This is a genomic window from Streptomyces sp. NPDC047081 (assembly GCF_040643775.1).
Lineage (GTDB): Bacteria > Actinomycetota > Actinomycetes > Streptomycetales > Streptomycetaceae > Streptomyces.
Genome location: NZ_JBEYUY010000031.1, coordinates 1 through 111,243, shown reverse-complemented (window position 1 = coordinate 111,243; position 111,243 = coordinate 1). Strand labels below are relative to the sequence as shown.

The window sequence follows — 111,243 nt, the reverse complement described above, 5'->3', positions numbered from 1 at the left end:
GATCCGGTCGCGGCCTTGAGCTGCGCTCTGGTCGAGGAAGACGGATTGAAGGACCTCATCCGCCTCGCTGTGCCACTCTTCTAGGCGCCGCTTCGAGATTTCCAGGTTGTCCAGAGCGGATGCCAGTGCCTCGTCCGGTTGCGGCAGCGTCAAGTCTGCGAGGTCTCGCCACAGAATGTGCACACCCGCTTGCGCCAGCATCGGCCCTGCCATTGGAGACCGAAGGAACAGCAGAATAAAGCGAAGCTGATGTGCTTCCAAAGGAACCTTCGGGCGCAGCACGATCACATGTTCGCTTGCCGCAGCCGGCAGGTCATCATCCCCGACTTCACTGACCACAAAACGATGGCGGTCTGTAGGCCGAGAGATGGATCGCAGAATCAGATCCCCAGCCTGCAACAAGCAGTCCGATGGCACCTGCGCCCAGATATCTTCGGGGTCAGGAGGTGCGATCGAGCCATCCGTGAGCACATCGGGCCCTCGCAGTACGCGGACAGCACCCGTCTGGCCAGTTGAGCTGGTTTTCTCACCCAATGTGTGGCTATGGACGCTTGGCGCTTTGGTGAACAGATCACCCACTTTCGCCACGCTCCCGTACCCGACCAGATCCTCACGGAGGGCCAGCACTGCTGGATCGTGTCGCTCAAAGTGCAGTCGCTCGTGCGCAGGGATGAGATCCCGTACGACGTAGCCATTCTTACTCCTTCCGCCCCGCATACGGAGCAACTTCTCGAAATCTTTCTCAACCGACTTGGGATCAACACGATGAGGCATGCGAAACATTCGCACGACGGAGTCCTTGGGCTGCCGCGCGTGCAGGAAAACTGCCGCGACTTCCAGACTGGTATGCACCTTCGGCAAGACACCAGCCGCGTAGAGAACAGTCGACAGATGCCACCGCTCCCTCACAGCCGCCCTGAAGTCAGCCTCCGCATGAGAGGTAAGAGCAGATGACGGCAAGAGCACGGCCAGGTGAGCGTCCCGCTCCTGGGGAACCAAATCTTCAAGTAGTACTTCGTAGCTCCAACGAGTGCGGTACTTCTTATTTGCCGGCAGTCTCTCCCATTCAGGAATCAGTAGAACTGGCCCAACCGCAAGTAATTCGTCAGCCTTCGACGCTAGCGATCTCCATGATGTCTCTCGATGGGTGTTCCACCCTTCAGGGGCTTCATAGGTGTCGCCAGGAGGGCCTTCGCTCGTCAATACCGAAGGAGGTTCTGAGCTATGGTGTTGAAAGGTTGCACCGAGGAGCCTTTCAAACACGCTTGCAGACGGATTCCTACCCTCACGTACAACTTCATCGGCCATGGAAATGGCACACCCCCTCCGACCCAGCTGCCTTGACTGGCCGACAGCCTACGCTGACAGCGTTCCGAGGCATCTCACGTCCGGAGGACATCCGCCCCCCGGCATACGTCCTCCATCGCGGGGTTTCGCGGGGAGGCTTGTTGAGGCGTCACCGGCAGATGAGCGCTTCAGGCGAGGGAGACGAAGGTGTCGTGGAGTTCGGTGCTACGTACCCAGCGGATGGCGAGGTAAGGCTGACTCCCCCTCCCCTGTGCCCACCGCAGTTTCGGAGGCATCCGTAGCCCGCACTGCGCGACTAGTCTATCCATCCGATTGGCTTTCGATGCGAGTGACCTGATCAGGGCCGGGATGATCCACGCCGGGCACCATGGGGTTCTCGTAGTCGAACTCCACCTTGCCGAAGAAGTCGCTGGTGATGGGCGGGGGGTCATTGTCGGCAATGATCAGCTGCAAGCGTTCGCCATATGCGTCAGCCAGGGTCCTGAAGCGACTGTAGATCTCGGCCGCGCGCTGCCGGTCGGAGGCATTGTTGCCGAAGGCCTTACGCGGTGAATCGATCACGAGGAGCGATGGAACCAGGACGTCGGAGTGGTCGAGTCCGAAGGCAAGGAGCGTGAGGCTGTAGGCGAGGTTGACGGAGGTGGCGATGCCCCCGCCGGAGGCCTGCAGGGTCTCGAAGGGCCGTCCGTTGACCACCGGCAGGTAGGTGTCGCGGTCGATGACGGCCGTGTCGACCCAGGGCAGGTTCCAGCTGGTGAGCAGTCGGCTGAACTCAGTGCTGAGGTCACCGAGCAGAGTCTGGCTGGCCTTGAGCTGCTCGGACTTCTCCTTGATGTCCTTGTTGACCTGCCGTCGGTCGGCCTTAAGCGAGCGGATGTCCGCGTCGATGGTGCGCACCCGTGCCCAGGATTCGCGCAGTTGGGTGATGGCATCAATGCTGGCCTTGAGCGAGGCGACGCGGGAGCTGGCTTCGGCGATGGCGTCGAAGCGCGGGGCGACCGCATCACGGGTCTGGGCGTCGAGCTCCCGGCGCAGGCTGGTGACGGCAAAGCTGAGTTGCTGCGACCGCTCCTGGACGGTCTGCAGGTACGCCTCGTCCGACTGCTGGATGCGCTGTGCGTCCTCAAGCTGCTGCTGCAGGGCCGTGCGTGTCTCTTCGATGGCAGCCGGGTCGATGTCGGCCTCGACTGGATCGGGTTGGAGACAGACGAGGCAGTGACCGTCCTCGACGGCCCGGGCGGCCAGCGACTGCATGCACCGCGGGCAGACGACGAACTCGAAGGGAGAGAGCTGGTCGATGGCCGTGACCGACCGTGCGAGACGGGAGAGGTCGAGCTGTACCTGAGCGACGACGGCATGTCGCGCCTCCACTAGGTCGGCAGCCGCGGACACTTCTTCTTCGGTCTGCCGGGCGGCGCGAATGGCGTTCTGTAGCTCGTCACGCAGCGCGGTGTCGGCGGCGGTCTGTTCCTCAAGTTCGGTGCGGAGGCTGGCCAGGGCGGACGATGCCCGCTCCAGAGTGTCGCGCAGCTGAGTGAGTTCCGCCCGCAGTTCGTCGTCGCTGCGGGGGTCGGAGGCTGCCAGGAAGGAGCTGACGTTGTCGTGCTCGGCGGTTCTGGCCTTCAGCGTGTCCAAGAGCTGGTTCCTGGTGCGCTTGAGCTCCATGAGCGCGCTGTCGGTGAGCCCGAACATCAGGCGGAAGAGCTCTCTGCGCTTGGTCTCAAACCAGCTGTCCAGGTGACCGACGACCTGACGGTCGATCTCGCGCGCCTGGAGGTAGACGTAGGCGTACAGGTCGTTGAAGGTGAGGTTCTGCGGCCGCGCTGCTCCTTCTCGCCGTGCGGCGATCTGTTCGCGCGGGAAGCCAAGCGCGTCCAGGAGATGGTCGGAGAGCGTGGTGGCGCCTTCCGAGGCCCGCAGAGGCAGGGTGCGTTCCAGAGCGAGGGAGTGTGGATCGAGGAGATCCACAGTGTCGGCGGTGTCTCCCTCAATGGTCCGCTTGAGGACGACACGTTCGTCGCCGACCACGACCTCGGCCTGGACCGACAGGACGTGGTCGCGGACCGCCGGGGTGAGCATGGCGCTGCCACCGAGGGCGTGCTTGAAGAGCATCAGCAGACTGGACTTGCCAGTGCCGATGGGGCCGGTGATCACGGTGGCCGGACGGTCGAAGCGGTAGGTCTGTTCCGCCTCGGCGGTGGTGACGGTCAAGGCCACGATGCGCAGGTGGACGGCCATGTCAGATCTCCGTCCGCCAGGGTCGGTCGACGGCGTCGGGCAGACGGTCGTAGATGAGGTTTTTCAAGGCCGATCCTGACTTGTTGAAATGCCGCTTGAGCAGCTTGATGCGGCTGGCGACAACGTCCCACTCCGGCGTTGCGGCAAGAGAGGCTGCGGCGGCGGCGCCCTGCGGCGTGGCGCGGAATTCGGCTCTGGCGCTGTTGCTGTAGACGATCAGGCCGCGGGCGGCGAGTGAGCCGAGGACGCTGTAGTAGCGCTGGTCCCAGGGCCCGTACTTGTAGCGCGTCATACGGCTTTCGACCGCGAGGCGCTCGGGTGGTGTGGGGGCGGTTCCTTCCGGCCACGACGCCTCGCCAGCAGGCAGGAGACGTTCCAACATCGCTGGATAGCGCAGCAGGAAGTCGAGTTTGGCGAGCTTGGTCAGGCCGTCGAGCCCCCCTTTGGGGGTGGTGAACTGCGAGATGAGCAGGAGGATGCGCGCCTCGTGGTAGTGGACCTCACGCTGCTCTGCCTGCCGCTGCTGAGTCCGCATGCGCGCTACGGCGGTCTCGAAGTCGGCGCTATGGGTCATGAGGCTTCCTCATCCGTGTTGAAATTCTCGGAGAAGAAGAAGAGGCACTCGTCGCACAACTGGTAGGCCAGCCCTCGCAAATGCAGGTTGCTGAGCAAGAACGGCGGCGGCGACGGCAGAGCGTCGACCTTCAGTTTCTCGGCCAGCAGGTCGTTCATCTTGTTGCCGAACTCGCTGCCCTCGGCGACCTGAGCGCGCGCATGGCGTCGGCACTCGAAGGCCATCTCCAGCACGTCCATGGACAGGTTCAAAAGGTCGGTTTCATCCCCGGCCAGGCCGGAGCGGCGCTCGGACCAGGTCGTGTACCACGCGGAGCGGAGCCGTTCGGCGAACGCCGCCTCGTCCGAGGGAACCAGGCCCCGGCGCAGCTTGCGGCCGAGCTTTGCCCCTCCCGGTGCCAGCACGGGCGCCTGACCTCGGGGGAACGTGGGCAGCTGAACCGTCGTGTACGCGATCGCCTGGCGGACGATCTCGCGGGTGATGCTGCGCCGGCCGATGCGCTGCTGCATCCGCGTGCTGTGACGAACGCGGCTCGGGTCGGCGATGTAGACAGCAAGTTGGCTACGGTCGCTCTCATCACGGTTGGCACGCTCGATCCGGTCCACGACGGCCCGGTACGTGCTCTCAAGGTCGACATGCGCCAGCTGCAGTTGCTCGACGGCAGGCACCAGAAGCCGTTGGATGTTGACGTCGGTGATGTGTGCGCGCTGGGGTGGATCGCAGGAGATCTCCAGGACTGCAAGGAAACGAAGAACCCTCTCCACGAACCCCGTTGGCACCTGGATGTCCGCGAGCTTGCTCACCTGGGGTGTGTCCGGGACGTTGGGATAGGGCTGTTTCCAACGGACTTTGAGCATCTGACGGGCGATTGTCTCCGCCATAGAGGACAGCCCATCCGTGAGTTCCGGCTCCGGGCCGCACATCCGAGCCAGCGTGCCGGCATTACCTTTGATCGGACTCAGCGCCGCGTTCGTCGCCAGTCTGAGTCGGACATTGGCGGCACACTCGCATGCGCACCAGCGGTCGAAGAGATGGGTCAGGCCGCCGCTCTTGCACAGCTCCGTAAGCGACCACGTGCCCTGATTCTCTTCACGATGCTTGACCGATACCAGTTCCACTGATCCATCGGCCCACGCCACGACGAAGTCCTCGTGCCACTCGCAGACGACGAAGTCAATTGCGTCCTCCGTGAGCATGGCGAGACACTCTCGGGCGGCTACCTCCGCCTGGTACCGGTAACGGCCCAGCGTGTCCGAGCCGCTGTCTTCCTCCGGAGCCAGTTCGAAGATGGCGTGCGCTGAACCGTCTGAACTCTCCGACTCAGCGGGCGCTCTGGCGCCTTCAGCCCCAACGCCCATGCCCGCCGTGTCGACCATCGACGCCCCCGATCCGGCCCCTTATCAGGGCACGTCCCCCGCCGCTTCCATCCCGGCACCGGGAGTGAAGATCCCTACCTCTATCACACTCCAGCATCGCTACGTAACAGTCCGTCGCGATTTGGCGCCTTCAGCAGTCGCCGACCGCAGTCCTCATGGGCGTTGAGATCCAGGCATCGCGGCACAAGTAGGCGCTGAGCGCACGGTCGGCATCGCGAAGTCTGTGAACGAGCGGGGTCATCGACTCTCGCGCCTGGCAGGGATCCGACGCTTGGAGCAACCGCGTCGCGATCTGCAGAACCGCGCCCGTTGCCAGGGAGTCGGTCGGCGGCGCGGTGTAGGGCTTGGAGGTCTTCTTCTTCCCGGCGGTGTTGAGCAAGGGCTGAGCCTCCGCGGTGCGGGAAGCATGCTCGGCATCGAGCACGGCGGCCAGGAACGATGTGCCGGCGTACGGGCGTGCTTCGGGCCAGGTTCGGAAGATCATGGCGACCGTCGCGCGCAGATCGGCGAAGTAGTGGGCGACGGGGACGGGCGCCCCCGCGCTCGTCGTGCTCTCGGGGCCTCCTGCAGCGAGTAAGCCCGCAAGGTGTCGTTGCACTCGGACGAGCGCGGCCATAGTGGCCGAATCGAGTTCCCCGGCGGGGGCGCTTTCCCGGGTCAGGTCGGCTCCGCAGGCATGTGCGGGATGCTCGGCCGGTGCCGAACGCGCCTCAGCCGACCGGCATTGCCACGGGTTCAGAGCATCTTCCGACAGGCGGGCGATGGCGCTGCCTGCGCGGGGGGACTGCGCGAGTGCGCCGCAACCGGGGCACTGGTGGGCGAGGAGTCGTTGGTGTCGGACACAGAGGAAGATCACGGGAAGGCGCCACAGCCGTTGCCAAGGACCGCCGTGCCGGTCCTGGATGGGGGTGCCGTTCCCGGTGAGACAGGGAGGACAGTAGCGCGTGGAGCGGGTCAGCACCCACGAGTTGTCGTAGATCATCCGGGCTGGGGTGCTGCGTGGCGTGAACGCGGGGTTCAGTGGCCCATACCGCTGCCCGAGCGGAGCGAGGAGCATGTCGGCGACCTCGGCGGGCATGAGAAGGGTGGCGCGGGCAAAGACCGTGAGGTGGGCGTCGTCCAAGTGGTGCTGGAAGCTCAGGGGCAGGCGGGTGGGCAGACCAGGACTGCCGCCGGGTGCCAGACCGGTGCGGAGCAGGATCTCTGCGGGGGTTGTGCCCAGCCGATGGGCCAGGCGCAGCACAAATCCGGTGATCGTCTCGTCGGGCAGCGGATCGAGGCTGCGGGGCAGGGAGCGCATGGTCAGCCGTTTCGTGGACCGCGGACGTAGATCTCGGGGCTCAGAGTGTCCGCTGTCTCCTTTGCGACTCCGAGCACCTGCTGCAGCGCAAGGGATGTGCCGGGGAGGCGTGCAAGGCGCCGGAAGGTGTCCCGGTTCAGTGCGAGGGCGGCGTCGTAGAACGGGCGTAGCACTCGCTCTGTCCAGTTCTTGTCGCGGGCTTCGAGCACGGACACAGCGATGCCCAGTACCGCGCCCATGGTCAGGGCAGACTCCATAGGCGAGAGCAGCGAGTTGATCCCGTATGGGCTCTTCGATCCGCCCCGCCGCGTGCGGCGTCGGCTATCGCGTATTCGCTGCACCGCCTCCCGTTCGATCGCCTGTGCTAGGGCGGGTGTCGCCGCGAAACGGCTTGCCTCTGGCCAGGAGGCGAGGATCAACGTTGCCACCACCCGCAAGTCGATAAAGTACTGGGCGACCGGCACGAGTCGGCCGCAACTCCCCACGCTCGAAGGCCCGTTGGTGGCCAGCAGTTCGTCGAGGCGTCCTTGGAGAGCCAGCAGCGCCTTGAGTGAGTCGGCGCCCACCGGGCTAGGAGCTGGACCGACGCGGGAGAGGTCGGCCCCGCAGACCGACAGGCGGACCCCGCCCGAGCCCGGAACGGACGGCGATCGGCACTGGGCCGGGTGGAGTTCTTCCATCCCCGGGCGAGCGATCAGGCTGGCGCGGGCGAACTGACTAGGAGTGCGGCAAGCAGGACAGACCCGATGGAGGAACTGCCGGTGCCGAGCGCAAGCGAAGACCACCGGCAGGCGCCATGACCGTCTCCAGGCACCGCCGTGCAGAGCCTCTTGCGGACTTCCGTCGCCCGCGAGGCAGGATGGGCAGTACTGGGATGTCCGTACGAGGATCCATCGATTGGGGCGGTCCAGCTGGCGGGGACTCGTCCACGGCCGGTATCTCCTGCTCACCAGACCGTATTGATGCCCCATGGGGGCTAGCAGTAACTTGTCGGCCTCCGCAACGGTCAGATGTGCCGCGTGTGCCGCCCGGGCAAGGCGTGGCTTGTCCATGTCCACCAGCAGCCAGGGCGAGAGGACGCCGGGAGTCTCGCCCGCTCCGTCCATCAACCCCAAACGGGCTGCGACTTGCTCCGGGGTCGTGCCGTTGTGACTGGCGAGGCGGAGGATGAAGCCAACAAGGGTTTCGTCTTCGAGCGGGTCGAGGCTGCGGGGCAGGGGACGCAGGGTCATGCCTCGGCCGCCGGAGGTGTGCCGCGGTCGTCGAGCACCGTGTTGCGCCCCTTCCGGGCCTTCGGGGTCTTCCGGGCTGCTTTCGCCTTCGGCTGTGGGGCAGTGTCCACGTCGGGGATCTCTCCGGCTTCGGCGTCGCGTACGCCGTCCTTGCCGGGGATATTGCCCAGGTTGATGGTGATCTCGTCGAGGAGGTCGATGGTCAGGTCCTCCAGGCCGCTTTCGATGGCCTTGGTCAGTCCGTCCTCGATCAGGCGCCTCAGGAGGCCGACGATGCCGTGGGTGCGGCGGTAGAGGTACTCGGGCATCTGGCCTTCGGACAGCGTGCCGGGGCCGGCGTTGAAGAGCCGGATCTGGTTCTCGATGCCGACGAGGTGGTCGATGAAGGCGCCGGTGCGTGCGTTGTTGCTGTAGTCGAAAGGGTCGAGGGTGACCAGGTCGAAGCGGCGCTCGGTCTGGGTGGACGCGTCGGGGTTGTAGCTCTTGCCCTTCTTCAGGGGTGCGTAGACCCACTGGTTGGTGCGGGGGTCGTGCCAGCCCTCCCTGAGCAGACCGGAGCGGGGGATGTTCACGCCGATGAGGACGAGCGTGACGTCCAGGTCCATCAGGCCGCGGATCAGGTCGAGGGTGTCCTGGTCGTCCTCTCGGTGCATCTTCAGGCGGGTGATGTCGTCGATGATCAGGACGGTGGTGGCGTGCGCCTTGATCGACTCGCGGACATTGCGGATCATGCCGCGCAGGTTTCTGCCGTAGGGGGCGCCGTAGTAGTCGAGAATCGCCTCGCACAGGCCGATCGGAGTGGCCTTCACCGGGGTCTGGCAGTAGGCGACCGGCGCGATCAGGTCCCGGGTGCCGGGCATCGGGTCGAAGTAGCACTCGGGGTACTGCTCGAATAGGGCGCGCCAAGTGTCCTCGAACTCGGCGGCGGTCCGGCAGGCGGTCTCCGTCTTACCCTGGTAGCCACCGCCGTTGATCATCAGCCCGTCCAGCGTGCTCGGGCCGATACGCATCGCGTTGTTCTGGATCCGCGAACGCATCAGCGTGGTGACCACCTCGCTCATCGGGGTGTCCAGCATCTGCATGTTGACGTGCGTGGCCGCGCGGTGCAGGTCGTACAGCGACTTCTTGCGTGTGCTCATCAGCGCGTACTCGGCCAGGGGGATCTTCTTGACCGGCACGAACAGATCCCGCGTGCGGCGGAACTCCTGCCAGCCCTCGTGGCGAGTCCGGTCCGGCCTCGGGCCGAAGCGCAGGAACGGCACGGGCGCGTTCGACGGCTCGGGGTGCAGGTTGCTCATTTCACGTTTCCTCCGTCGGCTGCCGACCGGGACTCGGTGGCGGCGGGGCCGCGTCGTCGGGGCCGTCATCGTCGTCGGCGATGACGAAGAGGTTGCGGCGACTGCGGCTCGATCCCAGCGGGGCGGGTGCCGACGGCGTCCGCGAGGATGTCACCGCCTCCCGCCGCCGACGCCGGTGGGCGTCCAGGCTGTCGGTAGCCTCCCGGGCCCGCTCCCGCCACAGCGGCTCCGTATCCGGGGCGCCGACGGCCGTCAGGCGCGGCGACTCGTCCGGCTTCGGCGGCTGTTGCGGCCGGTCCGCGGTGGCTGCCCGGGCCTGGGTGATCTCGCGCGCATGCTGCACCCGCTGGGACTTGGTCAGCTGGGACGGCCAGTTCTCGACCGGATCGACGGCCCCCAGCATCTCCAGGAGAATCGGGACGAGGTCACTGTCGGAACGCGGCTTGAGACCCGCTTCCCGTACGCGGGTGAGGAGTTCCTCGACCCTGGCGTCCCCGAAAGCCGGCATCTCGCCCTCCGGCGGCAGGCCCGTCCAGCGCAGTTCGTGCCACTTATGGGTGTCGGGGTCCTGGAAGTACACCACCCTCCGGTCGCGGGGTTCGCGGTGGATGACCCACTGCTTCTTGTAGCGCCCCCCGCGAGCGGAGTGCAGGTCGGGACGGTGCAGCAGCTCCGCGTCGTACCAGAGCCCCTTGACCTTCACGCCCCGCCGGTAGATCCGCTTCACATGGTGCTCGGGCAGGAAGCGGTAGTACGTCTCCGGGGACGGGATGTCCAGGTCGAAGCCCTCTTGGGCGAAGGAGGCGGCGAACAGGGTGTTGGGGCTGTGCTCACCACCGGGATCCCAGCTGGGTGCGAACTCGCCGAGACGACGGTTCTGCCAGACCTTCACGACCCAGGTTGCGATGAGGTGTTCCATCTCGGCCATGGTCAGCACCGCGTCGCCCTCCGGGTCGGCGCCGCGGTCGGCAACGTCGACTCCCGTGTATCCGACCAGCTTCTCGAACACCAGCGAACGGATACTGCCGAAGACGCGCTCCACCGCGCTCTTGTCCTGCGGGCGCAGCACACGCGCCGGCAGAATCCGGCAGCCCATCGCCTCCTGGACATCCACCAGGTGATGGTTGCGGTAGACCGAGCCGTGGTCGGAAGTGACGGTCTCGGGAGTGAAGAACGGCAGCCCGGCCACCTCGTACCCGGCGAACTCCGAAACCATCGCGGCCGGCAGCCCCGGATAGGGCCACTCCATGTCCTCGCCCCACTCCTCCCGCATGGGCAGCGGCAGCATGACGTCGCGCAGCACCATCGCGACGTCCACCGAGGAGTCCGACACCAGCGTCAGCCGGAACGCGCAGATGGAGTGGGTGTAGACGTCCAGCGCCAAGGTGAGGTGGACGGTGACCGGGTCACCAAAGACGTTCTCGCGGACCATCACCGGCAGGATGGTCGTGTCCAGCGCGACGACCTGGCCGGGGCGAGTCACGAGCACATGCCCGTTCTTGGTGGGCAGGTCGGCCGAACGCTCGTACTTCGGTCGCGCGCCGCCCGGCCCGAACCACTCCTTCCACACCCGCAGCAGTGTGTGATAGCTGGGGACCTCGATCTTCTCGCGCTCTTCCCCGCCCCCGCCCTTGTCCCTCTCTCCTTCGTCTTCCTTCTCGAAGGTCTCCCGCACATAGCGACGGATCATGTTCTCGCGGGTCCGCGCGCTCACCCGGGACCGGTGCTGCTGCGTCTCCGCGCGAACCGCGAAGATCGCCTCACGGACCTCCTCGCTGATACTCGGGTGCCCGCCGCTCGCCCGCAGCCACCGGTGATCGGCGCAGCCCACGATCCCGTACTTCCTGCGCCGACGCTCCCACCGCTCCAGCGTGCGCACCCCGACATGCGCGACTCCCAGGAGTAGCTTGGCCTCCTCGGGCCGCAGCGCCGACAGTTCGGTGGCCTTCGCCTCCCGCCGTTCGGTCAGCGTCGTACGGTCCGGGTTGTACTCGGGGCGTGGCTCCCCCGGCTCGGGCCGGAACGGATCACCGCTGCGGAATCCGCAGTTGACCTCCATCAGATGCGCGAAACGCTGTTCCATCAGCGGTCGCTTCTCCGGCTTCACATCACTCCACGAAGCCGCCTGCCGTCCACGGTTGGCGCCCTCCGCCGCTGTGCGCGACGATGACCGGCACCGCGGATGATTGACCAGAAATCGAAAGCTCACCCGCTGCCGCTCGCCGTCCGACCGCACCAGGTGGACCCGCCCCAGATGCGGTTCCTGCCGCTCGACCAGCCACTCCACCTCATCGAGCACGACGCCCGCGCCGGGCGAGAGGTCCAGTTCCGCCGCCCCCATCATGAGACGCCTTCTGCCAGCACCACTCGCGACCTGTCCGTCAGCGGCTGAGCAAGGTCGATGCCGAGCCTTCGGTGCCACAGCAGATGCAACAACTGGGCCCGTGCCACCGGCCAGTACATATGCGCGTCCGTCAACTCCCCGAACGTGACGCCCTCCTCGGCCTGAGCAAGCAGACCGGGCTGTACCCCGAGCACGTCACGCGTCGGACGACGCTTCCCGTAGAACGCACCAAGCGTGGACCGGACATACGGCCGCCACTCGGCCACGACCGTGTAGTGCCACCCGCAGACCAACGCCACCTCCTCCGTGGCCGCGAACGACTCCAGATCCTCGGGTTCGATCAGATCCCGGGGCCGCACGTCGATCAGCCAGGTCCCGGCCCGCGTGAGCGCGAAGAAGTCCGGCGTGTGGTTACGCCACTTCTCCGCTGTACGGAACCGGATACGCAACGGCTGCGACAGCACTTCCACCAGATCACCGGCAAAGTCCAGAGCCACCAGTAACTGGTCCTCTTCGAGGCTCTCGAACCCATGCAGCCGCCCCGTCGACACCAGCGACTCCAGACCGGGCCTGTGCCGCTGCTCCCGCCGCCAGGTGAACCCTCGCATCGGCCCGCGGCTCGCCACCGGAACCCGCCCCAGGTGCCTCACCGGCCCCGTGACCTCGTCCCCCGCGTACTTCCACGTAGCCGTCCACCGGTCCAACCAACCGTCGGACAGGTCCAGGCCGCCCCGCCCACGGTCTAGCGAGACCGGGACCATCAGATCCGTCCACGTACAGCGGTGGGACCACAAGGAGCCCCAGCTATCGCTCATGTCCCCAGGTAAGCCGCATGCTCCCCCTCGGAGGGGCGATCTTCGAAGTTGGCGACAACTTGCCTGCAAAGAGCACGGAACACGTCAAGAACGATGCGAATCTGCCGACAGATGTCGTGCTCAGAGCCTCAAGAAAGGCCAGGTCGGGATGGGAGGATGACGACACCTATCGTGCTCAATCTCAGGAGCAGTGAGCCTGAGCCCAAGTCGCCAAGGACCGGCGTTGTCAGTGGGCTCTGCCAGGGTGTGCGTCGTGGATGAAGTCGTGGATGAACTCGTGGAGCGTGTCGACGATCGAGATCGTGCGCTGGGGGAGGCGGTCAGCCGCCGGCAGGCCATCCGGGAGGGTTGGCTGCACCGGGTCGCCGTGACGGTGTGTCGTGATGAGCGTGGGCGGATCCTCGTCCACCGGCGGTCGGAGCAGTTGTCGCGCTTCCCCGGGCTCTATGAGGTCGTGGTCGGTGGCGCCGTGGATGTCGGGGAGTCCTATGAACAGGCCGCAGCGCGGGAGTTGGCTGAAGAGCTGGGCGCTCGTGTGCTGCCGCGCTTGCTGTTCACGTTCGTCAACCACAGCGGTCTGAGCCCTCATTGGCTTGGCGTGCACGAAGCCGTGGTGCCGGATGCCGTGGTCCCCGACCCGGATGAGATCGCCTGGCACGACTGGCTGACGGAACCGGAGCTGCGGTCCGCCCTCCTGGCGTGGCGCTTCACTCCCGACAGCCACGAAGCCTTCGACCGGTATCTCACGTTCAGGACCACGCGATCCTGACCCTGACCTCGCCTGCCTGCTCAGCGGTCCAGAAAATCTCTCAAGCACAGCATTGTCCGAGCCGCCTAGGATCGCCGCCATGGCACTGCGACCGGTGATGGTGAACATCAAGGCGCTCGACGCCCCGGCGGTCGGCCGGTTCTGGGCGGAGGCGCTCGGGTGGAGTGCGTACGGCTCCGGCGCGACCAGGTACGTCGGCCCCGCCGGCGGTCTGGTCTGGCCGGACCCGGTGGTCCTCGGTATCGACGTGGTCCCCGTCCCCGAACCCAAGACAACGACAAAGAACCGTACGCACCTCGACCTCGCCACCGCCTCCACCGCCCACCAGCGGGAGTTGGTCGCGCGCCTCCAGTCCCTCGGCGCCACGCCCGCCGACGTCGGCCAGGGCGAAGTGCCGTGGACCGTCCTCGCCGACCCCGAAGGCAACGAGTTCTGCGTGCTGGAGCCCCGGGAGATCTACCGGGACACCGGTCCGATCGCCGCGGTGGTCGTCAACTGCGTGGATCCGCGGGCCACGGCCCGATTCTGGGACGACGCACTCGACTGGACGCTGCTCGAAGTGACCGACGAGCACGCCCGGTTGCGCTCCGCGAGGCATACGGGCCCCTACCTCGAATTCCTCCGCACCCCCGACACAAAGGCAGTGCCGGACCGCGTCCACCTCGACCTCCTGCCGTACCCCGGCGACGACAAGGCGACGGAGGTGGCCCGCCTCCACTCCCTCGGCGCCACCGACCTCGACGTCGGCCAAGGCGACGTCCCGTGGACATGCCTGTCGGATCCGGAGGGCCACGAGTTCTGCGTCCTGGCGCCTCCGCAGGCTGGCGTCGCCCCGTGATCGTATGGCTCAACGGCACCCACGGCGCGGGCAAGTCGACGACCAGCCCCCTCGTGCAGCAACTGCTCCCGGACTCAAGGGTGTTCGACGCTGAGAAGGTCGGCGAGACGCTCATGGACATCAGACCGGGACTGCCGGGACCAGGAGCCGACAACTTCCAGCACTGGCCGCCATGGCGACAACTCGTCGTAGAAACAGCCCGCCGCGTACTCGAGTTCACCGGCGGCACGCTGGTCGTCCCCATGACCGTCCTGATCGAGCAGTACTGGCGCGAGATCAGCACAGGCCTCGCCCAACACGCCATCCCGATCCGCCACTTCGTCCTCCACGCCGACGACGCCACCCTCCGCGCCCGCATCGCATCCGACACGGTCATCGGCCCCAACTCCCCCTTCCGCCTCCAACACCTGGAGCCCTACACCGAGGCCTCCCGCACCTGGCTGCACACCGAGGCGGAGGTCATCGACACCACCCAACTCACGCCGATCGAGGCCGCGTTGCGGATCGCGGAGGCCGTCAAGAGCTGAGGGAGGTCAGCGGGAGGGACGAACCAGACGGAGCAGGGGAGCAGGGGAGCAGAGGAGCAGAGGAGCAGAGGAAGCCTGCGCCCGTACGACTCACCCCTCACCGAAACACCCCCACATTCCGCCCCACCCACTCCCCGAACCCCCGAGCCCCCCGCCCCAACACCCGCTCCACATCGGGACTCACCGCCCGCTCCTCCTCCGTCGGCGCCCCGAGCAGTGCCAGCGTGCCCTCCACCACCGGCAGGGGCATGAAGCGGGCCATCTGGGCATGGGCCTCCTCGCGGGTCTGCTCGACGAAGTCGACCCGCTCGCCCAGCGCCTCGGCCAGCGCCGCCGCCCGTTCCCGCGGTGTCGTCGGCGCAGGCCCCGTCAACGTGTACGTCGCTCCCCCGTGCCCCGGCTCCCTCAGCACCGCCGCTCCGACGGCCGCCACATCGTCGGGGTCGACGAAGGGCAGGCCGACGTCCCCGAAGGGCGCCGCGGCGGTGCGGTGGAGGCGGACCGGCTCGGCCCACGCGAAGGCGTTCGAATCCAGCCCGCCGGAACGCAGGACGGTCCACTCCAGGCCCGACCCCCGTACGGCCGCCTCGAACCCCACCGCCTGCCGGTAGACCCCCGGCCGCGTCCCCGCCCCCTGGCTGGACAGCAGCACCAACCGGCCGACCCCCGCCTCCTTCGCCACACCGACCAGCCCCTGCGGATCCTCCCCCGCGACCAGCAGAAACACGCCCCGCGCCCCCTTCAGCGCAGACCGCAGGGTCTCCGCGTCCCCGAGATCGGCGGCGACCGCCCGCACCCCCGCCGGCACATCGGCCTCCGTGACCCGACGGGCGACGGCCGTCACCTCCTCCCCCGCTTCCACGAGCAGTCGTATGAGCGTCCGGCCGACGTTCCCCGTGGCACCGGTGACTACGAACATGGTGATCCCCCAGCCATGAGCGACGATGAATTGACTGAGTTAGTCAGCTGACTAACTCGCCGCCGCTGACGCTAGCACAGTCCACCGCCTATAGTTAGTCAGGTGACTGACTCACAGAGTGCGAGTGCCAGTGCGAGGACGAGCGCGAGGACGAAGAGAGCCGGAGCCAAGCGGCGCAGCCTGATGGCCGCCGCCGCAGACGTCGTCCACCGCCAGGGCGTCGAGCGGACCACCATCGCCGACATCGCCCGCGCCGCCGACGTCCCGACCGGGAACGTCTACTACTACTTCAAGACGAAGGACGACCTGGTGGCGGCGGCCCTGGCCGAACACAGCGGCCAACTGGAGCGCATCACCGCCGAGTTGGACCGTCTCCCCGACCCCCGCGAACGCCTCAAGGCCCTCGTACGCGGCTGGGTCGACCAGCGTGAGCTCGCCGCCCGTTACGGCTGCCCCACCGGCACCCTCGCCGCCGAACTCGGCAAACGCACCCCCGACGGCGGCCTGGACGCGGAGGCCGGCAAGCTCCTGCGTACGCTCCTCGACTGGGTGGCAGCCCAGTTCCGCGAGCTGGCCCTGCCCGACCCGGACGGCCTCGCCCTGACCCTCGTCGGCGCCTACCAGGGCATGTCCCTCCTGGCCAACGCCCTGCGCGACCCGGACATCATGACCCGCGAGGGCAACCGCCTCACAGCCTGGCTCAACGCCCTTTGACGCCCCCGATCCCGCTACCTCCCGCTACCTTCCTCCGATCCACGCCTCCAGCACGCCGAAGTCCGCGTCCGTCAGCCCCTGCTCAGGGTCCACGCGATGCAACAGAGCCGCCGCCGGATGATGCGCCGCCGCCCACACCCGATCCGCGTCCGTGATCTCGTCGTCGACCCACACGAACTCCCGCCCGGCCGCCCACTCCACCAGCGGCCGCGTCTTCCAGTGCAGCGGCGCGGACAGTTCCTCCTCGTCCGGCCAGTCCACCAGCGGGAGTTGAGGCAGACCCAGCCAGGGCGCCAGGCACAGGTTCGCGTCGTCCAGCCAGGTCGTGGCCCACACCAGCTCGCAGCCCAGCGCGGTGAGCCGCGGCCCCAGCCCGGGGTCGACGCGGCTCAGCAGCGGATGCGCGTCAGCGGCCCGCGCCGACGTGAAGCGCGGCTCGTACGACGGGTACGGGCGCGCCGCCCCGAACGGGAGCAGCGTGCCGTCGACGTCAAGGAAGAGGAGCATCGGGCACCAGCATCAGCCCTCGAACCCCTGCTCCGCCAGGATCTTGTCGATCCGCGCGCGGTGCGCCTCCTGCCACTCGTCCAGCGACTCCGCCGCCTCCTTGGCCAGCTTGGCCCGTGCCGCGGCCAGTACCTCGTCACGACGACCGGCCGGTACGACGACCACGCCCTCCTCGTCCGCGACCACGATGTCGCCCGCCGCGACCCGTACGCCCCCGCACGTCACCGGCTCCCCCAGCGGCGCCACCGCCGCCTTGGCGCCCGGGATCGGGATGACGCCCCGGGCGAACACCGGGAAGCGCATCTCCCGTACCTCGGCGAGGTCGCGGATCAGGCCGTCCAGGACGAAGCCGGCCACGCCCCGCCGCTGGGCCACGGCGCACACGTTGCCGCCCGCCAGCGCCCAGTCCAGGTCGCCCGACTCCGCGACCACGACCGAGCCGGGCCCGGCGCGGTGGATGGCGGCGTGGAGCATCAGGTTGTCGCCGGGCGGGCAGCGGACCGTGAAGGCCGGCCCCGCCACCCGCTCCGCCGGTCCCCACAGCGGGCGGATGCCGATGTCCATGACCTGCTCGCGGCCGAGGAGGTCGGCGAGAGTGGTGGTGGGCACGGCCTGGAATTCACTGGCGTCAGTCATGAGCACGACGCTACCGTTCCGTCCCATGACTGCCGGGTCGGCCTTGTGCCGTGAGCGAGTTGGGTGCCCGGCCTCCGAGTGAGGCCGCGGCGGGCCAGAAGCCCGCCTCTTTCTCCGTACCGCGTTGACGCCCGAAACATCAACCACGGAGAAGAGAAGAAGAGACACGAATGCCCAACCCCTTCAATCAGCAGGTCATCGACGAGTTCCGCGCCAACCACGGGCGCGTGGGCGGCTACTTCGAGGGCGCCCGGCTGCTCCTCCTCACCACCACCGGCGCCCGCACCGGCACCCGGCACACCACCCCCGTCGGCTACTTCCCCGACGGCGGCGACCGCGTCCTGGTCATCGCCTCGGCGGGCGGCGCGGACAAGCACCCCGACTGGTACCGCAACCTCCTCGCCCACCCTCAAGTCACCGTCGAGAGCGGCACGTTCACGTACGAGGCGCTGGCCGTCGTCCTGGAGGGCGAGGAACGGGACCAGGCGTGGGCGCGCGCGGTCGAGACCGACGCCGGCTGGGCGTCGTACCAGAAGAAGACGGACCGCCTGATCCCCGTGGTCGCCCTCCACACGATCCCCACCCCCGGCCCCCCGAACATCAACGCCTCCTCACCCGGCGAGGCGATCAAGGTCGTCCACGACGTCTTCCGCCGCGAACTGGCCCTGATCCGCCGGGAAATGGCGACCGACGGCGGCACGAACCTAGGCGCCCAACTCCGCGTCAACTGCCTGACCTTCTGCCAGGGCCTGCACAACCACCACACGGGCGAGGACACGATCCTGTTCCCGCACATCGAGAACGACCACCCGACCACCGCCCCGGTCCTCGCCCGCCTCCGCGAGGAGCACGAACGGATCGCCGAACTCGTCACGTCCCTACGCCGAGCCGTGACCACCGACACGGCCGACCCCGCCGCCGCCCGCGCCGAGGTCGATCGGCTGACGCGCGACCTGGAGGCCCATCTCACCTACGAGGAAGAGCAGTTGATCCCTCTCCTCAACACCCCCTCGCCGCGCGCATAATGCACCCGTGACCTCAGACATGGTCCGCCCACGATGGCGGTCCACGCTTCCCACTGTGCTGGGCTTCGTCGCCGGCGGCGGACTCGGCCTCATCGGCTACGCAGTCGTGATGGATCGCCCGGTCGCCGCGATGTCGTGGGGCGGGCTGCTGTTCGGGGCGGTCGTGTGCGTGACGCTCAGCGCCCTGCTCGCGAGGCGACGCAACCCGTAACCCCCGCTCACTAGAACGGCAACGGCCGCCCGTGCACCACCTCCAGCCGCGAAACCGCCCGGGTCAGCACGACGTACAGCCGGTGCAGCCCCCGTACCTCCGCCTCCGCGATCGCCGCCGGCTCGACGGCGACGACATGGTCGTACTCGAGTCCTTTGACGAGAGTCGCAGGTACGAGGGTGACCCGGGCGCCCAGCTCGTCGGGCCCCGCGGCCACGATCCCGGCGGCACCGAGCGCCGCCCGCACCCCCTCCACGTCCCCATCGGCCGCCACAACCCCCACGGACCCTTCCCGCCCGAGCGCATCCCGCACGGCGTCGACCACCGCACCACACAAGCCCCCCACCCCCGCCTCCCGCACCCGCAACTCCCCGTCCCTGCGCAGTGATTGCCCGGCCGGTACGTCGACGTCGAGCCGCTCCAGCAGCCGGTTGGCGAGCGTCACGACGGCCTCCGGAACGCGGAAACCGGTGGTCAGCGGTACGACGGTGGCGTCGGGTTTGCCCAGGTGGCGGAGGGTGGTGTCCCAGGAGCGGGCGGCCCAGGGAGTGGTGCCCTGTGCCAGGTCGCCGAGGACGGTGAGCGAACCGAAGGGCGCCCGGCGGGCGATGGCCCGGCACTCCATCGGGGAGAGGTCCTGCGCCTCGTCGACGACGAGATGGCCGTACCCCTCGGGGTGTTCGACGAGCCCGGCGAGTTCGTCGAGGAGAACCAGATCGGCGGCCGACCAGCGAGCCGACTTCCACGACCGAGGCGGCCTGCTCCAGAGAAGCGCAGCCTGCTCGTCCGCATCGAGCAGCCCATCGGCGGCAACCTCCAACACCGCCCCGTCAGTGAGGAGTTGGGCAAGCACCTCCTCCGGCCGCACCCGCGGCCAAACGGCATCCACGTACTCCTTCACCGCCCGAGCCCGCGAAACCTTCTGCACCCATGCCGCCGACTGCGGCCCGGCCCGCCGCTCGGCCTGCAACTGCACGGCCCGCACGACCCGCATCCGCACCCGCTCCCGCCCGATGCCGTACAGCGGTTCCTCGGCACGCACGTCCTCGACGATCCGCACGAGCTCCCCGGCCGACACCCGCCACTGATACGAACCGTCGGCAACCGAAAGGGAGTTGCTCCAGTCGCTGTTCACACGCGCATACAGCGCCCGGCGCAGCACCTCAGCCATCCGCGCGTCGTGCTTCACGACGGCGGCCCGCTCACCGTCAACTCCCTTTCCCTTGACCGGATGCCGAGCGATCTCCTCTTCCAGCGTCGACTGCCGTACGCCGGTCTCCCCGAGGGCGGGAAGAACCTGCGAGATGTACGAGAGGAAGGTGCGGTTGGGACCGAGGATGAGCAGACCCCCGCGCCGGATACGCGCCGGGTGGGTGTACAGCAGGTAGGCGGCCCGATGCAGCCCGACCGCGGTCTTCCCGGTCCCCGGCGCGCCCTGCACGCACACCGACTGCGCGAGATCCCCTCGTACGAGATCGTCCTGCTCGGGCTGGATGGTCGCGGCGATGTCGCGCATGGGCCCGACCCGGGGCCGTTCGATCTCGCGGGCGACGATGTCACTGACCTGCGACTCTCCCCGCCCGAGGTGCTCGTCCTCCAACCCGGTGAGATCGGCGGAGTCACCGCGACTGCCGGCCGCCCACCCGAAACGCCGGCGCACGGCGACGCCCTGCGGGTCGAGGGCGCCGGCTTGGTAGAAGGCGCGGGAGACGGGGGCGCGCCAGTCGACGACGAGCGGAGGAGCGGCGGGCTGCTCGCTGATCCGCAGCCGCCCGATGTGATAGCTCTGCCCGCCGTGTTCGCCCGCGTCGCGGGTGAAGTCCAGACGGCCGAAGAACAACGGCCCTTCCGGCAGCTCCCGCATCTCCTTCGCCTTGCTGCGCAGCTGATAACCGAGCACTTCGGCGTCGGCGCCGGAGGCGGAGACGTCCTCGCCGGTGAAGACGTGTTCCTGAGCACCGTCGACCATGGCGGCGAGTGCGGTACGGCAACGGTCGTGGTGGGCGCGTTCGCGGTGAAGGGAGGCCTTTAGGTTCGGGGTCGGGTTCGGGTTCAGGGCAGGCTCGACCGACGTCATGGGGAAGAGGGTACCGGAAACGCGTAACCGGGTTAAATAATTTACTGAGTCTCACGCAAGGTGAGGCAGCGCCAGCGCCAACCGCCCGAAGGCCCGCTCGGCGGCGGCCACGGCATCCGCCCGCACGTCGGCCACCCGCTCCCCTGCGGCGATCCGCCGCCAGTTGTCCATCGCGAGGATCCGTCGTACGGCGATGATCTGCCCGGCGGCGAGCCGCGCGTCGAGATCACCACCGAGCGCGTCGGCGAGCGCGGCCTCGGAACGTTCGAGGAAGGTGGCGGCGCGGGCGACGAGGGAGGGGGTGCCGTAGAGGAGGCGGTGAAAGGCGAGGACATCCGGATGGTCGTTGAGCCCGGTGACGGGATCGCGGCGCTCCAGCCCGTCGAGGAAGTGTCGGCGCAGCGCGGCGAGCGGGGACGGCCCCTCGGCCACGATCCTCGCCGCTTCCGTCTCGTGATCGGCGATCCGGTGGAGGACGAGGTCCTCCTTGGCCGGGAAGTACCGGAAGAGGGTGGGCTTGGAGATCTCGGCCGCGGCGGCGATCTCGGCGACGGAGACGGCGTCGAAGCCCTTCTCCAGGAACAGCCGGACGGCGATGTCGGAGACGTCCTGATACATCCGCTGCCGCTTGCGCTCCCGCAGCCCGGTCCCGCCCACGCCTGTGTCACCCATACGGCGAGCGTAACCACTCCCGCTGCCACTCCCGCTTGACCTCAACTCTGCTTGAGGTCGAAGACTGCAGGCACGTATCCACGATTGCTGGGGGAATGCCATGCGTGCAGCACAGGTGACGGAGTTCGGCGGACCGGAGGTCCTGGTCCCGGTGGAGCTCCCGGACCCGGTGCCGGGGCGGGGAGAAGTGCTGATCGAGGTCGCGTACGCCGACACGATCTTCGTCGAGACACAGGTGCGGTCGGGGCAGTGGCGGGACCACTTCCCGGTCGTGCCTCCGTACGTCCCCGGGGGCGGTGTCTCCGGGACGGTCGCCGCGGTCGGTCCCGAGGTCCCGGAGTCGTGGCTCGGGCGCCGGGTGACGTCCTTCGTGCAGGGCAGCTATGCGTCCCGTGCCGTGGCAGCGGTGTCGGCGCTGACGCCCGTACCGGGGGGACTGGATCTGCTGACGGCGGCGGCGCTGGTGCATGACGGGGTGACGGCGGCGGGGCTGATCGAACTGACGGGAGTGTCGGCCGACGACCGGGTGCTGATCCTCGGCGCGTCCGGGGGCATGGGCACGCTACTGGTCCAATTGGCCCGGTCGCGGGGAGCTCGGGTGGTGGGGGCCGCGCGGGGGTCGGAAAAGGTGGCGCTGGTACGGGAGTTGGGGGCGTCGGTGGCGGTGGATGTCACGGACGCGGACTGGGCATCGCAGGCCCGGGAGGCTCTTGGGGGTGCGGCGGATGTGGTTCTGGACGGGGTTGGCGGCCAATTGGGCGGGGAGGCCTTCGGTCTGACTGCGGATGGGGGGCGATTTTCGGCGCATGGGGCGGCGGCCGGGGGCTTCGCCGTGGTGGACGGCTCGGTGGCGGCCGAGCGTGGGATCAAGATGTTCGGGATCGGGGATGTGCAGTTCGGGCCGGCGGAACTCGGGCGGCTGACCTCGTATGCGCTTGGGGAGGCGGCTGCGGGACGGTTGCGGACGGTGGTGGGGGAGGTGTTTCCACTGGAGCGGGCGGGGGAGGCACATGCGGCTGTCGAGGGGCGGGGATTGGTGGGGAAGGTGCTGCTGAAGGCCTGACCGCCGCTCTCAGGCCGCTGGGCCTCGATGCCAGGGTGGTATGTCGGCCAGGGACCACAGGTCGTCGAAGTGCTTGTTCCAAGTGGCTACTGCGGTCCTGGAGTCGTCGTCATCCTTGCGGGACCAGACGTTGAGGTCGGTGCGGTAGCCCTTGGGGTCGTAGTACTCGGGTTCGGTGCTGAAACCCATGGTGCGGGCGACCACGTCGTAGAGGCCGTGCAGGACGAGTTCCCGGTTGAAGATGCAGATCTTGTCGCGCGGTATGCCGGGATAGAAGCGGTACTCGCAGTCGGCGGTCACCCGGCCGAGCATGGTAAGGCGCTCGGCGATCGCCGACAGGGCGCGGTCGTACTCCTGACACTTGAGCTCCAGGCGCTTGCGGAACTCGGCGTCGTCCTCGGGTTTGCCGTTCTCGCCCACCTTGGACGGGACGATCATGGGCTGCCGGAAGTCGGGGACCAGGAACCTTATGGTGACTTTCCTGGTCGGACCCGGGTCGTCGAAGAAGCCCTCCAGGCGGTGGTGGAGCGCGTGGTACAACGTTTCTCCTGTGTACCCGAGGAAGCTGATCTCCACGTTCCGGGCCTCGAAGGCCTCGGTGACGAAGCTGCCGAGATCGCGTGACTTCACCTGGGTACGCGACGGGGTCCGGAGAGAGGCGGCCACGTCCTTGAGGGTGTCGTACAGCACGTAGGCCACGAGGCTGAGCAGCGCGCTGCCGAGGAAGGCCTTGCCCTCCAGGGCGTCGCCCACCGGCTTCACGAACTGCGCGGCCATACCCATGACGAAGATGCCGAGCAGCAATAGGCGTGTGGCGAGGGATTCGTAGCGCTCCTGTAGGCGCTTGAGCCGCTCGCCTATGCCTTCCTCAGGAGACCTTGTCCCAACTCCGGGCATGCGCAGTACCCTCCCCCGACGAACCTCCATGGTCTCCATGGGGCAGGGCGCGGGCAAGATAAGGGTTCGCGGTGGATCTGAAGGGCAGGCCCAGGTTCGCGGTGGCCTCCGTCAACGTCATGGCGTACCTCTCCACTGCCCGGCGGACGTTGGGCGCTTCAAGGCTGTCGCCGGTCACCATGCGGTCGAGGTCCACATAGGCGGAGCGAACGATCTCGATCCAGCGGTACACCCGCCAGTCCTGCTGCCAGCCGTCCGTACAGTCCTCCGGCAGGAGAGCGGCCCAACGGTTGAACAAGCGCCCGCGGATGTCCGGCAGGGTCGGGGTCAGGTGCATATGGCGGACGAGGTCGTAGAGCGGGTCGCCCACCATCGCCATCTCCCAGTCGATGAGGGTCAGCCCGCTGCCGTCCTCACGGCGCACCATGTTCCACGGGTTGAGGTCTCCGTGCAGCAGGACGGGCCGGCGCGGTGTCAGCAGGTGCCGCTTGAGGATCTCACCGAGCCGGACCGCGCTGGGCAGGCCCAGTTCACGGGCCACGTCGGCTGTCTGCTTGGGCAGCCCGTCGACCATCCGGATCAGCTCGTCACGCAGGTGCCCGCAGAAGTCCGGATACGTCACGGCCGGGTCCAGCTTCTCCCGATTGACGAAAGTCAAGGCACAGAGCTGGTTGACGAGATCGTCCGCCTCATGCGGCAGCAGGCCGTCGGTCGGGTGGTCCGGGTGCCGGATCTGCCCTTTGGGGCCCTCGTAGGAGTGAATGGTGAACTGGTCCCCGAGCTCACTGGTGCCCAGCGCCAGCACCTTTGGGGCACGCACTATGACGCCTGATGCCTCGATCGCTCTGAGCACCACGTGCTCATTGAGGAACCGCCGCTCCAGAGGGCTGGCCGAGCCCACCTTTCGCCGCACCATGACCGGATCCGGATAGCCGCTCACCATCACGGCCGTGCTGAGGTGCATCGTCCCCTTGAACACTCGGTCCGCCGAGGCCGCACCCTCCTCGAAAAGAGCCTCCTGCACTGCAGAAGGGGGGAACAGAGGATGCTCCGGCACTCTCTCGTCGCGCAGCCACGCGATCGATGACACGGTCCGCTCGCGGCTGTGGCGCTTGCCGTGGGACACGTTCCAGCGGAAGAGAATGCGCTCGATCGCCTTCTCGTCCGGCACGCTCTTGAGCCGCAGAGGCTCCTCGGCCGCGCGCAGCGCCCGGTGCACCGTGCGGGTCGCGGCGTCCAGGTCCCGCTGATCGAAGGAGTCTCCGAGTGAGGTCGCGGCCCGCATCACGTCCGGATAGACGGACTGGGCATGTTCGAAAGCCACGTAATGCTTCAGGTCCCGGTCAAGGCCGTTGACCGCTTTGAGGCGCCGCCTTCCCATGCTGTCACGCCACGCTTCTACCACCTCCCCCCACTGGTAGTCGGGATACTCCATCCGCACCAGATGGGTGGCCAGATCGTGGAGCGGGTCGCCGTAACTCGCGAGCTCCCAGTCGACGCAGATCAGCGGTGGATCGCCGTTGTACGACACGACCACGTTGTCACGGTGCAGATCCGTGTGGAGCAGACTGAACGGACGGCTGATCATCGACGGCACGCGCTCGGCGAACCGCACCATCGCGTCCTCAGGAATGCCCAGCATGGCGAACAGGCCACCGAATCGCGCCCAGTTGGGCTGTCTGATCTGCTCCTCCGCCGCATGGGCGAGGGTGCGAAGGAATGCGCGACTGTCACGGCTGGAGCGGGGCCAGGACTGTGGCAGCGGTGGCAGATCCTTTCTGCCAACCTGCGTCATGTCGCCGAGCAGCCCGGCCAGAGCGTAGATCAAGTACGAGTCCACCGGCTTGCCGTTGGGGCAGATGGTGGACAGCGGTACGCCCTGCACATGGCTCAGGATCGACACATGCCCGCTCTGGACGAAGCATTGCGGGACCTGCGGTAGAAACCGTCGGACAGCGCCGAGAATCTCAGCCTCGTCCGGCCAGGTTCTGATGACGACGGGCAGCGCGGAGCGAATCCGCTCACGCACCGTGACCGCTTCCCCGGCCGCACAGCCGATGAGTCGCCGCTGTTCCTCCGCCAGCGGCCGAACCATGTAGTTGAAATTGTGATGCCCCCGGCCGAACTCCCCTATGGACCTGGCTTGGCGCACCAGTTGTTCGTAGACGCTATTGGTTTGGTGCCCCTCGACAGGGTTACGGCGAAGATGTCCGCCCACTGGCCGCTCCCGGTGTCACGCGAACGCGAGACCTATGCCTCCCATGGGAGCACAACAGCGCGCCGTAGAGGGGCAGTTACCCTGAAACCAGCTAACCGCCGACTGGGCGTTCCCGGCGCCAACGCGCAAGCGCCGCCCTGATCTTCTCGCTGCTCGGCACCGAGAGACCCAATGGCTCGGTGGCCGCAGTCAGGACCTGGTGGAGTTTCCGACCGGCCTGGTCGAGGCGGGTCGCGACATCCGGTCCAGCGCCGAGTGACAGCGCTTCACGGATCACATCAGTGAAGACGGACTGCGCTCTCTTGTAGTCCAAGAGCCGTGGAAGATCGTGCTCCAGCCCTTCGGAGCTGCGGGGCCTGATGCCGTCGACAGCCTCGGCCCACAGCTTCTCCATCCACTTGCGCTGCTCCTCCGGGTACTGCATCAGATACAGGTGGGTGGCCAGGTCGTACAACGGGTCACCCACCATTGCCAGCTCCCAGTCGATCGTCCAGAGCTGCTGCTGAGGATCGATGATGAAGTTCTCGCGGTGCAGATCTGCATGGAGGAGGCAAAAGGGGCGTTCCTCCAGATGAGCCGTATGCTCCCGGAGTCGCGTGAATGACTTCTCGCTCAAACCCAGGTCGGCGAATAGACCGCCAAAATCCTCAAGATTCTCTTCGTAGACTCTCCGCTGAGTGAAATGAATCAGGCGCTCAAGAAATCCGTTCGTGTCACCGTCGGCCGGCCGGTCCTCTTTCTCGCATCTCCGCTCAATTGTGAGTGTTTCAGGAGCAACTTGAGCAAGCTGCTCGAACAAGACGATGATCTGATCAAGGATAGGCTCCGGAAGCGCCTCACCGAAGGCGTAGAGCGAACCGAGTGTCTGCCCCTCAATGAACCTCTGCAACCCGGTGGAGTCGACGTCAAAAACGTCCGGAATGTGCTCGATGCGTCCTGCCAGGGCCTTCAGCAACTGCTCCTCGGAAACGAAGCAGCGGCGGTCGAACCAGAGGAGATTGCCGCGTGGCTCCCGACACTTCCAGCGCCCACCATCGGCCGACGTCCCCAGGGGAAGCGGAATCACATAGGTCTCGTGGTGGTAGCCGAGGAGTGGGCCCTCGATCTCTTGGGAGCCCCCACTCACTTCGACGGCACGCACCCGAGCCCCGGAAGTCGATTCGAATGGCATTGCCCGTTTTTCTTTCGCGTCGGATCCCGTCGGAAGGTACGGAAGGGGCAGCAGGCTACTCCTCGCCAGCCAGCATCGTGCCAGAAGTGCACTACAAGCCCGTTACGCGTCGACTCCAGTCGCGCCACGACGCCGAATGTCCGCGCGCTTGTGCTATGACTTGGCCTCATGTGACCGAAATGAGCAACGGGTTGGGCGATGACCTGCGAAGCTGGCCGTCCGACTGGTTCTGGTCCACACTGACCGGGTGACCGGGAGGAGACGGAGACCCAATGGGTGACGCACGCGACGAGCAAGAAGCTCTCCAGCGGCTGCTCAGCGACGTCCATGCGGTGCTTCTCGACTTCGACGGCCCCGTCACGGATCTCTTCAAGGGCATCTCGACCAAGCCCATCGCCGACGAGATCAAGGAAGCCGTACACACCATCTGGGGCCCCCTCGACAAGGACGTCAAGCGTTCCACGGACTCGCACGGCATCCTCCAGGACATCAGGAACATGTTCGACCGCCCGAGCTCAACACCACGCGGTCGTGAGGCGCTTGAGCAAGCGGAAGCCATCGTCACCGATCACGAGTCCATCGCCGCGCGATCAGCCAAGCCGGCGCCAGGCATCGTCACACTCGTGAACACACTGCACGAAGTTGGCAAGCGGCTTGTGATCGTGAGCAACAACGCGGAAGGGCCTGTGACGTGGTTTCTCCAATCCAACGGGCTCCAGCCGCAGTTCGAAGCCGTCATGGGGCGTGACCCCAAGGAACTGCGCCACATGAAGCCCAACCCCGACTGTGTGAACCGTGCCGTCAAGTACCTCGGGCTGGCGCCAGGAGAATGTCTGCTGATCGGAGACCAACTCACCGATCTGGAGGCGTCCAACGAGGCGGGAACACGGTTCCTCGGCTACACCCCGTCAAGAAGGCGCCCGGCGTGGATGTGGCGTCTTGGCTCAAGACGGCGCGCGGCGAAGATGCGGCGTCTCGGCGCTGACTGGGTGGTGTCGTCCCACGAGCCTGTCATCAGGGCCGCCAAGGCTCTCGTGAAGCCCTAACTGACCTTCTGGTGCGGTCGAGTTGACCGAGGCATCATGGTTGCCTCGGAGATCGACAGGCATCGCTGCCGCCTCAGCATCGCGGCACACAGGGGGTAGAGGGTGTCCTCTCGCAGCCCGGGCGACGGCAGCCCGTCCAGACTCGAGCGCATACGTACTTCACTGAACTCGTGGAAACCACGCGTCGTCAAGGTGGCGCTCGCTTCCGTTGCAGTTCTCGGCGTCGCTGCCGAAGTGATTGAGCCATTGGGAAACTTCCTCAAGGGGCAACAGTTCCTCGGCGGATCCTTCGCCGCATTCATCGCACTCATACTCTTCGATGCAATCAGTGATTCCGAGCCGCAAGAAGTTTCGGGTGTCCACGTTTATACGGACCTGGAAGAACTGCGCGCCCCGATGAAGGAAGCATTCGAGGCACGGCACGTGCGCATAGATTTCTCGGGCTTTTCAATGCAGACGCTTCTCGATCTGCTCAGGCCGCATCTCATACGGCTCGGCGCTCAAAAAGTCCACACACAAGAACTTAAACTGTGCCTGATTGTGGCTCATCTCAATCATCCACTGAGCCTTCCGGGAAAGCTCGAAGCCGCCCCGGACACTGCTGGGCTACCCACCGGAATACTGCACTTTGGAGACTCCGCAGAGAACCGGGAACGCATGCGGGAGAAGTTCACGGTACCCAACTGGAACGACCTGAAAGGACTTCTTGATCGCGTACACGAAAAGAACCCGCACATCATCATTTCATGCGAGGTCCGGGAGTCACCGCAGGTCCCCGAGCGGAAACTCTATATCCTCAACCAGGAGAAGGTTTTCGCGGTACCGTATGGCATCAGACAGGCCAATGTGAACTGGCACGGAAACGACTTTGAAATCCTCGATACCGAGGGTTTCGGGCTGGCATACGGAGACGTAAAGATCACCGGGTGGGACAAAAGGTCCACCTCGCGATCAACCCAGAAGATAGCCGAGCATCACATGGAGTGGTACCGGAATCTATGGGATGTGATGGGTTATATCAAGCCCGCGAATCCCGTGATCGCCGATCCGCTCTGGATGCCGCGCCAGCCAAGAAGTACGTGCTAGGAAAAAGCGTCGAGCAAGTCCCACCAAGAATCAAACCAGGCCTGCCAGTTCTCCATGAACACAGATCCGGTGGAGTTGGGATCCCCCTGGTCGTTGACGTGCCGTATGAGGGTGGAGCCGAGGCCCAGGACGTCCAGGGCGTCGATCTCGGTGTCATCGTCCAACAGGATCGAGCGCCTGACCACTTGGTACGGGCCGAAGAGCGCCTCGACGTCCTGCAGCATGTAGAGCTTGAAGGCAGGAGCCAGAGGAACCCACCGGACCTCCACGCTCACGGACGACACCAGCCCTTCCGTCTCCAGATCCCGCAGTGCCGCTCGCAGCGAAGACGTGTGCCGACGGGTGATGTCGCGCAACCGTTCCTGGAGCCGGCGATCGATCTCCGTCGTGTCTTCCTTGCTTCCAGCCGACTTGTTGGCCCTCGGATACGGCAGATCGACCGTGTCGGCAGGCAGCAGCATCCGCAGCTCGATGCTCTCGGGGCCGATCTCCCCCAGGCGGATGCGCTCCGCCTGAAGCCGGATGTGCGCATCGAGGCTCTCCGACGTGAGCGTGAAGACATCGAGGCGCACCGACGGCTGGGCGAAGGCGCGCTGGATGAAGGGCCCGAGCGCGGCCCGCAGGCGCGGCGTCGAAGGCGGTTGGATCAGCGAATGTATCGGCGGCTCCACAACCCATGTGCCGCTGCCCTGACGGGACTCGACCCACCCTTCGCTCTTCAGCTCGGCAAGCACCCGCTGCACGGTCTCACGGGACACCCCGAACTCGTCCGCGAGCGCCCGCTGAGTGGGCAGGTGCGAACCCACGGCGTACTTTCCGTCCACGATCCGCGTGCGCAGCGTCTCCAGGAGGGAAGAGCCCCTCCCTACGCCGTCCCCACGTTCCGCGCTCACATCGCGACCGTACCTCTCCTGCGCCAATAACGAACCAATTCAAGTCACATCGGTCTGACTGTTAAGCGATCAAGCAGTCAGGGCACAACCAATCCAAGGCAATCAGTCCAATTGGACCGGTAGTTGATCGGTCTTCGGAAGTGGACAGGGCTGGGGTCCCATGCTGGTCATCCAATTGGTGGGGTCAGTCGCAGCTCTGGTGCTGCACCAGCTCACGCAGACGCCCTACGAGATGGTGGCCGTGCTGGGCCTCATCCTGATCGGCATAGGAGTCGAGGCCCGCAGCTCGGGGTGTGCCGGCGCCGGCACCATACTTCTGATGCTGGCCTTGACGGTGCGTCAAGCCTGATCCCTCAACACCCGCAACACCGGCAACAGCGACCCGACGACATGCAGCGCGCCCGCATCTCGCAGCTGTTTCGCCTTGTACTCGTTACGCGCGTAGCCCAGGAACGGGACTCCGGCCTCCTCGGCGGCCCAGTAGTCCGTGGGGGCGTCGCCGATCATCAAGGCCGCCGACGGTGCCGCGCCCATCGCGTTCAGGGCCCGGTTGAGGGTGTGGGGGTTCGGCTTGAGGAGGTTGAGTTCGTTGGTGCGGCCGTACACGCGGTGGGTGAAGCAGTCGGCCAGGCCTCGTTGGGCGAGGTAATCCGTCACCGTGCGGGGCGAGTTGTTCGTGGCCACGGCGAGCCGGCTGCCCACCGCCGACCATGTACGTATCAGCGGATCCGCGTACGCCGTCGGCATCGCGGACGTGACCGCCTTGAGCTCCTGCTGGGTGAGTCTCTCCTCCAGCTCCGCCACCAGGTCGCTGTTGGGGTGGCGGCGGTTGACGGCGTAGAGGACCACCATGGGGTCGGGATGGCCCCGTTCCTCCTCGGTGAGCAGCCCGCGCAGGCCCTGGCGGGCCAGCCAGTCGACGAGTTCCTTCGCCACCTCCTCCGCCGTGTGCCCGGCGAACAGTCGGCAGATCGGGCCGTCGAAGTCGAACAGCACGAAGCGGGCGTCGGTGATCAGTTCTCGCAGGTTCTCTGTCTCTGCTGTCACCGGATCAGTCTGCGTCGTATCACTAGTCACTAGGAGAGTGTCAGGTCCGTCGTGATGGTTTCCCAGAGGGCGTCGAACCACTTCTGGGATTGCTCGACGAACGCGGCGTCCCGTTGACCGGCCCGCTGCTCGAAGGAGAAGAGGAGCGACTTGCCGCCCAGGGTGTCGTACATCTCCAGGGTCTCGCTGTCCCACTCCTCCTCGCGCTTGGTGATCATGTAGTACGCGATGAGCGCCTCGGTGCCGTTGAGCAGGTAGAGCTTGATGGGTGGCGTGAAGGGCAACGCGCGGAAAGAGACACGCACGTCGATCCCGTGGGTGGAGCGCAGGGCCTGGAGGTTGTGCTTCAGGACGTGGCCCTGGGCGTTGCGCTGAGCCAGCCAGCGCTGGTGTACCGGGTCGTCGTCACTGCGACCCTCGACGGGCACGGGGAAAGCGAGCGCGATCTCCCGCGACGGCAGCAGGACACGGACGTCGATCGACTCGGGGCGCACCTCGCCCGCGTGAATACGACGGAGGGGCTCTCCCAAGGCCAGCATCAGGGTCTCGGCGGTCAGACACGCGGCGTCGATGCGGACATGCTGATCCGCGAACGCCTCGGCGAGCCTCGGCGCCAGAGCCACCATCGTCGGCTGCGGTCGCTCCGACACCGGCGCGGGCGCTTCCGCGATCCTCGGCGGGCTCCCCTTGCTCACGTTGGTCAGCAGCCCGTCCTCCTGGAGGGCGCGCAGGGCCTGGCGGACCGTGCCGCGCTCCACTCCGAACTCGTCGGCGAGTTCGGCCTGGGTGGGCAGGCGGTCCCCTGCCTTGAGGTCGCCGGCGCGGATGCGTTCCCGCAGGATGTCGGCGATCTCCTGGGGCGAGAGCCTTCTGCTGCCGTTCACTGCCACGTTCTCCTGGGTCACGACCAAACGCTACAACTCGGATCCATCTACGGGGAGTTGTTTGTGACTTGTTTATAAGGTGGTACCAAGTGGGGATAACTTAGACGGAGTTGGTTGCCAACTTAGCCTAGTTGGCGGAGGTTTTGCTTCCGTGGTTCCAACCAGTTCCAACCGGCACCGCCCATGCACCGCCCCTGCTCCACCACGCTCCACCCCGTCTCCATCATCACCACCGCCTCCACCCCCCACCGCACCGCCGCACCGCGCACCGTCCCGCCCGCGAAGCACCGAAGGGGGAAACACCGTGCCTGTCCTCGCCCTCCTCTCCGCCGTCTTCGTCGTCGGCATCGAGCAGTCCATCCAGGTGAAGTACGGCGTCACCGGCATCATCGGGCTGCTGCTGCTCACCGTAGGCCTCAAGGCGAAGAACCCCACGATCAGCTCGATGGGAGCCGTCGTGCTCGCTCTGCTGGTCGCCGGACCCGCTCTATGAGCGGAAACGCACAGGTCAGCAAGGCAAGAACAGTAGTGCAGGCAGTACCAGCAGTAACTCCGTGGGAGACGGTCAGTCCGTGAGCACCAGCTCCGAACTGATCGTCTCCCACAGTGCGTTGAACCACAGGTGCGACTGCTCCACGAACGTCGTGTCCCGCAGGTCGGCGCCCTGCTCGAAGGCGAACAGCATGGACTGGGTGCCCTCGGCGTCGTACATCTGCAGCTGCTCGTCGTCGATCTCCTCCTCACGGCGGGAGAGGGTGTAGTACGCGAAGAGCGCCTCCGTGCCGTTGAGCAGGTACAGCTTCACCGGCGGAGTGAAGGGCAGCGCGCGGAAGGTGACCCGGACATCGATGCCGTGCGTGGCCCGCAGCGCCAGCAGGTTGTGCTTGAGCACCCGCCCCTGCGCGTTGCGGTTGGTCAGCCAGCGGCGCTGCAGCCGACCGTCGTCCGCGGGGTCCACCGGCGTCGGGAACGCCAGGTCGATGTCGTCGCTCGGCAGCAGGATCCGGACGTCGACCTTGGCCGGTTTCAGTCGCCCGGCGTGGATCTGACGCAGCGGCACGCCCAGCGCGATGTTGAGGGAGATCGAGGTCAGGCAGAGGGCATCTATCTCTACGTGGGTGTCGGCGAAGGCCGCCTCTATGCGCGGGGCCAGTGCCACCATCGTCGGCAGCGGCGGGGCCCCGGGGCCGGAAAGCGCCCTGGTCAGGCCCAGGTCGGGGGCGACGGTGGCGGGCGCGCCCTTCGACACGTTGGTCAGCAGGTGCTCCGACTGCAGGATGCGCAGCGCCTGGCGTACGGCGCCGCGCTCGACGCCGAACTCGACGGCCAGCCTGGCCTGCGTCGGCATGCGCTGACCCGGTCGGAGCGCACCCGACCTGATACGCGCGCGCAGCTCGTCGGCCACCGCTTCATGTGATCGCTGTGGCCGCTGTGACCTCGTCCGTCCATTGACGGAAGCGTGTTTCGGGTCCACGACCAAACACTACAACTTCCCGCCATCTTTGGGCAGTTCCAGGGAAGGTGGTTATAAGACGCTTCCAAGCGGAGATAAGTAGAGTTGAGTTGGTCGCCAACTTGAGCAACATGGTCAAACTTGGAGGGATCGAAATGCCACCCGTCGCCCTCGTTCTCGCTCTCGTGATCGCCTGCGTCGTGTTCTCCATCGGGCTCAAGGCCAAGAACGGCCTGATCAGCGGTGCGGGAGCACTCATTCTCGTCATGTTGCTCGCCCAGGCGGGCTGACACCGAGTCCGGCTGGCCGGGCTCCCTTCCGGAGGGGAGCCGGGAGCCCGGTCAGTCTGCACAGCCACAACTGAACACCGACAACTGAACAGCTCCAACAGCACTGCCACAGCTCAACAGCACAGTCACAACTGAACAGCACACCTACAACTGAAGAGCACAGCTACGGATGAGCGCCAACCGTCCCCGGGAGAAAGGGGCTTCAGAACATGTCCGGGCACCAAGGCCGCCTGGACGTACGCAGCAGGGCGTCGGTCTTTCGGCCGGCGCCCGCTTGTTCTTCCCGGGCCAGGCCCAGCGCCGCCAGCCGTACCGCCGACTCGTCGCCCAGCCACAGCCGGGCCAAGTCCGCGACGTCCAGGGTGAGTTCGGCGGTCTCGCGCGTCGGTGTGCAGGACGCGCCCTCCGGTGACGCCTCGAGCCGGTAGCGGCCGGCCGTGAAGCCCGCCCGGTCGGTGACCTCCAGGACGACGGCGCCGGTCCCCTCGTACGAACGCGACTGCAGAGCCCGTACGACATCCAGGATCCGCACCCACAGCCAGTCCGCCTGCGTCGTGATCCTGGCCGCCCTCGGGTCGGGCAGGAGGTGCGGGAGGATGTCGTCGGGGGCGCGTGGGCCGGTCTTGACCTGGGTGACCCAGTCGATGGAGCAGAGGTAGCGCCACAGGGCGTGCTCGGCGGCCGGGGTCGTCGCGAACAGGTCCCGTACCGTCGCCGTGTCCAGCGGCTGCTTGGCGTCGCCCCAGGTGTCGTCCACCTCGTACACGGCGAGCCCCTCGACCGTGCCGTCCGCCGCGCGGTACACGGCGTAGAACGGCTCGGTCCACTTCGGGTCGACGCGCAGCGCGCCGGTGTCGAGCTGCCAGCGCCAGTCGCTGCGGCTGACCGCGCCGGGGGTGGCGCGGCGGAAGCGGTCGTGCAGTTCGGGGCCGAGTTTGCCCGCCTCGTCGGCGTCCACCAGGTCGATACGGGCGCCGTCGTCCGGGCCGGACCAGCGGCGGTCGAGGCCGGCCCGCGGGACGTCGACCGTCCACTCGGCCGTGGTGGTGGCGGGGCCGAAGCCGTAGCGGCCGTAGATCGGGTACTCGGCGGCGTTCAGGGTGGCCACGACGTCACCGCGCTCCTTCGCCGCCGCGAGGTCCCGGCCCATCATGCGGGTGAGCAGGCCGCGGCGGCGGTGGGTGGCGGTGACGGTGACCGCGGAGACGGCGTTGGCGGGGACGAGGGTGCCACCGGGGGCGGTGACCTCCTGCGCGAAGGAGCGGAAGGTCGCCACACAGCGGGATCCGTCGAAGGCGCCGAGATAGCGGTTGTCCTCGAACTGGCCCTGCCGGGCGTCGAGTTCGGACTGCGGAACGGCGGGTTCCCGCAGAAACCCGACCTTGACGGCCCGCAGCCACTCGGGGAATTCGGCCTCGGTGATCGGACGGACGTCTATGTCGTCGGCGGCTCGGCTCATGGGATCACGGTAGGCGGCGTGTGGTGGGGTGTCGCGCGGATTTCCCCCCACCCCACCCTCCCCTCACGTCAGCAGATCATCCACCTGTGCCTCGCCCTCCCGGTACCGCCGCGCGATCTCCGCACTGCAGTCGTCCGTCGTCCGCTGCAACCGCTGCCGCCTTCGCGACACCTGCTGCTCGTACCGGACCAGCCGGCCCATCGCCGTGTTGAGTTCGAGGTCCGTGCGGGCGGCCAGGTCGGAGAGTTCGACCTCGGCGAGCATGTCGGCGGCCAGGCGGCGGAACTCCTCGTTGTGCGGGGTGCCCAGCGTGACGTGGCGGGCCGAGGAGCGGTGGCGGGCCGGTGCGTCCGTGAGGATCTCCGGGAGGCGGTCCACCACGGACGCCGCCCCCGCGGGCGACCGGCGCGCCAGCTCCGCGCGCAGGATGTCGATACGGCCCTGCAGCAGCCGCCGGACATAGCTGAGGTCCGCCTCGTCGCGCTGGGCGTCCCGGCGCAGGGTGCGCAGCTCGGGCAGGTTCAGCAGGGTCAGGTCGTGCTCGGGCGGCTCGGCGGGCAGCCAGGCCCCGCCGTCCGGACTCTCGGTGCGCTGCACGGGCGGCCGGGTCGACGCCCGCTCCCCGGCGCGCGTCAGAGAGACGGGCGGCCGCCCGGTACTCGGTGTGCTCATGTGCCTCTACCGTCCCCTCGACCGGCTGGTGGAAGCATCGTGCCACCCCAAGTGGCCCTTATGTGACCGAGTGCCCCCGATCGGCCCCACATGGGGGGTTAAGGATCATTGAGAAGCCCCCTGCGGGGCGGTCGCGACCGCACGGCATCATGGGGGCATGCGTGCAGTGGTGCAGAGGGTGGACGGCGCGAGCGTCGTCGTGGACGGCGAGACGGTCGGGGAGATCAGCGGCGAGGGGCTGTGCGTCCTGGTCGGGGTCACCCACGAGGACACCAAGGAGAAGGCGGCCCAACTCGCCCGCAAACTCTGGTCGATCCGCATGCTGCACGACGAGAAGTCGTGCAGCGACATCGACGCCCCGCTCCTCGTGATCAGCCAGTTCACGCTGTACGGCGACGCCCGCAAGGGCCGCCGCCCCACCTGGAACGCCGCCGCCCCCGGCGACATCGCCGAGCCCCTCGTCGAGGAGGTCGTGGCCCAGCTCCGCGCCCTCGGCGCGACGGTGGCGACGGGCCGTTTCGGCGCCAAGATGCGGGTGTCCCTGACGAACGACGGCCCGTTCACGGTTCTGGTCGAGATCTAGGATCCAGGGTTCTACGACGGTTCTAGGGTTCTACGACCGTTTCCTGGGCCGCAGCCGTCGTGCCCGCCATCAGCGGCGCGTCCACGGCCACATTCCGCTTCACCAGCGCCAACGCCACCGGCCCCAGCTCATGGTGGCGCACGGACGTCGTAACGAATCCGATCTTCCGCCCGTCGGGTCCCTCGTCCGCGACCCGGATCTCGGTGCCGGCCGGCGGCAGGTGCACCTCGCTGCCGTCCAGGTGCAGGAAGACCAGCCGCCGCGGCGGCTTGCCCAGGTTCTGGACGCGGGCCACGGTCTCCTGACCCCGGTAGCAGCCCTTCTGCAGATGCACCGCCGTCCCGATCCAGCCCAGCTCGTGCGGGATGGTCCGGTGGTCGGTCTCGAAGCCGAGCCGCGGGCGGTGCTGCTCCACCCGCAGCGCCTCGTACGCCAGGATCCCGACCGCGGGGCCCGCCTTCTCGGCGTACGCCTCCAGGTCCGCGCGCGGCAGGAAGAGATCACGGCCGTACGACGTCTCCCGTACGACGGTCCCCTCCGGTACCTCGGCGATCGAACCGGCGGGCAGGTGGACGACCGCGAACTCGGCGGTGCGGTCGGCGACTTCGACCCGGTAGAAGAACTTCATCGACTCCAGGTACGCGATCAGCTCGGCCTGGGTGCCGGGCTCGACGTGGGCCCAGACCGTCTCGCCGTCGTCCACGAGGTACAGCGCGTGTTCGATGTGGCCGTGCGCGGAGAGGATCAGGGCCTCGGTGGCCTGGCCGGTCGGCAGGTCGCTGACGTGCTGGGTGAGCAGGAGGTGCAGCCAGCTGAGGCGGTCGTCACCGGTGACCGTCACGACCCCCCGATGGGACAGGTCGACGAAACCGGTGCCGTCGGCGAGCGCACGCTGTTCGCGGAACAGGTCGCCGTAGTGGGCGGCTACGCCTTCGTCCACGCCCTCGGCGGGGACGGCGCCGGGCAGGGACAGCAGAGGGCTCTTCATAATCCCCAAGCCTACGACTCGGTAGTTGAACTCTTGAGCTTGCCGGAGCAGTCCTGGCAGCGGCCGAAGATCGCGAAGTGCTTCATGTCGGTCTCGAAGCCGAACTCGCGGCGCAGCTTGGCCGTGAAGTCGGCGGCCACCGACACGTCGGCCTCGATCACGTTCTGGCAGTCGCGGCAGACCAGGTGGATGTGGTGGTGGCGGTCGGCGAGGTGGTACGTCGGCGCGCCGTGCCCCAGATGCGCATGGCTGACCAGCCCGAGCTCCTCCAGCAGCTCCAGGGTCCGGTACACCGTGGAAATGTTGACCCCCGACGCCGTCTTCTTCACTTCCGTGAGGATGTCGTCGGGGGTCGCGTGCTCAAGGGTGTCCACGGCTTCGAGCACAAGTTGCCGCTGCGGGGTCAGCCGGTAGCCGCGCTGCCGCAGATCACTCTTCCAGTCGGTGCTCACCACACCGACGAGTCTAGGCCTACTTGAAAAACGCGATGCCGTCGTCCGGCATGTCGTCGGGGAGGGCCTTCGCCCAGCGTTCGACGTCCTCCGGGGTGACGACCTTCTTCAGGTGGGCCGACATGTAGGGGCGCAGCTCGACCTCGGGGGTCTGCTTCTCGCCGACCCACATGAGGTCGCTGTTGACGTAGCCGTAGAGGCGCTTGCCGCCGGTGTACGGGCCCGAGGCGGCCGTGCGGGCCACCGCGTCCGTCACCAGGTCGATCTGCGGCTTCTTGTCGGCCAGCTCGCCGTACCAGACCTCGACGACACCGTCGTTGCGGACCATCGTCACCTCGACCTTGCGGTCGGCGTCGATGCGCCAGAAGCCGGACTCGGACTCCAGGGGCCGGACCTTGTTCCCGTCGTTGTCCAGCACCCAGGTGTGGGAGTGGTACTCCAGGAAGTCACGGCCGTCGTGGGTGAAGCTGACCTCCTGGCCGAAGTTGCACTTCTCGGCGCCGGGGAAGTCGTGCACGCCCGCGCCGGCCCAGTTGCCGAGCAGGAAGACGAGCGGGACGAGGTCCTTGTGGAGGTCGGACGGGATCTCGATCATGAGGGGCGATTCCTAGAGGGGGGTCAGCGCTGGCCCTGGTACAGCTTCTTCACGGTCAGCCCGGCGAAGGCGAGCACGCCGACGCAGACCAGGACCAGCAGGGTTTCGAAGAAGATCTCCACGGGGGTGCTCCTTGTCGAGCGGAGGTGCTGTACGTACACAGGGCCGGGCCCCAGCTTACGCGGCCGGGGCCCGGCCCTCCGTGTGAGGTACTACCCGCTGCCGGGGCTCAGCTCAGCAGCTCGCTCTGCAGGATGACCGTCTGCTGGAACGGGACCGCCTTCGCGGCGCCCTTCCGGGACTGGACGACCATGGCGAGCACGTCACCGGCCGACAGATAGGCCTGCCGGACCTGCTCTTTGCCGTACGGCTTCGACTCCGCGTACACCGAGTACGGGATCGACTCGACCCGGGCCGCGGACGGGAAGTCCTGGTCGGCCGCGAAGTCGCCTTCGCCGCGCAGGGAGTAGCCCGGGCCGCTGTACGGGGCGATGTCGCCGGAGAAGAGATCGTCGACGACGACCGCGGTGTCGAACTGCAGCAGGTAGACGCGGGTGCGGGTGCCGTCCGGCGTCGTCCAGCCGCGGGCCGCGATGTGCCGCAGGCCGTTGTCCTTGAAGTTCTGCCGCAGCGCGTCGACGCGGTCCTTGCCGGTGAACTGCGCGAGGAAGTCCTTCGTCGGCAGCCACCCATCGGCTCCGCGCAGCGCCTTGTCCTCGCTCGCCCCCTTGGGCGCGGGCAGGACCAGGGCACGCAGGTCGGCGTAGTGGGCCCCGGCCTTGTTCTCCTCGGCGAACGGCCCGGGACTGCCGGAGGGCAGCGGCGGCTTGGTGAGCGTGGGATAGTCCCACCGCCCGTCCGACACGGTCCCGAGCCCGGGCACGTCCGTCCGCTCCATCCCCGCGATCCCGTACGCCGTCCCGGCCCCGGCCGCCGCGAACACGACGACGGCAGCGGTCCACCGCAAAACGGCCCGCAACACCCGCCGGTCCTTCTTCGGAGAAGCGGGCGGTACGAGGGGCAGGACGTCCGGGGATACGAGGGCCGGGGCGTCCGGCGGTACGAGGGGCAGGGCGTCCGGCGGTACGACGGGAGCCGCGCCCGGCGCCACGGCGGGAGGCACGCCCGGCGCCACGGCAGGAGCCGCGTCCGGCACCGGCGGGACCTCGGTCTGCTCCGGGGTCACATGAGGCTGAGGCGCCTCGGTCTGCTCCAGCACCACGGCCGGCCGAGACTCCTCAACCTGCTCCGGCACCGCGGGCGCCTGGAGCTCCCCGGCCTGCTCCGACACCACGGGCGCCCGGAGTTCCCCGGCCTGTTCCGGAAGCGCGTCCGGCTGTGGTGTCTCGGTCTGCTCCGGCCCCCCGGGGCCGGTCTGCTGCTGCTCGGTCATACCGCCTCCCCCGGCTCGGCGATGCGGTCGAGCTGTTGCTTCACCAGCGTCGCCACACTCTTCGTCTGCATCGGCTTGACGCTGCTCGCGGTCACCGTGACCAGGACGTCGCCCACATAGGCCGAGCAGTACATCTCGTCGAGCTTCTCCTTCTTGTCGGCCGGCGCCAGGAAGCAGCCGGCGTCCTTGTGGCCCTTGATCTTCGGGCCGGCACGGAAGATGCCCAGCGCGTCGAGGAGCTCGTTCTGGGCCTCAGAGATGTCGCGGACGGCCGCCTTGTTGTCCATCCGCGTCAGCTCGATGCTGACGATCGAGGCGTGGTCGGTGTAGATCGGCGAGCTCTGGTCCGTGCTGACGTAGCTGCGCATCGCCACACCCTCCAGCCGCTGCTTGTCGATCTGCTTCTCCAGCTCCTTGCGCTGCGTGCGCGGCAGCCCGCTCAGCGACTCCTTGCGCAGCGCCGTCGCCTCCGCGCCGCTGAGCTCGGCGTCGGACCCGTACTGCGCGATGTCCGGCCCCCGGCTCCAGCCGTCCGAGCCGAACGGGACGAGCATCCCCGACAACCCCTTCGCGGAGGCCGCCTTCGCCTTCTCGGCGTCCGCCTTGGGGAGGTGCCACACCGGCGCCCCCGCGTCCCGGTCGGCGCCGTTCACGGTCACGACCGTGTAGCCGACGCCCGCGACGAGGGCCACGGCGAACAGCGCGGAACCGGCGACGGCGACGACCCGGCCACGCCGGACGGGCTTGTCAGCCTTGTCGGCCTGGTCGGCGGGTGCTTCCGGCGCGTCCGCGGACTCGACGAGCTCGACCGGCCCGACCTCGCCGACCGGCTGGTTCTGGTTCTCGCTCACAGCCGCTCCATCTGCCGCTTTGCCAGGTCCATGATCGTCTTCTGCGGGACCGGCTTGCTGTCCCAGACGAAGATCTCCAGGGCGATGTCACCGCGCCAGGCAGCCGCCTCCGCGTTGTACTGCGGCAGATAGCCCGCCTCGGTCTCGGGCCGGGAGTCGACGTACACCATGCCCTTCCCGGTGCCCGGGATCGGCCAGCTGCGGGTGCCCTTCTTGGACTGCCGCCAGTACTGCTGGTCGTCGACGGTCTCGGAGGCCTCCAGGCGCTCCTGCTGCCGGTACTGGACCAGCCGGATCTCCACGCCGTACGTGCTGCCCACCGTCCAGCCGGTGACGGCCGCCCGGCGGAACTCCTCGGAGACGAGGTCACCGAAGACCGACTGCGGATGGTCGTAGGTCTCGGCGTAGGCGGCCAGGTCCATCCAGCCGTCGTCGCCCATCAGATAGTCGGCGTCCTTCGCACCGGCCGGCTTCTTCAGCAGCAGCTTGCGCAGGTCGCCGTCGGTCTTCACCCGGCGGTCCTGGGCCGCGGACAGGGGCTCGGGTCCGTCACCCTTGGCCTGCGCGAGCACCGGCTGGGACAGCGAGGGCAGCTTCGTCGGCTCGCGGTCGGCCTGGACGAGATAGCCGGTGCAGGTACCGGCGACCACGCCGAGTACGGCGGCACCGGCGATGAGCAGAGTGGTACGGCCACGGCGGCGGGGTGCGGGCTGCGGCTCCTGTACTGACGTGTCCGGCACAACCGGTACAACCGGTGCGTCAGCTCCTTCTTCGGGTACTTCCAAGACGTCCCCCCACAAACGTGAAGCGCGCATTCCGTATGCGCGCGCACAGGAGACCCATGGCCGACGCACGAAGTTGTAAGGGCGTTGATTACGATTCGGCCATGGCGAAGAAGCTGGTGATCAAGGTGACGGCGGGGGCCGATGCCCCCGAGCGCTGCTCGCAGGCGTTCACGGTCGCGGCGGTGGCCGTGGCCAGCGGCGTCGACGTCTCCCTCTGGCTGACCGGCGAGTCGGCGTGGTTCGCGCTGCCGGGCCGGGCGGCCGAGTTCGAGCTGCCGCACGCGGCACCGCTGCCCGACCTGATCGACTCGGTCCTGGCCGCCGGCCGCCTCACCCTGTGCACGCAGTGCGCCGCCCGCCGGGACATCACGGAGAAGGACGTCATCGAGGGCGTACGGATCGCCGGCGCGCAGGTCTTCGTACAGGAGGCCCTCGCCGAGGACACCCAGGCCCTCGTCTACTAGGGCCTCGACATCCTCGCCATCAGGTGCTCGACCAGCGCCAGGAGCAGGTCGCGGCCGACTTCCCTGCTTCTCATGTCGCCCATCACCAGGGGCACTTCGGGACCGAGGGTGAGGGCGTCGCGGACCTCCTGTTCGGCGCGGTCGACGTGGCCGTGGAAGCAGTTGACCCCGATGACGAAGGGGATGCCGCGGCTCTCGAAGAAGTCGATGGACGCGAAGCTGCTCTCCAGCCGCCGGGTGTCGGCCAGGACGACCGCGCCGAGGGCACCGTGGACCAGGTCGTTCCACATGAACCAGAAGCGTTCCTGGCCCGGGGTGCCGAAGAGGTAGACGACCAGCTGGGGGTTGACGGTGATGCGGCCGAAGTCCATCGCCACCGTGGTGGTGGTCTTGTCCTCCACCCCGCCGGTGTCGTCGACGCCCTCGCTCGCGACGGTCAGGTACTCCTCCGTGTGCAGCGGCGTCACCTCGCTGACCGCCCCGACCAGCGTCGTCTTGCCCACGCCGAAGCCGCCTGCCACAAGGATCTTGACGGCCGCGGGGGGTGTGCTCGCGCGCACGCCCCCGGCGGCCGGCTCAGAGTCTGCGAAGACCATCTCTCACCGCTCGTAGAAGGTTCATGTCCGATTCGTTGCCCGCCGCCATGGCGATCGGCGGCCGGGTGGTGACCTGGCCGCGGGCGACCAGGTCGTCGATGAGGATCTTCGTCACCGACACCGGGAGGTTCAGCCCCGCGGAGAGCTCCGCCACCGCCGCCGAGCCACGGCACTGCCTGAGGATCACGAGGTGCTCGGGCTGCAGACCGCGGGCGGCACTCCGGCCCGGGGCCGGGTCCACGGTCGTGACGATGGTGATCAGGGTGAGGTCGTCGCGGGCCGGTGCCGTCCGCCCCTGGGTGAGGGTGTAGGGCCGGACGGAGAGTTCCTCCGGGTCACCCGCGTCCGCCTCCAGGTCGTCCATCCAGTGGCTCACTCACGTACACCGCCCTCAAGGCTCACGGAGGCGACCCGGGCCTCGGTGCCGAGGCGGCGGCCCACCTGCTGCATGAGGGTGTGCATGGCCACGGCCAGTACCTCGGCCTCGACGTCCTGGGAGGCCACGACCGCGAGGTGGGTGCCGGCGCCCGCGGCGGAGATGAACAGCCACAGGTCGGCCATCTCGACGATGACCTGTTGCACCGGACCGCCGTTGAACAGCTTCCCGGCGCCGCGGGCCAGACTCTGCTGGCCCGTGGCCACCGCGGCCAGGCGCTCGGCGTCCCGACGGGCGATGGAACGGGACTGGCTCACCACCAGCCCGTCGTCCGACAGCACGATCGCGTGCTGGGTTCCGGGAACCTGTTCGACCAGGCCATCCAGCAACCAGTCGAGGTCCTGATGCGTGGCGGTCGTTCGCTGTGTCATGGTCAGTCTTCCGTAGAGGTCCGTCTGCGATGCGGCAGGATCCCGGGGCGATCCCGGTCTCCGGCTCGGTGATCCGCTGTGCCGTCCCGGTGTTCGGCCGGACCGGCGGCTCGTTCGGTCGTGATGTCCCGGTCGGCCAGGGCCGAGTGCGCGGCGAAGGCCCCCTGCCGGGCGATCCTGGACTGGCGCTGGAAGGCCCCGATCGTCGCGCCCGAGCGGGCCGGGCCGCCGACGCGGACCGTCGGCCGCTCCTCGGCTTCGGCCGGCCGCACGTCCGCGGCCGGGTCGCGCAGTTCGTCGACGAGGCTGGCCATCCGCACCCGCTTGGGCAACGGCTCGGTGCTGGGCAGGTGGGGCTCCGGCGCGTCGGGAAGGTGCGGCGCCGTCCCGGTCCGCCCGGGGATCCGCCGCACGCCGCCCAGGGCGCCCCGGCCGGACCCAGGGCGCGGGGCCGTGGCGGGGGCGCCGATGTGCGCGGTGGGCGCGGTCCGCGGCATCGGCGGCACCCGGTCCGCGGACCCGGCCGCTGCGCCAAAGGCCCCGGCCGCGACGCCGACCGGCTCCGGGGCCGGCTCGACCGCGGCGTCGTCGAGGACGAGTTCCTCGGGGATCAGGACGACCACCCGGGTGCCGCCGAACGACGAGGGCCGCAGCTCCACCTGGAGTCCGAGACCCTGCGCCAGCCGGGCCACCACGTACAGGCCCAGCCGGACGTCCTCGGCCCGCGACAGCACGTCCATCCGGGGCGGGTCGGCCATCAGCCGGTTCGCCTCGTCGTACTCCTGGGGCGCCATGCCCATGCCGCGGTCCTCGATCTCCACGGCGAGCCCGCGCCCCACCCGGGACGCGTACACCTCCACGGGAGTCGGCGGCTTCGAGAACGTCACCGCGTTCTCCATCAGCTCGGCCAGCACATGGACCACCAGGCCCACCGCGCGCTCGGCCAGCCAGACCCGGCCCTCCACCTCGATCTGGACCCGCCGGTAGTCCTGGACCTCGCTCTGCGCCGAGCGCAGCACGTCCACCATCAGCACCGGCTTGCGCCACTTGCGCTGCGGCTGGCCGCCGCCGAGGATCACCAGGTTCTCCTCGTAGCGCCGCAGCCGGGCCGTCAGGTGGTCGAGGTCGAACAGGCCCTCCAGCACCTCGGGGTCCTCGTGCCGGCGCTCCAGTTCGTTGAGCTTCTTCATCTGCAGCCCGATCAGCAGCTGCGTACGGCGGGCGATGCGCTGCAGCAGCTTCTCGAACCCGCGGAACTGGCCGACCTGGGTCATCGTGGTGTCCAGCGCGCTGTGCCGGGCGAGGTTGAGCGCCTGCCCCAACTGCCCGAGCTCGTCGTCGCTGTGCGGGATCGGCGGCAGTTCGGCGTCGGGGTCGACCGCCTCGCCGCGCCGCATCCGCTCCACCACGGACGGCATCCGGGTCTGCAGGTCCAGCGCCGCCTGGCGCAGAGCGAAGATCCGCCGCCGCAGCATCCGGGTGAGCAGCAGGCTGATCACGACGACCAGGACGACGGCCGCCGCGTCCAGGGCGCTGGTGACGATCAACTTCATCTGCATCGAGTGGAGTTCGTCCGCGATGGAGGCGTTGATGATGAGCCAGTAGGCCTGGTTGAACTTCTGGAGCTGGGGGGCGATCTGGGTGATCGCGCCGCTCCACTTCTTGGCGAGCGAGGCGGACACGGAGCCGTCGGCGGACGCCGATCCGTGCAGGACGGCCTGTTCGCTCGCGGTCTTCTGCTTCCAGGCGCTGCCCGACATCAACTTGTCGTATCTGGCCGCCTGGTCGGCGGGCAGGTTGGGCAGCACCTTGGCGGAGTAGATGAAGTCCTGGGAGCCCACCAGCTCGGCGAGCTGGCCGCGTTCGTCGTCGGAGAGGTGGCCGGTCGCGGTGGCGCGGGTGACGATCGCGTTCTCGCGCGCGACCATCTCCATGCCCCAGATCGCGTCGTTGGCGGGCCGGATGCGGTAGTCGACGTCGGCCATGCCGAGGTAGCTCATGGTGGAGAAGAGCTTGAGGTCGGCGGAGATCAGCGAGGTGTAGTCGTCGTAGGTCTGCTGCTGCGTGGCGGTGCGGCGGTCGACGGCCTCGCGGTAACTCTCCAGCTTGCCAAGGCTCTTGATCACCGCGGCGACATCGCGGTCGAGGTCGGCGGGGCCGTCCCAGCCGGTGCTGGGCAGCGCCAGGACCAGTTTCGCCGTCGCGTCGGTGCGCTCGCGCTGGGCGGCGAGCTGGGAGCGGTACGTGTTGGGCTGGGCCAACGCGGCGCCGCTGAGCCGGCGTTCCTCCTGGAGGCTGTACCAGACCTGGGCGACCTTGACCGAGGACTGCTGCGCCGAGTCGCTGCGGTTCTTCTGCGTCCGCCAGTCGCTGTACAGCTGCACGGAGGTCGTCGACCACAGGGCCACCAGAGCCACGCAGGGCACCAGCGCCAGCACCAACAGGGCTGTGCGCAGGGATAGTTGACGGCTCCCCCCACCGTCCGTACGACTCTGCCTCTTCGACGCGCGCGCATGCACTGCCACGGATGTCCCCAGCGTGCTCGGAGTGACGGACCCGTTACGGTCCGCTCGACGGGCGAGATGATACCGCTTGAGGAGATTGTGTAAATATGGCCGGACCAGATCGTTCTAGTCATACGGCCGAGGCTCAGCCTACAGCCGTCGTGCGGATCAGGATGCGAAGTCCGAAAACAGATACGCGCAAGGCCCTAGAACGATTTAGTGGCTCCCGCTAACGTGTGCCGCCAGCCCCCCTCACGAAACCCTCACGACGTACCGCGCACCACAGAGGAGCCGCCCCGTCATGTGCCGAGCCGACGAGAACGAACCCTGCCTCCACGACCACCCGTCCCGCCGGAGCCTGCTGGGTGCCGTGACGGCCTCGGCGCTGGCCGTCGCCCCGCTGATCGCCGCATCCGCCGCACCGGCCGCGGCTGCGACCGACACCTCCACCGACGCCGCCGGCGCGGCCCTGTCGCTCGTCCTGCTCGGCACCAACGCCGGGCCGCCGCCGCTGGCGAACCGCTACGGCATCTCGTCCGCCCTCGTCGTCAACGGCAGGACGTACCTCGTCGACTGCGGCCGCGGCGCGGTCACCCAGTACATGCGCGCGGGCCTCTCACTGCCGTCGCTGACCGGCATCTTCCTGACCCATCTGCACGCCGACCACATCGTCGACTACTACGCCTTCCCGCTGCTGGCCGCGGGCGCGGCCGGGACCCAGGGCTTCCAGACGACGGTGTCCGTGTACGGCCCCGGCGCCACCGGGATCTCCTCGACCGTGGCCGGCGCGCCCGGACCCATACCCGGCACCGTCGAGATGACGAAGCTGGCCGGTCAGGCGTACGCCGCCTCGCCCACGTTCTTCATGACGGAGCACGCCGGTATCGACCCGGCCACCCTGCTGGACGTCCACGACGTCCTGCCGCCGGACAGCGCCGGCGCCTCCGCGACGGACACCGCGCCCGCCATGCAGCCGTTCACGGTCATGGAGGACGACAACGTCAAGGTCACAGCGATCCTCGTGCCGCACGGCGCGGTCTTCCCGGCCTACGCCTACCGTTTCGACACCGACCACGGCAGCGTCGTCTTCTCCGGCGACACGGCTCCCACGCCCAACATCATCACGCTGGCCCAGGGCGCGGACGTACTCGTGCACGAGGCCGTCTACCCGGCCGGGCTGCTCGGTCTCGGCCTCCCGCAGGCCCTCGTCGACCACATCCTGGCCACCCACACCGACGTGGCGAAGCTCGGCGCGATCGCCGCCGCGGCCGGTGTCGGCACCCTGGTCGCCACCCACCTCGGCCCCGGCGACCCGGCCACCGTCCCCGACGCGACCTGGCGCCGTCTGCTGCGCGACAGCGCGAGCAGCGCCGGGTACGGCGGTCGTATGGTCCTGGGCACCGACCTGCTGCGCCTGCCCGTGAAGCACACGAGCTGACGGGACGGCACAGGCGCCGGCGGACTACTGGCCCGGCTTACCGACCCCGCTCACTGGCCCCGCTTCTTGCCGTCCAGCTCGTCCCACCACTCGTCGGACTTCGGGTCGCCGGAGGGATCGTCCCACCAGCGGTCGTCCGGCCCCCGCCGGTTCGCGACCATCGCGGCGAACGGCGGGATGACCATGGCGACCACGCACATGGCAACGGCCGCCGGAACCGACCAGATACGCACGACCCCCCAGGCCAGGACGAAGAGCCCGATACAGGTCCCCATCATGGCGAAGTACACGCGCCGCCGCCGAGCCAACATAGGTCCAGGGTAGGCCGGGCCACGCGCGTCCGGCACGGGCAGCGAGGGCCGAAACACCCGCATCGACGCAGGCCCACCGACGCGTCAAGGAGGCACCACGCGACGCCGACCTGCCAGCGTGCCTCCAGGTAGGCCCGGGCATGGCGAAGGGCCGTACTCCGAGGAGTACGGCCCCTGCGGTGTTCAGGTCTCAGACCGCGATCGCGACCTCGGCCAGGCCGCCCTGCTGGGCGACGACCGTGCGGTCGGCGGTGGCGCCGGGGACCAGCGCGCGGACGGTCCAGGTGCCCTCGGCCGCGTAGAAGCGGAACTGGCCCGTCGCCGAGGTCGGGACCTCGGCCGTGAACTCACCGGTCGAGTCCAGGAGACGGACGTAACCGACGACGGGCTCGCCGTCCTTCGTCACCTGGCCCTGGATGGTGGTCTCACCGGGCTTGATCGTCGATGCGTCCGGGCCGCCGGCCTTCGCTCCGCACATGTCTTTCTCCAGATTCAGAGGGGTCTGACCGGAAGGAAGGCCGGTCGGTTGGGAAGAGGGGTCTTACTTGTTGGCGCCGAGCTCGATCGGGACGCCGACGAGGCTGCCGTACTCGGTCCAGGAGCCGTCGTAGTTCTTGACGTTCTCGACACCGAGCAGCTCGTGCAGGACGAACCAGGTCAGGGCCGAGCGCTCACCGATGCGGCAGTAGGCGATCGTGTCCTTGGCGAGGTCCACCTGCTCCTCGGCGTAGAGCTCCTTGAGCTCCTCGTCCGACTTGAAGGTGCCGTCGTCGTTGGCGTTCTTCGACCACGGGATGTTGCGCGCGGACGGGACGTGACCCGGACGCTGCGACTGCTCCTGCGGCAGGTGCGCGGGGGCAAGCAGCTTGCCGGAGAACTCGTCGGGCGAGCGCACGTCGACCAGGTTGTGCGAGCCGATGGCCGCCACGACGTCGTCGCGGAAGGCGCGGATGGAGGTGTCCTGCGGCTTGGCCTCGTAGTTCGTGGCCGGACGCTCGGGAACCTCCTCCACCAGCTCGCGGGCGTCCAGCTCCCACTTCTTGCGGCCGCCGTCGAGAAGCTTGACGTTCTCGTGGCCGTAGAGCTTGAAGTACCAGTAGGCGTACGAGGCGAACCAGTTGTTGTTGCCGCCGTAGAGGATCACCAGGGTGTCGTTGGCGATGCCCTTCGACGAGAGGAGCTTCTCGAAGCCCTCCTGGTCGATGAAGTCACGGCGGACCGGGTCCTGCAGGTCCTTGGTCCAGTCGATGCGGATCGCGTTCTTGATGTGGTTCTTCTCGTAGGCGGTGGTGTCCTCGTCCACCTCCACGATCGCGATCTCGGGGTTGTCCAGGTTCTCCTGGACCCAGTCGGCGTCTACGAGGACGTCGCTGCGGCTCATGCTCTTTCTCCTCCGGGGCAGTTCGGGGCGCACGGATGCCCGTGACAGGGCAGCTGGGAATGCGGAGGTCGGTGCCGTCCGCTCAGAAGGCGCGACAGAGCATGGCGGCGACGCGGCACAGGTCTACTGCCCGCCGCTTCGTGAGAACCGCCTGTCCCCGTGGCCGGAGGACACTCGTCGAACTCTGCATGCGGTCGAGCTTAGGGACGGAAACGCGGGCATGTCACCGGTGTGTCGTATTGTGAGATGCGATCGTCCGGAATGTGGGATGAATCGACGGGGAGGGGCGCCCCCACGGGGCCCCGGCCCCATCCGGTCGCCGTCCCATCTCGGGTACGGACACGGCCGTCTCGCCTGTCGGACGTCGTCCTACCCCGCCAGCTTGACGTTCGAACCCTTCACCGCGATCTCCACACCATCCGCCGCGGCCTTCACCGAATCGAGCTCGATGCCACCGGGCAGCTGGTCGATGGCCTGCTGGAAGTCGGAGGCCTGGCGGAAACGGTCCTCGACGAGGCTGACCCCGGGGAGCTTGGGAAGGTTGTCGGCGTGCACCTGGACGGTGTTGTTCTTGACGGTGACCGCGCTGAGGACGTTCACCTTCTGGGTGCCGATGCCGGGGCCGGTGACGTCGAGGGTGACCTTGATCTTGCCGTTGCCGCCGTCGCCGAGGCCGACGACCTTGCCGGTGAAGCCGAGGCCGATGTCGACGGGCTCCGTCGCCGCGTTCTTGAGCAGCTCGTCGTAGGAGATCAGCGCGGTGCCCGTGGCGGTCTGCGCCGTGGCGGAGCTGTAGTCGCCGCTGAAGGTGACGTCCTTCATGTCGGCGTGCAGGTCGTCGATGCGGATGGTCTTGCCGGCGGTGCCGGTGTCGGCGTCGTAGTCCTTGATGTCGACCACGACGTCGTCCAGCTCACCGGAGGCGACCTGGGTGAGGAAGGGGAAGCCCTTGATCGAGACGTCCGGGGTGGTGTCCAGCCCCTCGGTGCTGCGCACCTTGTCCGCCGCCTCGTTCTCGGCGAAGTGCACGGCCACGCGGTCGGCGATCACGAACAGGCCGCCCAGGATCACGACGACGATCAGAAGTATTCGCAGGGCGCGCATGCGGTGTTCCCCCCGGAGCAGCGGTCGGCGGAGCGGCGTTTGGGTCGACGGACGGGTAGGCCGTCGACGGCGACACTAACCCCGGGGGCAAGGGGAGCCGGGAAATTGTCGATCATCTGTGACAGAGCTTGACCGGGCGCTGTCACATCGCCGCGATGATCACCGCGAGGTCACGTCACGCGCTGATCGCCCGGCCCAGCATGTACACGGCCGGTGCCGCCGCCGCCAGTGGCAGCGCCACGCCGGCCGTGAAGTGGACGAAGCGGGAGGGGTAGTCGTAGCTCGCGACCCGGTGGCCGATCAGCGCGCACACCCCCGCGCCCGCGCCGAGCAGCGCGCCCTTCGCGCCCAGGCCCGTCATCCCGCCGACCGCGATGCCCGCGCCCGCCGCCGCGAGGACGGAGACGACGACGGACGCCGGCGTGGGCAGCGGGAGGGCGCGGGCGAGCACGGCCACGGCGACCGCCGCCGCGCCTACCGACACCGCGTCCGCGGCCGCCGCGAGGTAGCCCGCCGCGACGATCGACAGCGCCGCCGAGGCGACCGTCGCCATCAGGCCGTACATCCGGGTGTCCGGATCGGCGTGCGAGCGCAGCTGGAGGACCAGGGAGAGCAGGACCCAGACGCCGAGGGTGCCGAGGATCGCCGCCGGGCCGTTCTCCCGCCCCGCCGCGAGCAGCACGACGTCCGCGACCAGCGCGCCCAGGAACGCCAGCGCGATGCCCTGCCGGGCCGGCCACATGCCGTTCAGCCGGAACCAGCCCGCCGCGGTGACGGCCTGGAGGACGACGAGCGGTACGAGGAGGGCGTACGAGCCGACCGCCGCCGTACCGGAGAGCAGCAGACCGAGCAGCGCCGTGAGCCCCGCGGGCTGCATCCCGGGCTCGATGATCGGCGAACGCCCTTCGAGTCGGGCCCGCTGGGCGTCGGTGATACGGGCGTTGCCGGAGAGGGTGGCGGGGCCGTAACCGGAGGCGTCAGGGGACGACTGCTCAGGCGCCGGAGCCGCCTGGACCGGCTGCGCCTGCTGCCACGCAGGGGCCTGATTCCCGTACTGCGCCTGGTCGTTGGGGGCCTGCGGCGGCAGGTATCCCGTCTCCGCCGTCGTGACCGGCGCCTGGTACTGCGTCTCCCAGGTCTGCCCCTGCCACTGCTGCGTGTACTGCTGCGCGGCATACGGGTCGTCGTACGCCTGCTGCCACTGGGGGTCGTAACCCTGCTGGTACGGCTGATCCGTCATCGTCACCCTCCTGCGAACGGCGGGAGCACCTCGACCGTGCCGCCGTCGGCCAGCCGTACCGTCTCATGTCCGCGGGTGCCCACGGGGTCACCGTCGATGAGGAAAGAGCATCGCTGCAGCACGCGCGCCAGTTCCCCGGGGTGTCGCTCGCGCACCGCGTCCAGCGCCTCGGCGAGGGTGGCCGCGTCGTACGGCTCCTCACCGACCCCGGCCGCGGCCTTCGCGGCGGCCCAGTAGCGCACCGTGACCTTTGGCATCCGCTTCCTCAATCAACGATCAACGACGAACAATCAATCGGCTGTGTACGGGGCCAGGCTAGCCCGCCGCTCCGACACTCCAGTCCCCGATCCGGCCGAGCAGCTCGTCGTCGGCCGCGTGTTCGGCGTGGCCCATCGGCTCCATCCACAGGTCGGCGTGGCCGCCGGACGCCTCGTGCAGGGACCTCGGGTGGTCCACCGGGAAGTAGCCGTCCCGGTCGCCGTGCACGATCAGGAGGGGGGTCGGCGCGATGTGCGGTACCGCCTCCACCGGGGACAGCGGGACCGGGTCCCACTCGCGGTGCGTGATCCTCGTACGGAAGCCGTAGCGGCCCACCAGTCGGCCCTCGGGGCGGGTTACCAGCCAGTGGAGCTTTCGCATAGGGGCCGTACCCCGGTAGTACCAGCGAGCCGGTGCACTGACCGAAACCACCGCGTCCGAGGACGCTTCCGTGCGCCCCTCCTGCCCCGACCGGTACAGAGCGGCGTGCCGCAGCACCACCGAGCCGCCCATGGAGAAGCCGACGGTGGCCACGCGCGTGTGCCCGAGCTCCCGGGCCCAGCGCACCGCGGCCGCCAGGTCGAGCACCTCCTTGTCGCCGACCGTGGACAGCCCGCCGGACGCTCCGTGCCCGCGGAAGGAGAACGAGACCACGGCCCCGTACTGCGCGAACGCGTCGACCACCCGGCGCACATGCGGCTTGTCCACGTCGCCGGTGAAGCCGTGCGCCACGACGAACGCCAGGTGTCCGGCAGGCTGCGCGGAGACGTCGTATACAGCTCTCGACGGGTCGTATACGGAATCGATCGTCACGCCGTCGTCCGTGTGTAGAAACGTCCGTAAAGGTGTACGTCTGCTCGTCTCGAAGTTCGGACGAACGGTGGATCGCGCCACATGACCTGCCGGAGTAGTGCTCATGTGGGCTATTCTGCTGGGCAGAGGACTCGGGCAGCGTAGCCCCCGGGTCCTTTTGTGCTTTCGGAAGCGTTGTATACGAAGCGGGAAACTCCAGGTGACCGCCGGTGTACGGGGCCTTCGGGATCGCAGAGCAGGTGATGCACCACACACGTCCTCGCAGGGACCGAGGAGGAACCAGACGTATGAGTTCTCTGCTGCTCCTGACCAATGCCCTCCAGCCGTCGACGGAGGTGCTGCCGGCCCTCGGCCTGCTGCTGCACAACGTGCGCGTGGCACCGGCGGAAGGCCCGGCTCTCGTCGACACCCCGGGTGCCGACGTCATCCTCATCGACGGCCGTCGTGACCTCCCGCAGGTCCGCAGCCTGTGCCAGCTGCTGCGCTCCACCGGACCGGGCTGTCCGCTCATCCTGGTCGTCACCGAGGGCGGCCTCGCGGCCGTCACCGCCGACTGGGGCATCGACGACGTGCTCCTCGACACCGCCGGTCCGGCCGAGGTCGAGGCCCGGCTGCGGCTGGCCATGGGCCGCCAGCAGATCGTCAACGACGACTCCCCGATGGAGATCCGCAACGGCGACCTGTCGGTCGACGAGGCGACGTACAGCGCGAAGCTGAAGGGCCGGGTCCTCGACCTCACCTTCAAGGAGTTCGAGCTCCTCAAGTACCTCGCCCAGCACCCGGGCCGCGTCTTCACCCGCGCCCAGCTGCTCCAGGAGGTCTGGGGCTACGACTACTTCGGCGGCACCCGCACGGTCGACGTGCACGTACGACGGCTGCGCGCCAAGCTCGGCCCCGAGCACGAGTCGCTGATCGGGACCGTCCGCAACGTCGGTTATCGATTCGTTACGCCCGAGAAGGCCGACCGCGTCTCCGACGAGGCGAAGGCCAAGGCCGACCGGGCAAAGGCGGAGGATGCGGACGAGACGGTCGCCCTGGACGCGGCCGAGGTACCGGCGGAGGCATAAGGAGCCCCCGGGCAGGGCATTGCTTCCGCACACGAGGTACCCGTGGAAGCTTCCGCTCGCCCTGCCCGGAGCGGGTATATCCGCGTAGACTCCGCGCGTGGCCAAGGTGACTCGGGATGATGTGGCGCGGCTGGCGGGGACTTCGACCGCCGTCGTCAGCTATGTCATCAACAACGGACCCCGGCCGGTCGCCCCGGCAACGCGCGAGCGTGTACTCGCCGCGATCAAGGAGCTGGGGTACCGGCCCGACCGGGTCGCCCAGGCGATGGCGTCCCGGCGCACGGATCTCATAGGCCTGATCATCCCGGACGCCCGCCAGCCGTTCTTCGGCGAGATGGCGCACGCGGTCGAACAGGCCGCGTCCGAGCGCGGCAAGATGGTCCTGGTCGGCAACACCGACTACGTCGCCGAGCGCGAGGTCCACTACCTGCGCGCCTTCCTGGGGATGCGGGTCTCCGGGCTCATCCTCGTCTCGCACGCCCTGAACGACCAGGCCGCCGCCGAGATAGAGGCCTGGGACGCCCGGGTGGTGCTGCTGCACGAGCGGCCCGAGGCCATCGACGACGTCGCCGTCGTCACGGACGACCTCGGCGGCGCCCAGCTCGCCGTCCGTCACCTCCTGGAGCACGGCTACGAGTACGTCGCCTGTATGGGCGGTACGGCCGAGACGCCCGCCGTCGGCGACCCCGTATCCGACCACGTCGAGGGCTGGCGGCGCGCGATGGAGGAGGCCGGGAAGCCGACCGAGGGGCGGCTGTTCGAGGCGCCGTACAACCGCTACGACGCGTACCGGATAGCGCTGGGGCTGCTCTCGGGGCCGCAGCGGCCGCCGGCGGTCTTCTGCTCCACCGACGACCAGGCGATCGGCGTCCTGCGCGCGGCGCGCGAGCTGCGGCTCGATGTGCCGGGCGAGCTGGCGGTGGCGGGCTTCGACGACATCAAGGAGGCGGCGCTCACGGATCCGCCGCTGACGACGGTCGCGTCGGACCGTAGCGCGATGGCTCGGGCGGCGGTGGATCTCGTACTTGATGACGGGCTGCGGGTGGCCGGCTCGCGCAGGGAGCGGCTGAAGACTTTCCCGTCGCGGTTGGTTGTTCGGCGTTCGTGCGGGTGTGAGTAGGCCGTACGCCGTCTGACGGTTGTGTGTGGCTGGTCGCGCCCCGCGGCGGAGCCGCAAATTGATGCAGCCCCGCGCCCCTTTGGGGCGCGTCTCCATGAGGGGTGTCTGAGAGGTCCCGCTCAGCCGCCAGTACTGGCTTTATATCGGGCATACGAGGTTCTGGCGGGCTTCTCAGCGGGCGCTCAGGAAGCTCTCATGGTCGGGCGACAAGCTCTGTGACATGACCGAGAGCTTCCGCCGCGACGGCGAGTACGAGCAGTACGAGAACCCTTACCAGGGCGCCCAGCAGCACTCCTCGCCCGTGAACCCGGAGTGGCCGCCGCCGCCGGCGTTCCAGCCCGCGCAGCAGCAGCCCGCGCAGCACCCGCAGCCCGTGGAGCCGGTCACCGTAGAGCCCGGCACCACGGTGTGGCCCGCCCAGTCCTCGCACGCCGCGGCGCCCGCCGGCTTCACCGCCGAGGGCAGCGGCGGCGACGGCAGCGGCGGCGGTACGGCCGTGCTGACCGCCGTAGCGGCCGAGCCCGCGCCCGGCGCCGCGCCGGCCGCGAAGAAGCGCGCCCGGGGTCCCTTCGCCCTGCTGGCCGCCGTCGCGATAGTCGCCGCGGCCGTCGGCGGCGGCACCGCCTACGCCTTCCAGGAGCTGACCGGCAACGACACCGTCGCCACCAGCTCCACGACCACCAGCGTGGTGCCGTCCAGCAAGAAGGGCGACGTCGCCACCATCGCCGCGGCCGTGAGCCCGAGCGTCGTCGAGATCAGCGCCACACTGAGCAACGGCTCGTCGACCGGCTCCGGCGTGATCATCACCAGCGGCGGCGAGATCATCACCAACAACCACGTCATCTCCGGCGCCACGTCGATCAAGGTGACGACCAGCACCGGGAAGTCGTACACCGCGAAGGTGGTCGGCACCGACAGCAAGAAGGACCTCGCCCTGATCAAGGTGGAGGGCGCCTCCGGCCTCACGGCGGCCACGCTCGGCGACTCCTCCGGCCTCCAGGTCGGCGACACGGTCGTCGCGGTCGGCTCCCCCGAGGGTCTGAGCGGCACGGTCACCAGCGGCATCGTCTCCGCCCTCAACCGTGACGTCACCGTCGCGACCGACGAGGGTCAGGACCAGAGCCAGCAGGGCCAGGGCGGCGACGGCCAGTGGCCGTTCTCCTTCGGCGGCCAGCAGTTCAACGGCGACACGGGTTCGTCGACGACGACCTACAAGGCGATCCAGACGGATGCCTCGTTGAACCCCGGCAACTCCGGCGGCGGACTGTTCGACGCCGCGGGCAATGTCATCGGCATCAACTCCGCGATGTACTCGGCCAGTTCGTCCTCGTCCGGCTCCTCCTCGGACGCCGGCAGCGTCGGCCTCGGCTTCGCCATCCCGATCAACACCGTCAAGTCCGACCTGGCCACGCTGCGGGCCGGCGGCACCGACAGCTGACCCACCGGCCCCACCGACCACACAGGGAGTACGTCATGATCAAGCAGGTTTCGCACACCGTCACCGGCACCGACCCGGCCGGCTTCGCGCTGGCCCTCGAAGTGGCGTACGAACTGCACGCGCCGGCGGCCCGGGCCCCCGAGGTCGCGCCCGCCCTCGCCGCCGGGCGCCGCGCGAGTGCGGCACGTGGCCGCCGCCGCACGGCAGCCGCCCGCGGCTGAGCCGCCTCCCCGCGCTCCGCCTTTACGCGCCCGCCGGGAAACATGCGAGGCTGAAAGCCGTCAGTAGTACCAGCCCCATGTCGTCCCACCGCACCCGAGGAATCCACGCCCATGAGCCCCGCCGATGGCGACCGTGAACCCCAGCGCATCCTGATCGTCGACGACGAGCCGGCCGTGCGCGAAGCACTTCAGCGCAGCCTCGCCTTCGAGGGGTACGACACCGAGGTCGCGGTCGATGGCGCCGACGCGCTGGAGAAGGCGACCGCCTACCACCCCGACCTGGTCGTCCTCGACATCCAGATGCCCCGCATGGACGGCCTGACGGCCGCGCGGCGCATGCGGGGTGCGGGCACGACGACGCCGATCCTGATGCTGACGGCGCGGGACACGGTCGGGGACCGGGTGACCGGGCTCGACGCGGGCGCCGACGACTACCTGGTCAAGCCCTTCGAGCTGGACGAACTGTTCGCCCGGGTCCGTGCGTTGCTGCGGCGCAGCTCCTACGCGGCGGCGGCCGTCGCGGGCGTCGAGGAGGACGAGGCACTGACCTTCGCGGACCTGCGCATGGACCTCGCGACGCGTGAGGTGACGCGGGACGGGCGGCCGGTGGAACTGACCCGCACGGAGTTCACGCTCCTGGAGATGTTCATGGCGCACCCGCGCCAGGTCCTCACGCGCGAGCAGATCCTGAAGGCGGTCTGGGGCTTCGACTTCGAGCCGTCCTCCAACTCCCTCGACGTGTACGTCATGTACCTCCGCCGCAAGACGGAGGCGGGCGGCGAGCCGCGCCTGGTGCACACGGTGCGGGGCGTCGGGTACGTGCTCCGCCAGGGCGGCGCGGAGTGAGGAAGGTCCTGCGCCGCTTCCAGACCCTGCCGATCCGCTCCCGCCTGGCGATGCTGGTGGCGGCGGCGGTGGCGTTCGCGGTGGCTGCGGTGTCGGTGACGTGCTGGTTCATCGTGCAGGGGAAGCTGTACGACCAGGTCGACAACGAGCTTCAGAAGGGCGCCCAGCGTCCTGTGAACGCCGCCCAGGCGGAAGCGCTCCTCCGCGTGTGTCCGCAGGAGGCGACGGAGCCCACGGACTCGAACTTCGGCGACCTGCGGGGGCGGGACAACAACTACACCGAGCTCGTCAAGGCGAACGGCAAGGCCTGCGTCTCGTCCGACTCCGCCGGGGCGGTGAAGACGACTTCCAGCGACAAGGACGTCATCAAGCGCGCCGCGACCGGCAAGGGCGTCTTCCGCAACGGCACGGACTCCGACGGTAACGACGTCCGCGTGCTGACCATCCCCTTGGTGGTCAGTCAGGGTCTGGGCTCCTCGCCCCAGCTGTACCCCGACACCGCTCTGCTCATGGCGATCCCGCTCAAGAACACCGAGAAGACCCTCAACGACCTCGCCCTGATCCTGCTCCTCGTCTCCGGCATCGGAGTCGTCGGCGCCGGTGCCGCCGGGCTCTTCGTCGCCCGTGCCGGTCTCCGCCCCGTCGACAAGCTCACCGAGGCCGTGGAGCACGTCGCCCGCACCGAAGACCTCGGCATCCGCATCCCCGTCGAGGACGACGCCGAGGACGAGATCGCGCGGCTCTCCCGGTCCTTCAACTCGATGACCTCCTCGCTCGCCAGCTCCCGCGAGCTCCAGCAGCAGCTCATCGCGGACGCAGGCCACGAGCTCCGCACCCCGCTCACCTCCCTCCGTACCAACATCGAACTCCTGACCCGCAGCGAGGAGACCGGCCGCCCCATCCCCCCGGCCGACCGCAAGGCACTGCTCGCCTCGGTGAAGGCCCAGATGACCGAACTGGCCTCCCTGATCGGCGACTTGCAGGAGCTGTCGCGTTCGGAGGGCCAGCGGGGCGAGCGCGTCCAGGTGGTCTCGCTCCAGGACACCGTCGAGGCGGCCCTGCGCCGGGCACGGCTCCGCGGGCCCGAGCTGACCATCACCGCCGACCTCCAGCCCTGGTACGTACGGGCGGAGCCCTCCGCGCTGGAGCGGGCGATCGTCAACATCCTGGACAACGCGGTGAAGTTCAGCCCGGAGGGCGGCACGATCGAGGTCCAGCTGGACCACGGCACCCTCACCGTCCGCGACCACGGCCCCGGCATCCCCGCCGACGAACTCCCCCACGTCTTCGACCGCTTCTGGCGCTCCCCCAGCGCCCGCGCCCTCCCCGGCTCGGGGCTGGGCCTGTCGATCGTGGCCCGCACGGTGGAACAGGCCGGCGGCGAGGTCACCCTGTCCCGCCCGACGGACGGGGGCACGATGGCGACCGTACGCCTGCCGGGGGCCCCGACCCCGCCGCCGGAGAGTCCGTAACCCCGCCGAACGGGTGAAACGGGGCATACCCGGGCAGCCGTTGGGGATGGTGATCTTGGCCAGCTCGCCTCATCACCTCCCCGGGACTCTCCACATGCGTCAACTCCTCGTCGCCACCGCCGCGTTCGCGGCACTTCTGCCGACCGCCGCGCCCGCCGCCGCCCACCCCGCCGCCGTACCGCCGGGGCAGGTGCACTTCTGGTCCGAGCCCGACCAGATGGGAGCGGGCGGCGCTTGGGCGTACTCACCGCCCGGTTACCGCGAGGCCGATGCGCGGGTGAAGCGGCACGCGTACTCCTTCGACTCGCACGCCGGCGTCAGCGTCTACGCGATCAGCTACCAGAGCGGCGGCACCTGCCTCTACCGGGAGATCCGGCCGGACGACTACGACAACAACTGGACGGCCTGGGCGACGAAGTTCGACGGCGTCAGCGATACGACCATGGGGTGCGAGCGGGGCTGACCCGCCGATGCTCCTCGCGCGCGCCCTCGCGCTGCTGACCGCTGGGCTCCTTCTCACCGCCTGTGCCGGCACCAGCCCGTCGTCCCCTCCGGCCCGGCCCTCCCCCGACGACCTCATCAAGGCCGCCACCCAGCTCCTCACCGAGGACTGCCTCACCCGTCAGGGGATCACCCCGCCGCGCCCGGGACAGGGGCCGGCCTCCCAAACCGCGCAACAGCGGGTCGCCGACGCGCTGTTCGGGGCCGGGCCCGCCGAGCTGTCCCTCACCCTGCCCACCGGGTACGTCGTCCGCGCCCACACCGACGGCTGTCTCGCCGCCGCCAACCAGCGGCTCTACGGCGACCAGCGGCGCTGGTTCCACGCGTCGGTCATCGTCAACAACCTGCGCCCCGAGGCCGACCGGGCTCACCTCACCCTCGACCGGGTCCGCGCCCGGCACCGCGCCGAACTCGCCGACTACCGGCGGCTGCGCGCCCACGCCGTACGCGAGGCCACCGCCCTCCTCAACCACACCGATCAGCCATCGACAGGAAGCACCCGACCGTGAAGCGTCTCACCGCCCTGCTCACCGCCACCCTCCTCTCCACCGGCGCCGTGCTCGCCACCTCCGCCGCCGCGCAGGCCGTCCCCTGCGGCAGCGGCAACTTCTGCGTCTGGACGGACGCGAACTTCACCGGGCTGAAGATCGAGCACAGCGGCGACGACCACTGGTGGGAGGGGGACATGGCCTGGCACGACTCGTCCTGGGCGAACCACGGCATCTCGGGCCCGGGCGTGAAGGACCACGTGCAGGTCTACTCCGCCCGCGAGCTGCTGGGCCACGTCACCCTCTGTCTGGCCCCGGGCCAGGAGGTCGGCTACAACGCCGCCGCCAACGACCAGGGCGCCTCCCACACCTGGACGATGGGCTGCTGAGAAACCCCGGACACCCCGGCAACCTTTCCGTGCGCGGTGACCACCCCTGACCGGTCCCTGTCACCCGCACGGAATGGACGTACCCCCCATGGCCCAGCACAGACGGCGTCGTACCGCCCTCGCGATCGCCATCCCCGTCGCCCTGACGGCCGCCTCGGCCGCCGTCTACGGACTGCTGCCGGGCTCGCAGTCCAAGGCCTCCGCCGCGACCGCGCCCGCCTGGGCCACCGCCACCGCCGACGGCTTCGCCTCCGTCAACGCCCTTGGGCAGAACGGGACTTACGGGGGGCGCGACGGGAAGACCGTGACGGTGAAGACGCTCGCCGATCTCGAGAAGTACGCCACCGCCGCCGAGCCGTACGTCATCGTCGTCGCCGCCACGATCAACATGGATCCCGTCGGGAAAGAGATCAAGGTCCAGAGCGACAAGACGATCGTGGGGTCCGGGACCTCCGGGCAGATCGTCGCCGGCGGGTTCTTCCTCGGCCAGGGCGTCCACAACGTGATCATTCGGAACCTCACCATCCGGGACGCGTACCAGGGCGTCTGGAACGACAAGGAGCACGACTACGACGGCATCCAGATGGACGGCGCCCACCACGTCTGGATCGACCACAACGACATCCGGCACATGGCCGACGGGCTCATCGACAGCCGCAAGGACACGACGTACCTGACCGTCTCCTGGAACAAGCTCAGCCAGGAGAACAAGGCCTTCGGCATCGGCTGGACCGACAACGTGACCTCGGACATCACCATCCACCACAACTGGATCCGCGAGACCGAGCAGCGCAACCCGTCCACCGACAACGTCGCCCACGCCCACCTGTACAACAACTACCTGGAGGACGTCGCCGGGACCGACATCACGTCCTCCTACGGCAACTACTCCCGCGGCAAGACCAACATGCTGCTGGAGAACTCCTACTTCCAGGGCATCAACAACCCTGTGATCAGGGACAGTACGGCCACGCTCGTACAGAAGGGGAACGTCTTCTCCGGGACGAGTGGGAGGAACGAGAGCGGGGGCAGCGGGGCCGCCTGGGATCCCAAGAGCTATTACCCGTACACCCTCGACAAGGCCGCCGATGTGCCGACCCTTCTCAAGTCCGGTGCCGGGCCCCGTACTTCCATCGGTACGACCGCCACGACCACCTCCGCCTCCGCCACCACCCTCACCGTCGCCCAGGACGGGTCGGGGCAGTACAGGACGGTGCAGGCCGCCGTGGACGCCGTGCCCGCCGACAACCCCTCCCGGGTGGTCATTTCGGTCAAGCCGGGAACGTACCGCGAGGTCGTCAAGGTCCCGGCGAACAAGCCGCACGTCACCATCCAGGGTGCGGGCGGCAGCCGTAAGGACACGGTGATCGTCTACGACAACGCGGCGGGGACGAAGAAGGCCGACGGGTCGACCTACGGCACGCCCGGCAGCGCCACGGTCTCCGTGCTGTCCGACGACTCCCAGCTGCGCAACCTGACCGTCACCAACGACTTCGACGAGGCAGCGCACCAGGACATCGCCAACCAGGCGGTGGCGCTGCTGACGCAGGCGGACCGGATCTTCCTCGACGGGATCATCGTCAACGGCGACCAGGACACGCTGGAGATGGAGACCGCGGCCGCGGACAAGCTCGGCCGGGTGTACATCGCCAACTCCTACATCACCGGCAACGTCGACTTCGTCTTCGGGCGGGCCACGGCCGTCGTGGACAAGTCCGTCATCACGCTGAAGAAGCGCTGGAACGGTACGTCGGCCGGCTATGTCACCGCCCCGTCGACCGCCGCGAACCGCAAGGGCATCCTGATCAACAGGTCGACGGTCAACGGGGATGTCTCCGCGGCCTCCTTCTACCTCGGGCGCAACTGGCACCCCGGCGGCAGCACGACGGTCGACCCGCAGACCACGGTCCGCAACTCCACCCTGAGCGCCGCGATCAAGTCCACCCCCTGGTCGGACATGGGCGGCTTCTCCTGGAAGGACGACCGGTTCGCCGAGTACAAGAACACCGGGGCGGGTTCGGGCGCGGCGAGCGGCGACCGGCCGCAGCTGACCGACGCCCAGGCCGCGGACCAGGAGGTCGCCGACTGGCTGGGCGACTGGACACCGTCCGCGTCCTGACCCTCACAGCTCCCCGCCCTACCATCGCCTCGGACAAGAGGGGGAGGGCACATGGGCGGGGACGCCGGCGGGATAGAGCGGGTGTACCGAAGACGGCGCGGGCTGCCGTGGCTGCAGTTCGGTCTGCTGGGGGTGATCTGTGCCAACGCCTTCTTCCAGGCCGTCAACTTCGAGGATCCGAACGCCCGTCTCGACGGGCCGCCCGCATGGCTGCCGTTGACGGCCGGGCTGCTTGTGACGGCCACCATCGCCCGGGTCGGTCTGGAGCAGCTGCGGGCGCACACCCGGGTCACGGCCGCGGGCATCACCGTCCAGGGGCGCCTGCGGTCGCGCTCCTGGGCCTGGCACGAGGTGTACGACATCCGGGTCGAGCCCGCCCCGCGCGGCAACGGCCGGCTGGGCCCCGGGTGGCTCACCTACCTCTACGACAACGAGGGCCGCCGCCACCTGCTCTGGCACCTCGACGACCGGCAGCTGACCGACCCGTACGCCGAGGTCTCGGAGCTGTGCCTATCCGCGGCCCCGTATCGCAGTCTGATCTGGGAGCCGCGTCCCGCGGTCGAGGAGCGGATCCGGCGGGGGGTCGCGCGGCGCAGAGGCTGGACCTGGGCCTTGTACATCTCCCTCGCCGTGCTGCTCGCGATGTTCGTGGTCGACTTCTGGACGATCGTCGACGGGCGACCGGACCACCCCTTCCTCCTCCTCGTCTGTGTCCCCCTGGCCTCCTTCGCCCTGCTCGGCACCCTGCTGAGCCGCTTCTGGCAGCCACGCGGTGGGTATCCCCCAGCTCAGCCATAAGCCGTTGCCAGGTCCGGCACAGCGCACCGTCACACCGTGTTGAGATGGCGCGGAAGACAACTGTTCTACTGGCCGACGACGACGAGGCCGTGCGGGAGGGGATCGGGCGGCTGCTCCGGTTCGAGGGGTACGACACCCTGCTCGCCGGGGACGGGCGTACCGCCCTCGACCTGCTCGGGGTGGCCGAGGAGGCGCCCGATCTCGTGCTGATGGACGTCACCATGCCCGGCCTCGACGGGCTGGCCGCCACCCGGCGCATCCGGGCCTCCGGGTCCACCGTGCCGATCCTGATGATCACCGGGCGCGATGCCGTGGGGGACCGGATCGTCGCCCTCGACAACGGCGCCGACGGGTATCTCATGAAGCCGTTCGCCGCCGAGGAACTCCTCGCGCGGGTACGGGCGTTGCTGCGCCGCGTGCCCCGGCAGCCCGCGGAGGCCGTCCCCGATCACCGGCTCCGCTTCCAGGACCTCGCCCTGGACCCGCGCACCCGCACCGTCACCCGCGCCGACCACGCCCTCGACCTCACCAGGACCGAGTACTCCCTGCTGGAGTACCTGCTGCGGCACGCGGGCAAGGTGCTCAGCCGCGGCCAGATCCTCAAGGACGTGTGGGGCTTCGACTTCGAGCCGACCTCCAACACCCTGGACGTGTACGTCATGTACCTGCGGCGCAAGACGGAGAGCCGCGGCGAACCGCGGCTCATCCAGACCGTGCGGGGACTCGGCTACACCCTCAGGGCTACCACCTGAGGATCATCGTCTCGTCCACCGCCGGCGGTGCGTCCGCCACCGCGTCCGGCAGCGGCTCGGCGAGCGCCGCGTAGGCGCCCTGCCGGGCGAGCAGTTCCTTGTGCGTGCCCGACTCGACCAGGCGTCCGCGGTGCACGACCAGGATCCGGTCCGCGTCCGGCGCGAGGCTCAGATCGTGCGTGATCATGATCGTCGTACGGCCTGCCATGAGCTTCCGCAGTGGCGCGACTACTTGGCGGGCGGCCACCGCGTCGAGCCCGGCGGTCGGCTCGTCGAGGACGAGGACCGGTGCGGCGCGCAGCATCGCGCGGGCGATGGCGACCCGCTGGAGCTGGCCGCCGGACAGCGCGGCCGTGCCGGGCGCGATGTGGGTGTCGTAACCCTCGGGAAGTGCGGTGATGAAGTTGTGCGCCGCCGCCTCCTGTGCCGCCCGCTCGATCTCCTCGTCGCTCGCGCCGGGGCGGCCGCAGGCGATGTTCTCGCGGATGGTGCCGTTGAGGATGAGGGTCTCCTGCGGGAGCAGCGCGACGTTCTCGCGCAGGAACTCCAGTGACACGTCGGTGAGCGGGACGCCGTCCAGGGTGATGGTGCCCTGCGCGGGGTCGTAGAAGCGGGTGAGGAGCTTGGAGAGGGTGGACTTGCCGGCGCCGCTGGAGCCGGTGACGATCACCAGCTCGCCGGGGCTCGCGGTGAAGCTCACGTCGCGCAGGGAGGCGCGGCGCGACTCCGGGTAGCGGAAGGAGACGTCGTGGAAGGCGACCCAGCCGCGCACGGGCCAGGCGGCGACCGGTTCGGCGGGGTCGGTCACGGCCGGCTCGGAGTCCAGGATGTCGTTGAGGCGCTGGGCGCCCGCGGTGGCCGCGGTGAGGGTGAGGCCGAGCTGGCCGAGGCTGCGGACCGGCGGGTAGAGGTAGCCGATGAACGCGGCGAACGCGAGCAGCTGGCCGAGGCTCATCCGGCCGGCGGAGATCTCCCACACCCCGAGGCCGATCACCGCGAGCACGCACAGCGTCTCGACGACCTCGACGAACTGCTCGTACATCTCGCTGAGCCGTGCGCCGCGGACGGACGCCTTCATCCACGCGCGTGCCTCGCGGTCGAGCCGCTTCTCCTCGTCCGCGCGGCGGTTGTACGCCTGGGTCAGCACGATGTTGCCGAGCGACTCCTCGACCACGGAGGTGATCGCGCCGTCGGCGACCCGCTCGTCCTGCGAGGCCGTGCGGATACGGCCGGAGAAGCGGCGGGCGGCCAGGAGGAAGAGGGGGGCCAGGACGAAGGTCGCGAGGGCCAGGTCCCAGCGGAGATAGAGGGCGGCGGCGGAGTAGAAGACCGCCGAGAAGGCGGCGGAGACGGTGCCGACCACGCCGGAGACGACCATCTGCTCGATGGCCTCGACGTCACCGGTCAGCCGCTCCACCAGGTCGCCCTGGCGGTGCTTCTGGAAGAAGTGCGGGGGCAGGTCCTGGACGTGCCGGAAGACCTTCGCCCGCAGCCGCAGGACGAATCTCTCCGCGGTCCAGGTGGCGAGCGAGTTGCCGAAGTAGCCGACGAGCGCGCCGAGCGCGGCCACGCCCAGCCAGGCGCCGGCCGGGCCCCAGAACGCGGTGATCGAACCGGCCTCCAGGGCGTTGTCGGTCAGCTGCGCGAACAGCAGGATCGAGGCGGTCTCGGCGAGCGCGGAGACCACCACGCAGGCGACGATCGCCGCCAGCCACTTGCGGTCACCGCGGGTCAGCGGCCAGAACCGGCGGAAGGCCTCACGGACCTCTCTCATGATCAACTCCCTTCGGGGGCACGGTGGGTACGGCATGGCCGAGGCGGGGCCACCGGGCGCGAGCGCGCTAACCGGTGGCCCCGCCTCACGGGACGGCTCAGCCCTGGTGGCCGACGGGGCGGCGCTTCGGGGCCTTCTTCGGCGCGGGCTTGGGGGCGCGCTTCGCGGCCGGCGCGGCCTTCTTGCAGTCGTTCTTCTTGACCGGGGCGATCTTCTTGAAGCTCATGTCTGTGTCCCTCGCTACTGTTCTGCAACAGTCCTTCTACCGATCTGCTGCAATTGCCTGTGATTTACGTGGGTAAATTCTGCGTCAGTGCTTGTGCTCGACCGGGCGCCGCTTCGGAGCCGGCTTCTTCGGCGCGGGCTTCTTGGGCGCGGGAGCGGGCTTGCGGGACTTCTTGACGGGCACGATCTTGTGGAAGCTCATGATGTTTCCCTCCCTGTTTTCTTTACGATCTTCTTGACGGGTGACTTACTTGTGGCCGACCGGGCGACGCTTCGGGGCCGGAGCCGGGACCGCCTTCTTGACCGGCTTCTTCTTCGGGGCCGGGGCGGGCTTGTGGGCCTTCTTGACCGGGGCGATCTTGTGGAAGCTCATCGTGCTCTCCTTCGTTTCGGTGTCGTCCGCGCCGTTCGCTTTCGACATGGAAAACATTACGGCATTTCCGAAGCCGAAAAAGCCAAATCGCCTTAGACGTCAATAAGGATCGATGTGAGTCGCCTCTGAATTTAAACTGCTACACGAACCCCGGAACTGAAACCGCGCTCACACAGAATTTACGGGGGAAAAGGGAACGGCCGCCGGTCCGTGACCGGCGGCCGTCTGCGGGCGGGGAGGGGCGTCACGTCTCCGTGCGGTACATCAGGTCCGTCTCGTACGTGGTGAAGCCGAGCCGCTCGTACACCGAGACCGCCGCCTTGTTGTCGGCGTCGACGTACAGCATCGCCGTCGGCAGCCCCTGCGCCTCAAGGTGCCGCAGCCCGATCGTGGTGAGCGCCTTGCCCAGCCCCCCGCCCTGCACACCGGGCCGCACGCCCAGGACGTACACCTCCCCCAGCCGCTCCGCCGCGTGCACCTTCGTCCAGTGGAAGCCGACGAGTTCCTCGCCGCGGAAGGCGAGGAAGAAGCCGGCCGGGTCGAACCAGGGCTCGGCCTTGCGGGCGTCGAGGTCCCGCTGGGTCAGCGAGCCCTGCTCGGGATGGTGGGCGAAGGCCGCCGCGTTCACCGCGAGCCAGGCCGCGTCGTCCTGCCCGGGCACGAAGGTCCGCACGGTCACGTCCAGCGGCAGCACCGGCTCGGACAGGTTCAGCCCCTCCAACGGCCGCCGCATCTGCCGCAGTTCACGGAAGAGGGTCAGCCCGAGGACCTGGGCGAGGTGCCGGGCGGCGGAGTGGCCGCCGTGCGCCCACACCCGCAGCCGCTTGCCGGACGCGGCGAGCAGGGCCGAGCCCAGCGCCCGCCCGTGCCCGTGCCCGCGGTGCGCGGGGTGCACGACCAGCTCGGCGGCCGGCGCCTCCACGGGATCGGTGTCCTCCAGCTGCGCGTAGCCGACGAGTTCCTCGCCGACCGTGAGCAGCAGATGGGAGACGCCCTCCCGTTCCCCGCCGCGCAGTTGCAGCCGGCCCTGCTCGGACACCGCCTGTTGGCCGTCGTTCTTCATGGCCTCCGCCAGCAGGGCGAGCACGGCCTCGGTCTGCCCGGGGGAGAGCGCGGAGTGGGTCTCGATGGAGCGGGTCCGGCCCGCGCTTGCGGTGTCGTCGCTGGTCATGCGTACGAGGGTAAAGGCGCCGGCCGACAAAGTGGGGGCGGGCGACGAACCGAACGTAAAGGCAAAGCGGAGGGCAAAGGGAAACCAGGATGTAACCAAGAACCCCCTGTCGCGCTACGCGCGTTGACCCTAGGCTGCCGCCGGACGGGGCCATGACACTCAGCAGACCCAGAGGGGGCTGCCGACCCACAGGGGGGCGTATGCCAGCCACCACCCAGCCGTATCCGCGCCGCAGACGGACCTACCGACTGCTGGCCGCGGCCGCCACGCTCGCCACCGCCGGTGCCCTCGCGGCCGCGCTGCCGGCGGACGCGCACGAGACGAAGGGCGGCGGCCATCTCCCGAGCCGCTACCAGGACGTGCAGCTGCTGTCCTTCAACGACCTGCACGGGAACCTCGAACCCCCGTCGGGTTCGTCGGGCCGGGTCACCGAACTGCAGGCGGACGGTACGACGAAGACGATCGACGCCGGTGGTGTCGAGTACCTCGCGACGCATCTGCGCGAGGCCCGCAAGGGCAAGGCGTACTCCATCACCGCGGCGGGCGGCGACATGGTCGGCGCCTCCCCGCTGATCTCGGGTCTCTTCCACGACGAGCCCACCATCGAGGCGCTCAACAAGCTGGACCTGGACGTCACGAGCGTGGGCAACCACGAGTTCGACGAGGGCGCGAAGGAGCTGGCCCGGCTGCAGAACGGCGGCTGCCACCCCACCGCCGGCTGCTACACGGACGAGGAGTTCGAGGGCGCGAACTTCCCGTACCTGGCGGCGAACGTCCTCGACGAGAAGACGAACAAGCCGATCCTCAAGCCGTACTGGGTCTGGAAGAAGAAGGACGTCAAGGTCGGCTTCATCGGCGTGACGCTGGAGGACACCCCGGGTGTGGTGTCCGCGGAGGGCGTCAAGGGCCTGAAGTTCAAGGACGAGGTCGAGACGATCAACAAGTACGCGCGCGTGCTCCAGGCGCAGGGCGTGAAGTCGATCGTGGCCCTCATCCACGAGGGCGGGCTGCCGGCCTCCGGCTCCTACAACTACGACTGCGACTCCGGGAGCGCGGGCAGCGGCATCTCCGGCCCGATCGTGGACATCGCGAAGAACATCTCGCCGTCGGTCGACGCGCTGGTCACCGGCCACACGCACGCGGCGTACGTCTGCACGATCCCGGACCCGGCGGGCAAGCCGCGCATGGTCACGTCGGCCGCTTCCTTCGGCCGCCTCTACACGGACACGACCCTGACGTACGACCGTTGGACGGGTGACATCGCCCGTACGTCGGTGAAGTCGGCGAACCACGTGGTGACCCGGACCGTCGCCAAGGCGCCGGACCTGACCGAGCTGATCGCCAAGTGGAACACCCTGGCGGCCCCGGTCGGCAACCGCGCGATCGGCTACATCTCGGCGGACGTCGCCAGCACCGGCACGGAGTCGCCGATGGGCGACCTCATCGCCGACGCGCAACTGGCGTACGGCAGGAAGCTGGACGCGGAGACCGACCTCGCGCTGATGAACCCGGGCGGGGTACGGGCGGGTCTGACCTACGCGGCGAAGGGCAGCGAGGGCGACGGCGTGGTCACCTACGCCGAGGGCTTCACGGTCCAGCCGTTCTCCAACACGGTGAACCTCCAGGACTTCACCGGCGCCCAACTCATCCAGGTCCTGAAGGAGCAGGTCAGCGGCACGAACGCAGCCTCCCCGAAGATCCTCCAGCCGTCGGCGAACCTGACGTACACGCTGGACCTCACGAAGTCGGGCGCGGACCGAGTGGTCACCGACTCCGTCAAGCTGAACGGCACGGCGATCGACCCGGCCGCCACCTACCGCGTCGCGACGAACAGCTTCCTCGCGGGCGGCGGCGACGGCTTCACGACGCTCGGCCAGGGCACGAACGACCTGGTCGGCGGCGACGACCTGGCCGCGCTGGTGGAGTACCTGACGGCCAACTCGACGGCGAGCAGCCCGCTGGCACCACCGGTGGCGAACCGGATCACGGTCGTGCAGTAGCGGCAGGCACATCGGAACCACGAGAGCCTGTGACCGGGGATGCGGTCACAGGCTCTCGTGCGTTCGCTGGCATGTCAGCCAGGACGAGGGGCAGGCGCTGCCGTGATCGCCTCGGTTCTCATCCGAGACTGTTCGTCGCCGCCTTGTACTCGGCGGCCTGCTCTGGGGTGAGGTAGTGCGACACCCTCACGAGCACGGTCCCGTGGACCGCACCACCCCGCTCGACGGCGCCCTTCTCGGTTCCGCTGACGTCGCCGGCCTTGATCCGGCTGTCGGTGAACGTCACCTTCGACGTGTACTGGCCGGGCCGACCCAACAGGTGGTTCGGGTCGTTCGCGGCGGCGACGAGCAGAGAGATGGTGATGCGGCGCATGGCTGTTCTCCGAGGTTCAAAAGCGGCAGGGCCGGTGGCGTGAGTGTTCACATCCAGGGGGCGGGTCCGGTGCGGGTCGCCCATCCCGCAAGCGCGCCGAGGTCGAAGAGCCGGATCCCGAGGCGAACGCCGTAGTCGGCGGCCGGACGTGTGAACACGGAGGTCGTGACGATCGCGGCCACCTGCGCGCCGTGCACGCTGTAGCAGGTGCCACCGAACCGTTGGAGATCCGGACTGCCGACCTTCGTGGTGGGTCCGTACCGCTTGCACTGGATCACGATGCGGCGTCCGTCCGGGGAAACGGCGACGACGTCCGCGCCGAGGTCGCCGGCGCCACCCACGACCTGGACTTGGTGACATCCGTCGCGCCGGCACAGGTAGGCGATGGCGTGCTCGAACTCGCGCGGGTCCATGGCGTGGTAACGGGCGATCTCCATGGATTGCATGGCGCGTACGCGCTTGAACTCGGAGGTGCGCCGAGCCTGGTCCCTGCCGATTGCGACGCCAACGCCAGTGAAGGCCAGCAGCATCAAGAAGGCGATGCCGCCGTGCCCGTTGGCCGCCACCCCCAGGACCAGGAACGCGGGGAGACCGATAGCGGCGACAACACCGCAGCCGGCCCACCCCGACGATCCCGATTGTGCTGCGCGGCGTACGGACGCCCCCATGGGTTTTCCCCCCGAGATAGTGCTGACGAGTGCGCTGGCTACGCGCCGCCGCTGAGGGTGGCCGCGGCCTGTCGACGCTGCCGCTCACGTAGGAAGAAGCTCCATTCCCTCATCCCGCCTGAGTCGTGACGTCGGTGATGTCCACGGACACCTTGGTACCCGCCGAAACAGTGCTGATCAGAGACTGCGAGTAGTTCAGGCTCGTCTGGTCCGACAGCTCGGCCGTCTCGATGACCGGACCGGACTCATCGCCGTGGATCTCATAGGTGATCTCGTACACCGCGCTGGGGTCGATGCTGTTGCTGTCGCCCAGGTACGTCAGGTCCGGCTCGACCGTCAGATTGCAGCCGGCCGACCCGAAGCACTGGCGCTTCTTCGTCTTCAGCTCGATCTCGAAGCTCTCGGCGGTGACCTCGTCATACGACGGCGACGGGGACGGTTCCGACGCGGCATCGATCGCGGGCGCGCTCGACGACGCAGCCGCGGCAGCCTTGCCACCGCCGTCGTCTCTGGACTGCACGACCACGATCCCGGTGCCGATGACCGCGGCGATGACGGCGGCTGCCGAGCCGATGATGACGAGGTTCGTACGTGTTTTCTTCGGTGCCGATTCCGGTGCGGGCGGCAGGTAGTCAGGCATGGGTGGTGGCGTGCCGTCAGTCATGGTCCCCCCAAGGACGTGATGTGCAGGAGGGCATCATGCGCGTGTGGATGGGTGTCTATGGGGCGTGCGGCCGAGATATAACCCGGACGAGTGCGGATGCGGACCGGATCGGTCGGGCCGGATGACGAGGACGGCTCGATCGAGAGGTCCTCGGCCGCATACAGATCAGCCGTCGTATCCGCTTCTTTTCGATGGCCTTGCTCAGGCGTCAGCCGTAAATCGTCCGGCACCGGAGGAGGCGGGACCACTGCGCAACCGCCTCCGTCGCACCGGCTCCCCCAGGCACGCCGCCCACACCAACACGGCCGCCGCCAGCACCACCCCCCACCGTTCATGCGACGCCTCCCACCTCTTGTCCTGCGGGAAGACGAACAGTGCCCAGCGGGCCGGTAGGAGCAGGGGGCCGACCACGGCCGTGAAGAGCAGGGCCGCTGCCACCGAGGGGCCCGGGCGGGGTTCGTCCGTCAGGCGGATCGCGAGGGCTCCCGCGGCGAGCGCCAGGGCGCAGGCCGCGCCGGCCTCCAGGGTGACGGGGCCGACCGGAGGGCGCAGGTCGGACGGGACGAGCAGGACGACCGCCGTCCACCAGAGGACGGTGACCGGGGTGACCAGGGCGACCCGGAGCCCGGTGCGCAGAGGGCGCCGGGTCGGTGCCGCCGCTGTGGTGTGGCGGGCCGGGTCGTCCAGGAGGAAGGTCAGGCCGAGGGCGTGGGCGAGGGCGGCGGTGCGCAGGAGGGTGAGTGCGGACCAGCCGGTGAGCGAGTCGCCGTAGAGCCGTAGCAAGCCCGCGAGCAGCAACCCCAGCCCACTACCCGCCGCGAGCGCCCGCCACGGCAGGGTCCGCAGGACGGGGAGCGTCAACTCCCTTATGACGGACCACACTTCACCGGCCCCGCGTTCCTCCCTCAGTCGCACTTGTCCGCCTCCTTCGGCCCCGCGACCCCCAGCAGCTCCGCCACCCGCGCGCTCGTCACCTTGGGTGTCGTCAGCTCGGCCCAGTGGGCCTTCACCTTCGCGGCCACGGACTCCTGCGGCTTGCCCAGCAGTTGTCGTACGACATCCGTCTGGCCCGCCGTCATCTGGAGCGGGTCGGTCGGGGAGAGGACGATCGCCGAGCCCGTGATGCTGTCGTCGAGGCGGACGTCGCGCAGGGACTGGATCGGGTCGGGCTGCCAGGACAGGGCCAGCCACATCACCGTGACCATGCGGCCGTCGCACATCGCGCCCGTCGCCTTCTCGCTGCCCGTGACCAGCACCGAGGAGACCGCCGCCGAGAACTCGGGGACCCGGTTGCCGCCCCACCTCGTGCCGACCGTGACCTGGTACGGGTTGGCCGACGGGTCGATCGCGCCGTCGGAGGCGAGGCCGTCCGTGGCGTAGATCCGCTGCCGGACGAGGACCGGCTGGGTGTGCGCCTTGCCGCCCGCGAGGGACTGGACGTGCCGCACGACCGAGGCCCAAGTGGCCGTCCGCGGCTGCCATTCCGGGAAGGAGCAGTACGTGGAGCCGTCCCGGTTCACGCAAGTCTGCTGTTTCTCCGGGTTGTTCGTGGCCGCCGCCCGTGCCACCACCGTCCTCGCCGGCATGGCGGCCGTCTGCGCCACCCCGCCCGTGATCGCCAGCGCCAGCGCCGCCGCCACCGCGCCCCTGAGCGTCCAGCCGCGGCCGCCCCCGGCGACCACCGCGAGCAGGCCCGCCGTCAGGCCGAGGCCCAGCAGGTACAGCGCGTGCCAGCCCGCCGGGCGGCCCATCAGGTCCGACGGGATGGAGCCGCTGCCCATCTCGTCCACCACCGGCGCCAGCCAGCGCGTCCCCCGCTCACCGGTCCCCCCGGGAAACGCCCCGGCGAAGAACAGGAAGAAGAACAGCACGATCGTCAGCGGCGCCGCGAACCCCGACGGGATCAGCCGCGCCAGCAGCACCCCGATCGCCCCGAACAGCAGCACGAGCAGCGGCCCCACCACCAGCTCGGCCACCGAACCGGTCCCGACCGCGCCCGGCCGCAGCGCCTCCCACCCGAACTGCCCCACCACACCCACGGCGACGAGCAGCACGGCCGGTACGACGGACAGCACATGGGCCGCCGTACGCCGCCAGGGCATGAGCACCAGGACCCCGAAGTGCCGGTCCGTGTCGTGCCGGCGCGAGCGCAGCACGGCGTGGTTGGCGCACAGCATCACCGCGAGGCCGACCAGCAGCGGTCCGCTCTGGGTGGCACGGTCGGCGTTCTGCAGGGCGGGGAAGCCGTCCTCGAACTTCGGGGCGCGCCACACGATCCAGGCGACGTAGGCCGCGAAGGCGAGCAGCATCGGTATGCGCGTGAGCAGTCGCCGCGTCTCGAACAGCGCCAGGTCGAGCATCGCCGACGTGGGTCTGCCGGAGCGCGCCGCCCGCTCCGTCGCGCGCGCTTCTTCCAGTACCGCGCTCATGCCGCCACCTCCGCACGGACGCCCGCGTCGTCGAGGGTGAGCAAGTAGCCGTCCTCCAGGGTGGGTTCGGCGAGGTCCGCGCCGGTGGGCGGGTGGCCGACGTTGCGGAAGGAGCCGGTGCCGGTGCGCCAGCCGGCCTTCGCGCCGGGGTCGCGTTCGCTGCTGTTCCAGACGCGGCCCGCGGCCCGTGCGGTCAGCTCGGCGGGCGTGCCGTCGAAGCGGATCGCGCCGCCCGCCATCACCAGCACGCGGTGGCAGAGCATCGCCACGTCCTCGGTCTGGTGGGTGGACAGCAGGACGGTCCGGCCCTCGCCGGCCTGCGCGATCAGCTCCCGGAAGCGCATGCGCTGTTCGGGGTCGAGGCCGACCGTCGGCTCGTCCAGGACCAGGAACCCCGGGTCGCCGACGAGCGCGGCGGCCAGCGCGACCCGCTGCCGCATACCGCCGGACAGCTTCTTGATGCGCTTGCCGCGTACGTCGGAGAGGTCGACCCGGTCGAGCACGCGCCGCACCTCGCGGTGGCGGGCGCCCCGGTCGGTCAGCTCCTTGAGGATCGCCACGTAGTCGACGAACTCGAAGGCCGTGAAGTCCGGGTGGAAACCGGGGGTTTGGGGCAGGTAGCCGAGCCGCCGCCGCACCTCCTGCCGGCCGGCCGCCGTGCCCGGGTCCTGGCCGAGCACGGTGAACGCGCCGCCGTCGGCGGGCACGGCGGTGGCCAGCACACGCAACAGGGTCGTCTTTCCGGCGCCGTTGGGGCCGAGCAGGCCCGTGACGCCCGGTGTCAGCCGCAGCGACACGTCGTCGAGGGCGCGGGTCGCGCCGTAGCGCAGACTCAGCCCTGAGGCGGAAACGGTGGTGGTCATGCGGTACTCCCCCAAGAGTGGTCGGAAAGGGCGGGCGCGACGCCGGTCATACGGCGCTCCCCCGAAAGCGGTCGAATCGGTCCCGTACGAGAAACAGCAGGCCGCCCGCGAGCACGGCGACCGCCGCCGCGACCCCCTGGCCGGCCGCGGTGAACGGCGCGAGCGTGGCGCCGGAGCCGGCGGCCTTGGCCGCCAGCAGCACCGCGACCCACACCCCGCCGACCAGCGACGGCGCGAGCACCGGGCCGAGCCGGGCGGACAGCGCGAGCCCGGTCGAGGTCAGCGCGAGCGCGGGCAGCAGCCAGGCCAGGGCGCCGAGGCCGTAGCCGGGCAGCGCGAGCGTCGCGAGCCCGCTGAGGCCGAGCACGGCGGCGAGGACGGCGACGGTACGGATCATCAGCAGCCGGAACCCGTGCACCGGGGCGACCACCGCCATCTCGTACGTCGGGTCCAGCGCGGGTCCGTACGACAGCGCGACCCCGGCGAGCGGGAGCAGCGGCGCGAGGGCGAGGAAGACGGTCGGCGACGCGGAGTTGCGGGCCGAGTAGGCAGCCGCGACGGACATCACCAGGACCGCGACGACCGAGCCGAGCCAGGAGCGGCGCAGCACCGGCGTCGCCGCGAGCAGCCGCGCGATGTGGTCGGCGACCCCGACCCGCACCAGCGCCCGCTCGAACAACCCCGGCCGGGGAGCGTCGAGTTCGGCATCCAGCCGCTCCCAGCCCGCGTCGATGGACACGGGATCACTCACGGAGGCGAGCACTCCCCGGCACTCGGCGCACGCGACGAGATGCGTGTCGGCGGACCAGAGCAGCGGAGCCGCCAACTCGCCCTGGGCGTAGGCCCGTAGATCCTCGGCTTCCACATGCCACGTCATGCCGCCACCTCCCGCACCCGCGCCGGGCCGCGCAGACCTCGTACGTACATCTGCCTGCTCATGCCAGCGCCTCCCTCAGCTGCTTGCGGGCCCGCATCGCCCGTGTCTTGACCGTCCCCGGCGGAATCCCCAGCAGGACGGCCGCCTCGCGGGTGGTCAGCCCGTCGATGACCGTCGCCTGGAGGACCGCCCGCAGCTCCGGCGAGAGCCGGACCAGGGCGCCCGCGAGGTCCCCGTGCTCCACCCCCGCGAGCACGCGCTCCTCCGCGGACGCCTCGTCCCGGTGCCGCAGCCGCGCCAGCGCCTGCCGCAGCCGCCCCCGCGCCCCGTCGCCGCGCAGCGCGTCGACGAGCCGCCGCGCCCCGATCCGCCACAGCCACCCGGCCACGTCGCCGTCCTCGCGATAGCGGGCCGTGCCCCGCCATATCGCCAGGAACGTCTCCTGTACGACGTCGTCGACGACCCCCGCGTCGGCGCACCGGCCGCGCAGCCGGGCGGTCAGCCACGGCGCGTACCGCCGGTACAGCTCCTCGAAGGCGCGCCGGTCCCCGTCCGCGGCGGACCGCAGCAGTTCCCCGTCGCTTCTCGTTTCGCTCACGTCCCCTCATCGGATGGGCCCGGCGGATCGGTTCACACGATCTCGCTTGACTTTTCCAGAGCCCTTCCACCACCCTTTCACTACTCAATTAGTGAAAGGGTGGTTGTACGAGTGGTCGAGTACCGCATCGACCGGCGCTCCGGCGTCGCCACCTACGTCCAGATCGTCCAGCAGACCAAGCAGGCCCTGCGTCTGGGCCTCCTGGAGCCGGGAGACAAGCTGCCCACCGCGCGCGAGGTGGTCGAGGCCACCGCCATCAACCCGAACACGGTCCTCAAGGCCTACCGCGAGCTGGAGCGCGAGGGCCTGGTCGAGGCCCGCCGCGGCCTCGGCACCTTCGTACGCCGCTCGCTCGGCACCGCGACCCCGGCCGAGTCCCCCCTGCACGGGGAGCTGGACGCCTGGGCCGCCAAGGCCCGCGAGTCCGGCCTCGACCGGGAGGACGTGGCCGCGCTCTTCACCGCCGTACTCGAGAAGCACTTCACCGACAAGCACAGCCTGGGGGACCTTTCATGACCGACACCGCCGGCTTCGCCCTGGAGGCGGCCGCCGTGGGCAGGCGCTTCGGCGCGCGCTGGAAGTCGCCGGCCTGGGCGCTGCGCGACTGCACCTTCCGGCTGCCCGCCGGCCGGGTCTGCGCGGTCGTCGGCCCGAACGGCGCCGGCAAGTCCACGCTCCTCGCCCTCGCCGCCGGCCTGCTGGTCCCGACCGAGGGCACGGTCACCGTGCTCGGCACCGACCCGGCCTCGGCCCGCACCCGCGTCGGCTACGTCGCGCAGGAGAAGCCGCTGTACCCGCAGCTCACGGTCGCCGAGACGCTGCGCCTGGGCGCCGACCTCAACCCCGGCCGCTGGGACGTGGCGACCGGCGAGCGGATCGTGGCCGACGGCGGCCTCGACCCCAAGGCGAGGATCCGCGCGCTCTCCGGCGGCCAGCGCACCCGCGTCGCGCTCGCCCTGGCCCTCGCCAAGAAGCCCGAACTGCTGCTCCTGGACGAGCCGATGGCCGACCTGGACCCGCTGGCCCGGCACGAGCTGATGGGCGTGCTGATGGCGACGGCCGCCCAGTACGGCACCACGATCGTCATGTCCTCGCACGTGGTCGCCGAGCTGGAGGGCTCCTGCGACCACCTCCTCCTCATCGGCGGCGGCCGGGTACGGCTGTCCGGCGAGATCGACGACCTCCTCGACGCGCACGTGCGCGTGTCCGGCCCCGCGGAGACCTCCCTCGACCCGCACACGGTCGTCGAGTCCCGCACCACGGGCCGCCAGCTGACCGCCCTGGTCCGCCCGTCCGGCCCGCTCCCGGAGAGCCTGCGCGCCGGCCCGCCCTCCCTGGAGGAGCTCGTCCTGTCCTACCTGCGCAATCCCCAGGCCTCGGGCACCACCCCGGCCGAGCACGAGAAGGCCGCGATATGACCGCCCTCGCCGCCCTCGCCGCGCCGCGCACCCCGGCCCCCCGCCTGTCCCGCTGGCTGCTGCGCCTGCACCGCCCGGCCCTGTACGTGTTCACGGGACTGGTCGTCGTACTGGCCGCGTCGCTGCTGTGGCTGTGGGGCCCGCTCACGGACGCCGCCGCCGAGGGCTGGCGGCAGTGGAACGCGTGCGGCGACCACCCGCGCTGCTCGTACGACCAGGACGCGATCCTGCGCTACAAGAAGGTCTACGACGTCGTCACGCTGGCCATGTTCCTGATCCCGTTCCTGGTCGCCGCCTGGGCGGGCGCCGCGCTGACCGGCGGCGAGCTGGAGAACGGCACCGCCGAGCTGACCTGGACCCAGGGCGTGACCCCGGCCCGCTGGCTCGCCGCCAAGCTGGCCCTGCCGGCCGCCCTGGTCACCGTCGGCACCGGCCTGCTGGTCCTGCTGCACCACCTGATGTGGTCCGCGGGCGAGGGCCGTGTCGACACGCAGAAGTCCTGGTACGACACCCTGACCTTCGCCGTCAACGGCCCCGGTCTGGTCGGTCTCGCCCTCGCCGGTCTGGTCGTCGGGGCGCTCGCGGGCCTGGTCGTGCGCCGGGCGCTCGCAGCGCTGGGCGTCGCGCTGGCCGCGATGGCCGCCCTGTGGTTCGCCACCCTGTCGGCGCTGCCGTACCTGTGGCCCGCCGTCACCACCACGGGCGACTTCGACCACGGCTTCTCCGTCGACGGCATCCACGTCGACTACGGCCTCGTCACCTCCACCGGCGGGCACGTGCCCGCACCCGACTGCGGCTACGCCGGCCGCGAGACCTGCGAGGAGGTGTACGCGCGGCTGCACGCCGTCGGCATCTACAACGAGTACCACCCCCGCTCGCACTTCTGGCCGCTGCACCTGGTGGAGACCGGCCTGCTGCTCGCGCTCGCCGCGCTGCTGTCCCTGCTCGCCTTCCGCCTGCTCGCCCGCCGGACCGCGGTGGCCCGCCCCCGCGGGGAGCAGCCCGTACGCGCCCGCGAGGAGGCCGCCGTATGACCGCGCTCGCCCTGCCCGGACTGCCCCGCACGGTCCTGCGGCTGCACCGCCCGGCGCTGATCGTGTGGGCCGCGTTCGTCGCCGCCATGGTCGGCTGGCTGGTCTGGCTCAACACGGTCACCTCGGACGGGGCCGAGCAGGAGATGGCGTACTGCGAGCACCACAGGACCTGCAACATCCTCACCGTGCTGAACTACAGCGAGCGCACCGGCTACATCGGCACCCTCGTCTGCTACAGCTTCCTCGCCGTCGCCGCGTGGGCGGGCGCCGCGCTGATCGGCCGGGAGCTGGAGTCCGGTACGGCGAAGCTGGCGTGGACGCAGGGCATCACCCCTGTCCGCTGGCTGACCGCCAAGCTGGCCCTGCCCGCGCTGCTGCTCACGCTCGGCGGAACGGCGCTGGTCCTGGCGTTCCGCTGGGGCTGGAGCGCCCACCGGGACCTGATGGGCGACGACTGGAGCTCCGCCGACGTCTTCGTGGCCCGCGGCCCGGCGACGGTGGCGTACGGCCTGTGCGCCCTCGCGGTCGGCACGCTCACCGCACTCCTGATCCGCCGCACCCTGCCCGCCCTCGGCGTCTCCCTCGCCGCGATGTGGCTCCTCAACCTCGTCCTGGAGCGCTACCGCGGCTCCTTCTGGCCGTCGGACACCCGCACCTCGGCCACCCGCTTCGACCTCCAGAACGGCCTCTGGCAGCTGACCAAGGGACATGGCGCCGACGGCTATTACGTCACCTACCACCCGCAGTCCCACTTCTGGCCCATGCACCTCGTGGAAACCGGCATAGTCCTCGCCGTGGCCGCCCTCGCGACGGTGCTCGCCTTCCGGCTGCTCCCCCGCCGCACCGTGTGACGCAGCCGATCCGCGTACGTCCTTTCCACGGGGGGACGGACGTACGTACCCTCGGGGGCGGCTCCCAGCCCGGTGTTACGCCGGTCCGGCCGGCGTAGACGCCCGGGAGCCGCTCCCCGATATCCCGCACGCCATGTCGCCGTAACCAACGGTTCAGACGGGCTTGCGACGCTCGGCCAATGACGCCCTCCGTGCCAGAGCCTTCGCCGCCCTCCGAGGGGACCGCGGGGAACGGGGACGCCCTCAGGACCGTGGCCGCTCTCCCGCCCGCCGCCTCCGACGCGCCCGTGACGCCGTTGGCGCGGAAGAATGGGTCCATGAGTCAGCCAAACGCCCAGGCACAGGTCCAGCACGCACAGCCCTCCGTGGGCTCCATAGCCGCGCACCGCCCGCACACGGTGGCCGCCGCGGTCTCCGACCTGGAACCCGACATCGACGCCGACCTCGATGCCTACGAGGAGTCCCAGGTCGACGGGGTACAGCTGCCGCAGGGCCGGTTCCTGGACCGGGAGCGCAGCTGGCTCGCCTTCAACGAGCGTGTCCTCGAACTCGCCGAGGACCCGGACACCCCGCTGCTCGAACGGGCCAACTTCCTCGCGATCTTCGCCAGCAACCTGGACGAGTTCTTCATGGTCCGGGTGGCCGGTCTGAAGCGCCGTATCGCCACCGGGGTCGCGACCCGTTCCGCCTCCGGCCTCCAGCCCCGCGAGGTGCTGGAGATGATCTGGGCCCGCTCCCGCGAGCTGATGGCCCGGCACGCCGCCTGCTACCACGAGGACGTCGCCCCCGCGCTCGCGGAGGAGGGCATCCACCTGGTCCGCTGGAGCGAGCTGACGGAGAAGGAGCAGGCGCGCCTCTTCACGCTCTTCCGCCACCAGATCTTCCCGGTGCTGACCCCTCTCGCGGTCGACCCGGCGCACCCCTTCCCGTACATCTCCGGCCTCTCCCTGAACCTGGCCGTGGTGGTACGCAACCCGGTCACCGGCCACCGGCACTTCGCCCGCGTCAAGGTCCCGCCGCTGCTGTCCCGCTTCCTGGAGAGCTCCCCCGGCCGTTACGTGCCCATCGAGGACGTCATCGCCGCGCACCTGGAGGAGCTGTTCCCGGGCATGGAGGTCCTGGAGCACCACGCCTTCCGGCTGACCCGGAACGAGGACCTGGAGGTCGAGGAGGACGACGCCGAGAACCTGCTCCAGGCCCTGGAGAAGGAGCTCATGCGACGCCGCTTCGGACCCCCGGTGCGTCTGGAGGTGGAGGAGTCCATCGACCGCGAGGTCCTCGACCTCCTGGTCCGCGAGCTGAAGATCTCCGAGGCCGAGGTGTATCCCCTCCCGGGTCCCCTGGACCTCACGGGCCTCTTCCGGATCGCCTCCCTCGACCGACCCGAGCTGAAGTACCGCAAGTTCATCGCCGGCGTCCACCGCGACCTGGCCGAGGTCGAGTCGGCGTCCGCGCCGGACATCTTCGCCGCCCTGCGCGGCCGGGACGTCCTGCTGCACCACCCGTACGACTCCTTCTCCACCTCCGTCCAGGCCTTCCTGGAGCAGGCGGCGAACGACCCGGACGTCCTCGCCATCAAGCAGACCCTGTACCGGACTTCGGGCGACTCCCCCATAGTCGACGCGCTCATCGACGCCGCCGAGTCCGGCAAGCAGGTCCTCGTGCTCGTCGAGATCAAGGCCCGCTTCGACGAGCACGCCAACATCAAGTGGGCGCGCAAGCTGGAGGAGGCGGGCTGCCATGTCGTCTACGGCCTGGTCGGCCTGAAGACCCACTGCAAGCTGTCCCTGGTGGTCCGTCAGGAGGGCGACACGCTACGGCGTTACAGCCACGTCGGCACCGGCAACTACCACCCGAAGACGGCACGCCTGTACGAAGACCTCGGCCTGCTCACCGCCGACCCCCAGGTGGGCGCCGACCTGTCCGACCTGTTCAACCGCCTCTCCGGCTACTCTCGCCGGGAGACGTACCGCCGCCTCCTGGTCGCCCCGAAATCCCTGCGGGACGGCCTGATCGCGCGGATCAACAAGGAGGCCCAGCACCACCGTGCCGGGCGTCCCGCGTTCATCCGCATCAAGGTCAACTCGATGGTCGACGAGGCCCTCATCGACGCGCTCTACCGCGCGTCCCAGGCCGGCGTGCCGGTCGACGTCTGGGTGCGCGGCATCTGCGCGATCCGCCCCGGCGTGACCGGCCTGTCGGAGAACATCCGGGTCCGCTCGATCCTCGGCCGCTTCCTGGAACACTCCCGGATCTTCGCCTTCGGCAACGGCGGCGAACCCGAGGTGTGGATCGGCAGCGCCGACATGATGCACCGCAACCTCGACCGCCGTATCGAGGCCCTGGTCAGGGTTACCGACCCGGCCCACCGCGCAGCCCTGAACCGGCTGTTGGAGACCGGCATGTCCGACACCACCTCCTCCTGGCACCTCAGTGCGGACGGCGAGTGGATCCGGCACGCCACCGACGCGGACGGCCAACCCCTGCGGAATATCCAGGAGATGCTCATAGACGCCCGGAGGCGCCGGCGTGGCACAGCAACACCTTGACCCGACGGACCCCACGGCCGGGCCCGCCCCCACCGGTGACGCCCTCGCGGGCTACCTGCGGGCCCAGGCCACGGAGTTCCTCCGCGCCCTGCGCCTGCACCGCGAGTCCGGTACGGCGGCAGGCGGCACGGACGAATCCGTCGACGCGGCCCGCGCCCTGCGCCGCTCGGTCCGCCGCATCAGCGGCAGCCTGCACACGTACCGGCCACTGCTGGACACCGACTGGTCGGAAAGCCTGCGCCCGGAACTGGCGTGGCTGTCCGGCACGTTGACGATGGAGCATGCGTACGCGGCAAGGCTGGAGCGGTTGCTGCTGGCACTGCACAGGCTGTCCGGGGCGGCGGTCTTCCCCACTCAGACCAGCGCGGCTGTGGGCCCACTGAAGACGGCTCAAGGCAATGCCGGTCCCCCCAGCCCGCCCACAGCGGACCGCGGCAACCTCACGGTCGGCGCGGCAAAAGCAGGCGCCCTGCTCGAACGCCAGCTCACCCTCGCCCGCACCCGAGCCCACAGCACCGCCCTCCAGGCCCTCGGATCCAGCCGCTTTCACGCCGTCGCGGACAAGATCGCCGTGCTGGCCAGCGAGGTCCCCCTCACCCCCACCGCCGCCACCACGAACCTCCACCCCCTGGCCACCGCCGCCGAGGAACGCCTCACGGACGCCATCGCCGCCCTCCCCCTCGTCACCGCCGGCCACCCCTACAACGCCGAGGCCCTCATCCACGGCCTCTCCCCCGACCCGGCCCCGCACCCCCAGGACGCCCCCTGGCACCAGGTCCGCCTCCTGCTCCGCCTGCACCGCTACGCCCGCGAGGCACTCCACGGCGAGAACGCCCCCGTGGACGTCCGCCTCCTCACCGCAGGCCAGGCCCTGGACCGCCACCGCGACGCGTCGGAGGCGGCGGCAGCCGCGGCCTCGGCGGCCCGGACCCCCCGTATCGCCCCGGCTACCGCCTACGCGCTCGGGGTACTCCACGCGGATCAGCGCCACGAAGTGGAGGCGGCGCGGTTCGCGTTCCAGCAGTGCTGGCAGAAACAGGTGGTGAGTACGTGACGGCGACCCCGGAAGGCAACGACACCCTCATCCAGGCGGCCGGCTGCATCCTCTGGCGCCGCTCCCCCGTGGACGGCGAGCTGGAGGTCTGCCTGGTCCACCGGCCGAAGTACGACGACTGGTCCCACCCCAAGGGCAAGCTGAAGCGCGCCGAGGAGCCGCTCGCCGCGGCCCTGCGCGAGGTCGAGGAGGAGACGGGCTGCACGGCGGAGCCGGGCGTGGAGCTGTCCACGGTCCGGTATTTCGCGGGCGGCCGTCCCAAGCAGGTGCGTTACTGGGCCGCCGAGGCGGTCTCCGGCGGCTTCACCCCCAGCACGGAGGTGGACCGCATCCTGTGGCTCTCCCCCGCCGCGGCCCGTAGCCGTCTGACCCAGCACCGCGACCGCACCCTCGTCGACGAGCTGCTGACGGCGCTGCGTCACGCCTGAAGCGTGGTCAGGTGCACCGCGGCGTCCGTCCGGGCCTGACTACGGGCTCTGCGCGCCGGTCCCCGCCACCCGCAGCTGCACCGCGCAAAACAGAAGCGGCCTTGTTCGACGGTCGTCGTCGCGTGTTCCTGCTGCACCACTCCGACAACGTTACCCAGCCCGAGTGCTGCATCAATCAGCTGCCTCCGGCAGCGGTGCCCGTATGTGCGTGACGGCCCCTGCCCACCCGTCGTTAACCGGAGCGACAGGGCGGCTTGGGGGTAGGCAGGCGATGGCGGAGCGGCAGCACAGGGTGGGCGGGGCGGTCGCCGCGGGGATCGCCGTCTGTCTCGGAGCGGCCGGATGTTCCGGCGGAGCGGCCGCCGAGGACTCCCGCGGCTCCGACGCCGTGCAGGTGCTGCACCGGGCCTCCGGCACCCTGGTCGACGCGGGCACTTCGAAGGCGACGACCTCGATGGAGATGGCCACCGGCGGCACCCGCGTCACCATCCGCGGCCAGGGCGTGTACGACTACCGGCGCCGGCTCGGCCGGCTGTGGGTGCGGTTGCCGCAGGACCCGGCCGGCAGGGCCGAGCACCGCCCGATCACCGAACTCCTCGCGCCCGGCGCCCTGTTCATGAAGAACCGGGGCGCCGGAGTGCCCGCCGACAAGTGGGTCCGGGTGGACACGGCCGCCCTCTCCGACGGGAACCTGGTGACCGGCGGCGCCACCGATCCCTTCGCCGCTGCCGACTTGCTGCGCGGGACGCATACGGCGACGTATCTCGGGAAGACGCGGCTCGCGGGGGTGCCGGTGCGGCACTACCGCGGGACGACGGAGCTGCCCGCGGCGGTGGTGAAAGGGTTCGCCAGGAAGGCGGTGCCGTTCGACGCCTACCTCGACGAGCAGGGCCGTATCCGCAAGATCCGGCATGAGTTCAGCTTCGTCAGCGGACGGCAGAAAGGCACGGTCGTGGTCTATTCGACGACCTTGCTGTACGACTTCGGGACCCCCGTCGACGTACACCTGCCGGCCTCGAAGGACATCTACGCGGGGAAGATCGCGGAATAGCGAGTGGGCGTGACGGGCGTCAAGAACTAGCCCGTCCGTGCCATGCGCGGTGTGTAGGCCGCTCCCTACTCTAGGAAGTCGGTGACGGCAGAGATGAGGTGACGCACGTGGCTCCGGTCGGCGGTACGGCAGTTCAGGACCACGTGGCCCTCGCCGAGATCGAACTGTGCGGAGAGCTGATCATCGCGGCCTCGGCCGCCGAGGAGCGGCTCAGCCTTGCGAGCATCGACGAGGTGCTGAAAGTGGCCGAAGAGCGTGAGGCCTCCGGCGACTAGCCGGAGGCCCCCCTTCGCAGCTCATCGGGACATACGTCACGTGCGCAGCAGGCGTGCGATCGCCTTCGTCGCCTCCTCGACCTTCGCGTCGATCTCGTCACCGCCCTTGACCGCGCCCTGAGCGGAGCTCTCAATGGCTGCAGTGGCGACGCAGTGCCGCAGGTGCTCCTCCAGGAGCTGCAGCGCGAAGGACTGCAGGGCCTTGGTGGAGGCGGACACCTGGGTGAGTATGTCGATGCAGTAGACGTCCTCGTCGACCATCCGCTGCAGGCCACGGATCTGGCCCTCGATCCGGCGCAGCCGCTTGAGGTGCTCGTCCTTCTGCTTGTGATAGCCGTGCGTGGTGGTTCCGGAGGGCGCCGTGGCGCCGGCCTCGGTCGTCGTCATCGCGTCCTCCCGCAACTCAAGGGGACATATACCCCAGGTGGGTATATGGTATCGAACTTTGCTGGGTATAGGGCCTTTGGCCAACGCCGGAACCGCAGCCCCGTACCGCCCCCGTGCTGATCACTCTGCCCGATGGGCGACACTGGACGACGGCCCATTAGCCGTGGCCGGATGATGCACTTAGCATCAGCCTGACCGAAACCGATGCAATCCGAGGACCCCTTGTGCGCTTTCGTCTGACCCCCAGGGAGACGAGCTTCTACGACATGTTCGCCGCATCCGCGGACAACATCGTCACGGGCTCGAAACTCCTGATGGAACTGCTCGGGGCGGACGCCTCCGCCCGGGCCGAGATCGCAGAGCGTATGCGGGCCGCTGAACACGCAGGTGACGACGCCACGCACGCGATCTTCCACCAGCTGAACTCCTCCTTCATCACACCCTTCGACCGCGAGGACATCTACACCCTCGCGTCCTCCCTCGACGACATCATGGACTTCATGGAGGAGGCCGTCGACCTGGTCGTCCTCTACAACGTCGAGGAACTGCCGAAGGGCGTCGAGCAGCAGATCGAGGTCCTGGCCCGGGCCGCGGAGCTGACCGCCGAGGCCATGCCGAACCTGCGCACCATGGATAACCTCACCGAGTACTGGATCGAGGTCAACCGCCTGGAGAACCAGGCCGACCAGATCCACCGCAAGCTGCTCGCCCACCTCTTCAACGGCAAGTACGACGCCATCGAGGTGCTGAAGCTCAAGCAGATCGTGGACGTCCTGGAGGAAGCGGCGGACGCCTTCGAGCACGTGGCGAACACGGTGGAGACCATCGCCGTCAAGGAGTCCTGAGGCGTCGATGGACACCTTCGCCCTGGTCGTGACCATCGCGGTCGCGCTCTTCTTCACGTACACCAACGGCTTCCACGACTCGGCGAACGCGATCGCGACGTCCGTGTCGACGCGGGCGCTGACCCCGCGCGCGGCCCTCGCCATGGCCGCGGTGATGAACCTCGCCGGCGCCTTCCTCGGTTCCGGAGTCGCCAAGACCGTCAGCGAGGGCCTGATCGAGACGCCCGAGGGCTCGCAGGGGATGGGCATCCTCTTCGCGGGCCTGGTCGGCGCGATCACCTGGAATCTGATCACCTGGTACTTCGGCCTGCCGTCCTCCTCCTCGCACGCCCTGTTCGGCGGGCTGGTGGGGGCCGCGCTCGCGGGCGGCACCGAGGTGATCTGGCACGGCGTGATCGACAAGGTCATCATCCCGATGTTCCTCTCGCCGGTCGTCGGCCTGCTCGCCGGCTATCTGGTGATGACGGCCATCATGTGGATCTTCCGGAAGGCCAACCCGCACAAGGCCAAGCGCGGCTTCCGTATCGCGCAGACGGTCTCCGCGGCGGGCATGGCACTCGGCCACGGCCTCCAGGACGCCCAGAAGACGATGGGTGTCGTGGTGATGGCACTGGTGATTTCCGGCCACGAGACGTACGGCGACCCGATCCCGGTCTGGGTCAAGATCGTCTGCGCGGTGATGCTCTCCCTGGGCACCTACGCGGGCGGCTGGCGCATCATGCGCACCCTCGGCCGCAAGATCATCGAACTCGACCCCCCGCAGGGCTTCGCCGCGGAGACCACCGGCGCGGCGATCATGTTCACCACGGCCTACCTCTTCAAGGCCCCGGTCTCCACGACCCACGTGATCACCTCGGCCATCATGGGTGTCGGCGCGACGAAGCGCGTGAACGCGGTGCGCTGGGGAGTCGCCAAGAACATCGTCATGGGCTGGTTCATCACCATGCCGGCGGCGGCCCTGGTGGCGGCCGGCTCCTTCGGCCTCGTGAACCTGCTGTTCCTGTAGTTCCAGCAGCCACTCCGGTACGACGACGGGCCCGCCCCCGGGAGCCAGGGGCGGGCCCTTCATCGTCCTCGCGGTGGCACCGCCATGCAGCACCGCGAGGGGTCCTTGCGCCGATACGGCCTCGGCTCAGCCGAAGCGGCCGGAGATGTAGTCCTCCGTGGCCTGGACCGACGGGTTGGAGAAGATGCGCTCCGTGTCGTCTATCTCGATCAGCTTGCCGGGCTGCCCGACGGCGGCCAGGTTGAAGAAGGCCGTGCGGTCCGAGACACGCGCCGCCTGCTGCATGTTGTGCGTCACGATGACGATCGTGAAGCGCTCCTTGAGCTCACCGATCAGGTCCTCGATCGCGAGGGTGGAGATCGGGTCCAGGGCGGAGCAGGGCTCGTCCATGAGGAGGACCTTGGGCTCGACCGCGATCGCCCGGGCGATGCACAGACGCTGCTGCTGACCACCGGAGAGACCGGAACCCGGCTTGTTCAGGCGGTCCTTGACCTCGTTCCAGAGGTTGGCGCCCTTGAGCGACTTCTCGACGGTGTCGTCGAGCTCGCTCTTCTTGAACTTGCCGTTGAGCTTCAGACCGGCGACCACGTTCTCGTACACCGACATCGTCGGGAACGGGTTCGGGCGCTGGAAGACCATGCCGATCTCGCGCCGCACGGCCACCGGGTCGACCCCGGCGCCGTACAGGTTCTCGTCGTCGAGCATGACCTTGCCCTCGACCCGGCCGCCCGACGTCACCTCGTGCATCCGGTTCAGGGTGCGCAGGAACGTGGACTTGCCGCAGCCGGACGGGCCGATGAAGGCCGTGACGGTACGGGGCTCGACGGTCATCGAGATGTCCTCGATGGCCCGGAAGGAGCCGTAGTAGGCGCTGAGGCCGCTGACATCGATTCGCTTGGCCATGGAAATCACTGCTTCTTTCGAGGGGGAACTGGTCGCTGTATGGCCGCGTCAGCGACCGGACTTCGGGGCCTTCCAGCGGGCGATGCCGCGGGCCACGAGGTTGAGGATCATCACGAAGGCGATCAGCGTGAGCGACGCCGCCCAGGCACGGTCGTACGCCGCGTTCGCGCCGGCGCTCTGCGCGTACTGCTGATAGATGTACAGCGGCAGCGACTGCTGCGCACCCTCGAACGGGTTGTTGTTGATGAACCGGTTGCCGAACACCAGCAGCAGGACGGGCGCGGTCTCACCGGCGATACGGGCGATCGCCAGCATGACGCCGGTCATGATGCCGCCGATGGAGGTCGGCAGGACCACCTTCAGGATCGTGCGCCACTTCGGCACGCCCAGCGCCAGGGACGCCTCGCGCAGCTCGTTCGGGACGAGCTTGAGCATCTCCTCGGTGGAGCGGACGACCACCGGCATCATCAGGATGGCCAGGGCCATCGAACCGGCGAAGCCGAACGGCTCCATGTCGAAGATCAGCATCAGCGACAGGATGAACAGACCCGCGACGATCGACGGGATACCCGTCATGACGTCGACGAAGAAGGTGACCGCCTTGGCGAGCTTCCCGCGGCCGTACTCCACCAGGTAGACGGCGGTGAGGATGCCGACCGGCGCCGCGATGATCGTGGCGAGGCCGACCTGCTCCAGGCTGCCGATGATGGCGTGGTAGATGCCACCGCCCGGCTGGGAGTCGGGGACGATGCCCATCGAGTGGGTCAGGAAGTAGATGTCGAGGACCTTCACACCGCGCGAGATGGTCGTCCACACCAGGGAGACCAGCGGCACCACGGCGAGCAGGAAGGCGACCCAGACGAGCCCGGTCGCGATGCGGTCCTTGGCCTGCCGGCGTCCCTCGACGGCCGCGGCGATGCCGTACGTGCCGATGAGGAAGAGCAGTCCGGCGATCAGGCCCCACTGGACCTTGCTGTCGAGCCCGGCGCCCGCGCCGATGCCGACGGCCACGACCACGGAGCCGGCGGCGATCGCCCACGGCGACCACTTCGGCAGGGAGGCGCCGCGCAGGGTGCTGGGGCGCTTTTCGGTGATGGCGGCGTTGCTCATGCGTTGGCCCCCGAGTACTCCGCACGGCGGGCGATGATGAGCCGGGCCGCGCCGTTGACCAACAGGGTGATGACGAACAGGACCAGACCGGAGGCGATGAGCGCGTCACGGCCGAACTGGTCGGCCTCGCTGAACTTGCTCGCGATGTTCTGGGCGAAGGTACCGCCGCCGCCGTTGAGCAGGCTGGCGTGGATCAGGAAGTCGGGGGAGAGCACGGTCGCGACGGCCATGGTCTCGCCGAGCGCGCGGCCGAGGCCGAGCATCGAGGCGGAGATGACACCGGAGCGGCCGAAGGGGAGGACCGCCATGCGGATGACCTCCCAGCGGGTGGCGCCGAGCGCCAGCGCCGCTTCCTCGTGCATCTGCGGGACCTGGCGGAAGACCTCACGGCTCACGTTGGTGATGATCGGCAGGATCATGATCGCGAGCAGGATGCCGACGGTGAGCATCGAGCGCGGCGGGCCCTCGTCCCAGGACAGCACGCCGGTCCAGCCGAAGTAGTCGTTCAGCCAGCTGAAGAGACCGGTGAGGTGCGGAACCAGGATCAGCGCGCCCCACAGGCCGTAGACGATCGACGGCACGGCGGCCAGCAGGTCGATCACGTAGGCGATCGGACCGCGCAGCCGGCGCGGCGCGTAGTGGGTGAGGAACAGCGCGATGGCCACCGCGATCGGGACCGCGATGACCATGGCGATGATCGAGGAGATGATCGTGCCGTAGGCCAGCACCGCGATGCCGAAGGACGGCGGCTGGATGTTGGTGTTCCACTCGAAGGTGGTGAGGAAGTTCCCGTGGTCCTTGCTGATGGCGAGGGCCGCACGGTAGGTGAGGAAGACCGCGATCGCGGCCATGATCACCAACAGGAAGATGCCCGACCCACGGGAGAGACCGAGGAAGATCCGGTCACCGGGTCGGGTGGCGCCGCGGGCGTTGCGCTTCTGCTCGGCCTCGGACGGCTGCGGGGGAGGGGGTGGTGTGTCTTCGGTGTTCTGCGTCGTTATGTCCATCGGGTTCTCCGGTCTGCGGAACCACATCCATGATGCGGTTCTGCGAAGCCGTACGTCTCGTACGGCTCGTGGCGGCGGTGCACCGGACGGTGCGGTCCGGTCCCGGAACTGGCCCGGGACCGGACCGCACTCTCAGATCAGCTAAGGCCGTCGATGGTGGTGCGGACCTTGGCGATGATGTCGGCGGGCATCGGGGCGTACTTCAGACCGTTGAGGAGGCCCTGGCCGTCCTCGGAGGCGATGTACGTCAGGAACGCCTTGGTGGCGGGCAGGGTGTCCGCCTTGTTGCCCTTGTCGCAGGCGATCTCGTAGGTGACCAGGGTGATCGGGTACGCGCCGTCGGCCTTGGTCGTGTAGTTCAGCTGGAGCGACAGGTCCTTGCCGGTGCCGATGACCTTGGCGTCGGCGATGGCCTTGGTGGCGGAGTCGCTGCTCGGGACGACCGGGGCGCTGGCGCCCGTGTCGATCGAGACGGCCTTCATGCCGTCCGCGACGTAGGAGAGCTCCATGTAGCCGATGGCGCCGTTGGTCTGCTTGACACCGGCGGCGACACCCGCGGACTGGGCGGCGGCCTGGCCACCCTTGGCCTGCCACGCCTTACCGCCCTCGTACTTCCAGTTGTCGGGGGTGGCGGCGATCAGGTACTTGGTGAAGTTGTCCGTGGTGCCGGACTCGTCCGAGCGGTGGAACGCCTGGATCTTCAGGTCGGGAAGCTTCGCCGAGGGGTTCAGCTTCTTGATCGCGGCGTCGTTCCACTTGGTGATCTTGCTGTCGAAGATCTTCGCCAGGGTGGGGGCGTCCAGGACCAGGTTGTCCACGCCGGAGAGGTTGTAGGCGACGGCGATCGGGCCACCCACCATCGGGAGGTCGATGCCCTGGCCGCCGGTGCAGACCTTCTTGGAGGCGGTGACCTCTTCAGGCTTCAGCGCCGAGTCGGAGCCGGCGAAGGCGAGCTGGCCCTGGTTGAAGGAGGTGACACCGGCACCCGAGCCGGAGGCCTTGTAGTTGATCTGGACGCCACAGGCCTTGGAGAACTGCGCGACCCACGCGTCGATCGCGTTCTTCTGCGCGGACGAGCCGTCGGCGAGCAGCTGGCCCTTGGCGTCGTTGCACTTGATCGAGCCGGCCTGGGTGGAGGCCGAAGCGCTGCTGCCGCCGCCGTTGTCACCGTTGTCGTCCGAGCCGCACGCCGTGAGGACCAGGGCGCCGGAGGCGGCGAGAGCACCGAGAGCGAGGGCCCGCCGGTTCATGCGCTGAAGCTTCACTTGAAAGAGATCCTTCCAGGAGCCGCCGTCCTGAATCGGCGGCGTGCGGAATTGCGAAGTCTGGTTTGACGGGGGACGCACCTCTGTCGAGGGACGACCCACATCGCGTAGGGCCGAAATTAGGCAGATCAGGTGAAGGCGCCGACTGGCACAAATGAACGGGAGGTGAACCCCTGCAGACGTTGTGGTTAGGTCACGGAATGCTCACGGGGAGGGCACATGGTGGTTCCAGCCCTACGGTGACACAGGAGTGACACTTGCACTGGAACCCGTGGGTTCGGCGTGCCGTCTCGTTCCCCGAGAGCCATCGGGAGGCAGAGCATGGAACGGCGTACGTTCATAGGCGGCGGCGCGGCCGCCATAGCCGCGGTCGCCACGGCCGCGTGCAAGGGCGGTTCGGCGGACGCGGACACCTCGTCGTCCTCGTCCTCCGGCACCTCCGGTACGTCGATCAGGTCCCAGTCCGCCGCGGCCGCGCCCGCGAACTGGACCGCCCTCGCCCACGACCTCGACGGCACCCTCGTGCGACCGGGCGACGGCAAGTGGACGACGGCCCACCAGCTCTACAACACCCGCTTCGACGGGCTGAAGCCGGCGGCGGTCGCCTACGTCGCGCACGCCGACGACATCCGGACGACCCTCGCCTACGCCCGCGCCCACCGTATACAGGTGGCGATCCGCAACGGCGGCCACTCGTACGCCGGCTGGTCCTCCGGGAACGGCAAGCTGATCCTCGACGTCTCCAGGCTGAACCAGATCCGGGTCGGCGGCGGCCAGGCCGTCGTCGGCGCCGGCTCCAAGCTGATCGACGTCTACCGCGGGCTCACCGCGAAGGGCGTGACGATCCCGGCCGGCTCCTGCCCCACGGTCGGCGTCTCCGGCCTGGTCCTCGGCGGCGGCCACGGCGTGGTCTCCCGGGCGTACGGGCTGACCTGCGACAGCCTCACCCGGGCGACGCTGATCACGGCCGACGGCAAGGAGATCACCGCCGACTCCACGACCAACAAGGACCTGTTCTGGGCGCTGCGCGGCGCGGGCAACGGCAACTTCGGCGTCGTGACGGAACTGCACTTCAAGACCCACCCGGCCCCGCAGGCCGTCTCCGCGTACGTCACCTGGCCCTGGTCGAAGGCGGCCGCGGTGGTCAAGGCGTGGCAGGAGTGGGGCCCCGACCAGCCCGACGAGATCTGGTCCTCCTGCCACCTCGAGAACGGCGGCTCGCCCACGGTCGCGGTCGCCGCGTTCTCGCTGGGCACCTACGGGGAGCTCCAGAACGCCCTGGACCGCCTGGCCGACCAGGTCGGCTCGCCGGCCCGCAGCGTCACGCTGAAGCGGCACACGTACGAGGGCGCGATGGAGGCGTACGCGGGCTGCTCGTCCTTCCCGACCGCGGCCCAGTGCCACCTCCCCGGCTCGACTCCGGGCCGCAACCCCCAGGGCGCGCTGGGCCGCGAGACCTACGCGGCCCGCTCGGACTTCTTCGACCGCTCGATCTCGTCGGCCGGCATCCAGACCCTGCTCTCCCACATCACCTCGGTCCAGGGCGGCGCGGGCAGCATCGCCCTCACGGCGCTGGGCGGCGCGGTCAACCGCGTCTCCCCCACGGCAACGGCCTTCGTCCACCGCCGCTCAAGGATGCTGGCCCAGTACATAGCGTCCTGGCACGCGGGCACGACGGGCACAACAGCCCAGTCCTGGCTGACGAAGACCCACGACGCGATGAAGCCGTACGCCTCGGGCGCGGCGTACCAGAACTACACGGACCCGACCCTGACGAACTGGCGCAAGGCGTATTACGGGGATGCGGCGACGCGGCTGGCGAGCGTGAAAAAGCAGTACGACCCGAACCGGTTCTTCACGTATCCACAGGCGCTGTAGTTCCTACGCGGCGAGGTCCCGTTCCTCCGCCCCCACCGCCTCAGTCCGCGCCCCCGGGATCAGCGCGTCCTGCCCTACCCCCGCCCGCCCCCGCGCCCGCACGAACCACCCGCCCCGAGGCGACTTCTCGACCGCCTTCATCAGCGGAGTCAGCAGCGCCATGGCCAGCGGCGACAACAGCAGCGCGACAGCCGTACCGAGCGCGAACCCGCCCACCACGTCGGTCGGGTAGTGCACACCCATGTACACCCGGCAGAACCCTTCGAGCAGCGCCAGCCCGATCCCGGCGACCCCGAACCTCCGGTTGGCGACGAACAGTCCGACCCCCAGGGCCATGGCGATCGTCGCGTGGTCGCTCACGAAGGAGTAGTCGGTCTTCCCGGAGACCAGGACATCGAGCCCCTGGTGGTCGAGGAAGGGCCGGGGCCGCTCCACGAAACCCCTTATCGGCACGTTCACCAGCACGGCGATGCCCGCGGCAAGCGGCGCCCACACCAGCGCGGCGACCGAGGAGGCCGCCTCCTCGCCGCCCCGCCTGCGCACGGACCACCAGCACCACACCACGAGCAGCACCAGCGCGATCACGATCCCGTACTCGCCGACGTACTCCATGATCCGGTCGAACCAGTGCGGCGCGTCCTTGGCCAGGCCGTTGATGTCATAGAGCAGGTCGACGTCGGGGTTCGACCCGGATTCGGCGAGTCCAGCCATGGTGCTGCGGCCCCTTCGTCGTCTGCTCCCGGACGCGCTCGCGCACGCCCGCCTACCCACCCCCGTGGTTGTAGATCACGTCGTAGATCACATCGTCGCTGACTACGACAACAGGAACGCACGGCCCCGGTTGATACGTTCCACACTCCACCGAATGATCACGCAGACGTTATCGAAGAGAGACCCGTTCCCCCAGCTCAGGGGGTGGGTTCACACTCGGCTCACACCGTCGTGGGCAACGCTTTCGCGCCATCTTCGGTGACCCGGGTCGCCCCGAAGTAATCCGGGGTGTCGATCGGGTCGAACCGGATCACGGCCCCCGTCCGGGGCGCGTCGATCATGTACCCGCCGCCGACGTAAATCCCCACATGCCGGATGGCCCGGGAGTCGGTGAGGTCGTCCGAGAAGAACACGAGGTCGCCGGGCAGCAGCTCGCTCCGCTTGGGGTGCGGACCGGCGTTGTACTGATCGTTCGCGACGCGCGGAAGCGTCACACCCACGCTCTCGTACGCCGCCTTCGTCAGCCCCGAGCAGTCGAAACGCCCGTTGTCCGCGGCGGTCCCGTTCCCGCCCCACAGATAGGGCGTCCCCAGCTTCTTCTGCGCGTAGTAGATCGCCCCGGCGGCCTGCTTGCTGGGATCGACCCGCGTGACGGGCGCCGCGAAGCTCTCCTCGAGCGTCGTGATGGTCTTGACGTAGTTCCGGGTCTCCTTGTACGGCGGCACGCCCCCGTACTTGATCACCGCGTAGGCCCCGGCGTTGTACGAGGCGAGCATGTTTTCGGTCAGGTTCCCGGGTACGTCCTTCACGTACGAGGCGAGTTTGCAGTCGTACGACGCGGCGGACGGGATGGCGTCCTGCGGATCCCAGACGTTCTTGACGCCGTCGCCGTTTCCGTCGATTCCGTGGGTGGCCCAGGTGCCCGGGATGAACTGCGCTATCCCCTCCGCGGCCGCCGCGCTCTTAGCGTTCGGGTTGAAGCCGCTCTCCTGGTACAGCTGGGCGGCGAGCAGTGCGGGGTTGATGGCGGAGCAGAGGTTGCCCCACTTCTGCACGATGGCCGAATAGGCGGCGGGCACCGACCCCTTGGCGAGCGCCTTGGTCCCGCCACCGACCCCGTTGACGAGGTTCCCGGCGACGACGTACACCCCGACGACGAGCAGCATCACGAAGGACAGGGCGGAGCCGACGGCGACCCCGGCGATGACCCACGCCTTACGCACCGTCAACCGCCCCTCGCCGCCCAGCAGTCCATAGCCCAGGTCAGTGTAGGGGCGGGGGCTGTCTTCCGGGGTGATCACACAGGAGCGAAAACAGGTCAGAGGTCACCCGCGCGACCTGGAGCGGGAGGCGGCGGCGCGACCGGATCAGGGATCGGCCGCGGCGTCCTTGTAGAGCTCCGCCGCTTCCGTTCCCAGCACCACGCTGTACGAGATGTCGTCGGTGTTCCCGCCCTGTTCGTGCCCGCCGAGGATCCCCACGACCTCCTGGTCCCCGTTCACCCAGGGGCTGCCGCTGGTCCCGCCGCTGAGGTCGGGGCAGTCGATGCGCTGCTGGGTAGGGCTGTGCGGGGTCGGCTTGTTGGTGCAACTGACCGGCACCTCGCGGGAGTTGGGATACCCGGTGACGGTGACGGCGGTGGCCCCGGTGGCCGTACCGGTGACGAACCGGTCGGCCCCGACGACGTCCTCGATCCCCTCCCCCTTCTCCTCGCCGAGCACGGCGAACGCGACGTCGCTGTCCTCGTCCTGCCCCTTGGCCCACCCGTCGGGCAGGAACCGCCGCTTGACGGTCCACACCCCGTACGGCGCCTTCCCGTCCCGGTACCCCGGCACGAAGACGAGGTCCCCGGCGTCGTCCCCGTCCAGGCAGTGCGCCGCGGTGACGATGAGGTTGCGGTTGGGGCTGTGCACGACGGAGGCGGTGCAGAAGTGCCCGCCGGCCAGCTTGTCGGCCCGGTCGGCACCGAAGAGCGCCCCGACCCGGGCCGTCTGTCTGTCCGCGGCGGCGACGGCGGTCACCCCGAAGGGCCCGGGCCCGTCGTCGGCGGCCGCGAGGGAGGCGGAGGTGAGACCCGGCACGAGCAGCACGACGGCCGCGCACAGGGGGCTGGCGAGACGGCGGTCGATGCGTGGGGTGCGCTTCATCGGAGCCCACTGTGTCCGACGAAGGTGAGAAACGGTCTGCCGTTCACTGAGATATCTCCGTGAACGACATCTCCGGGAACATGGCTGGACCGCCCTCCGTTCCTCCCCGCTCAAACCTCTCCGGCGTCGAATCCACCGTACGGCCCGCCCGGCACATCCGCCTCCGCATCCAGAACGTCATCCGGAACGTCATCCGGAAGCCCGCCTAGAACGTCGTCGTCATCCCGCCGTCCACCGCGATCGTCTGCCCCGTGATGAAGGACGCCGCGTCGCTCGCCAGGAACACCACGAGCCCGGCGGCCTCCTCCGGCCGGCCCCAACGGCCCAGTGCCGTACGGCTGCGCAGCCACCGCGTCCACTCCGGGTCGTCCGCCAGCTCCGCGTTGACCTCGGTCGCGAACGTGCCCGGCGCCACCGAGGTCACCGTCGTCCCGCTCGGCCCCAGGTCCGCCGCCAGCGCCCGCGTCAGCCCGTCGAGGCCCGCCTTGGCCGCCGAGTAGGCGACGTCACCGGCACGGCCGAGGCTGCCCATGACCGACGAGACGTTGATGATCCGGCCCGGCACGCCCCGTACCGCCAGAGCCTGCGCGACCGTCCGGCTCAGCGCGTACGCCGAGGTCAGGTGGACGTCGAGCAGGTGGGCCAGCGCGTCCGGCGTCATCTCCGCCACGCCCCGCCGGTCCCGGTGGCCCACGTTGTTGACGAGTACGTCGACGTCCCCGAGCCCGGTCACCGCCTCGCGCGCCGCCTCCCGCTCGGTGACGTCGAAGGCCGCGGTGCCTACGTCGAGCCCCTCCTCGCGCAGCTTCCCGGCGGCCTCCGCCAGCGTCGCCGGATCCCGCCCGTTGAGGACGACCCGCGCACCGGCCCGGGCCAGCCCGCGCGCCATCTCCAGGCCCAGCCCCCGCACCGAGCCGGTCACCAGCGCCGTACGCCCGTCGAGTCCGAAGTCCATGTGGCCGTCCATCCGCATGCCAGCTCCACTGAAACACTCGTTTCAGTTACGGTAACCCCGTGCCCCCGACACCGTCACCCCGCCGCACGGAACTCCTCGACGCCTGTTACGCCTACCTCCTCGACCACGGCCTGACGGGCCTCTCCCTCCGCCCCCTTGCCGCGGCCACCGGCACCAGCCCCCGCGTCCTGCTCTACCTCTTCGGCAGCAAGGACGCGCTGGTCAGAGAGCTGCTGGCGCGGGCGCGGCACGAGCAGGTGCGCATGATGGCCGAGGTGCTGGAGAACAAGGACAAGGGTGACGACGGCGGTCTCGAAGCCCTGACCGACCGGCTCTGGGACTTCCTCTCCTCCCCGGCCCAGCGCCCCATGGTGCGGCTCACCTACGAGGCCTTTCTGCTGTCCCTGACCCGGGACCCCGGGCCCTGGGCCGGTTTCGCCGGTGAGGCGGCGCGGGAGTGGCTCGACCTGCTGGTGCGGGCCCAGTCCCCCGACACCCCGCCCGCCCTCGCCGAGGCCCGCGCCACCCGCGCCCTCGCCCTCGTACGCGGACTGCTCCTCGACCTGCTGGCTTGCGAGGAGCCCGACCGCGTGGCCGCGGCGATGCACCCGCGCCCACCGGTCACAGACGACGGCCCCCATCCGTCAGGGAAGCAGGACACGCAGGCCCACACACCCTGAGGAGGGCGCACCATGGCACCCCTCGTCTCCAGCATCGAGATCTCCCGCCCGCCCGCCGAGGTCTTCGCCTACGTCACCGACCCGGCCCACTTCGCCGAGTGGCAGGGCGACGTGGTGAGCGCACGGGCGGCGAGCGACGAGCGTACGTTCACGACGACCCGCCGTATCGGCCCGAAGGAGCGCACCTTCACCCAGGAGGTGACGGACTCCCGCCCGCCGACCCACTGGTCCGCGCGCGGTCTGGACGGCCCCCTGCGCCCGTCGATGGACATGACGCTCGAGCCCCTCGCCGACGGCACCGCCTCCCGCATCACCTTCGCCCTCGACTTCGCCCCACAGGGCATCGGCGTCGCCCTCCTCCCCCTTGTCCGCCGCCAGGCCACGAAGGGCGCCCCGATCAGCTACCGGAACCTGAAGCGGCGGCTGGAGAGCGGGGCCGCGTAGGGCAACGCGGGCGGCGGCGCCGGCGGGGCACGGCGGCGTCACAGACCTCGGCGCCGGCGGAGCGCGGCGACGTCGCGGCCCCGGTGTAAGCGGAGTGCAGCGACGTCGCGGCCCCGGCGTCAGCGGAGCACAACGGCCCGACCGACCCCGGCGCCAGCGAAGTGAAGCGCATCACGGACTTCGGCGCCGACGGTGCGCAGAGGCGTCACGGACCCCGGCGCCGACGGTGCACGGCCGCGTCACGGACCCCGGCGCCAGCGGAGCACGGCGACGTCGCAGCCCCGCCGTAAGCAGAGCGCAACGGCCCGACCGCCCCCGACGCTCAGCGGAGTGCAGCAACGTCGCGCCCCCGGCGTCAGCCAACCACCGCCCCCTGCAACAGCTTCGCCGCCAACCCCCGCAGCTGCACATGCTCGGCCGCCGTCAGCGACGCGGTCAGCTCGCCGATCCGTTCGTCCATCTCCGCCTCGCCCCGCTCCGCGAGCTCCCGCCCGGCCGGCGTGAGGGTGACGAGCACGCCCCGGCCGTCGACCGGTGACGGGATCCGCCGTACCAGCCCCCGCTTCTCCGCGCGCCCCACCAGCCCGGTCATGGAGGACTTGTCCAGCCCGAGGTGGCGGGCGAGTTCGAGCATGCCGGGCCGGCGGTCGCGCAGGATGGCGAGGAGGCGGACCTGGACGATCGAGAGGTCGTGCTCGGCGGCGACCCGGCCCAGCACGCCCTGCACCAGGAACGACAGCTGGACCAGAGCGTCCACGGTGCTCTCCTCGACGTCGCTTCTGTCACCGGCGGTCATACGGGCCTCCTCCGGAGGTTTTGGTTTGTGGCACAAACCTCTTGACCTAGTACGCGGCACAAACTACCGTCGCAGTAGTACGCGACGCAAACCAAGTCGCCGTACGCCCATGTAGTACGTGCCGCAAACTACCGATGCCCAGGAGGCCCGCCATGCACGCAGCCGTAGTCCACTCCTTCGACACCCCGCCCCGCTACGACACCACCGCCACCCCCACCCCCAACGGCCCGCACGAGGTCCTCGTCGACGTCCTCGCCGCCGCCCTCCACCCCCGCGTCCGCTCCGCCGCCAACGGCACCCACTACACCTCCGACGGCGCCCTCCCCCTGATCCCCGGCATCGACGGCGTCGGCCGCACCCCCGACGGCGAGCTCCTCTACTTCGTCGCCCCGGACGACCACGGCACCATGGCCGAGCAGGCCGTCGTCGACCGCCGCCGGGCCGTCGCGCTCCCCGCGGACACCGACCCGGACGGCGTGACCGCCCTGGCCGCCGCGATGAACCCGGCGATGTCCTCCTGGGTCGCCCTGCGCCGCCGCGTAACCCTCGACCCCGGCGCGCGCGTCCTCGTACTGGGCGCCACCGGCAGCGCCGGCCGGCTCGCCGTGCAGATCGCCAAGCACCTCGGCGCCGGACATGTCGTGGCGGCCGGCCGCGACCCCGAACGCCTCGCCCTGCTCCCGGAGTTGGGCGCCGACGAGACCGTCTCCCTGCAGGGCGACCCCAAGGAGGCGGCCGAACGGCTCGCCGCCACCAGCGCCCCCGACGCCGACGTCGTCCTCGACTACCTCTGGGGCCCGGTCACCGAACGGGCCCTCCCCGCGCTCCTCACCGCCCGCACCGACCGCGCACGCCCCCTCGCCTGGATCCAGATCGGCTCGATGGCGGGCCTGGAACTGACCCTCCCCTCCCAGTTCCTGCGCGCCGCGAACCTCCAGCTGATGGGCAGCGGCCAGGGCTCGGTCAGCACCGCCGGCATCCTCGCCGAACTCCCGCCGCTGGCCGAGCGGATCACCTCGGGAGCCTTCGCGATCGACCCCCTCGCCGTCCCCCTCTCCGAGGTCGAGCAGGCCTGGACCGCGCCCACCGCCCCCGGCCGCCGCATCGTCCTCACCCCCGGCAAGTGACCCCGCCCGCACCCCCGTCCCCGCCCCCCTCCTCCCTCGATCAACGCGCGTCAACCTGTGCGAATCCTGTGCCCAGGGTCAAGCCGTGCCCATCCCCCAGCCATCCCACCGCCATTGATCCACAAACCCCCAACCCCCTTCAGTAATGCGGAAGTCAGAATTCCGAAACGCTCTTGTTTGTCGCGTACTCAACAAGCGATGGTCGGTGCGGGCCGCCGCCCCCACCGGGAACCTCACCGGTGGTCCCCCCACCCGCAGGCCTCTGTCAACCACTCCCAGGAGGCTGTACGTTGCGTACGGACACCCCCAACTCCCCCCACATGTCCGGCAGATGGCGCCGGATCGGCTCGGCAGCCGCGGCCACCGCCGCGCTGGTCTTCGCCGGCCTCGGCACCGCGGTGCACGCGGACGCCGCCACCACCGCTGCCTCCCCCAAGGTGAGCGCCCGGACGATCGCCGCGCAGGTCGCCAAGGCGCACGTGCGGTACGAGAAGTCCTGTGCCGCGACCCCGAAGAAGGGGTTCGCCGCGTGCAACGCCCTCCGGGTCACCGGCGGTACCACCGCCTTCATGGAGAAGCAGGCCGCACTGAAGGGCGTGACGCCCAAGACCATCAAGCCGAACGCCGCCTCGGACTCCCCGACCGGGTACGGCCCCAGTGACATCCAGTCGGCGTACGGCCTGGCCGACGCCGCCTCCTCGAACGGCTCCGACGAGACCGTCGCGATCGTCGACGCGTACGACGACCCGAACGCCGAGGAGGACCTGGCCACTTACCGCGACTACTACGGTCTCTCCGCCTGCACCACGGACAACGGCTGCTTCACCAAGGTCAGTCAGACCGGCTCCACCACCTCCCTGCCCTCGGCCGACAGCGGCTGGGCCGGTGAGATCTCCCTCGACCTCGACATGGTCAGCGCGACCTGCCCGAACTGCAACATCCTCCTGGTCGAGGCCAAGTCGGCGTCCGACGCCAACCTGGGCACCGCGGTGAACGAGGCCGTCAAGCTCGGCGCCAAGTTCGTCTCCAACTCCTACGGCGGCTCCGAGTCCTCCTCCGACACGACGTACGACACCTCGTACTACAAGCACGCGGGCGTCGCCATCACCGCGAGCGCGGGCGACGAGGGCTACGGCGCCGAGTACCCGGCCGCCTCCCGGTACGTCACCGCGGTCGGCGGCACCAAGCTCTCCACCTCCTCCAACAGCCGCGGCTGGACGGAGAGCGTGTGGAAGACGAGCTCCACCGAGGGCACCGGCTCCGGCTGCTCCTCCTACGACGCCAAGCCGTCCTGGCAGACCGACACCGGCTGCACCAAGCGCATGATCGCCGACGTCTCCGCCGTCGCCGACCCGGCCACTGGCGTCTCCGTCTACGACTCCTACGGCGACGACGGCACCGGCTGGAACACCTACGGCGGCACCAGCGCCTCGTCCCCGATCATCGCCTCGGTCTACGCCCTCGCGGGCACCCCGGGCAGCAGCGACTACCCGGCCGAGTACCCGTACAACGCGGCCGGCACGTCCGCGCTGAACGACGTGACCAGCGGCAACAACGGCTCCTGCTCGACCGCGTACTTCTGCACCGCGGAGTCCGGTTACGACGGTCCGACCGGCTGGGGCACCCCGGAGGGCCTGGACGCCTTCACCGGCTGACCAGCGGCCGGAAGCACGACCTCCCCGTCGGGTCACGGGGAAGCCGCCGATGTGAGGAGTACGTGGGGACTCCTCGGCGGCGCGGAAAGGAAAAGGGAAAGGAAAACGGGTCACGGCAGCCGGCCGCGGCCCGTTTTTCCGTTGCCGGTATCGTCCCCGGGACGCCGCCCAACCGACGACGCACCGGGGGAACCACCATGAAGCGCACGCTCGCCGTCCTGCTCACCGTCGCCGCACTCACCGCGCCACTGGCCGGGTGCAGCAAGTCGAAGCCGGTCACCGGCACGGTCGTCAGCAAGGACACGGACCACGAGTGCAAGACGAAGCGCAAGGGCACGAAGAAGACCCGTACCTGCCACACCGAGTACGAGCTGAACGTCCGCACGAAGGGCGGCGACGAGGAGGAGGTCGACGTCAGCAGCAGCGCGTACGCCCTCTGCACCGAGGGCGCGGCCTACCCCAAGTGCACGACCCGCTAGCCGGTCCCCGCCTCGGCCTGCCGGGCCCGAATCCATGCAACTCCCTTGAGTCTCCTGTGGGTTGAGTAAAGGACTGAACCAAGTTCAGTAAGCCGGAAGTCAGAATTCCGTAAGCCTCTTGTTGTCGCGTACTCAACAAGCGATGGTCATCGCGGGCCGCCGCCCGCCGCCGGGGAACCCGTACCGACGGCATCGCACCCGCACCGCCCCTGTTCCACCCCCATCAGGAACATCAGGAGGCTGCACGATGCGTTCCACTCCCCCCAACAGACCTTCCACGCAGCGCGGTTGGCGCCGGGTCGGCTCCGCCCTCGCCGCCACCGCCGCGCTGGTCTTCGCCGGCCTCGGCACCGCGGTACAGGCCGACGCGGCCGCCACCGCGTCCACCAAGGTGACCTACGTGTCGACCCCCTGTGCGACCCCCAAGCACGAGGGCGAACTCGCCTGCAACTCCTACCGGGTCACCGGCGGTCTCACCGCCTTCCAGAAGGCGCAGGCCGCAAAGACCGGCATCACCCCGAAGGCCGCCGACGCCTCGACGCCGTCCGGCTACAGCCCGACCAACCTCCGGTCCGCCTACGGCCTGACCTCCGCCGCCGCCTCCAACGGCTCGGGCGAGACCATCGCGATCGTCGACGCGTACAACGACCCGAACGCCGAGGCGGACCTCGCGACCTACCGCTCGTACTACGGCCTGTCGGCCTGCACCACGGCCAACGGCTGCTTCAAGAAGGTCTCCCAGACCGGCTCCACCACCTCCCTGCCCTCCTCCGACGCCGGCTGGTCCGAGGAGATCTCCCTCGACCTCGACATGGCCTCCGCGATCTGCCCGAACTGCAACATCCTCCTGGTCGAGGCCACCAGCGCCACCATGGCCAACCTCGGCACCGCGGTGAACGAGGCGGTCACCCTGGGCGCGAAGTTCGTGTCCAACAGCTACGGCGGCAGCGAGTCCTCCTCCGACACCTCGTACGACTCGTCGTACTTCAACCACACCGGTGTCGCCATCACCGTCTCCGCCGGTGACAGCGGCTACGGCGCCGAGTACCCGGCCGCGTCCCGCTACGTGACCTCGGTCGGCGGCACCAAGCTGTCCACGTCCTCCACCACCCGCGGCTGGACCGAGACCGTCTGGAAGACCAGCACCACCGAGGGCACCGGCTCCGGCTGCTCCGCCTACGACGCCAAGCCCACCTGGCAGACCGACACCAGCTGCACCAAGCGCATGATCTCCGACGTCTCCGCGGTGGCCGACCCGGCGACCGGCGTCTCCGTCTACGACTCCTACGGAGTCACCGCCGGCTGGTACACCTTCGGCGGCACGAGCGTCTCCGCGCCGATCATCGCCGGCGTCTACGCCCTCGCCGGCACCCCGGCCAGCGGCACCTACCCCGCCCAGTACCCGTACGACTACAAGGGCACCTCGTACCTCAACGACGTGACGAGCGGCAACAACGGCACCTGCTCCGTCTCGTACTACTGCACCGCCACCACCGGTTACGACGGCCCGACCGGCTGGGGCACCCCGGAAGGCATCACGGCCTTCGCCAACTGACACACCACCCGACACCACCTGACACAACCTCAGAACGCCTGCGGGCCCCGGCTGCTGCCGGGGCCCGCAGGCCATTGCTCACAGTCGACCGTGAGAACATCGTCTCGACCACTCACCCGACCGGCCGCCAGAATCGGCCCAGGTCATAGAAGGGGTCAACGACGGAACCACACGACAGGTTCCGCTCAGGCCTCATTGCCCGGCGTGACCTGCCGTGATACACAGAGTGACCGTACGTGCTATTCGTACGAAACCCGCCAATCAATGACGTCAAGTCGACATACGACGACGGCATTGTCGGCGACAATGAGCCTGCCCTCTGCACCGACGCAGAGGACACGAACGCGAACGCGAACCGGAACTACCCACCAGGGGCGGTGACTTACATGCTCTTTGCGGCCGACAAGGGAGACATCAACACCATCATCGGCGGGATCGCTCCGGACTGGGGCCCCTTCGGCAGCCTGGGCAACGAGGCCAAGGTGATGATCGAGGTCGTGATGGCGGTGGCCATCCTGCTCTGCCTCGGCATCGCGGTATGGGGCGCCGCCAAGCAGCGCATCGGCGCGACCGCCCTCCGCGACACCTTCAGCGCCGAACAGGGCAAGGGCCTCATCATCGCCGGCCTCACCGGGGTCTTCATCATCGGCTCCCTGGGCACACTCTTCACCATCGTGTACGGCATGGCGGTCTAGCAGGCGTTACCCCCTCACCCTGTCCTTCCCACTACCCCACCCGCCCGTCGTGCCCACCGGCTGAGGTTGCGTTTCCCTGATGTCGAGTCACCACACCGCGCCCGCGCGGACCCCAGCACGGCTACCGTCGTATGTCTGTATCCACGAGGTGGAGAGGGCGTACGCGGCATGAGTCTCGGAGACGAGCACGAGGCCTCCGGCGGTTACGGCGGCACGGGCCAGACCCGGACACGGCTGCCGGAGAGCGGCGGCGACGTCTACGGCGGCGCCCGCCGCCCCGGCCGCTCGTCCTCACGCAGCCTGATCACAGTGGTCGGCGTGGTGGTCCTCCTGATCGCAGCAATCGCCTTCGCGAACCGCGGAGACGACGACTCGCCGTCCTCGGGGGCGGGGGGCGCGAACAAGCCGGAGACGTCAACGACGGCAGCCAGCGGCACAAAGCCGGTCCAGTCGAAGGCGGCGGGCATTCCGGCGGGATTCGCGCATGACCAGCAGGGGGCGCAGAGTGCGGCGACGAACTATGCGGTGGCGCTGGGGTCCACCGGCATGTTCACGAAGGACAGCCGGCACAGAATCGTCGACTCCCTCTACACGACCGCCGCGGCCGCGAAGCTGCAGACCGCCATGGACGGCGCCTACTCGACGGACTTCCTCAGCAAACTGGGCCTCGACGCGAACGGCAACCCGCCCCAGGGCAGCACGTTCGTCTCACGCGTGATCCCGGTGGGGTCGACCGCCCAGCAGTACAGCGACAGCACCGCCAAGGTCGCGGTCTGGTACATGGGACTCATCGGCATGTCCGGGGCGAACTCCACCGACCCCGTCACCTCGACGTGGAAGACCTGGACCTTCGACCTGCAATGGTCGGCGGGCGACTGGAAGATCGTCACGGACTCCCAGAAGGACGGCCCCGCACCGGTACCCAGTGACGACCAGGCCGCCTCCTCCGACGAGATCAGCAAGGCCATCCAGGAGTACGGAGGGTTCACGTATGCCCGGTAACCCGCACCGCGTGCTCAGGCTCGCCGGAGTCGTCACCGCCGTACAGACGGCCGCCGTGCTGCTGGCCACCCACGCCGCGGCCGCGCCAAGCCCCTCGCCTTCGCCGTCCAAGAGCAGCGACCCCTGCGACCTCATCGTCGGCGAGGCCAAGAAGTACTGCGAGCGCGGCAGCAACGACAAGGGCACCGGTGGCTCCACCTCCCTGGACCCCACCTCCACCCTCGACCCCCTCTCCTCCCTCGCCAAGGGCTGTGCCGACGCCGCCTCCTGGACCATCGACAAGCTCAGTGATGCCGTCAAGGAGACCGCGAACGTCGACTTCACCAATCAGAAGTTTCTGCAGCAGTACGCCGTCGTCTTCGCCGCGTCGACCATCCTCACGCTCCTCCTCTGGCTCCTCGCCGTCGCCAAGCGAGCCGTAAGAGGCGTCCCCCTCACCACCGCCATCTCCGAAGCCGTCGGGTTCCTCTGGCTGACCGTGCTGGCGTCAGCCTTCACACCCCTGATCCTCTACACCGTCGTATCCGCCGCAGACGGCGTCACCGACGTCCTCGCCAAAGCCACCGGCGACCAGACGGACACCTTCTTCGGCACCTTCTCCGGCGCCCTCGACAAGGGCGACGACATCGGCGGCGGCCCCATCATGCTGATCGTCGTGTCGCTGGTCAGCATCCTCGCCGCGGGTGTGCTGTGGCTGGAGCTGGTGATCAGGGCCGCCCTCCTCTACGTCGGCGCCCTCCTCGGCACCGTCGTCTACGCCGGCCTCGTCGACAAGAACCTCTGGAGCCACGTCCGCCGCTGGGCCGGCATCATGATCGCCGTCATCCTGGTCAAGCCGATCATCGTGATCGTGCTGGGCCTCGCCGGCGCACTGTCCAGCGAAAACGGCCCCGACTCCTTCTCCGCCGTCGTCTCCGGCCTCGCCATCATCCTGCTCGCCATCTTCGCCAGCGCGATGATCTACCGCTTCGTCCCCGGCTTCGGCGACGAGATCGCCAGCGGCCGCAACAACCGCATCATGCAGGGCGCCGAGGCCAAGGCCGCCGCCGTCATCAGCTCCCCCGCGACCATGGTCGCCCAGGGCATCAAGACCCACAGCTCCCGCGCCAACGACAACGGAGGCGGCGGCCAGTCGTCCTCCAACGGCGGCCAGCGCCCCGCCAACCCGGTCAGCGGCGGCGTCGCCGCCCACAGCACCCGGACCCCGAACGGTGGTGGCGGCGGATCTGTCCCCTCCGCCGCACCCGCACCCCGTTCGGCCAGCCCGGTGAACACCCCGCACGCCGGCAACACCCGCAACAGCAGTACCAACCGCACGGGAGGTGAAGGGCGTTGACGACCGAGTCCCACCTGTCCCATCCGGTCACGCCCCGCCGTACATATCTCATCGGCCGCGCCCGGCCGAACGCGATCGTCGGCCGGAACCGCGAGTCCGGCGAGATCGCGCTCATCATCGCGGGCGCGTTCCTCGGCATGATGTGCGGGCTCCTGGTCCCCGTCCTCTCCCTGCGCATCGTGCTGCTGATGGGCTTCCCCCTGCTGGCCCTGATGGCGGTCTACGTGCCGTACAAGCACCGGACCTTCTACAAGTGGTTCGAGATCAACCGCAGTTACAAGCGCACCCTGAAGCAGGGCACCCTCTACCGGTCAGGGGTCATGGAGGCCGGCACGCGCCTCGACGGGCGGGAGGTCGAGATCGGGCCGCCGCCCGGGATCGGTCGTATCACCTGGCTCGCCGCCCCCTTCGGCCCCGACGAGATCGCCGTACTGCTGCACGCCGATCGCCGCATGGTGACCGCCGCCATCGAGATCGAGGGCCCCGGCGTCGGCCTGCGCGACTCCGAGGACCAGGAAGCCCTCGTCGACCGCTTCGGCACCCTGCTCAAGCACGTCGCCAACGGGGACGGCTTCGTCACCCGCCTCCAGATGCTCGCCCGCACCCTCCCGGCCGACCCGGACGCACACGCCAAGGACGTCGCCCTGCGCGGCGACGACAAGTCGCTGCCGTGGCTGCAGACGTCGTACGACCAACTGCAGTCGATGGTGTCCACCAGCAGCGAGCAGCACCGCGCCTATCTCGTCGCCTGCATGCACTACACGCGCGAACTCGCCGCCGAGGCCCAGGCGATGGCCCGCGCGGCACGGCCGCAGGCCGGCCGGAAGGTGGACCGGGACGCCGGTCTCGCGGTCGTCATGGCCCGCGAGCTGACCGACATCTGCTCGCGCCTCCAGGAGGCCGACATCCGCGTACGACAGCCGCTCGGCCAGGGCCGTCTCGCCTCGCTCATCCACTCCATGTACGACCCCGACCACCCGATCGACCACATCCAGGCGATGACCAAGCGCAACGCCTGGCCGGCCGAACTCGACGCCATGGAACCGACGTTCCTCCAGGCGAAGACGCGGGAGTCCTCCACCCGCGCGCCCTGGTGCCATGCCACCGCCTGGGTGAAGGAGTGGCCGATGACGCCCGTCGGCGTCAACTTCCTCGCCCCGCTGCTGGTCCACACTCCGGACGTCATCCGCACGGTCGCCGTCACGATGGACCTCGAACCCACCGAGGTCGCCATCGAGCGCATGCTGACCGAGAAGACGAACGACGAGGCCGAGGCGTCCCGCGCCGCCAAGATGAACCGCACGGTCGACCCCCGCGACATCGCCGCCCACAACCGTCTCGACCAGCGCGGCGAGGACCTCGCGAGCGGCGCCGCGGGCGTCAACCTCGTCGGCTACATCACGGTCTCCTCCCGCTCCCCCGAGGCCCTGGCCCGCGACAAGCGCACCATCCGGGCGTCGGCCGGAAAGTCGTACCTGAAGCTGGAGTGGTGCGACCGCGAGCACCACCGCGCCTTCGTGAACACGCTCCCGTTCGCCACCGGAATCCGAAGGTAGGGGCTGATTCGCTGATGCGGGATCCGCTGTCCGTCCTCACCGACGCCTTCACGTCCTTCCTCTTCGGGAAGGTCGAGACGACCCGCCTGCCGGTACGCACCTCGACGGGCCAGGCCCAGGCCGTCTACCTCCCCACGGCAGCACCGGGGCTGGGCGACTCGGGCGTGATCATCGGCCGCGAGGTGTACTCCGGCAAGGGCTACATCTACGACCCCTTCCAGCTCTACGGCCAGCAACTCCCCGCCCCCCACTGGCTGGTCCTCGGCGAGTCCGGAAACGGCAAGTCGGCGCTGGAGAAGACGTATGTCCTACGGCAGTTGCGCTTCCGCGACCGCCAAGTGGTCGTCCTGGACGCGCAGGGCGAGGACGGCGTCGGCGAATGGAACCTCATCGCGGAGGAGTTGGGGATAACTCCCATCCGCCTGGACCCGATGGCCGCCCTGGACCACGGGATCCGCCTCAACCCCCTCGACCCGGCGATCACGACCACCGGCCAGCTCGCGCTCCTGCGCACCATCATCGAAGTCGCCATGGGCCACGGCCTCGACGAGCGCTCGGGCTTCGCCCTGAAGGTCGCGCACGCCTACGTCAACGAGACGATCGTCGAACGCCAACCGATCCTCACGGACATCGTCGAGCAGCTACGGCACCCCGAGCCGGAGTCGGCCGAGGCGATGAACGTCGACATAGAGGACGTACGGGCGTGGGGACTTGATGTCGCGCTGGTCCTGGACCGCCTGGTCGACGGTGACCTGAGGGGCATGTTCGACGGCCCGACCACGGTCGGCATCGACCTCGACGCGCCGCTCATCGTCTTCGACCTGTCCCACATCGACCGCAACTCCATCGCGATGCCGATCCTGATGGCGATCGTCGGCGTGTGGCTGGAGCACACCTGGATCCGCCCCGACCGGAAGAAGCGCATCTTCCTGGTCGAGGAGGCCTGGCACATCATCAACAGCCCCTTCGTGGCCCAGCTGTTCCAGCGGCTGCTGAAGTTCGGCCGACGGCTCGGCCTGTCCTTCGTGGCGGTCGTCCACCACCTGTCCGACGTGGTGGACGGCGCGGCGGCGAAGGAGGCGGCGGCGATCCTGAAGATGGCCTCGACACGGACGATCTACGCCCAGAAGGCGGACGAGGCCCGGTCGACAGGGCGAGTGCTCGGCCTCCCGCGCTGGGCCGTCGAGATCATCCCGACGCTGACACCCGGCATCGCCGTGTGGGACGTCAACGGCAACGTCCAGGTGGTCAAACACCTGATCACGGAGACCGAACGCCCACTGGTCTTCACCGACCGCGCGATGACCGAGTCGTCCGCCGACCGTGACCTGGCCGACGACGCCCTGCGCGCCGCCGAGCTGGAGGCGGAGGAACGTGCGGCGGCGTTCGTGGAGCAGCACCTGAGCGACTACGACGGTTCGTCCGAATCGACGGTGGCGTAGCGGGAGGCGGACGTGGTGAGACCGGACGACCGGCGGCACGACCGCCGGGAGGGCCAGGGCGGCATCCCCGACGGGCTGCTGGTCGGCATACTCGCCTTCCTCCTCGGCATGACGCTGCTGGTCTGGTCGGCGACGGGCCTGGCGGGCCTGTTCTCGAAGGGCTCCTGGCCGCACGCGGTCACCTTCACCCGCACCCCCCTGGCCATGCGCCACCTCATCGGCCAACCACACGACATCACAGGCGCCTGGCCGGCCACCCCCAGGACCCAGCTCTCCGGCTACGGCCTGTTCTGGGGCCTGTTCATCGGCCAGCTGATGGTCCTGTTCGTGCTGACCGTGTTCGTGATGGGTACGACAGCGAGATGGCGGGCGGGCCGGGCACGCCGGCGGCTGGAGCGCGCGGCGGCCATCGACCGGGCCACGGCAGCGGCGAAGGAGCCACTCCCCCAGCCGGACCCGCTCCCACAGCCGGACCCGACGCCCCAGCAGGCACCCGAGGTCCAGGTCCACGAGGTCCCGGTGCCACGCGTGGAGCCCGCGCCGACACCACAACCCCCGGACATCGTCCCGGACATCGGTCAGCGCCTGTCGACGACCGGCCTGATCCGTTACGCCCCACCCGCGAGCCGCCAGGAAACCGCGACCCAGGCCGTACGCGACGCGGAGGGCCCTGCCCTCGTCGTCACCTCGAACCCGGCCGTCTGGTCGGACACGAAGGACGCCCGCGCGAAACTAGGCCCGGTCCACCTCTACGACCCCGCCCACCGCTGCGACACCCCGGCCCGCCTGCACTGGTCCCCCACGGCAGGCTGCGAGGACAAGCAGACGGCGACCTCAAGGGCCGCCGCCCTGCTGGCCCCCATCCGCCCCACGGCCAAGCTGGACCAGGCCCTGTCGGCCACAGCGGAAACGCTCCTGCGCTGCTATCTGCACGCCGCCGCGGTGGACGGCCGCACCATCCGCCACGTCCACCGCTGGTCCCAGGGCACCCAGATCCAGGACGCGGTCCGCATCCTCCGTACGAACCCGAAGGCCGCGGCAGGCTCCGCCGGCGAACTGGAGGCCGCGCTCACCGCGCACCCCGAACGCCGTGACATGGCCCAGGAGTTGACGAGCCGAGCCCTGTCCTCCCTCTTCACGGTCAACATCCGAGAGGCGTGCACACCCAACCGAACCGATGCACTCGCCTTGGATTCCTTCGTCGACGAAGGGGGCACGCTTTATGTAGTGGGGGAGTCCATCGAGGACCCCAGGACCAATCCAGGCGCGATGCCTCTCCTGACGGCCCTCGTCTCCAGCGTGGTCGAGCGTGGCCGCCGCATGGCCGAACGGTCATCCGCCGGTCGCCTCGACCCACCACTGACGCTCGTCCTCGACGACGTCGCCGCGGTGGCTCCGCTTCCCCAGCTCCCGGAGCTCCTGGCCACCGGAGCGGACCGGGGCCTGCCGACCCTGGCCCTGCTCCGCTCCCGCGAACAGGGCCGCGCCCGCTGGCCGCACGACGAACTACCGGTATGACCCGCTGGGACAGGCCCTAGCCCTGCTCCCGCTCGACGGCCATCTCCAGCTCACGCTCCTCGCCGTTCTCACCAAGGGGTACGACGACGCCGGTGGCCGCGAATCCCGCCTTGCCGTAGAAACGCCGGGCCCTGGCGTTGTCCTCGTGCACGATGAGGCGCACCCGCTCGGCCCCCTGAGCCCAGGCCCACTCCAGACCGGCGTCGAAGAGCACCTCCGTCAGCCCGATCCCCCGGTGCTCCTCCCGCACGAACACCCCGACGACATGCCCCTGCTTCCGCTCGACGGGAAACCCGGCCCAGTCCACCGTGCCGGCCTCCTCGACCAGCACGGTCAGGGTCCCGACCCACTCCCCGTCCGGCCCCTCGGCAATGACCTGCTGCGCCCCGGTCGCACCCTTGCAGGCACCCTCGGCCCGTTCCTTCCAGAACGAGTCCGGTCGGCCCAGGGCTTCGTCGTACGTCTCCAGGAACGCGAGGTGCGCGACGGGGTCCTGGAGCGCGAGGAGCCGCAACGCCTTGGCGGCGGGCCACTCGTCGGCCCGTATGGAGCGGATGACGTACTGGTCGTGGTTCATGCGCCTCACAGTAGCCGGAAACGCAAAAAGGCCCACACCATTTCTGGTGTGGGCCTTTTTCAAGATTTGTTCGGCGGCGTCCTACTCTCCCACAGGGTCCCCCCTGCAGTACCATCGGCGCTGTAAGGCTTAGCTTCCGGGTTCGGAATGTAACCGGGC

The 111,243-nt window shown here is 69.3% G+C and carries 116 protein-coding genes, 1 rRNA gene and 1 pseudogene (1 of these 118 only partly in view); 52 read left to right on the top strand and 66 right to left on the bottom strand.

The annotated features are described in order from the left end of the window. From ABZ848_RS40600 to ABZ848_RS40555, 10 genes and pseudogenes are all read right to left on the bottom strand, one after another. Positions 1-852, bottom strand: partial view of a restriction endonuclease gene (locus ABZ848_RS40600; RefSeq protein ID WP_360840192.1) — the beginning only. Its footprint begins 900 nt before the window's first position; the window shows 852 of its 1,752 coding nt (coding positions 1-852); its start codon is at positions 850-852; the stop codon falls past the left edge of the window. A 756-nt stretch (positions 853-1,608) separates the two neighbouring features. Beyond that, complete coding sequence (locus ABZ848_RS40595) at positions 1,609-3,546, bottom strand: AAA family ATPase (protein ID WP_360840191.1); 1,938 nt, start codon at positions 3,544-3,546, stop codon at positions 1,609-1,611. A 1-nt stretch (position 3,547) separates the two neighbouring features. Continuing rightward, complete coding sequence (locus ABZ848_RS40590; protein ID WP_360840190.1) at positions 3,548-4,120, bottom strand: hypothetical protein; 573 nt, start codon at positions 4,118-4,120, stop codon at positions 3,548-3,550. Beyond that, positions 4,117-5,496: a dsDNA nuclease domain-containing protein gene (locus tag ABZ848_RS40585; protein ID WP_360840188.1), complete on the bottom strand. Its 1,380-nt coding sequence runs from the start codon at positions 5,494-5,496 to the stop codon at positions 4,117-4,119. Before ABZ848_RS40585 ends, ABZ848_RS40590 begins: the two co-directional genes overlap by 4 nt. A 130-nt stretch (positions 5,497-5,626) precedes the next feature. Continuing rightward, positions 5,627-6,796: a TniQ family protein gene (locus ABZ848_RS40580; protein WP_360840186.1), complete on the bottom strand. Its 1,170-nt coding sequence runs from the start codon at positions 6,794-6,796 to the stop codon at positions 5,627-5,629. Positions 6,797-6,798: 2 nt separating this feature from the next. Next, on the bottom strand, positions 6,799-7,362 hold the full coding sequence (locus ABZ848_RS40575) for a hypothetical protein (protein WP_360840211.1): 564 nt from the start codon (positions 7,360-7,362) through the stop codon (positions 6,799-6,801). A gap of 243 nt (positions 7,363-7,605) precedes the next feature. After that, positions 7,606-8,028: pseudogene (locus tag ABZ848_RS40570) on the bottom strand (TniQ family protein); the annotation flags it as partial. After that, positions 8,025-9,326, bottom strand: coding sequence for an ATP-binding protein (locus tag ABZ848_RS40565; RefSeq protein ID WP_360840184.1), 1,302 nt, complete (start codon positions 9,324-9,326; stop codon positions 8,025-8,027). The pseudogene ABZ848_RS40570 and the gene ABZ848_RS40565, both read right to left, overlap by 4 nt. A gap of 1 nt (position 9,327) precedes the next feature. Then, on the bottom strand, positions 9,328-11,670 hold the full coding sequence (locus tag ABZ848_RS40560) for a transposase (protein WP_360840182.1): 2,343 nt from the start codon (positions 11,668-11,670) through the stop codon (positions 9,328-9,330). After that, positions 11,667-12,431 carry a TnsA-like heteromeric transposase endonuclease subunit gene (locus tag ABZ848_RS40555; protein ID WP_360840209.1) on the bottom strand — a complete coding sequence of 255 codons (765 nt, stop codon included), beginning with the start codon at positions 12,429-12,431 and terminating at the stop codon, positions 11,667-11,669. Before ABZ848_RS40555 ends, ABZ848_RS40560 begins: the two co-directional genes overlap by 4 nt. A 307-nt stretch (positions 12,432-12,738) precedes the next feature. Between ABZ848_RS40555 and ABZ848_RS40550 the strand changes: the two genes are divergently transcribed. From ABZ848_RS40550 to ABZ848_RS40540, 3 genes are all read left to right on the top strand, one after another. Further along, complete coding sequence (locus tag ABZ848_RS40550) at positions 12,739-13,254, top strand: NUDIX domain-containing protein (protein WP_360840181.1); 516 nt, start codon at positions 12,739-12,741, stop codon at positions 13,252-13,254. Between the two features lie 79 nt (positions 13,255-13,333). Beyond that, complete coding sequence (locus tag ABZ848_RS40545) at positions 13,334-14,092, top strand: VOC family protein (protein ID WP_360840179.1); 759 nt, start codon at positions 13,334-13,336, stop codon at positions 14,090-14,092. After that, positions 14,089-14,619, top strand: coding sequence for an AAA family ATPase (locus tag ABZ848_RS40540; protein WP_360840177.1), 531 nt, complete (start codon positions 14,089-14,091; stop codon positions 14,617-14,619). The genes ABZ848_RS40545 and ABZ848_RS40540 overlap by 4 nt, the downstream gene beginning before the upstream one ends. A gap of 97 nt (positions 14,620-14,716) precedes the next feature. On the opposite strand, the gene ABZ848_RS40535 is transcribed toward ABZ848_RS40540, so the two are convergent. Further along, on the bottom strand, positions 14,717-15,538 hold the full coding sequence (locus ABZ848_RS40535; RefSeq protein ID WP_360840175.1) for an NAD(P)H-binding protein: 822 nt from the start codon (positions 15,536-15,538) through the stop codon (positions 14,717-14,719). Positions 15,539-15,721: 183 nt separating this feature from the next. On the opposite strand from ABZ848_RS40535, the gene ABZ848_RS40530 reads away from it, so the two are divergent. Next, the gene (locus tag ABZ848_RS40530) at positions 15,722-16,252 is read left to right on the top strand and encodes a TetR/AcrR family transcriptional regulator (RefSeq protein WP_360840207.1); all 531 of its coding nucleotides are present in this window, start codon (positions 15,722-15,724) and stop codon (positions 16,250-16,252) included. Between the two features lie 24 nt (positions 16,253-16,276). Here ABZ848_RS40530 and ABZ848_RS40525 read toward each other — a convergent pair whose 3' ends face one another. Next, positions 16,277-16,759: an HAD domain-containing protein gene (locus ABZ848_RS40525; RefSeq protein WP_360840173.1), complete on the bottom strand. Its 483-nt coding sequence runs from the start codon at positions 16,757-16,759 to the stop codon at positions 16,277-16,279. A gap of 12 nt (positions 16,760-16,771) precedes the next feature. Further along, positions 16,772-17,395 (bottom strand): RraA family protein, encoded by a 624-nt coding sequence (locus tag ABZ848_RS40520; protein WP_360840171.1) that lies wholly within the window; start codon positions 17,393-17,395, stop codon positions 16,772-16,774. Between the two features lie 170 nt (positions 17,396-17,565). On the opposite strand from ABZ848_RS40520, the gene ABZ848_RS40515 reads away from it, so the two are divergent. Both ABZ848_RS40515 and ABZ848_RS40510 read left to right on the top strand, forming a co-directional pair. Continuing rightward, entirely contained in the window at positions 17,566-18,420 is an 855-nt protein-coding gene (locus ABZ848_RS40515) for a nitroreductase/quinone reductase family protein (protein ID WP_360840169.1), read from the top strand. Positions 18,421-18,427: 7 nt separating this feature from the next. After that, positions 18,428-18,631, top strand: coding sequence for a hypothetical protein (locus ABZ848_RS40510; RefSeq protein WP_360840167.1), 204 nt, complete (start codon positions 18,428-18,430; stop codon positions 18,629-18,631). A gap of 10 nt (positions 18,632-18,641) precedes the next feature. Here ABZ848_RS40510 and ABZ848_RS40505 read toward each other — a convergent pair whose 3' ends face one another. Next, complete coding sequence (locus ABZ848_RS40505; RefSeq protein ID WP_360840165.1) at positions 18,642-20,708, bottom strand: AAA family ATPase; 2,067 nt, start codon at positions 20,706-20,708, stop codon at positions 18,642-18,644. Between the two features lie 51 nt (positions 20,709-20,759). Continuing rightward, positions 20,760-21,365 carry a TetR family transcriptional regulator gene (locus ABZ848_RS40500; protein WP_360840206.1) on the bottom strand — a complete coding sequence of 202 codons (606 nt, stop codon included), beginning with the start codon at positions 21,363-21,365 and terminating at the stop codon, positions 20,760-20,762. 115 nt (positions 21,366-21,480) lie between these two features. On the opposite strand from ABZ848_RS40500, the gene ABZ848_RS40495 reads away from it, so the two are divergent. Next, positions 21,481-22,443, top strand: coding sequence for a zinc-binding dehydrogenase (locus ABZ848_RS40495; protein ID WP_360840163.1), 963 nt, complete (start codon positions 21,481-21,483; stop codon positions 22,441-22,443). Between the two features lie 9 nt (positions 22,444-22,452). Here the strand turns inward: ABZ848_RS40495 and ABZ848_RS40490 are convergent, their stop codons facing one another. From ABZ848_RS40490 to ABZ848_RS40480, 3 genes are all read right to left on the bottom strand, one after another. Continuing rightward, positions 22,453-23,340: a hypothetical protein gene (locus ABZ848_RS40490; RefSeq protein WP_360840162.1), complete on the bottom strand. Its 888-nt coding sequence runs from the start codon at positions 23,338-23,340 to the stop codon at positions 22,453-22,455. Continuing rightward, positions 23,312-25,435 (bottom strand): aminoglycoside phosphotransferase family protein, encoded by a 2,124-nt coding sequence (locus tag ABZ848_RS40485; RefSeq protein WP_360840204.1) that lies wholly within the window; start codon positions 25,433-25,435, stop codon positions 23,312-23,314. The genes ABZ848_RS40490 and ABZ848_RS40485 overlap by 29 nt, the downstream gene beginning before the upstream one ends. 214 nt (positions 25,436-25,649) lie before the next feature. Next, complete coding sequence (locus ABZ848_RS40480) at positions 25,650-26,729, bottom strand: phosphotransferase (RefSeq protein ID WP_360840160.1); 1,080 nt, start codon at positions 26,727-26,729, stop codon at positions 25,650-25,652. A gap of 272 nt (positions 26,730-27,001) precedes the next feature. Here ABZ848_RS40480 and ABZ848_RS40475 point away from each other — a divergent pair, with 272 nt between their 5' ends. Together ABZ848_RS40475 and ABZ848_RS40470 are read left to right on the top strand one after the other, a co-directional pair. After that, positions 27,002-27,775, top strand: a complete 774-nt coding sequence (locus tag ABZ848_RS40475; RefSeq protein WP_360840158.1) for an HAD family phosphatase — start codon at positions 27,002-27,004, stop codon at positions 27,773-27,775. A 102-nt stretch (positions 27,776-27,877) separates the two neighbouring features. Beyond that, complete coding sequence (locus tag ABZ848_RS40470) at positions 27,878-28,861, top strand: hypothetical protein (RefSeq protein WP_360840156.1); 984 nt, start codon at positions 27,878-27,880, stop codon at positions 28,859-28,861. Here ABZ848_RS40470 and ABZ848_RS40465 read toward each other — a convergent pair. Then, positions 28,858-29,754: a winged helix-turn-helix domain-containing protein gene (locus ABZ848_RS40465; protein WP_360840155.1), complete on the bottom strand. Its 897-nt coding sequence runs from the start codon at positions 29,752-29,754 to the stop codon at positions 28,858-28,860. The genes ABZ848_RS40470 and ABZ848_RS40465 overlap by 4 nt on opposite strands. Positions 29,755-29,914: 160 nt before the next feature. Between ABZ848_RS40465 and ABZ848_RS40460 the strand changes: the two genes are divergently transcribed. Further along, on the top strand, positions 29,915-30,103 hold the full coding sequence (locus ABZ848_RS40460; protein WP_360840154.1) for a hypothetical protein: 189 nt from the start codon (positions 29,915-29,917) through the stop codon (positions 30,101-30,103). On the opposite strand, the gene ABZ848_RS40455 is transcribed toward ABZ848_RS40460, so the two are convergent. Together ABZ848_RS40455 and ABZ848_RS40450 are read right to left on the bottom strand one after the other, a co-directional pair. After that, complete coding sequence (locus ABZ848_RS40455) at positions 30,094-30,831, bottom strand: HAD family hydrolase (RefSeq protein ID WP_360840153.1); 738 nt, start codon at positions 30,829-30,831, stop codon at positions 30,094-30,096. The two genes, ABZ848_RS40460 and ABZ848_RS40455, sit on opposite strands and share 10 nt — an antisense overlap. Further along, complete coding sequence (locus tag ABZ848_RS40450; protein WP_360840151.1) at positions 30,831-31,712, bottom strand: GntR family transcriptional regulator; 882 nt, start codon at positions 31,710-31,712, stop codon at positions 30,831-30,833. Before ABZ848_RS40450 ends, ABZ848_RS40455 begins: the two co-directional genes overlap by 1 nt. A 277-nt stretch (positions 31,713-31,989) precedes the next feature. Here ABZ848_RS40450 and ABZ848_RS40445 point away from each other — a divergent pair, with 277 nt between their 5' ends. After that, positions 31,990-32,178 carry a hypothetical protein gene (locus ABZ848_RS40445; RefSeq protein ID WP_242765236.1) on the top strand — a complete coding sequence of 63 codons (189 nt, stop codon included), beginning with the start codon at positions 31,990-31,992 and terminating at the stop codon, positions 32,176-32,178. Positions 32,179-32,250: 72 nt separating this feature from the next. Here the strand turns inward: ABZ848_RS40445 and ABZ848_RS40440 are convergent, their stop codons facing one another. Beyond that, entirely contained in the window at positions 32,251-33,165 is a 915-nt protein-coding gene (locus ABZ848_RS40440) for a GntR family transcriptional regulator (RefSeq protein WP_360840150.1), read from the bottom strand. Positions 33,166-33,293: 128 nt separating this feature from the next. On the opposite strand from ABZ848_RS40440, the gene ABZ848_RS40435 reads away from it, so the two are divergent. Then, on the top strand, positions 33,294-33,428 hold the full coding sequence (locus tag ABZ848_RS40435; RefSeq protein WP_278196049.1) for a hypothetical protein: 135 nt from the start codon (positions 33,294-33,296) through the stop codon (positions 33,426-33,428). 202 nt (positions 33,429-33,630) lie between these two features. On the opposite strand, the gene ABZ848_RS40430 is transcribed toward ABZ848_RS40435, so the two are convergent. Next, positions 33,631-34,887: a GNAT family N-acetyltransferase gene (locus ABZ848_RS40430; protein ID WP_360840149.1), complete on the bottom strand. Its 1,257-nt coding sequence runs from the start codon at positions 34,885-34,887 to the stop codon at positions 33,631-33,633. A gap of 63 nt (positions 34,888-34,950) precedes the next feature. After that, entirely contained in the window at positions 34,951-35,559 is a 609-nt protein-coding gene (locus tag ABZ848_RS40425) for an aerial mycelium formation protein (protein ID WP_360840147.1), read from the bottom strand. Between the two features lie 157 nt (positions 35,560-35,716). Here ABZ848_RS40425 and dtd point away from each other — a divergent pair, with 157 nt between their 5' ends. Then, positions 35,717-36,142: a D-aminoacyl-tRNA deacylase gene (gene dtd, locus ABZ848_RS40420; RefSeq protein ID WP_360840145.1), complete on the top strand. Its 426-nt coding sequence runs from the start codon at positions 35,717-35,719 to the stop codon at positions 36,140-36,142. 22 nt (positions 36,143-36,164) lie between these two features. Here the strand turns inward: dtd and ABZ848_RS40415 are convergent, their stop codons facing one another. From ABZ848_RS40415 to ABZ848_RS40390, 6 genes are all read right to left on the bottom strand, one after another. Next, a complete protein-coding gene (locus ABZ848_RS40415; RefSeq protein ID WP_360840144.1) occupies positions 36,165-37,130 on the bottom strand; it encodes a folate-binding protein in 966 nt (321 codons plus the stop codon). An 11-nt stretch (positions 37,131-37,141) separates the two neighbouring features. Then, on the bottom strand, positions 37,142-37,585 hold the full coding sequence (locus ABZ848_RS40410; protein WP_242765228.1) for a transcriptional repressor: 444 nt from the start codon (positions 37,583-37,585) through the stop codon (positions 37,142-37,144). A gap of 16 nt (positions 37,586-37,601) precedes the next feature. Then, a complete protein-coding gene (locus ABZ848_RS40405; RefSeq protein ID WP_360840142.1) occupies positions 37,602-38,177 on the bottom strand; it encodes an FABP family protein in 576 nt (191 codons plus the stop codon). A 229-nt stretch (positions 38,178-38,406) separates the two neighbouring features. After that, positions 38,407-39,201 carry a hypothetical protein gene (locus tag ABZ848_RS40400; RefSeq protein WP_360840202.1) on the bottom strand — a complete coding sequence of 265 codons (795 nt, stop codon included), beginning with the start codon at positions 39,199-39,201 and terminating at the stop codon, positions 38,407-38,409. A gap of 365 nt (positions 39,202-39,566) precedes the next feature. Continuing rightward, on the bottom strand, positions 39,567-40,421 hold the full coding sequence (locus ABZ848_RS40395; RefSeq protein WP_360840140.1) for a hypothetical protein: 855 nt from the start codon (positions 40,419-40,421) through the stop codon (positions 39,567-39,569). Continuing rightward, positions 40,418-41,161 (bottom strand): hypothetical protein, encoded by a 744-nt coding sequence (locus tag ABZ848_RS40390; protein WP_360840138.1) that lies wholly within the window; start codon positions 41,159-41,161, stop codon positions 40,418-40,420. The genes ABZ848_RS40395 and ABZ848_RS40390 overlap by 4 nt, the downstream gene beginning before the upstream one ends. Before the next feature lie 146 nt (positions 41,162-41,307). On the opposite strand from ABZ848_RS40390, the gene ABZ848_RS40385 reads away from it, so the two are divergent. Further along, positions 41,308-41,670 carry a DsrE family protein gene (locus ABZ848_RS40385; RefSeq protein WP_242765224.1) on the top strand — a complete coding sequence of 121 codons (363 nt, stop codon included), beginning with the start codon at positions 41,308-41,310 and terminating at the stop codon, positions 41,668-41,670. Here the strand turns inward: ABZ848_RS40385 and ABZ848_RS40380 are convergent. Genes ABZ848_RS40380 through ABZ848_RS40365 form a run of 4 tightly spaced genes read right to left on the bottom strand, consistent with a single transcriptional unit; the run spans position 41,667 to position 45,598 of the window. Beyond that, positions 41,667-42,266: an ATP/GTP-binding protein gene (locus ABZ848_RS40380; RefSeq protein ID WP_360840136.1), complete on the bottom strand. Its 600-nt coding sequence runs from the start codon at positions 42,264-42,266 to the stop codon at positions 41,667-41,669. The genes ABZ848_RS40385 and ABZ848_RS40380 overlap by 4 nt on opposite strands. Continuing rightward, positions 42,247-42,630, bottom strand: coding sequence for a DUF742 domain-containing protein (locus tag ABZ848_RS40375; protein WP_360840201.1), 384 nt, complete (start codon positions 42,628-42,630; stop codon positions 42,247-42,249). Before ABZ848_RS40375 ends, ABZ848_RS40380 begins: the two co-directional genes overlap by 20 nt. An 8-nt stretch (positions 42,631-42,638) precedes the next feature. Next, positions 42,639-43,073, bottom strand: a complete 435-nt coding sequence (locus ABZ848_RS40370; protein ID WP_242765222.1) for a roadblock/LC7 domain-containing protein — start codon at positions 43,071-43,073, stop codon at positions 42,639-42,641. Between the two features lie 2 nt (positions 43,074-43,075). Continuing rightward, a complete protein-coding gene (locus ABZ848_RS40365) occupies positions 43,076-45,598 on the bottom strand; it encodes a nitrate- and nitrite sensing domain-containing protein (RefSeq protein WP_360840134.1) in 2,523 nt (840 codons plus the stop codon). Positions 45,599-45,878: 280 nt separating this feature from the next. Between ABZ848_RS40365 and ABZ848_RS40360 the strand changes: the two genes are divergently transcribed. After that, the gene (locus ABZ848_RS40360; protein ID WP_360840132.1) at positions 45,879-47,015 is read left to right on the top strand and encodes an MBL fold metallo-hydrolase; all 1,137 of its coding nucleotides are present in this window, start codon (positions 45,879-45,881) and stop codon (positions 47,013-47,015) included. A gap of 50 nt (positions 47,016-47,065) precedes the next feature. On the opposite strand, the gene ABZ848_RS40355 is transcribed toward ABZ848_RS40360, so the two are convergent. From ABZ848_RS40355 to ABZ848_RS40320, 8 genes are all read right to left on the bottom strand, one after another. Then, entirely contained in the window at positions 47,066-47,326 is a 261-nt protein-coding gene (locus ABZ848_RS40355) for a DUF3099 domain-containing protein (protein WP_360840130.1), read from the bottom strand. A 190-nt stretch (positions 47,327-47,516) separates the two neighbouring features. Continuing rightward, entirely contained in the window at positions 47,517-47,804 is a 288-nt protein-coding gene (locus ABZ848_RS40350; RefSeq protein WP_003991226.1) for a DUF1416 domain-containing protein, read from the bottom strand. A 63-nt stretch (positions 47,805-47,867) separates the two neighbouring features. Then, positions 47,868-48,707 carry a sulfurtransferase gene (locus ABZ848_RS40345; RefSeq protein ID WP_360840128.1) on the bottom strand — a complete coding sequence of 280 codons (840 nt, stop codon included), beginning with the start codon at positions 48,705-48,707 and terminating at the stop codon, positions 47,868-47,870. Between the two features lie 82 nt (positions 48,708-48,789). Then, positions 48,790-48,897 (bottom strand): putative leader peptide, encoded by a 108-nt coding sequence (locus ABZ848_RS40340; RefSeq protein ID WP_360840127.1) that lies wholly within the window; start codon positions 48,895-48,897, stop codon positions 48,790-48,792. 179 nt (positions 48,898-49,076) lie between these two features. Further along, positions 49,077-49,811 (bottom strand): DUF2993 domain-containing protein, encoded by a 735-nt coding sequence (locus ABZ848_RS40335; protein ID WP_360840125.1) that lies wholly within the window; start codon positions 49,809-49,811, stop codon positions 49,077-49,079. 175 nt (positions 49,812-49,986) lie between these two features. Beyond that, a complete protein-coding gene (locus tag ABZ848_RS40330) occupies positions 49,987-51,051 on the bottom strand; it encodes a hypothetical protein (protein WP_360840123.1) in 1,065 nt (354 codons plus the stop codon). 2 nt (positions 51,052-51,053) lie between these two features. Then, a complete protein-coding gene (locus ABZ848_RS40325; protein ID WP_360840122.1) occupies positions 51,054-51,308 on the bottom strand; it encodes a MoaD/ThiS family protein in 255 nt (84 codons plus the stop codon). A 58-nt stretch (positions 51,309-51,366) separates the two neighbouring features. After that, complete coding sequence (locus ABZ848_RS40320; RefSeq protein WP_360840121.1) at positions 51,367-52,227, bottom strand: alpha/beta fold hydrolase; 861 nt, start codon at positions 52,225-52,227, stop codon at positions 51,367-51,369. A gap of 182 nt (positions 52,228-52,409) precedes the next feature. Here ABZ848_RS40320 and ABZ848_RS40315 point away from each other — a divergent pair, with 182 nt between their 5' ends. The 12 genes from ABZ848_RS40315 (at position 52,410) to ABZ848_RS40260 (ending at position 63,333) form a co-directional block, all read left to right on the top strand. Further along, entirely contained in the window at positions 52,410-53,189 is a 780-nt protein-coding gene (locus tag ABZ848_RS40315) for a response regulator transcription factor (protein ID WP_242765204.1), read from the top strand. 97 nt (positions 53,190-53,286) lie between these two features. After that, entirely contained in the window at positions 53,287-54,309 is a 1,023-nt protein-coding gene (locus ABZ848_RS40310) for a LacI family DNA-binding transcriptional regulator (protein WP_360840118.1), read from the top strand. Positions 54,310-54,529: 220 nt separating this feature from the next. After that, a complete protein-coding gene (locus tag ABZ848_RS40305) occupies positions 54,530-55,747 on the top strand; it encodes a trypsin-like peptidase domain-containing protein (RefSeq protein ID WP_360840117.1) in 1,218 nt (405 codons plus the stop codon). A 35-nt stretch (positions 55,748-55,782) separates the two neighbouring features. Further along, a complete protein-coding gene (locus ABZ848_RS40300) occupies positions 55,783-55,968 on the top strand; it encodes a hypothetical protein (protein ID WP_360840116.1) in 186 nt (61 codons plus the stop codon). Positions 55,969-56,079: 111 nt separating this feature from the next. Beyond that, positions 56,080-56,814 carry a response regulator transcription factor gene (locus tag ABZ848_RS40295; RefSeq protein WP_360840114.1) on the top strand — a complete coding sequence of 245 codons (735 nt, stop codon included), beginning with the start codon at positions 56,080-56,082 and terminating at the stop codon, positions 56,812-56,814. After that, positions 56,811-58,286, top strand: coding sequence for a HAMP domain-containing sensor histidine kinase (locus ABZ848_RS40290; RefSeq protein ID WP_360840113.1), 1,476 nt, complete (start codon positions 56,811-56,813; stop codon positions 58,284-58,286). Before ABZ848_RS40295 ends, ABZ848_RS40290 begins: the two co-directional genes overlap by 4 nt. A gap of 94 nt (positions 58,287-58,380) precedes the next feature. After that, a complete protein-coding gene (locus tag ABZ848_RS40285; protein WP_360840112.1) occupies positions 58,381-58,749 on the top strand; it encodes a hypothetical protein in 369 nt (122 codons plus the stop codon). A gap of 7 nt (positions 58,750-58,756) precedes the next feature. Beyond that, entirely contained in the window at positions 58,757-59,296 is a 540-nt protein-coding gene (locus ABZ848_RS40280; protein ID WP_360840110.1) for a hypothetical protein, read from the top strand. Next, entirely contained in the window at positions 59,293-59,664 is a 372-nt protein-coding gene (locus tag ABZ848_RS40275) for a peptidase inhibitor family I36 protein (RefSeq protein ID WP_360840109.1), read from the top strand. Before ABZ848_RS40280 ends, ABZ848_RS40275 begins: the two co-directional genes overlap by 4 nt. A gap of 73 nt (positions 59,665-59,737) precedes the next feature. After that, on the top strand, positions 59,738-61,783 hold the full coding sequence (locus tag ABZ848_RS40270) for a pectinesterase family protein (protein WP_360840108.1): 2,046 nt from the start codon (positions 59,738-59,740) through the stop codon (positions 61,781-61,783). Between the two features lie 51 nt (positions 61,784-61,834). Beyond that, on the top strand, positions 61,835-62,581 hold the full coding sequence (locus ABZ848_RS40265; protein ID WP_360840106.1) for a PH domain-containing protein: 747 nt from the start codon (positions 61,835-61,837) through the stop codon (positions 62,579-62,581). Positions 62,582-62,625: 44 nt separating this feature from the next. Continuing rightward, entirely contained in the window at positions 62,626-63,333 is a 708-nt protein-coding gene (locus ABZ848_RS40260) for a response regulator transcription factor (protein ID WP_360840104.1), read from the top strand. Here ABZ848_RS40260 and ABZ848_RS40255 read toward each other — a convergent pair. The 4 genes from ABZ848_RS40255 to mshD form a co-directional block, all read right to left on the bottom strand. After that, positions 63,323-65,107, bottom strand: coding sequence for an ABC transporter ATP-binding protein (locus ABZ848_RS40255; RefSeq protein ID WP_360840102.1), 1,785 nt, complete (start codon positions 65,105-65,107; stop codon positions 63,323-63,325). The genes ABZ848_RS40260 and ABZ848_RS40255 overlap by 11 nt on opposite strands. Before the next feature lie 97 nt (positions 65,108-65,204). Continuing rightward, complete coding sequence (locus tag ABZ848_RS40250; RefSeq protein WP_360840100.1) at positions 65,205-65,333, bottom strand: hypothetical protein; 129 nt, start codon at positions 65,331-65,333, stop codon at positions 65,205-65,207. A 246-nt stretch (positions 65,334-65,579) separates the two neighbouring features. Next, positions 65,580-65,705 (bottom strand): hypothetical protein, encoded by a 126-nt coding sequence (locus ABZ848_RS40245; RefSeq protein WP_360840098.1) that lies wholly within the window; start codon positions 65,703-65,705, stop codon positions 65,580-65,582. A gap of 244 nt (positions 65,706-65,949) precedes the next feature. Continuing rightward, positions 65,950-66,876 (bottom strand): mycothiol synthase, encoded by a 927-nt coding sequence (gene mshD, locus ABZ848_RS40240; protein ID WP_360840096.1) that lies wholly within the window; start codon positions 66,874-66,876, stop codon positions 65,950-65,952. A 200-nt stretch (positions 66,877-67,076) separates the two neighbouring features. Between mshD and ABZ848_RS40235 the strand changes: the two genes are divergently transcribed. Continuing rightward, positions 67,077-68,876 (top strand): bifunctional metallophosphatase/5'-nucleotidase, encoded by a 1,800-nt coding sequence (locus ABZ848_RS40235; RefSeq protein WP_360840095.1) that lies wholly within the window; start codon positions 67,077-67,079, stop codon positions 68,874-68,876. A 118-nt stretch (positions 68,877-68,994) separates the two neighbouring features. Here ABZ848_RS40235 and ABZ848_RS40230 read toward each other — a convergent pair whose 3' ends face one another. From ABZ848_RS40230 to ABZ848_RS40195, 8 genes are all read right to left on the bottom strand, one after another. Continuing rightward, entirely contained in the window at positions 68,995-69,249 is a 255-nt protein-coding gene (locus ABZ848_RS40230; RefSeq protein WP_360840093.1) for a hypothetical protein, read from the bottom strand. Between the two features lie 47 nt (positions 69,250-69,296). Continuing rightward, entirely contained in the window at positions 69,297-69,917 is a 621-nt protein-coding gene (locus ABZ848_RS40225; RefSeq protein WP_360840091.1) for a restriction endonuclease, read from the bottom strand. 109 nt (positions 69,918-70,026) lie between these two features. Beyond that, complete coding sequence (locus ABZ848_RS40220) at positions 70,027-70,557, bottom strand: hypothetical protein (protein ID WP_360840090.1); 531 nt, start codon at positions 70,555-70,557, stop codon at positions 70,027-70,029. Positions 70,558-70,782: 225 nt separating this feature from the next. Continuing rightward, positions 70,783-71,490, bottom strand: coding sequence for an ABC transporter (locus ABZ848_RS40215; protein WP_360840199.1), 708 nt, complete (start codon positions 71,488-71,490; stop codon positions 70,783-70,785). After that, the gene (locus tag ABZ848_RS40210; RefSeq protein WP_360840088.1) at positions 71,487-73,010 is read right to left on the bottom strand and encodes an ABC transporter permease; all 1,524 of its coding nucleotides are present in this window, start codon (positions 73,008-73,010) and stop codon (positions 71,487-71,489) included. Before ABZ848_RS40210 ends, ABZ848_RS40215 begins: the two co-directional genes overlap by 4 nt. Next, entirely contained in the window at positions 73,007-73,873 is an 867-nt protein-coding gene (locus tag ABZ848_RS40205; protein WP_360840086.1) for an ABC transporter ATP-binding protein, read from the bottom strand. The genes ABZ848_RS40210 and ABZ848_RS40205 overlap by 4 nt, the downstream gene beginning before the upstream one ends. A gap of 46 nt (positions 73,874-73,919) precedes the next feature. Continuing rightward, positions 73,920-74,750 carry a zf-HC2 domain-containing protein gene (locus tag ABZ848_RS40200; RefSeq protein WP_360840084.1) on the bottom strand — a complete coding sequence of 277 codons (831 nt, stop codon included), beginning with the start codon at positions 74,748-74,750 and terminating at the stop codon, positions 73,920-73,922. A 58-nt stretch (positions 74,751-74,808) separates the two neighbouring features. After that, entirely contained in the window at positions 74,809-75,348 is a 540-nt protein-coding gene (locus ABZ848_RS40195) for an RNA polymerase sigma factor (protein WP_360840082.1), read from the bottom strand. Positions 75,349-75,459: 111 nt separating this feature from the next. Here ABZ848_RS40195 and ABZ848_RS40190 point away from each other — a divergent pair, with 111 nt between their 5' ends. The 9 genes from ABZ848_RS40190 to ABZ848_RS40150 all read left to right on the top strand — a co-directional run bounded on the left by ABZ848_RS40190 (position 75,460) and on the right by ABZ848_RS40150 (position 84,008). Next, a complete protein-coding gene (locus ABZ848_RS40190; RefSeq protein WP_360840197.1) occupies positions 75,460-75,864 on the top strand; it encodes a GntR family transcriptional regulator in 405 nt (134 codons plus the stop codon). Then, positions 75,861-76,766: an ABC transporter ATP-binding protein gene (locus ABZ848_RS40185; protein ID WP_360840081.1), complete on the top strand. Its 906-nt coding sequence runs from the start codon at positions 75,861-75,863 to the stop codon at positions 76,764-76,766. The genes ABZ848_RS40190 and ABZ848_RS40185 overlap by 4 nt, the downstream gene beginning before the upstream one ends. Then, positions 76,763-77,800 (top strand): ABC transporter permease, encoded by a 1,038-nt coding sequence (locus ABZ848_RS40180; RefSeq protein WP_360840080.1) that lies wholly within the window; start codon positions 76,763-76,765, stop codon positions 77,798-77,800. The genes ABZ848_RS40185 and ABZ848_RS40180 overlap by 4 nt, the downstream gene beginning before the upstream one ends. Next, positions 77,797-78,651, top strand: coding sequence for a hypothetical protein (locus tag ABZ848_RS40175; RefSeq protein WP_360840078.1), 855 nt, complete (start codon positions 77,797-77,799; stop codon positions 78,649-78,651). The genes ABZ848_RS40180 and ABZ848_RS40175 overlap by 4 nt, the downstream gene beginning before the upstream one ends. 317 nt (positions 78,652-78,968) lie before the next feature. Further along, positions 78,969-81,200 (top strand): RNA degradosome polyphosphate kinase, encoded by a 2,232-nt coding sequence (locus ABZ848_RS40170; RefSeq protein WP_360840076.1) that lies wholly within the window; start codon positions 78,969-78,971, stop codon positions 81,198-81,200. After that, the gene (locus ABZ848_RS40165; protein WP_360840074.1) at positions 81,181-82,254 is read left to right on the top strand and encodes a CHAD domain-containing protein; all 1,074 of its coding nucleotides are present in this window, start codon (positions 81,181-81,183) and stop codon (positions 82,252-82,254) included. Before ABZ848_RS40170 ends, ABZ848_RS40165 begins: the two co-directional genes overlap by 20 nt. After that, positions 82,251-82,682, top strand: coding sequence for an NUDIX hydrolase (locus ABZ848_RS40160; RefSeq protein ID WP_360840072.1), 432 nt, complete (start codon positions 82,251-82,253; stop codon positions 82,680-82,682). Before ABZ848_RS40165 ends, ABZ848_RS40160 begins: the two co-directional genes overlap by 4 nt. A gap of 271 nt (positions 82,683-82,953) precedes the next feature. Beyond that, positions 82,954-83,733: a hypothetical protein gene (locus ABZ848_RS40155; RefSeq protein ID WP_360840071.1), complete on the top strand. Its 780-nt coding sequence runs from the start codon at positions 82,954-82,956 to the stop codon at positions 83,731-83,733. A gap of 107 nt (positions 83,734-83,840) precedes the next feature. After that, a complete protein-coding gene (locus ABZ848_RS40150) occupies positions 83,841-84,008 on the top strand; it encodes a hypothetical protein (RefSeq protein ID WP_242765905.1) in 168 nt (55 codons plus the stop codon). 36 nt (positions 84,009-84,044) lie between these two features. Here ABZ848_RS40150 and ABZ848_RS40145 read toward each other — a convergent pair whose 3' ends face one another. After that, positions 84,045-84,395: a metal-sensitive transcriptional regulator gene (locus ABZ848_RS40145; RefSeq protein WP_360840069.1), complete on the bottom strand. Its 351-nt coding sequence runs from the start codon at positions 84,393-84,395 to the stop codon at positions 84,045-84,047. A 224-nt stretch (positions 84,396-84,619) separates the two neighbouring features. Between ABZ848_RS40145 and ABZ848_RS40140 the strand changes: the two genes are divergently transcribed. Both ABZ848_RS40140 and ABZ848_RS40135 read left to right on the top strand, forming a co-directional pair. After that, complete coding sequence (locus ABZ848_RS40140; RefSeq protein ID WP_189421789.1) at positions 84,620-85,240, top strand: DUF47 family protein; 621 nt, start codon at positions 84,620-84,622, stop codon at positions 85,238-85,240. Between the two features lie 7 nt (positions 85,241-85,247). Next, a complete protein-coding gene (locus ABZ848_RS40135) occupies positions 85,248-86,246 on the top strand; it encodes an inorganic phosphate transporter (protein ID WP_360840067.1) in 999 nt (332 codons plus the stop codon). Positions 86,247-86,372: 126 nt separating this feature from the next. Here the strand turns inward: ABZ848_RS40135 and pstB are convergent, their stop codons facing one another. From pstB to pstS, 4 genes are all read right to left on the bottom strand, one after another. Beyond that, on the bottom strand, positions 86,373-87,149 hold the full coding sequence (gene pstB / locus ABZ848_RS40130) for a phosphate ABC transporter ATP-binding protein PstB (protein WP_360840066.1): 777 nt from the start codon (positions 87,147-87,149) through the stop codon (positions 86,373-86,375). A gap of 48 nt (positions 87,150-87,197) precedes the next feature. Beyond that, positions 87,198-88,259, bottom strand: a complete 1,062-nt coding sequence (pstA, locus tag ABZ848_RS40125; protein ID WP_360840065.1) for a phosphate ABC transporter permease PstA — start codon at positions 88,257-88,259, stop codon at positions 87,198-87,200. Next, positions 88,256-89,266 (bottom strand): phosphate ABC transporter permease subunit PstC, encoded by a 1,011-nt coding sequence (gene pstC / locus ABZ848_RS40120; RefSeq protein ID WP_360840064.1) that lies wholly within the window; start codon positions 89,264-89,266, stop codon positions 88,256-88,258. The genes pstA and pstC overlap by 4 nt, the downstream gene beginning before the upstream one ends. Positions 89,267-89,403: 137 nt before the next feature. Continuing rightward, complete coding sequence (gene pstS / locus ABZ848_RS40115) at positions 89,404-90,531, bottom strand: phosphate ABC transporter substrate-binding protein PstS (protein WP_360840062.1); 1,128 nt, start codon at positions 90,529-90,531, stop codon at positions 89,404-89,406. Between the two features lie 321 nt (positions 90,532-90,852). Between pstS and ABZ848_RS40110 the strand changes: the two genes are divergently transcribed. After that, complete coding sequence (locus ABZ848_RS40110) at positions 90,853-92,409, top strand: FAD-binding oxidoreductase (protein WP_360840060.1); 1,557 nt, start codon at positions 90,853-90,855, stop codon at positions 92,407-92,409. Positions 92,410-92,412: 3 nt separating this feature from the next. Here ABZ848_RS40110 and ABZ848_RS40105 read toward each other — a convergent pair whose 3' ends face one another. From ABZ848_RS40105 to ABZ848_RS40090, 4 genes are all read right to left on the bottom strand, one after another. Further along, complete coding sequence (locus ABZ848_RS40105) at positions 92,413-93,120, bottom strand: phosphatase PAP2 family protein (RefSeq protein ID WP_360840058.1); 708 nt, start codon at positions 93,118-93,120, stop codon at positions 92,413-92,415. Positions 93,121-93,341: 221 nt separating this feature from the next. Continuing rightward, a complete protein-coding gene (locus tag ABZ848_RS40100) occupies positions 93,342-94,349 on the bottom strand; it encodes a bifunctional lytic transglycosylase/C40 family peptidase (protein WP_360840195.1) in 1,008 nt (335 codons plus the stop codon). 138 nt (positions 94,350-94,487) lie between these two features. Continuing rightward, positions 94,488-95,267, bottom strand: coding sequence for a trypsin-like peptidase domain-containing protein (locus tag ABZ848_RS40095; RefSeq protein ID WP_360840056.1), 780 nt, complete (start codon positions 95,265-95,267; stop codon positions 94,488-94,490). Between the two features lie 205 nt (positions 95,268-95,472). Beyond that, the gene (locus ABZ848_RS40090) at positions 95,473-96,240 is read right to left on the bottom strand and encodes an SDR family oxidoreductase (protein WP_360840054.1); all 768 of its coding nucleotides are present in this window, start codon (positions 96,238-96,240) and stop codon (positions 95,473-95,475) included. Between the two features lie 41 nt (positions 96,241-96,281). Between ABZ848_RS40090 and ABZ848_RS40085 the strand changes: the two genes are divergently transcribed. Next, the gene (locus ABZ848_RS40085) at positions 96,282-96,902 is read left to right on the top strand and encodes a TetR/AcrR family transcriptional regulator (RefSeq protein ID WP_360840052.1); all 621 of its coding nucleotides are present in this window, start codon (positions 96,282-96,284) and stop codon (positions 96,900-96,902) included. A 12-nt stretch (positions 96,903-96,914) separates the two neighbouring features. After that, complete coding sequence (locus ABZ848_RS40080) at positions 96,915-97,346, top strand: SRPBCC family protein (RefSeq protein ID WP_360840050.1); 432 nt, start codon at positions 96,915-96,917, stop codon at positions 97,344-97,346. Between the two features lie 355 nt (positions 97,347-97,701). Here ABZ848_RS40080 and ABZ848_RS40075 read toward each other — a convergent pair whose 3' ends face one another. Next, on the bottom strand, positions 97,702-98,142 hold the full coding sequence (locus tag ABZ848_RS40075) for a MarR family transcriptional regulator (RefSeq protein WP_360840048.1): 441 nt from the start codon (positions 98,140-98,142) through the stop codon (positions 97,702-97,704). Between the two features lie 152 nt (positions 98,143-98,294). Between ABZ848_RS40075 and ABZ848_RS40070 the strand changes: the two genes are divergently transcribed. The 10 genes from ABZ848_RS40070 to ABZ848_RS40025 all read left to right on the top strand — a co-directional run bounded on the left by ABZ848_RS40070 (position 98,295) and on the right by ABZ848_RS40025 (position 110,507). After that, a complete protein-coding gene (locus ABZ848_RS40070) occupies positions 98,295-99,269 on the top strand; it encodes a zinc-binding alcohol dehydrogenase family protein (protein ID WP_360840046.1) in 975 nt (324 codons plus the stop codon). A 290-nt stretch (positions 99,270-99,559) separates the two neighbouring features. Further along, positions 99,560-100,924 carry a S53 family peptidase gene (locus tag ABZ848_RS40065; RefSeq protein ID WP_360840044.1) on the top strand — a complete coding sequence of 455 codons (1,365 nt, stop codon included), beginning with the start codon at positions 99,560-99,562 and terminating at the stop codon, positions 100,922-100,924. 197 nt (positions 100,925-101,121) lie between these two features. Further along, positions 101,122-101,403 carry a hypothetical protein gene (locus ABZ848_RS40060; RefSeq protein WP_360840042.1) on the top strand — a complete coding sequence of 94 codons (282 nt, stop codon included), beginning with the start codon at positions 101,122-101,124 and terminating at the stop codon, positions 101,401-101,403. 247 nt (positions 101,404-101,650) lie between these two features. Further along, positions 101,651-102,958: a S53 family peptidase gene (locus ABZ848_RS40055; RefSeq protein WP_360840040.1), complete on the top strand. Its 1,308-nt coding sequence runs from the start codon at positions 101,651-101,653 to the stop codon at positions 102,956-102,958. Positions 102,959-103,344: 386 nt separating this feature from the next. Then, positions 103,345-103,653 carry a hypothetical protein gene (locus ABZ848_RS40050; protein ID WP_014673544.1) on the top strand — a complete coding sequence of 103 codons (309 nt, stop codon included), beginning with the start codon at positions 103,345-103,347 and terminating at the stop codon, positions 103,651-103,653. 168 nt (positions 103,654-103,821) lie between these two features. Further along, positions 103,822-104,655: a hypothetical protein gene (locus ABZ848_RS40045; RefSeq protein ID WP_360840038.1), complete on the top strand. Its 834-nt coding sequence runs from the start codon at positions 103,822-103,824 to the stop codon at positions 104,653-104,655. After that, on the top strand, positions 104,645-105,991 hold the full coding sequence (locus ABZ848_RS40040) for a hypothetical protein (protein WP_360840036.1): 1,347 nt from the start codon (positions 104,645-104,647) through the stop codon (positions 105,989-105,991). The genes ABZ848_RS40045 and ABZ848_RS40040 overlap by 11 nt, the downstream gene beginning before the upstream one ends. Next, complete coding sequence (locus ABZ848_RS40035) at positions 105,988-107,547, top strand: SCO6880 family protein (RefSeq protein ID WP_360840034.1); 1,560 nt, start codon at positions 105,988-105,990, stop codon at positions 107,545-107,547. Before ABZ848_RS40040 ends, ABZ848_RS40035 begins: the two co-directional genes overlap by 4 nt. Before the next feature lie 14 nt (positions 107,548-107,561). After that, positions 107,562-108,989 (top strand): ATP-binding protein, encoded by a 1,428-nt coding sequence (locus ABZ848_RS40030; RefSeq protein WP_242765106.1) that lies wholly within the window; start codon positions 107,562-107,564, stop codon positions 108,987-108,989. 15 nt (positions 108,990-109,004) lie between these two features. After that, positions 109,005-110,507: a TraM recognition domain-containing protein gene (locus ABZ848_RS40025; protein ID WP_360840194.1), complete on the top strand. Its 1,503-nt coding sequence runs from the start codon at positions 109,005-109,007 to the stop codon at positions 110,505-110,507. Between the two features lie 16 nt (positions 110,508-110,523). Here ABZ848_RS40025 and ABZ848_RS40020 read toward each other — a convergent pair whose 3' ends face one another. Both ABZ848_RS40020 and rrf read right to left on the bottom strand, forming a co-directional pair. Then, complete coding sequence (locus tag ABZ848_RS40020) at positions 110,524-111,084, bottom strand: GNAT family N-acetyltransferase (RefSeq protein ID WP_360840032.1); 561 nt, start codon at positions 111,082-111,084, stop codon at positions 110,524-110,526. A gap of 68 nt (positions 111,085-111,152) precedes the next feature. Continuing rightward, positions 111,153-111,243, bottom strand: a 5S ribosomal RNA gene (gene rrf / locus ABZ848_RS40015); the annotation flags it as partial.

Coding starts and splice junctions, on each gene's coding strand:
- ABZ848_RS40595 (WP_360840191.1), bottom strand. CDS start 3,546: ATGGCCGTCCACCTGCGCATCGTGGCCTTGACCGTCACCACCGCCGAG.
- ABZ848_RS40590 (WP_360840190.1), bottom strand. CDS start 4,120: ATGACCCATAGCGCCGACTTCGAGACCGCCGTAGCGCGCATGCGGACT.
- ABZ848_RS40585 (WP_360840188.1), bottom strand. CDS start 5,496: ATGGTCGACACGGCGGGCATGGGCGTTGGGGCTGAAGGCGCCAGAGCG.
- ABZ848_RS40580 (WP_360840186.1), bottom strand. CDS start 6,796: ATGCGCTCCCTGCCCCGCAGCCTCGATCCGCTGCCCGACGAGACGATC.
- ABZ848_RS40565 (WP_360840184.1), bottom strand. CDS start 9,326: ATGAGCAACCTGCACCCCGAGCCGTCGAACGCGCCCGTGCCGTTCCTG.
- ABZ848_RS40560 (WP_360840182.1), bottom strand. CDS start 11,670: ATGATGGGGGCGGCGGAACTGGACCTCTCGCCCGGCGCGGGCGTCGTG.
- ABZ848_RS40555 (WP_360840209.1), bottom strand. CDS start 12,431: ATGGTCCCGGTCTCGCTAGACCGTGGGCGGGGCGGCCTGGACCTGTCC.
- ABZ848_RS40545 (WP_360840179.1), top strand. CDS start 13,334: ATGGCACTGCGACCGGTGATGGTGAACATCAAGGCGCTCGACGCCCCG.
- ABZ848_RS40535 (WP_360840175.1), bottom strand. CDS start 15,538: ATGTTCGTAGTCACCGGTGCCACGGGGAACGTCGGCCGGACGCTCATA.
- ABZ848_RS40530 (WP_360840207.1), top strand. CDS start 15,722: ATGGCCGCCGCCGCAGACGTCGTCCACCGCCAGGGCGTCGAGCGGACC.
- ABZ848_RS40525 (WP_360840173.1), bottom strand. CDS start 16,759: ATGCTCCTCTTCCTTGACGTCGACGGCACGCTGCTCCCGTTCGGGGCG.
- ABZ848_RS40520 (WP_360840171.1), bottom strand. CDS start 17,395: ATGACTGACGCCAGTGAATTCCAGGCCGTGCCCACCACCACTCTCGCC.
- ABZ848_RS40515 (WP_360840169.1), top strand. CDS start 17,566: ATGCCCAACCCCTTCAATCAGCAGGTCATCGACGAGTTCCGCGCCAAC.
- ABZ848_RS40505 (WP_360840165.1), bottom strand. CDS start 20,708: ATGACGTCGGTCGAGCCTGCCCTGAACCCGAACCCGACCCCGAACCTA.
- ABZ848_RS40495 (WP_360840163.1), top strand. CDS start 21,481: ATGCGTGCAGCACAGGTGACGGAGTTCGGCGGACCGGAGGTCCTGGTC.
- ABZ848_RS40490 (WP_360840162.1), bottom strand. CDS start 23,340: ATGCCCGGAGTTGGGACAAGGTCTCCTGAGGAAGGCATAGGCGAGCGG.
- ABZ848_RS40485 (WP_360840204.1), bottom strand. CDS start 25,435: ATGGTTCGGCCGCTGGCGGAGGAACAGCGGCGACTCATCGGCTGTGCG.
- ABZ848_RS40480 (WP_360840160.1), bottom strand. CDS start 26,729: ATGCCATTCGAATCGACTTCCGGGGCTCGGGTGCGTGCCGTCGAAGTG.
- ABZ848_RS40475 (WP_360840158.1), top strand. CDS start 27,002: ATGGGTGACGCACGCGACGAGCAAGAAGCTCTCCAGCGGCTGCTCAGC.
- ABZ848_RS40460 (WP_360840154.1), top strand. CDS start 29,915: ATGCTGGTCATCCAATTGGTGGGGTCAGTCGCAGCTCTGGTGCTGCAC.
- ABZ848_RS40435 (WP_278196049.1), top strand. CDS start 33,294: ATGCCACCCGTCGCCCTCGTTCTCGCTCTCGTGATCGCCTGCGTCGTG.
- ABZ848_RS40430 (WP_360840149.1), bottom strand. CDS start 34,887: ATGAGCCGAGCCGCCGACGACATAGACGTCCGTCCGATCACCGAGGCC.
- ABZ848_RS40425 (WP_360840147.1), bottom strand. CDS start 35,559: ATGAGCACACCGAGTACCGGGCGGCCGCCCGTCTCTCTGACGCGCGCC.
- dtd (WP_360840145.1), top strand. CDS start 35,717: ATGCGTGCAGTGGTGCAGAGGGTGGACGGCGCGAGCGTCGTCGTGGAC.
- ABZ848_RS40415 (WP_360840144.1), bottom strand. CDS start 37,130: ATGAAGAGCCCTCTGCTGTCCCTGCCCGGCGCCGTCCCCGCCGAGGGC.
- ABZ848_RS40405 (WP_360840142.1), bottom strand. CDS start 38,177: ATGATCGAGATCCCGTCCGACCTCCACAAGGACCTCGTCCCGCTCGTC.
- ABZ848_RS40385 (WP_242765224.1), top strand. CDS start 41,308: ATGGCGAAGAAGCTGGTGATCAAGGTGACGGCGGGGGCCGATGCCCCC.
- ABZ848_RS40380 (WP_360840136.1), bottom strand. CDS start 42,266: ATGGTCTTCGCAGACTCTGAGCCGGCCGCCGGGGGCGTGCGCGCGAGC.
- ABZ848_RS40375 (WP_360840201.1), bottom strand. CDS start 42,630: ATGGACGACCTGGAGGCGGACGCGGGTGACCCGGAGGAACTCTCCGTC.
- ABZ848_RS40370 (WP_242765222.1), bottom strand. CDS start 43,073: ATGACACAGCGAACGACCGCCACGCATCAGGACCTCGACTGGTTGCTG.
- ABZ848_RS40360 (WP_360840132.1), top strand. CDS start 45,879: ATGTGCCGAGCCGACGAGAACGAACCCTGCCTCCACGACCACCCGTCC.
- ABZ848_RS40355 (WP_360840130.1), bottom strand. CDS start 47,326: ATGTTGGCTCGGCGGCGGCGCGTGTACTTCGCCATGATGGGGACCTGT.
- ABZ848_RS40350 (WP_003991226.1), bottom strand. CDS start 47,804: ATGTGCGGAGCGAAGGCCGGCGGCCCGGACGCATCGACGATCAAGCCC.
- ABZ848_RS40345 (WP_360840128.1), bottom strand. CDS start 48,707: ATGAGCCGCAGCGACGTCCTCGTAGACGCCGACTGGGTCCAGGAGAAC.
- ABZ848_RS40340 (WP_360840127.1), bottom strand. CDS start 48,897: ATGCAGAGTTCGACGAGTGTCCTCCGGCCACGGGGACAGGCGGTTCTC.
- ABZ848_RS40335 (WP_360840125.1), bottom strand. CDS start 49,811: ATGCGCGCCCTGCGAATACTTCTGATCGTCGTCGTGATCCTGGGCGGC.
- ABZ848_RS40330 (WP_360840123.1), bottom strand. CDS start 51,051: ATGACGGATCAGCCGTACCAGCAGGGTTACGACCCCCAGTGGCAGCAG.
- ABZ848_RS40325 (WP_360840122.1), bottom strand. CDS start 51,308: ATGCCAAAGGTCACGGTGCGCTACTGGGCCGCCGCGAAGGCCGCGGCC.
- ABZ848_RS40320 (WP_360840121.1), bottom strand. CDS start 52,227: ATGAGCACTACTCCGGCAGGTCATGTGGCGCGATCCACCGTTCGTCCG.
- ABZ848_RS40315 (WP_242765204.1), top strand. CDS start 52,410: ATGAGTTCTCTGCTGCTCCTGACCAATGCCCTCCAGCCGTCGACGGAG.
- ABZ848_RS40305 (WP_360840117.1), top strand. CDS start 54,530: ATGACCGAGAGCTTCCGCCGCGACGGCGAGTACGAGCAGTACGAGAAC.
- ABZ848_RS40300 (WP_360840116.1), top strand. CDS start 55,783: ATGATCAAGCAGGTTTCGCACACCGTCACCGGCACCGACCCGGCCGGC.
- ABZ848_RS40295 (WP_360840114.1), top strand. CDS start 56,080: ATGAGCCCCGCCGATGGCGACCGTGAACCCCAGCGCATCCTGATCGTC.
- ABZ848_RS40285 (WP_360840112.1), top strand. CDS start 58,381: ATGCGTCAACTCCTCGTCGCCACCGCCGCGTTCGCGGCACTTCTGCCG.
- ABZ848_RS40280 (WP_360840110.1), top strand. CDS start 58,757: ATGCTCCTCGCGCGCGCCCTCGCGCTGCTGACCGCTGGGCTCCTTCTC.
- ABZ848_RS40270 (WP_360840108.1), top strand. CDS start 59,738: ATGGACGTACCCCCCATGGCCCAGCACAGACGGCGTCGTACCGCCCTC.
- ABZ848_RS40265 (WP_360840106.1), top strand. CDS start 61,835: ATGGGCGGGGACGCCGGCGGGATAGAGCGGGTGTACCGAAGACGGCGC.
- ABZ848_RS40260 (WP_360840104.1), top strand. CDS start 62,626: ATGGCGCGGAAGACAACTGTTCTACTGGCCGACGACGACGAGGCCGTG.
- ABZ848_RS40255 (WP_360840102.1), bottom strand. CDS start 65,107: ATGAGAGAGGTCCGTGAGGCCTTCCGCCGGTTCTGGCCGCTGACCCGC.
- ABZ848_RS40250 (WP_360840100.1), bottom strand. CDS start 65,333: ATGAGCTTCAAGAAGATCGCCCCGGTCAAGAAGAACGACTGCAAGAAG.
- ABZ848_RS40245 (WP_360840098.1), bottom strand. CDS start 65,705: ATGAGCTTCCACAAGATCGCCCCGGTCAAGAAGGCCCACAAGCCCGCC.
- mshD (WP_360840096.1), bottom strand. CDS start 66,876: ATGACCAGCGACGACACCGCAAGCGCGGGCCGGACCCGCTCCATCGAG.
- ABZ848_RS40235 (WP_360840095.1), top strand. CDS start 67,077: ATGCCAGCCACCACCCAGCCGTATCCGCGCCGCAGACGGACCTACCGA.
- ABZ848_RS40230 (WP_360840093.1), bottom strand. CDS start 69,249: ATGCGCCGCATCACCATCTCTCTGCTCGTCGCCGCCGCGAACGACCCG.
- ABZ848_RS40225 (WP_360840091.1), bottom strand. CDS start 69,917: ATGGGGGCGTCCGTACGCCGCGCAGCACAATCGGGATCGTCGGGGTGG.
- ABZ848_RS40220 (WP_360840090.1), bottom strand. CDS start 70,557: ATGCCTGACTACCTGCCGCCCGCACCGGAATCGGCACCGAAGAAAACA.
- ABZ848_RS40210 (WP_360840088.1), bottom strand. CDS start 73,010: ATGAGCGCGGTACTGGAAGAAGCGCGCGCGACGGAGCGGGCGGCGCGC.
- ABZ848_RS40205 (WP_360840086.1), bottom strand. CDS start 73,873: ATGACCACCACCGTTTCCGCCTCAGGGCTGAGTCTGCGCTACGGCGCG.
- ABZ848_RS40200 (WP_360840084.1), bottom strand. CDS start 74,750: ATGACGTGGCATGTGGAAGCCGAGGATCTACGGGCCTACGCCCAGGGC.
- ABZ848_RS40185 (WP_360840081.1), top strand. CDS start 75,861: ATGACCGACACCGCCGGCTTCGCCCTGGAGGCGGCCGCCGTGGGCAGG.
- ABZ848_RS40180 (WP_360840080.1), top strand. CDS start 76,763: ATGACCGCCCTCGCCGCCCTCGCCGCGCCGCGCACCCCGGCCCCCCGC.
- ABZ848_RS40175 (WP_360840078.1), top strand. CDS start 77,797: ATGACCGCGCTCGCCCTGCCCGGACTGCCCCGCACGGTCCTGCGGCTG.
- ABZ848_RS40170 (WP_360840076.1), top strand. CDS start 78,969: ATGAGTCAGCCAAACGCCCAGGCACAGGTCCAGCACGCACAGCCCTCC.
- ABZ848_RS40155 (WP_360840071.1), top strand. CDS start 82,954: ATGGCGGAGCGGCAGCACAGGGTGGGCGGGGCGGTCGCCGCGGGGATC.
- ABZ848_RS40145 (WP_360840069.1), bottom strand. CDS start 84,395: ATGACGACGACCGAGGCCGGCGCCACGGCGCCCTCCGGAACCACCACG.
- ABZ848_RS40135 (WP_360840067.1), top strand. CDS start 85,248: ATGGACACCTTCGCCCTGGTCGTGACCATCGCGGTCGCGCTCTTCTTC.
- pstB (WP_360840066.1), bottom strand. CDS start 87,149: ATGGCCAAGCGAATCGATGTCAGCGGCCTCAGCGCCTACTACGGCTCC.
- pstA (WP_360840065.1), bottom strand. CDS start 88,259: ATGAGCAACGCCGCCATCACCGAAAAGCGCCCCAGCACCCTGCGCGGC.
- pstC (WP_360840064.1), bottom strand. CDS start 89,266: ATGGACATAACGACGCAGAACACCGAAGACACACCACCCCCTCCCCCG.
- ABZ848_RS40110 (WP_360840060.1), top strand. CDS start 90,853: ATGGAACGGCGTACGTTCATAGGCGGCGGCGCGGCCGCCATAGCCGCG.
- ABZ848_RS40105 (WP_360840058.1), bottom strand. CDS start 93,120: ATGGCTGGACTCGCCGAATCCGGGTCGAACCCCGACGTCGACCTGCTC.
- ABZ848_RS40095 (WP_360840056.1), bottom strand. CDS start 95,267: ATGAAGCGCACCCCACGCATCGACCGCCGTCTCGCCAGCCCCCTGTGC.
- ABZ848_RS40090 (WP_360840054.1), bottom strand. CDS start 96,240: ATGCGGATGGACGGCCACATGGACTTCGGACTCGACGGGCGTACGGCG.
- ABZ848_RS40080 (WP_360840050.1), top strand. CDS start 96,915: ATGGCACCCCTCGTCTCCAGCATCGAGATCTCCCGCCCGCCCGCCGAG.
- ABZ848_RS40075 (WP_360840048.1), bottom strand. CDS start 98,142: ATGACCGCCGGTGACAGAAGCGACGTCGAGGAGAGCACCGTGGACGCT.
- ABZ848_RS40070 (WP_360840046.1), top strand. CDS start 98,295: ATGCACGCAGCCGTAGTCCACTCCTTCGACACCCCGCCCCGCTACGAC.
- ABZ848_RS40060 (WP_360840042.1), top strand. CDS start 101,122: ATGAAGCGCACGCTCGCCGTCCTGCTCACCGTCGCCGCACTCACCGCG.
- ABZ848_RS40055 (WP_360840040.1), top strand. CDS start 101,651: ATGCGTTCCACTCCCCCCAACAGACCTTCCACGCAGCGCGGTTGGCGC.
- ABZ848_RS40050 (WP_014673544.1), top strand. CDS start 103,345: ATGCTCTTTGCGGCCGACAAGGGAGACATCAACACCATCATCGGCGGG.
- ABZ848_RS40045 (WP_360840038.1), top strand. CDS start 103,822: ATGAGTCTCGGAGACGAGCACGAGGCCTCCGGCGGTTACGGCGGCACG.
- ABZ848_RS40040 (WP_360840036.1), top strand. CDS start 104,645: ATGCCCGGTAACCCGCACCGCGTGCTCAGGCTCGCCGGAGTCGTCACC.
- ABZ848_RS40030 (WP_242765106.1), top strand. CDS start 107,562: ATGCGGGATCCGCTGTCCGTCCTCACCGACGCCTTCACGTCCTTCCTC.
- ABZ848_RS40020 (WP_360840032.1), bottom strand. CDS start 111,084: ATGAACCACGACCAGTACGTCATCCGCTCCATACGGGCCGACGAGTGG.